General features: G+C 69.2%; 116 protein-coding genes, 4 tRNA genes and 1 pseudogene (2 of these 121 running past the window's edge). 28 read left to right on the forward strand and 93 right to left on the reverse strand.

Going from position 1 to position 111,690, the window contains the following annotated elements; genetic code table 11:
* Positions 1-1,281 carry the 3' portion of a beta-xylosidase/alpha-l-arabinosidase gene (locus ACWBNA_RS13920; RefSeq protein WP_482704657.1) on the forward strand. The gene continues 1,029 nt to the left of window position 1, outside the view, so 1,281 of the gene's 2,310 nt are visible here — the last part of the coding sequence; its start codon lies off the left edge, out of view; the stop codon is at positions 1,279-1,281.
* Positions 1,282-1,436: 155 nt separating this feature from the next.
* Here the strand turns inward: ACWBNA_RS13920 and ACWBNA_RS13925 are convergent, their stop codons facing one another.
* The 4 genes from ACWBNA_RS13925 to tsaB are packed head-to-tail and all read right to left on the reverse strand — an operon-like array spanning position 1,437 to position 3,940.
* Positions 1,437-1,694: a hypothetical protein gene (locus tag ACWBNA_RS13925; protein ID WP_482704658.1), complete on the reverse strand. Its 258-nt coding sequence runs from the start codon at positions 1,692-1,694 to the stop codon at positions 1,437-1,439.
* Positions 1,691-2,776, reverse strand: coding sequence for a tRNA (adenosine(37)-N6)-threonylcarbamoyltransferase complex transferase subunit TsaD (gene tsaD / locus ACWBNA_RS13930; RefSeq protein WP_482704659.1), 1,086 nt, complete (start codon positions 2,774-2,776; stop codon positions 1,691-1,693). Before tsaD ends, ACWBNA_RS13925 begins: the two co-directional genes overlap by 4 nt.
* Positions 2,769-3,254, reverse strand: a complete 486-nt coding sequence (rimI, locus tag ACWBNA_RS13935) for a ribosomal protein S18-alanine N-acetyltransferase (protein WP_482704782.1) — start codon at positions 3,252-3,254, stop codon at positions 2,769-2,771. Before rimI ends, tsaD begins: the two co-directional genes overlap by 8 nt.
* A 29-nt stretch (positions 3,255-3,283) precedes the next feature.
* Entirely contained in the window at positions 3,284-3,940 is a 657-nt protein-coding gene (tsaB, locus tag ACWBNA_RS13940) for a tRNA (adenosine(37)-N6)-threonylcarbamoyltransferase complex dimerization subunit type 1 TsaB (RefSeq protein ID WP_482704660.1), read from the reverse strand.
* Positions 3,941-4,054: 114 nt separating this feature from the next.
* On the opposite strand from tsaB, the gene ACWBNA_RS13945 reads away from it, so the two are divergent.
* A complete protein-coding gene (locus ACWBNA_RS13945) occupies positions 4,055-4,606 on the forward strand; it encodes a hypothetical protein (RefSeq protein ID WP_482704661.1) in 552 nt (183 codons plus the stop codon).
* A 20-nt stretch (positions 4,607-4,626) separates the two neighbouring features.
* Here ACWBNA_RS13945 and ACWBNA_RS13950 read toward each other — a convergent pair whose 3' ends face one another.
* The 6 genes from ACWBNA_RS13950 to ACWBNA_RS13975 form a co-directional block, all read right to left on the reverse strand.
* Positions 4,627-4,797: a hypothetical protein gene (locus ACWBNA_RS13950; protein ID WP_482704662.1), complete on the reverse strand. Its 171-nt coding sequence runs from the start codon at positions 4,795-4,797 to the stop codon at positions 4,627-4,629.
* A 622-nt stretch (positions 4,798-5,419) separates the two neighbouring features.
* Complete coding sequence (gene tsaE, locus ACWBNA_RS13955) at positions 5,420-5,932, reverse strand: tRNA (adenosine(37)-N6)-threonylcarbamoyltransferase complex ATPase subunit type 1 TsaE (RefSeq protein WP_482704663.1); 513 nt, start codon at positions 5,930-5,932, stop codon at positions 5,420-5,422.
* Positions 5,898-7,154 (reverse strand): alpha/beta fold hydrolase, encoded by a 1,257-nt coding sequence (locus tag ACWBNA_RS13960; RefSeq protein WP_482704664.1) that lies wholly within the window; start codon positions 7,152-7,154, stop codon positions 5,898-5,900. The genes tsaE and ACWBNA_RS13960 overlap by 35 nt, the downstream gene beginning before the upstream one ends.
* 128 nt (positions 7,155-7,282) lie before the next feature.
* The gene (gene alr, locus ACWBNA_RS13965; RefSeq protein WP_482704665.1) at positions 7,283-8,452 is read right to left on the reverse strand and encodes an alanine racemase; all 1,170 of its coding nucleotides are present in this window, start codon (positions 8,450-8,452) and stop codon (positions 7,283-7,285) included.
* A 45-nt stretch (positions 8,453-8,497) separates the two neighbouring features.
* The gene (locus tag ACWBNA_RS13970; protein WP_482704666.1) at positions 8,498-9,379 is read right to left on the reverse strand and encodes a L,D-transpeptidase family protein; all 882 of its coding nucleotides are present in this window, start codon (positions 9,377-9,379) and stop codon (positions 8,498-8,500) included.
* Positions 9,380-10,049: 670 nt separating this feature from the next.
* On the reverse strand, positions 10,050-11,561 hold the full coding sequence (locus ACWBNA_RS13975; RefSeq protein ID WP_482704667.1) for an NAD(P)H-hydrate dehydratase: 1,512 nt from the start codon (positions 11,559-11,561) through the stop codon (positions 10,050-10,052).
* Positions 11,562-11,705: 144 nt separating this feature from the next.
* On the opposite strand from ACWBNA_RS13975, the gene ACWBNA_RS13980 reads away from it, so the two are divergent.
* Positions 11,706-12,866, forward strand: coding sequence for a hypothetical protein (locus ACWBNA_RS13980; RefSeq protein ID WP_482704668.1), 1,161 nt, complete (start codon positions 11,706-11,708; stop codon positions 12,864-12,866).
* A gap of 59 nt (positions 12,867-12,925) precedes the next feature.
* Here the strand turns inward: ACWBNA_RS13980 and ACWBNA_RS13985 are convergent, their stop codons facing one another.
* Positions 12,926-13,297: a holo-ACP synthase gene (locus ACWBNA_RS13985; protein WP_482704669.1), complete on the reverse strand. Its 372-nt coding sequence runs from the start codon at positions 13,295-13,297 to the stop codon at positions 12,926-12,928.
* A 229-nt stretch (positions 13,298-13,526) separates the two neighbouring features.
* Here ACWBNA_RS13985 and ACWBNA_RS13990 point away from each other — a divergent pair, with 229 nt between their 5' ends.
* Complete coding sequence (locus tag ACWBNA_RS13990) at positions 13,527-16,415, forward strand: hypothetical protein (RefSeq protein WP_482704670.1); 2,889 nt, start codon at positions 13,527-13,529, stop codon at positions 16,413-16,415.
* Positions 16,416-16,427: 12 nt separating this feature from the next.
* The gene (locus ACWBNA_RS13995; RefSeq protein WP_482704671.1) at positions 16,428-17,291 is read left to right on the forward strand and encodes an immunity 49 family protein; all 864 of its coding nucleotides are present in this window, start codon (positions 16,428-16,430) and stop codon (positions 17,289-17,291) included.
* A 15-nt stretch (positions 17,292-17,306) separates the two neighbouring features.
* On the opposite strand, the gene ACWBNA_RS14000 is transcribed toward ACWBNA_RS13995, so the two are convergent.
* Entirely contained in the window at positions 17,307-17,720 is a 414-nt protein-coding gene (locus ACWBNA_RS14000; protein ID WP_482704672.1) for an ATP-binding protein, read from the reverse strand.
* A 227-nt stretch (positions 17,721-17,947) separates the two neighbouring features.
* On the opposite strand from ACWBNA_RS14000, the gene ACWBNA_RS14005 reads away from it, so the two are divergent.
* Together ACWBNA_RS14005 and ACWBNA_RS14010 are read left to right on the forward strand one after the other, a co-directional pair.
* Complete coding sequence (locus tag ACWBNA_RS14005; RefSeq protein WP_482704673.1) at positions 17,948-18,799, forward strand: helix-turn-helix domain-containing protein; 852 nt, start codon at positions 17,948-17,950, stop codon at positions 18,797-18,799.
* 4 nt (positions 18,800-18,803) lie between these two features.
* Positions 18,804-19,022 (forward strand): DUF397 domain-containing protein, encoded by a 219-nt coding sequence (locus tag ACWBNA_RS14010; RefSeq protein ID WP_482704674.1) that lies wholly within the window; start codon positions 18,804-18,806, stop codon positions 19,020-19,022.
* On the opposite strand, the gene glmS is transcribed toward ACWBNA_RS14010, so the two are convergent.
* Entirely contained in the window at positions 18,983-20,830 is a 1,848-nt protein-coding gene (glmS, locus tag ACWBNA_RS14015; protein ID WP_482704675.1) for a glutamine--fructose-6-phosphate transaminase (isomerizing), read from the reverse strand. The genes ACWBNA_RS14010 and glmS overlap by 40 nt on opposite strands.
* Before the next feature lie 176 nt (positions 20,831-21,006).
* Here glmS and coaA point away from each other — a divergent pair, with 176 nt between their 5' ends.
* Positions 21,007-21,975 (forward strand): type I pantothenate kinase, encoded by a 969-nt coding sequence (gene coaA, locus ACWBNA_RS14020; protein ID WP_482704676.1) that lies wholly within the window; start codon positions 21,007-21,009, stop codon positions 21,973-21,975.
* Between the two features lie 16 nt (positions 21,976-21,991).
* Positions 21,992-22,927, forward strand: a complete 936-nt coding sequence (locus ACWBNA_RS14025; protein WP_482704677.1) for a DUF389 domain-containing protein — start codon at positions 21,992-21,994, stop codon at positions 22,925-22,927.
* A 300-nt stretch (positions 22,928-23,227) separates the two neighbouring features.
* Here the strand turns inward: ACWBNA_RS14025 and glmM are convergent, their stop codons facing one another.
* From glmM to rplM, 3 genes are all read right to left on the reverse strand, one after another.
* Positions 23,228-24,586 (reverse strand): phosphoglucosamine mutase, encoded by a 1,359-nt coding sequence (gene glmM / locus ACWBNA_RS14030; RefSeq protein ID WP_482704678.1) that lies wholly within the window; start codon positions 24,584-24,586, stop codon positions 23,228-23,230.
* A gap of 185 nt (positions 24,587-24,771) precedes the next feature.
* Complete coding sequence (rpsI, locus tag ACWBNA_RS14035) at positions 24,772-25,293, reverse strand: 30S ribosomal protein S9 (RefSeq protein WP_217235218.1); 522 nt, start codon at positions 25,291-25,293, stop codon at positions 24,772-24,774.
* 42 nt (positions 25,294-25,335) lie between these two features.
* Positions 25,336-25,779: a 50S ribosomal protein L13 gene (rplM, locus tag ACWBNA_RS14040; RefSeq protein WP_217235219.1), complete on the reverse strand. Its 444-nt coding sequence runs from the start codon at positions 25,777-25,779 to the stop codon at positions 25,336-25,338.
* Between the two features lie 443 nt (positions 25,780-26,222).
* Here rplM and ACWBNA_RS14045 point away from each other — a divergent pair, with 443 nt between their 5' ends.
* Positions 26,223-27,107, forward strand: a complete 885-nt coding sequence (locus ACWBNA_RS14045) for a hypothetical protein (protein ID WP_482704679.1) — start codon at positions 26,223-26,225, stop codon at positions 27,105-27,107.
* Positions 27,108-27,120: 13 nt separating this feature from the next.
* Here the strand turns inward: ACWBNA_RS14045 and truA are convergent, their stop codons facing one another.
* The 8 genes from truA to map form a co-directional block, all read right to left on the reverse strand.
* A complete protein-coding gene (truA, locus tag ACWBNA_RS14050) occupies positions 27,121-27,978 on the reverse strand; it encodes a tRNA pseudouridine(38-40) synthase TruA (RefSeq protein WP_482704680.1) in 858 nt (285 codons plus the stop codon).
* Between the two features lie 140 nt (positions 27,979-28,118).
* A complete protein-coding gene (gene rplQ, locus ACWBNA_RS14055) occupies positions 28,119-28,622 on the reverse strand; it encodes a 50S ribosomal protein L17 (protein ID WP_482704681.1) in 504 nt (167 codons plus the stop codon).
* A gap of 166 nt (positions 28,623-28,788) precedes the next feature.
* Positions 28,789-29,811 (reverse strand): DNA-directed RNA polymerase subunit alpha, encoded by a 1,023-nt coding sequence (locus ACWBNA_RS14060; protein WP_003966937.1) that lies wholly within the window; start codon positions 29,809-29,811, stop codon positions 28,789-28,791.
* Between the two features lie 140 nt (positions 29,812-29,951).
* Positions 29,952-30,356: a 30S ribosomal protein S11 gene (rpsK, locus tag ACWBNA_RS14065; protein ID WP_003956432.1), complete on the reverse strand. Its 405-nt coding sequence runs from the start codon at positions 30,354-30,356 to the stop codon at positions 29,952-29,954.
* A gap of 66 nt (positions 30,357-30,422) precedes the next feature.
* A complete protein-coding gene (gene rpsM, locus ACWBNA_RS14070; protein WP_037680379.1) occupies positions 30,423-30,803 on the reverse strand; it encodes a 30S ribosomal protein S13 in 381 nt (126 codons plus the stop codon).
* Positions 30,804-31,028: 225 nt separating this feature from the next.
* The gene (gene rpmJ / locus ACWBNA_RS14075) at positions 31,029-31,142 is read right to left on the reverse strand and encodes a 50S ribosomal protein L36 (RefSeq protein ID WP_003998809.1); all 114 of its coding nucleotides are present in this window, start codon (positions 31,140-31,142) and stop codon (positions 31,029-31,031) included.
* 60 nt (positions 31,143-31,202) lie between these two features.
* Entirely contained in the window at positions 31,203-31,424 is a 222-nt protein-coding gene (infA, locus tag ACWBNA_RS14080; RefSeq protein ID WP_003948620.1) for a translation initiation factor IF-1, read from the reverse strand.
* Between the two features lie 302 nt (positions 31,425-31,726).
* A complete protein-coding gene (gene map / locus ACWBNA_RS14085) occupies positions 31,727-32,563 on the reverse strand; it encodes a type I methionyl aminopeptidase (RefSeq protein ID WP_482704682.1) in 837 nt (278 codons plus the stop codon).
* A 334-nt stretch (positions 32,564-32,897) separates the two neighbouring features.
* Between map and ACWBNA_RS14090 the strand changes: the two genes are divergently transcribed.
* Positions 32,898-33,257 carry a hypothetical protein gene (locus ACWBNA_RS14090; protein ID WP_482704683.1) on the forward strand — a complete coding sequence of 120 codons (360 nt, stop codon included), beginning with the start codon at positions 32,898-32,900 and terminating at the stop codon, positions 33,255-33,257.
* Positions 33,258-33,443: 186 nt separating this feature from the next.
* On the opposite strand, the gene ACWBNA_RS14095 is transcribed toward ACWBNA_RS14090, so the two are convergent.
* The 40 genes from ACWBNA_RS14095 to ACWBNA_RS14290 all read right to left on the reverse strand — a co-directional run bounded on the left by ACWBNA_RS14095 (position 33,444) and on the right by ACWBNA_RS14290 (position 68,262).
* Positions 33,444-34,643, reverse strand: coding sequence for a TolB-like translocation protein (locus ACWBNA_RS14095; RefSeq protein WP_482704684.1), 1,200 nt, complete (start codon positions 34,641-34,643; stop codon positions 33,444-33,446).
* An 84-nt stretch (positions 34,644-34,727) separates the two neighbouring features.
* On the reverse strand, positions 34,728-35,378 hold the full coding sequence (locus tag ACWBNA_RS14100; RefSeq protein ID WP_482704685.1) for an adenylate kinase: 651 nt from the start codon (positions 35,376-35,378) through the stop codon (positions 34,728-34,730).
* Positions 35,378-36,691: a preprotein translocase subunit SecY gene (gene secY, locus ACWBNA_RS14105; protein ID WP_482704686.1), complete on the reverse strand. Its 1,314-nt coding sequence runs from the start codon at positions 36,689-36,691 to the stop codon at positions 35,378-35,380. The genes ACWBNA_RS14100 and secY overlap by 1 nt, the downstream gene beginning before the upstream one ends.
* 244 nt (positions 36,692-36,935) lie before the next feature.
* Entirely contained in the window at positions 36,936-37,391 is a 456-nt protein-coding gene (gene rplO / locus ACWBNA_RS14110; RefSeq protein ID WP_482704687.1) for a 50S ribosomal protein L15, read from the reverse strand.
* A 2-nt stretch (positions 37,392-37,393) separates the two neighbouring features.
* Positions 37,394-37,576 carry a 50S ribosomal protein L30 gene (rpmD, locus tag ACWBNA_RS14115; RefSeq protein WP_005481207.1) on the reverse strand — a complete coding sequence of 61 codons (183 nt, stop codon included), beginning with the start codon at positions 37,574-37,576 and terminating at the stop codon, positions 37,394-37,396.
* Complete coding sequence (gene rpsE / locus ACWBNA_RS14120; protein WP_217237693.1) at positions 37,576-38,184, reverse strand: 30S ribosomal protein S5; 609 nt, start codon at positions 38,182-38,184, stop codon at positions 37,576-37,578. The genes rpmD and rpsE overlap by 1 nt, the downstream gene beginning before the upstream one ends.
* Positions 38,185-38,225: 41 nt before the next feature.
* Positions 38,226-38,609: a 50S ribosomal protein L18 gene (gene rplR, locus ACWBNA_RS14125; RefSeq protein WP_053753923.1), complete on the reverse strand. Its 384-nt coding sequence runs from the start codon at positions 38,607-38,609 to the stop codon at positions 38,226-38,228.
* A 3-nt stretch (positions 38,610-38,612) separates the two neighbouring features.
* Positions 38,613-39,152 (reverse strand): 50S ribosomal protein L6, encoded by a 540-nt coding sequence (gene rplF / locus ACWBNA_RS14130; RefSeq protein ID WP_383866009.1) that lies wholly within the window; start codon positions 39,150-39,152, stop codon positions 38,613-38,615.
* Positions 39,153-39,176: 24 nt separating this feature from the next.
* Complete coding sequence (gene rpsH, locus ACWBNA_RS14135) at positions 39,177-39,575, reverse strand: 30S ribosomal protein S8 (protein WP_007384075.1); 399 nt, start codon at positions 39,573-39,575, stop codon at positions 39,177-39,179.
* 214 nt (positions 39,576-39,789) lie between these two features.
* On the reverse strand, positions 39,790-39,975 hold the full coding sequence (locus tag ACWBNA_RS14140; RefSeq protein ID WP_003948630.1) for a type Z 30S ribosomal protein S14: 186 nt from the start codon (positions 39,973-39,975) through the stop codon (positions 39,790-39,792).
* A 5-nt stretch (positions 39,976-39,980) separates the two neighbouring features.
* Positions 39,981-40,538 carry a 50S ribosomal protein L5 gene (rplE, locus tag ACWBNA_RS14145; protein ID WP_482704688.1) on the reverse strand — a complete coding sequence of 186 codons (558 nt, stop codon included), beginning with the start codon at positions 40,536-40,538 and terminating at the stop codon, positions 39,981-39,983.
* A complete protein-coding gene (gene rplX / locus ACWBNA_RS14150) occupies positions 40,538-40,861 on the reverse strand; it encodes a 50S ribosomal protein L24 (protein WP_006376030.1) in 324 nt (107 codons plus the stop codon). The genes rplE and rplX overlap by 1 nt, the downstream gene beginning before the upstream one ends.
* Positions 40,862-40,863: 2 nt before the next feature.
* A complete protein-coding gene (gene rplN / locus ACWBNA_RS14155) occupies positions 40,864-41,232 on the reverse strand; it encodes a 50S ribosomal protein L14 (RefSeq protein WP_003998823.1) in 369 nt (122 codons plus the stop codon).
* A gap of 104 nt (positions 41,233-41,336) precedes the next feature.
* The gene (rpsQ, locus tag ACWBNA_RS14160; protein ID WP_217237696.1) at positions 41,337-41,624 is read right to left on the reverse strand and encodes a 30S ribosomal protein S17; all 288 of its coding nucleotides are present in this window, start codon (positions 41,622-41,624) and stop codon (positions 41,337-41,339) included.
* On the reverse strand, positions 41,624-41,848 hold the full coding sequence (gene rpmC, locus ACWBNA_RS14165) for a 50S ribosomal protein L29 (RefSeq protein WP_003998824.1): 225 nt from the start codon (positions 41,846-41,848) through the stop codon (positions 41,624-41,626). Before rpmC ends, rpsQ begins: the two co-directional genes overlap by 1 nt.
* Positions 41,848-42,267 (reverse strand): 50S ribosomal protein L16, encoded by a 420-nt coding sequence (gene rplP, locus ACWBNA_RS14170; protein ID WP_004927269.1) that lies wholly within the window; start codon positions 42,265-42,267, stop codon positions 41,848-41,850. The genes rpmC and rplP overlap by 1 nt, the downstream gene beginning before the upstream one ends.
* 5 nt (positions 42,268-42,272) lie before the next feature.
* Positions 42,273-43,106, reverse strand: a complete 834-nt coding sequence (gene rpsC, locus ACWBNA_RS14175; protein ID WP_217237697.1) for a 30S ribosomal protein S3 — start codon at positions 43,104-43,106, stop codon at positions 42,273-42,275.
* The gene (gene rplV / locus ACWBNA_RS14180; protein ID WP_006604878.1) at positions 43,106-43,453 is read right to left on the reverse strand and encodes a 50S ribosomal protein L22; all 348 of its coding nucleotides are present in this window, start codon (positions 43,451-43,453) and stop codon (positions 43,106-43,108) included. Before rplV ends, rpsC begins: the two co-directional genes overlap by 1 nt.
* Before the next feature lie 41 nt (positions 43,454-43,494).
* Entirely contained in the window at positions 43,495-43,776 is a 282-nt protein-coding gene (gene rpsS, locus ACWBNA_RS14185; protein WP_030619138.1) for a 30S ribosomal protein S19, read from the reverse strand.
* Between the two features lie 12 nt (positions 43,777-43,788).
* Positions 43,789-44,625 (reverse strand): 50S ribosomal protein L2, encoded by an 837-nt coding sequence (gene rplB, locus ACWBNA_RS14190; RefSeq protein WP_097285858.1) that lies wholly within the window; start codon positions 44,623-44,625, stop codon positions 43,789-43,791.
* A gap of 40 nt (positions 44,626-44,665) precedes the next feature.
* Positions 44,666-45,085, reverse strand: coding sequence for a 50S ribosomal protein L23 (rplW, locus tag ACWBNA_RS14195; protein ID WP_482704689.1), 420 nt, complete (start codon positions 45,083-45,085; stop codon positions 44,666-44,668).
* The gene (gene rplD, locus ACWBNA_RS14200) at positions 45,085-45,750 is read right to left on the reverse strand and encodes a 50S ribosomal protein L4 (RefSeq protein ID WP_482704690.1); all 666 of its coding nucleotides are present in this window, start codon (positions 45,748-45,750) and stop codon (positions 45,085-45,087) included. The genes rplW and rplD overlap by 1 nt, the downstream gene beginning before the upstream one ends.
* An 8-nt stretch (positions 45,751-45,758) precedes the next feature.
* Positions 45,759-46,403, reverse strand: a complete 645-nt coding sequence (gene rplC / locus ACWBNA_RS14205) for a 50S ribosomal protein L3 (RefSeq protein WP_053753931.1) — start codon at positions 46,401-46,403, stop codon at positions 45,759-45,761.
* A 17-nt stretch (positions 46,404-46,420) separates the two neighbouring features.
* Positions 46,421-46,729 carry a 30S ribosomal protein S10 gene (rpsJ, locus tag ACWBNA_RS14210; protein ID WP_003948644.1) on the reverse strand — a complete coding sequence of 103 codons (309 nt, stop codon included), beginning with the start codon at positions 46,727-46,729 and terminating at the stop codon, positions 46,421-46,423.
* 720 nt (positions 46,730-47,449) lie between these two features.
* On the reverse strand, positions 47,450-48,673 hold the full coding sequence (locus ACWBNA_RS14215) for an acyltransferase family protein (protein WP_482704783.1): 1,224 nt from the start codon (positions 48,671-48,673) through the stop codon (positions 47,450-47,452).
* An 882-nt stretch (positions 48,674-49,555) separates the two neighbouring features.
* Positions 49,556-50,749 (reverse strand): elongation factor Tu, encoded by a 1,194-nt coding sequence (tuf, locus tag ACWBNA_RS14220; RefSeq protein ID WP_217237702.1) that lies wholly within the window; start codon positions 50,747-50,749, stop codon positions 49,556-49,558.
* A gap of 158 nt (positions 50,750-50,907) precedes the next feature.
* Positions 50,908-53,037 (reverse strand): elongation factor G, encoded by a 2,130-nt coding sequence (gene fusA / locus ACWBNA_RS14225; RefSeq protein ID WP_482704691.1) that lies wholly within the window; start codon positions 53,035-53,037, stop codon positions 50,908-50,910.
* Between the two features lie 39 nt (positions 53,038-53,076).
* Positions 53,077-53,547, reverse strand: coding sequence for a 30S ribosomal protein S7 (gene rpsG / locus ACWBNA_RS14230; protein WP_005481264.1), 471 nt, complete (start codon positions 53,545-53,547; stop codon positions 53,077-53,079).
* Between the two features lie 2 nt (positions 53,548-53,549).
* Positions 53,550-53,921 (reverse strand): 30S ribosomal protein S12, encoded by a 372-nt coding sequence (gene rpsL / locus ACWBNA_RS14235; protein ID WP_003948652.1) that lies wholly within the window; start codon positions 53,919-53,921, stop codon positions 53,550-53,552.
* A gap of 379 nt (positions 53,922-54,300) precedes the next feature.
* On the reverse strand, positions 54,301-54,843 hold the full coding sequence (locus ACWBNA_RS14240; RefSeq protein ID WP_482704692.1) for a DUF1707 and DUF4190 domain-containing protein: 543 nt from the start codon (positions 54,841-54,843) through the stop codon (positions 54,301-54,303).
* Between the two features lie 148 nt (positions 54,844-54,991).
* Positions 54,992-58,891: a DNA-directed RNA polymerase subunit beta' gene (locus tag ACWBNA_RS14245; RefSeq protein WP_482704693.1), complete on the reverse strand. Its 3,900-nt coding sequence runs from the start codon at positions 58,889-58,891 to the stop codon at positions 54,992-54,994.
* Positions 58,892-58,985: 94 nt separating this feature from the next.
* Positions 58,986-62,471: a DNA-directed RNA polymerase subunit beta gene (gene rpoB / locus ACWBNA_RS14250; RefSeq protein WP_482704694.1), complete on the reverse strand. Its 3,486-nt coding sequence runs from the start codon at positions 62,469-62,471 to the stop codon at positions 58,986-58,988.
* Positions 62,472-63,084: 613 nt separating this feature from the next.
* The gene (gene rplL, locus ACWBNA_RS14255) at positions 63,085-63,468 is read right to left on the reverse strand and encodes a 50S ribosomal protein L7/L12 (RefSeq protein WP_389096399.1); all 384 of its coding nucleotides are present in this window, start codon (positions 63,466-63,468) and stop codon (positions 63,085-63,087) included.
* A gap of 126 nt (positions 63,469-63,594) precedes the next feature.
* A complete protein-coding gene (gene rplJ / locus ACWBNA_RS14260) occupies positions 63,595-64,125 on the reverse strand; it encodes a 50S ribosomal protein L10 (protein WP_030039746.1) in 531 nt (176 codons plus the stop codon).
* A gap of 298 nt (positions 64,126-64,423) precedes the next feature.
* Entirely contained in the window at positions 64,424-65,281 is an 858-nt protein-coding gene (locus ACWBNA_RS14265; protein WP_482704695.1) for an SCO4651 family lipoprotein, read from the reverse strand.
* A 128-nt stretch (positions 65,282-65,409) separates the two neighbouring features.
* Complete coding sequence (rplA, locus tag ACWBNA_RS14270; protein ID WP_266435148.1) at positions 65,410-66,135, reverse strand: 50S ribosomal protein L1; 726 nt, start codon at positions 66,133-66,135, stop codon at positions 65,410-65,412.
* 76 nt (positions 66,136-66,211) lie between these two features.
* Entirely contained in the window at positions 66,212-66,646 is a 435-nt protein-coding gene (gene rplK, locus ACWBNA_RS14275; RefSeq protein WP_020135826.1) for a 50S ribosomal protein L11, read from the reverse strand.
* A 182-nt stretch (positions 66,647-66,828) separates the two neighbouring features.
* Positions 66,829-67,716: a transcription termination/antitermination protein NusG gene (gene nusG / locus ACWBNA_RS14280; protein WP_482704696.1), complete on the reverse strand. Its 888-nt coding sequence runs from the start codon at positions 67,714-67,716 to the stop codon at positions 66,829-66,831.
* A 77-nt stretch (positions 67,717-67,793) separates the two neighbouring features.
* Positions 67,794-68,081, reverse strand: a complete 288-nt coding sequence (gene secE, locus ACWBNA_RS14285; protein WP_482704697.1) for a preprotein translocase subunit SecE — start codon at positions 68,079-68,081, stop codon at positions 67,794-67,796.
* Between the two features lie 108 nt (positions 68,082-68,189).
* Positions 68,190-68,262 (reverse strand) — tRNA-Trp (locus ACWBNA_RS14290).
* 286 nt (positions 68,263-68,548) lie between these two features.
* On the opposite strand from ACWBNA_RS14290, the gene ACWBNA_RS14295 reads away from it, so the two are divergent.
* Complete coding sequence (locus ACWBNA_RS14295) at positions 68,549-69,775, forward strand: pyridoxal phosphate-dependent aminotransferase (RefSeq protein WP_482704698.1); 1,227 nt, start codon at positions 68,549-68,551, stop codon at positions 69,773-69,775.
* A 204-nt stretch (positions 69,776-69,979) separates the two neighbouring features.
* Entirely contained in the window at positions 69,980-71,011 is a 1,032-nt protein-coding gene (locus tag ACWBNA_RS14300) for an adenosine deaminase (protein ID WP_482704699.1), read from the forward strand.
* A 9-nt stretch (positions 71,012-71,020) separates the two neighbouring features.
* Here ACWBNA_RS14300 and ACWBNA_RS14305 read toward each other — a convergent pair whose 3' ends face one another.
* The 8 genes from ACWBNA_RS14305 to ACWBNA_RS14340 all read right to left on the reverse strand — a co-directional run bounded on the left by ACWBNA_RS14305 (position 71,021) and on the right by ACWBNA_RS14340 (position 76,233).
* On the reverse strand, positions 71,021-72,076 hold the full coding sequence (locus ACWBNA_RS14305; protein ID WP_482704700.1) for a UDP-N-acetylmuramate dehydrogenase: 1,056 nt from the start codon (positions 72,074-72,076) through the stop codon (positions 71,021-71,023).
* Positions 72,077-72,566: 490 nt separating this feature from the next.
* A complete protein-coding gene (locus ACWBNA_RS14310) occupies positions 72,567-74,009 on the reverse strand; it encodes an MFS transporter (protein WP_482704701.1) in 1,443 nt (480 codons plus the stop codon).
* A gap of 94 nt (positions 74,010-74,103) precedes the next feature.
* Complete coding sequence (locus tag ACWBNA_RS14315) at positions 74,104-74,673, reverse strand: TetR/AcrR family transcriptional regulator (RefSeq protein WP_482704702.1); 570 nt, start codon at positions 74,671-74,673, stop codon at positions 74,104-74,106.
* Between the two features lie 135 nt (positions 74,674-74,808).
* The gene (locus ACWBNA_RS14320; protein WP_482704703.1) at positions 74,809-75,237 is read right to left on the reverse strand and encodes a MaoC family dehydratase; all 429 of its coding nucleotides are present in this window, start codon (positions 75,235-75,237) and stop codon (positions 74,809-74,811) included.
* 4 nt (positions 75,238-75,241) lie between these two features.
* On the reverse strand, positions 75,242-75,694 hold the full coding sequence (locus tag ACWBNA_RS14325) for an FAS1-like dehydratase domain-containing protein (RefSeq protein ID WP_482704704.1): 453 nt from the start codon (positions 75,692-75,694) through the stop codon (positions 75,242-75,244).
* An 86-nt stretch (positions 75,695-75,780) separates the two neighbouring features.
* Positions 75,781-75,945, reverse strand: coding sequence for a 50S ribosomal protein L33 (gene rpmG / locus ACWBNA_RS14330; protein ID WP_003948671.1), 165 nt, complete (start codon positions 75,943-75,945; stop codon positions 75,781-75,783).
* A 96-nt stretch (positions 75,946-76,041) separates the two neighbouring features.
* Positions 76,042-76,114: transfer RNA gene (locus tag ACWBNA_RS14335), tRNA-Met, on the reverse strand.
* A 46-nt stretch (positions 76,115-76,160) separates the two neighbouring features.
* Positions 76,161-76,233: transfer RNA gene (locus tag ACWBNA_RS14340), tRNA-Thr, on the reverse strand.
* A 264-nt stretch (positions 76,234-76,497) separates the two neighbouring features.
* On the opposite strand from ACWBNA_RS14340, the gene ACWBNA_RS14345 reads away from it, so the two are divergent.
* The 3 genes from ACWBNA_RS14345 (at position 76,498) to ACWBNA_RS14355 (ending at position 78,975) form a co-directional block, all read left to right on the forward strand.
* Positions 76,498-77,805 carry an amidohydrolase family protein gene (locus ACWBNA_RS14345; protein ID WP_482704705.1) on the forward strand — a complete coding sequence of 436 codons (1,308 nt, stop codon included), beginning with the start codon at positions 76,498-76,500 and terminating at the stop codon, positions 77,803-77,805.
* A 96-nt stretch (positions 77,806-77,901) separates the two neighbouring features.
* Positions 77,902-78,558, forward strand: coding sequence for an NAD(P)H-binding protein (locus ACWBNA_RS14350; RefSeq protein WP_482704706.1), 657 nt, complete (start codon positions 77,902-77,904; stop codon positions 78,556-78,558).
* Between the two features lie 129 nt (positions 78,559-78,687).
* Positions 78,688-78,975, forward strand: coding sequence for a nuclear transport factor 2 family protein (locus ACWBNA_RS14355; protein WP_482704707.1), 288 nt, complete (start codon positions 78,688-78,690; stop codon positions 78,973-78,975).
* A gap of 31 nt (positions 78,976-79,006) precedes the next feature.
* Here ACWBNA_RS14355 and ACWBNA_RS14360 read toward each other — a convergent pair whose 3' ends face one another.
* Complete coding sequence (locus tag ACWBNA_RS14360; protein ID WP_030043139.1) at positions 79,007-79,219, reverse strand: hypothetical protein; 213 nt, start codon at positions 79,217-79,219, stop codon at positions 79,007-79,009.
* Between the two features lie 243 nt (positions 79,220-79,462).
* Positions 79,463-79,544, reverse strand: a tRNA-Tyr gene (locus tag ACWBNA_RS14365).
* Positions 79,545-79,778: 234 nt separating this feature from the next.
* Here ACWBNA_RS14365 and ACWBNA_RS14370 point away from each other — a divergent pair.
* Positions 79,779-80,267, forward strand: a complete 489-nt coding sequence (locus ACWBNA_RS14370) for a YajQ family cyclic di-GMP-binding protein (RefSeq protein WP_482704708.1) — start codon at positions 79,779-79,781, stop codon at positions 80,265-80,267.
* A gap of 107 nt (positions 80,268-80,374) precedes the next feature.
* Here the strand turns inward: ACWBNA_RS14370 and ACWBNA_RS14375 are convergent, their stop codons facing one another.
* A complete protein-coding gene (locus ACWBNA_RS14375) occupies positions 80,375-80,641 on the reverse strand; it encodes a GlsB/YeaQ/YmgE family stress response membrane protein (RefSeq protein ID WP_482704709.1) in 267 nt (88 codons plus the stop codon).
* Positions 80,642-80,817: 176 nt separating this feature from the next.
* On the opposite strand from ACWBNA_RS14375, the gene ACWBNA_RS14380 reads away from it, so the two are divergent.
* Positions 80,818-82,068, forward strand: coding sequence for an APC family permease (locus ACWBNA_RS14380; protein WP_482704710.1), 1,251 nt, complete (start codon positions 80,818-80,820; stop codon positions 82,066-82,068).
* Between the two features lie 258 nt (positions 82,069-82,326).
* Here the strand turns inward: ACWBNA_RS14380 and ACWBNA_RS14385 are convergent, their stop codons facing one another.
* The 13 genes from ACWBNA_RS14385 to ACWBNA_RS14445 all read right to left on the reverse strand — a co-directional run bounded on the left by ACWBNA_RS14385 (position 82,327) and on the right by ACWBNA_RS14445 (position 95,318).
* Positions 82,327-83,484 (reverse strand): barstar family protein, encoded by a 1,158-nt coding sequence (locus ACWBNA_RS14385; protein ID WP_482704711.1) that lies wholly within the window; start codon positions 83,482-83,484, stop codon positions 82,327-82,329.
* Positions 83,485-83,499: 15 nt separating this feature from the next.
* Positions 83,500-83,892 carry a YccF domain-containing protein gene (locus tag ACWBNA_RS14390; protein WP_482704712.1) on the reverse strand — a complete coding sequence of 131 codons (393 nt, stop codon included), beginning with the start codon at positions 83,890-83,892 and terminating at the stop codon, positions 83,500-83,502.
* Positions 83,889-84,752, reverse strand: coding sequence for a zinc metalloprotease HtpX (htpX, locus tag ACWBNA_RS14395; RefSeq protein ID WP_482704713.1), 864 nt, complete (start codon positions 84,750-84,752; stop codon positions 83,889-83,891). Before htpX ends, ACWBNA_RS14390 begins: the two co-directional genes overlap by 4 nt.
* 209 nt (positions 84,753-84,961) lie before the next feature.
* Complete coding sequence (locus ACWBNA_RS14400; protein ID WP_482704714.1) at positions 84,962-86,485, reverse strand: NADH-quinone oxidoreductase subunit N; 1,524 nt, start codon at positions 86,483-86,485, stop codon at positions 84,962-84,964.
* A complete protein-coding gene (locus ACWBNA_RS14405) occupies positions 86,482-88,056 on the reverse strand; it encodes a complex I subunit 4 family protein (protein ID WP_482704715.1) in 1,575 nt (524 codons plus the stop codon). Before ACWBNA_RS14405 ends, ACWBNA_RS14400 begins: the two co-directional genes overlap by 4 nt.
* Positions 88,057-88,062: 6 nt before the next feature.
* Positions 88,063-90,057 carry an NADH-quinone oxidoreductase subunit 5 family protein gene (locus tag ACWBNA_RS14410; protein ID WP_482704716.1) on the reverse strand — a complete coding sequence of 665 codons (1,995 nt, stop codon included), beginning with the start codon at positions 90,055-90,057 and terminating at the stop codon, positions 88,063-88,065.
* Complete coding sequence (gene nuoK, locus ACWBNA_RS14415) at positions 90,054-90,470, reverse strand: NADH-quinone oxidoreductase subunit NuoK (RefSeq protein WP_482704718.1); 417 nt, start codon at positions 90,468-90,470, stop codon at positions 90,054-90,056. Before nuoK ends, ACWBNA_RS14410 begins: the two co-directional genes overlap by 4 nt.
* Positions 90,470-91,105: an NADH-quinone oxidoreductase subunit J family protein gene (locus tag ACWBNA_RS14420; protein WP_482704719.1), complete on the reverse strand. Its 636-nt coding sequence runs from the start codon at positions 91,103-91,105 to the stop codon at positions 90,470-90,472. The genes nuoK and ACWBNA_RS14420 overlap by 1 nt, the downstream gene beginning before the upstream one ends.
* Positions 91,102-91,773: a NuoI/complex I 23 kDa subunit family protein gene (locus tag ACWBNA_RS14425; RefSeq protein WP_482704720.1), complete on the reverse strand. Its 672-nt coding sequence runs from the start codon at positions 91,771-91,773 to the stop codon at positions 91,102-91,104. The genes ACWBNA_RS14420 and ACWBNA_RS14425 overlap by 4 nt, the downstream gene beginning before the upstream one ends.
* A gap of 2 nt (positions 91,774-91,775) precedes the next feature.
* Entirely contained in the window at positions 91,776-92,744 is a 969-nt protein-coding gene (locus ACWBNA_RS14430; RefSeq protein ID WP_482704721.1) for a complex I subunit 1/NuoH family protein, read from the reverse strand.
* The gene (locus ACWBNA_RS14435) at positions 92,741-94,279 is read right to left on the reverse strand and encodes an NADH-quinone oxidoreductase subunit C (protein WP_482704722.1); all 1,539 of its coding nucleotides are present in this window, start codon (positions 94,277-94,279) and stop codon (positions 92,741-92,743) included. Before ACWBNA_RS14435 ends, ACWBNA_RS14430 begins: the two co-directional genes overlap by 4 nt.
* Positions 94,276-94,932: an NADH-quinone oxidoreductase subunit B gene (locus tag ACWBNA_RS14440; protein ID WP_482704723.1), complete on the reverse strand. Its 657-nt coding sequence runs from the start codon at positions 94,930-94,932 to the stop codon at positions 94,276-94,278. Before ACWBNA_RS14440 ends, ACWBNA_RS14435 begins: the two co-directional genes overlap by 4 nt.
* Entirely contained in the window at positions 94,923-95,318 is a 396-nt protein-coding gene (locus tag ACWBNA_RS14445) for an NADH-quinone oxidoreductase subunit A (RefSeq protein ID WP_482704724.1), read from the reverse strand. Before ACWBNA_RS14445 ends, ACWBNA_RS14440 begins: the two co-directional genes overlap by 10 nt.
* Before the next feature lie 259 nt (positions 95,319-95,577).
* Between ACWBNA_RS14445 and ACWBNA_RS14450 the strand changes: the two genes are divergently transcribed.
* From ACWBNA_RS14450 to ACWBNA_RS14470, 5 genes are all read left to right on the forward strand, one after another.
* Positions 95,578-96,816: a sensor histidine kinase gene (locus ACWBNA_RS14450; RefSeq protein ID WP_482704725.1), complete on the forward strand. Its 1,239-nt coding sequence runs from the start codon at positions 95,578-95,580 to the stop codon at positions 96,814-96,816.
* A 135-nt stretch (positions 96,817-96,951) separates the two neighbouring features.
* Positions 96,952-98,319, forward strand: coding sequence for a sensor histidine kinase (locus tag ACWBNA_RS14455; protein WP_482704726.1), 1,368 nt, complete (start codon positions 96,952-96,954; stop codon positions 98,317-98,319).
* A gap of 1,149 nt (positions 98,320-99,468) precedes the next feature.
* The gene (locus ACWBNA_RS14460) at positions 99,469-100,128 is read left to right on the forward strand and encodes a LuxR C-terminal-related transcriptional regulator (RefSeq protein ID WP_383867788.1); all 660 of its coding nucleotides are present in this window, start codon (positions 99,469-99,471) and stop codon (positions 100,126-100,128) included.
* 220 nt (positions 100,129-100,348) lie between these two features.
* Complete coding sequence (locus ACWBNA_RS14465; RefSeq protein ID WP_482704727.1) at positions 100,349-102,274, forward strand: 2-oxoacid:acceptor oxidoreductase subunit alpha; 1,926 nt, start codon at positions 100,349-100,351, stop codon at positions 102,272-102,274.
* The gene (locus ACWBNA_RS14470) at positions 102,267-103,346 is read left to right on the forward strand and encodes a 2-oxoacid:ferredoxin oxidoreductase subunit beta (RefSeq protein WP_482704728.1); all 1,080 of its coding nucleotides are present in this window, start codon (positions 102,267-102,269) and stop codon (positions 103,344-103,346) included. The genes ACWBNA_RS14465 and ACWBNA_RS14470 overlap by 8 nt, the downstream gene beginning before the upstream one ends.
* 191 nt (positions 103,347-103,537) lie before the next feature.
* On the opposite strand, the gene ACWBNA_RS14475 is transcribed toward ACWBNA_RS14470, so the two are convergent.
* The 3 genes from ACWBNA_RS14475 to ACWBNA_RS14485 all read right to left on the reverse strand — a co-directional run bounded on the left by ACWBNA_RS14475 (position 103,538) and on the right by ACWBNA_RS14485 (position 105,031).
* A complete protein-coding gene (locus ACWBNA_RS14475) occupies positions 103,538-103,795 on the reverse strand; it encodes a hypothetical protein (protein ID WP_482704729.1) in 258 nt (85 codons plus the stop codon).
* A gap of 96 nt (positions 103,796-103,891) precedes the next feature.
* On the reverse strand, positions 103,892-104,452 hold the full coding sequence (locus ACWBNA_RS14480) for a DUF6082 family protein (RefSeq protein WP_482704730.1): 561 nt from the start codon (positions 104,450-104,452) through the stop codon (positions 103,892-103,894).
* Positions 104,453-104,680: 228 nt separating this feature from the next.
* Positions 104,681-105,031 carry a winged helix-turn-helix transcriptional regulator gene (locus ACWBNA_RS14485; protein ID WP_482704784.1) on the reverse strand — a complete coding sequence of 117 codons (351 nt, stop codon included), beginning with the start codon at positions 105,029-105,031 and terminating at the stop codon, positions 104,681-104,683.
* Positions 105,032-105,229: 198 nt separating this feature from the next.
* Here ACWBNA_RS14485 and ACWBNA_RS14490 point away from each other — a divergent pair, with 198 nt between their 5' ends.
* Together ACWBNA_RS14490 and rarD are read left to right on the forward strand one after the other, a co-directional pair.
* Positions 105,230-106,084: an SDR family oxidoreductase gene (locus ACWBNA_RS14490; protein ID WP_482704731.1), complete on the forward strand. Its 855-nt coding sequence runs from the start codon at positions 105,230-105,232 to the stop codon at positions 106,082-106,084.
* Positions 106,085-106,298: 214 nt separating this feature from the next.
* Positions 106,299-107,249: an EamA family transporter RarD gene (gene rarD / locus ACWBNA_RS14495; protein WP_482704785.1), complete on the forward strand. Its 951-nt coding sequence runs from the start codon at positions 106,299-106,301 to the stop codon at positions 107,247-107,249.
* Positions 107,250-107,329: 80 nt separating this feature from the next.
* Here the strand turns inward: rarD and ACWBNA_RS14500 are convergent.
* A pseudogene (locus ACWBNA_RS14500) lies at positions 107,330-108,499 on the reverse strand (MFS transporter); the annotation flags it as partial.
* Positions 108,500-108,572: 73 nt separating this feature from the next.
* Between ACWBNA_RS14500 and ACWBNA_RS14505 the strand changes: the two are divergent.
* From ACWBNA_RS14505 to ACWBNA_RS14515, 3 genes are all read left to right on the forward strand, one after another.
* Entirely contained in the window at positions 108,573-109,016 is a 444-nt protein-coding gene (locus ACWBNA_RS14505) for a winged helix-turn-helix transcriptional regulator (RefSeq protein ID WP_482704732.1), read from the forward strand.
* 57 nt (positions 109,017-109,073) lie between these two features.
* Positions 109,074-109,538, forward strand: coding sequence for a VOC family protein (locus tag ACWBNA_RS14510; protein ID WP_482704733.1), 465 nt, complete (start codon positions 109,074-109,076; stop codon positions 109,536-109,538).
* Between the two features lie 278 nt (positions 109,539-109,816).
* Positions 109,817-110,767 carry a M28 family metallopeptidase gene (locus ACWBNA_RS14515; RefSeq protein ID WP_482704734.1) on the forward strand — a complete coding sequence of 317 codons (951 nt, stop codon included), beginning with the start codon at positions 109,817-109,819 and terminating at the stop codon, positions 110,765-110,767.
* 21 nt (positions 110,768-110,788) lie between these two features.
* On the opposite strand, the gene ACWBNA_RS14520 is transcribed toward ACWBNA_RS14515, so the two are convergent.
* A protein-coding gene (locus ACWBNA_RS14520; RefSeq protein WP_482704735.1) for a tetratricopeptide repeat protein crosses the window boundary here: on the reverse strand, positions 110,789-111,690 show its 3' portion. The gene runs 763 nt beyond the window's last position; 902 of the gene's 1,665 nt are visible here — the last part of the coding sequence; its start codon lies off the right edge, out of view — the gene reads right to left on this strand; its stop codon occupies positions 110,789-110,791.

Here is a 111,690-nt window from a genome sequence, read left to right on the forward strand (position 1 = left end):
GACCGGGCCGTCCACCGGGTCCTGCTCCAGAAGTGCGAACTGGGCCTGCTGGACGAGGACTGGGCCCCGGAGCCAAGCGGCCGCATCAACCTCGACTCGGCCGCGAACCGCGCGCTGGCCCGCCGCCTGGGCGAGGAGTCGGTGGTCCTGCTGGACAACCCGGACGGCCTGCTTCCGCTGGCCCCCGACACACGGATCGCGGTGGTCGGCCCGAGGGCGGCCGACGCGCTGGCGATGCTCGGCTGCTACTCCTTCCCCTCCCACGTCCTCACCCAGCACCCCGAGGTGCCGACGGGCGTCGACATCCCCACTCTCCTGGAGGCTCTGCGGGCCGAACTCCCGGACGCGAAGGTGACGTTCGCCGAGGGCTGCGGGGTGTCGGACCCGGACCCGTCCGGCTTCGAGGAGGCGGTGGCGCGGGCGGCCGAGGCGGACGTCTGTGTGGCGGTACTGGGCGACCGGGCGGGCCTGTTCGGCCGGGGCACCTCGGGCGAGGGCTGCGACGCGACGGACCTGCAACTCCCGGGTATTCAGGCCGAGTTGCTGGACACCCTGGTGGCGACCGGCGTCCCGGTCGTCCTCGTCCTGCTCACCGGCCGCCCGTACGCTCTGGGCCGTTGGGACGGCCGGCTCGCCGCCGCCGTCCAGGCGTTCTTCCCCGGGGAGGAAGGCGGCCCGGCGGTGGCGGGAGTGCTGTCGGGCCGCGTGAACCCGTCCGGCCGCCTGCCGGTCAGCGTCCCGCGCGTCCCCGGCGGCCAGCCGTGGACGTACCTGCAGCCGCCGCTGGGCCTGCGGGCGGACATGAGCAACCTGGACCCGACACCGCTGTACGCCTTCGGACACGGCCGTTCCTACACGGAGTTCGTGTGGGAGGACTTCACCGGCGGCCCGGCCTCCGAGGTGGACACCGACGGTACGTACGACGTGTCGGTCACGGTCCGCAACGCGGGCGACCGCCCCGGCGCCGAGGTCGTCCAGCTGTACCTGCACGACCCGGTCGCCACGGTCACCCGCCCCGACGTCCGCCTGATCGGCTACCAGCGCCTGGAGCTGGATCCCGGCCGGTCCTCCCGGGTCACCTTCCGCTTCCACCCGGACCTGTCGGCGTTCACGGACCGTTCGGGCCGGAGGGTGGTCGAACCGGGCGCACTGGAACTACGGCTGGCGGTCTCCAGCGCGGACGTACGCCACACGGCCCACCTGACCCTCACGGGGCCGGTGAGGGAGCTGGGTCCGGACCGCAGGCTGCGGTGCGAGACGGAGGTGTCGGGCGGGGGGTGACCTCGACCGGTACCTCCACCCTGAGCTGAGGGCGTGTCATCGCCGCGGCGGCCACACCGGCCGTCGCGGCCGCCCCCGGAAAACTCCCCGGCTTCCCGGCTCTGCGGCTCCCCGGTTTTCCGGCTCTGCGGCTCCCCGCCTCTCCGGCTTCCCGGTCAGCCCGCGTCCACCGACTCGAACCGCCACCGGTGCACCGCCCGGCCGACCAGGTCACCGCCCGGTTCGGGCAGCTCGGGCAGTTCGGCGTCGTAGGCCGCGTCCCACCACGTGATGACCAGCACCCGGTCCTGCGGGGCCTGGAGGGTCTCCCGGCGCAGCGGCGCCTCGGGCAGCTCCTGCCGCCGCACCCAGGCCAGCAACTCCTCGCCCCGCCCGTCGACCGCCCGCGCCTCCCACATCAGCGCGACCGTCATGAGTACAGGTTCTCGTCGGCGACCTCGTGGACGTGGTCGTGTCCGGGCACATGCGGTTCGGTCACGGGAAGGGACGAGTCCGCCGACAGGTCCCAGCTGGACGCCGGCCGGTTCCGCGTCACCATCTCCGCGCCGAGCGCGGCCACCATCGCCCCGTTGTCGGTGCACAGCTTGGGCCGCGGCACCCGCAGCCGGATCCCGGCCGCCTCGCAGCGCTCCTGGGCCAGCGCCCGCAAGCGGGTGTTGGCCGCCACGCCGCCGCCGATCATCAGGTGGTCGACGCCCTCGTCACGACAGGCCCTGACCGCCTTGCGGGTCAGCACGTCCACGACCGCCTCCTGGAAGGACGCCGCCACGTCCCTCACCGGCACCTCCTCCCCCGCCGCCCGCTTCGCCTCGATCCAGCGGGCCACGGCCGTCTTCAGCCCGGAGAAGGAGAAGTCGTACGCCGGGTCGCGCGGCCCGGTCAGACCGCGCGGGAACGCGATGGCCGACGGGTCGCCCTCCTTCGCGTACCGGTCGATGACCGGGCCGCCCGGGAATCCCAGGTTGAGCACGCGCGCGATCTTGTCGAAGGCCTCGCCCGCCGCGTCGTCGATGGTGGCGCCCATGGGCCGTACGTCGGAGGTGATGTCCGAGGAGAGCAGCAGGGACGAGTGGCCGCCGCTCACCAGCAGCGCCATCGTCGGCTCCGGCAGCGCCCCGTGCTCCAGTTGGTCCACGCAGATGTGTGAGGCCAGGTGGTTGACGCCGTACAGCGGCTTGCCGAGCGCGTAGGCGTACGCCTTCGCCGCCGAGACCCCGACGAGCAGGGCACCGGCGAGACCCGGACCGGCCGTCACGGCGATGCCGTCCAGGTCTTTGGCCGAGACACCCGCTTCCTTCAGCGCGCGGTCGATGGTCGGCACCATCGCCTCCAGGTGCGCCCGGGAGGCGACCTCCGGCACGACACCACCGAAACGGGCGTGCTCGTCGACGCTGGAGGCGATGGCGTCGGCCAGCAGGGTGGTGCCCCGGACGATACCGACGCCGGTCTCGTCACAGGAGGTCTCGATGCCGAGGACGAGCGGTTCGTCAGCCATGGATCTCGGTTCCTTGTACGCCGTTCACGGGGGTGGAGGGGCCGTTCAGTTTCATCACCAGGGCGTCGACGTTGCCCGGCTGGTAGTAGCCGCGTCGGAAACCGATGGGCTCGAAGCCGAAGCGCTCGTAGAGCTTCTGGGCGCGGATGTTGTCGACCCTGCACTCCAGCATCACTTCGGCGCACTCGAAGGCGGACGCGGCCCGCAGCAGCTCGGTCAGCAGCCGTCCGCCGAGGCCGGTGCCCTGGTGGTCGCGGGCGACGGCGATCGTCTGGACGTCGGCCAGGTCTCCGGAGGAGGCCAGTCCCGCGTACCCGACGAGGCGCCCGTCGGGGGCCTCGGCGACGACGTACCGCCGGGTCGCGTCGGCGCCCCGGGAGTGGGCCAGTTCGGACCAGAACATCCCCCGGGACCAGGCGTCCTCGGGGAAGAGGTCCCGCTCCAGTTCGAGCACGGGGTCGATGTCCCACCAGCGCATCTCGCGCAGTCGAGGTGTCACGGTGCGGGTCACTTGGGGGTGACCACCTTGTAGTTCTTGGGGACCTGGGCGTCGGGGCGGCGCAGGTACAGGGGCCGGGCGGCGGGGAGTTCCTGGCCGGCGGCCAGTCGCTCGGCGGCCAGGGAGGCGAGTGCCGCGGCCGACACGTTCTCGGGCTCGTGCGCGACGGGGAAGGTGTCCGGGTAGAGCAGAGCGCCCGCGCCGACGGCCGGCAGTCCGGCCACCTGGCCGGCGATGTCGGCGGGCCGGTCGACGGCGGGGCCGGTGAGGCGGGTGCGGGAGTCGGCGTACGTCGCCCAGTAGACCTCCTTGCGCCGGGCGTCGGTCGCCACGACGAAGGGGCCCTTCTCGATGTCGGCCGCGTACGCGAGGCCGTCGAGGGTGCACACGCCGTGGACGGGGACACCGAGCACGAGACCGAAGGTGTCCGCGGTCATCAGGCCGACACGCAGCCCGGTGTAGGGGCCGGGGCCGATGCCGACGACGACACCGGTGACGGCGTCGATCTTGAGGCCGGACTCGACGAGGAGGCGGTCGACGGCCGGCAGCAGCAGCTCGCCGTGCCGGCGGGCGTCCACCTGACTCGACGAGGCGATGACGTCCGTGCCGTCGTGCAGCGCGACGGTGACGGCGGGGGTGGCGGTATCCAGAGCGAGCAAGAGCACGCAAACAGCCTACGGCTCCCGCGGCGCGGCCACGGCCGTCCGGGAGGGGTCGTCACCTGCTGCTACCGTCACCGCAAAACGGGACGTACTACACGAGGCATGAGGTGGACAACGGTGGCAAGTGGCAGCTCGGTAATCGTGACCGGGCTCACTGTGGCGGCCCTGGCGACGGTCGGCTTCCTCGCCTACCAGGCCTCGGCGAGCGTCCCGGCCGGCCTCGGCGGGGCGGACACCGGCGGCTCGGCGGCGGCCGCTCTGAAGGCGCCCCGCGACCGGGCGAACCCGACCGCGCTGCCCGCCGACTCCGGTACGGGTGAACGGGTCGTCTACTCGCTGGACCACGACCGGGTGTGGCTGGTCGGCCCGGGCAACAAGGTCAACCGGACCTTCAGGGTCACCCCGGGGACGGTGTCCCCGTCGCCGGGCACCTACGCGGTCACGTCCCGCTCGAACCGGGTCACCGGCACCGACGGCATCCCCGTCGAGCACGTCGTTCGCTTCACCAGCGTGGACGGCGTGGCCATCGGCTTCAGCGCGGCGGTGGACAGCCCCGCGCCGGCCTCCGGCCGGGTGGCCAAGGCGGGCGGCATCCGGGAGTCCCGGCCCGACGGCGACGCGATGTGGAAGTCCGCGACGATCGGCGCGAAGGTCGTCGTGGTCCGCTAGGCCTGTCCGCCGGACGGGCCCTACGCGGCTTTCCGGTGCTCGGCAGGCGGCTGGACCGTGTCGGGATCGGGCAGGCGCGGCGGCGTGGAAACGGCGTGCGCGGCGACGCAGGACGCCAGCAGGTCGCGCATGGACACCCCGGCGACGACCGCGTACGGCCGCGCCTGCGGCGTGTTCTCGGTGGCCGACATGGACGCCTCCTGAAGTTCGGGGGCGGGCGTAGTTAGGTAGACCTAACTACGAACTGGATACCATGTGACCACGCACGAGACGTCCAGCGCAACATCTTGCCGACGCCTTGTCGGAACCTTCATCTCTCAGGGCTGCCGTTCACACGAACAGGTGGGCCCGTCCCCACGGACGGGGCGGGGCCGTCTCACGCCGACAGGCGGGGCCGTCCCACGCCGACAGGCGGGGCCCGTTCCCAACGGACAGGTGGCCCCGTCTCACGCCGACTAGCGCGGCCCGTCGCCACCCACACGCGCGGCATCCTCACGCCGACAGGCGCAGCCCGTTGCCACGGACAGCCGCGGCCCCCGCACGCCGACAGGCGCAACCCGTCACCCCCCACCCGCGCGGCATCCTCACGCCGACAGGCGCTACCCGTCACCACCCACACGCGCGGCCGCCTCACGCCGACAGGCGCACCCCGTCACCACCCACACGCGCGGCATCCTCACGCCGACAGGCGCAACCCGTCACCACCCACACGCGCGGCATCCTCACGCCGACAGGCGCAGCCAGTTGCCACGGACAGCCGCGGCCCCCTCACGCCGACAGGCGCAACCCGTTCCACCGATAGGCGCGCCCCGCTCACGCCGACAGCACGCTCAGATCCACCGCCGCCCACCGTTCCCCCAGCCCGGTGAGCGTCACGTGCCGCACCTCGTCCGTCGTGTCTCCGACGGCCCGGTGGATCAGGACCTCCAGCCGGTCGTCGGTCAGCTCCTCGACCTTGCCCTCGCCCCACTCCACGACGATCACCGACTCGGGCAGCGAGACGTCGAGGTCGAGGTCCTCCATCTCGTCGAGGCCGCCACCGAGGCGGTACGCGTCGACGTGGACGAGCGGCGGCCCGTCCCCGAGGGAGGGGTGCACCCGGGCGATCACGAAGGTCGGGGACGTCACGGCCCCCCGGACGCCGAGCCCTTCGCCGAGCCCGCGGCTCAGCGTCGTCTTGCCCGCGCCCAGCTCACCGGTGAGCATCACGAGGTCGCCGGCGCGCAGCAGTTTGGCCAGGCGGCGGCCCAACTCGCGCATCTGCTCGGGGGAGGTGACGGTCAGCTCGATGTCAGCCGGGTCGTGCGGCGCTGCTGGTGCTTCCATAGCCACCCACGGTAGCTCCTGCGGGTACCGCACCCGCCCGGGTGAGCAGGTCGGCGAGCCGGTCGGTGACCACTTCCGGGTGTTCCAGCATCACCAGGTGCCCGGCGTCCGGGACGAGCACGAGCTCGGCGTCCGGCAGCAGGTCGGCGATGGCCTCGCTGTGCTCGCTGGGCGTGACGAGGTCCCCCACCCCGGCGAGCACGAGCACCGGCAGGTCCGCGAAGAGGGCGAGGGCCTCGGTCTTGTCGTGGTCGTTGAACGCCGGGTAGTACTCGGCGACCACGTCGATCGGCGTCCCCTCGATCATCCGCTCGGCGAACCGGACGATGGCCGGGTCGACGTCCCGGGACGCGAACGAGTACCGCTTGATGACCCCGGCGAACAGGTCGGCGGTCGCCCGGCGCCCCTTCTCCACCAGGGCGGCCTGCTGCCCCAGCGCCTTCAGTACGCCGGGCAGCACCCGCCGTACGGCGTTCACACCCGCCACGGGCAGCCCGAAGTTCACCTCGCCGAGCCGCCCCGACGACGTGCCGACCAGTGCCGCCGCCACCACCCGTTCGCGGATCAGCTCGGGGTACTGGTCGGCGAAGGCCATGACCGTCATGCCGCCCATGGAGTGCCCGACCAGGACGAGCGGCCCGTCCGGCACGGCGGCGTCGATGACGGCCTTCAGGTCGCGGCCGAGCTGTTCGATGCTGACCGGCACGTCGTTCTGCACCTGGTCCACGCCCCGCGCGGACCGCCCGTGGCTGCGCTGGTCCCAGTGCACGGTCCGTACGACGCCCCGCAGCGCGGCGCGCTGGAAGTGCCAGGAGTCCTGGCTGAGGCAGTAGCCGTGGCTGAAGACGACGGTGACGGGCGCGGGTGCCTTGCGGCCGAAGAGCCGCCGGCGCCGGGGCCCGAGGGAGGCGGCGGTGGTGTCCGGGTCGACGTCGTCGACCTCGTAGTACAGCTCGGTGCCGTCGTCGGCGTACGCCTTGCCTGGCGTGCCGCGCAACGCGCCGTACGGTCCGGTCGAGTCCAGCGCGAGCCGCGCCTTCTTGCGCATGCCGCGGCCGACGGTGAGCCGCTCTATGGCGACTCCGGCCGCCGCGCCCGCGGCGACCACCCCTATCGCGGCACCCGCGACGCCGGTCGCCCGGCGCCAGCCGGCGGCCGCCCCCGTGGCGGCGGCGACGGCCGCCGCGGCGTCCGCGACGGCCTCCGCACTGCTCTCGCTCACGTAACCGCTCCTCTTCGCCGGACTGCTGGTTCGCTGGGTCGGATGACACAGGTGTTGCCGGATGGTGCCGGGTGGTGCCGGTGGTGCCGGGTGATGCAGGGCTTGCCGTTCTTCCGCGCCCTTGCGGGTTACCCGACTGGTTCCTCATTCACATAGACGCGGGGAACGCGCGTTCCGATCCGGGTGACGATCTCGTACGCGATGGTCCCCGCGGCCTGTGCCCAGTCCTCGGCGGTGGGCTCACCGCGGTCGCCCGGCCCGAAGAGCACGGCCTGTGCCCCCGCTTCGGGCTCGTCACCGCCGAGGTCGACGACGAACTGGTCCATCGCGACCCGCCCCGCGACCGTCCGCCACTTGCCGCCGACCAGCACGGGGCCGGTGCCGGAGGCGTGCCGCGGAATGCCGTCCGCGTAGCCGACGGGCACCAGGCCGAGGGTCGTGGCGCCCGGCGTGACGTAGTGATGCCCGTAGCTGACGCCGTGGCCTCCCGGCACGTGCTTCACGAGCGCGACGGACGCCGAGAGCGTCATGACCGGGCGGAGCCCGAAGTCGGCGGGGGTGCCCACCTCGGGACTCGGTGAGATGCCGTAGACCGCGATCCCGGTCCGTACGAGGTCGAAGTGCGCCTCGGGAAGGGTGAGCGTGGCCGGCGAGTTGGCGATGTGCCGCACCTCGGGCCGCACGCCCCGGCCCTCCGCGTACGCCACCATCTCCCGGAAACGGGTGAGCTGGGCGGCGATGGAGGGGTGCCCGGGTTCGTCGGCGCAGGCGAAGTGCGACCAGAGCCCGGTGACCCGGACCAGCCCTTCGCGCTCGGCCTTCAGCGCCTCCCCGACGAGCTCGGCCCAGTCGTCGCCGGGCTGACAGCCGTTGCGCCCCAGGCCGGTGTCGGCCTTGAGCTGCACGCGCGCAGGGGTACGGGCTCCGCGAGCCGCCTCGGTGACTTCCCGAAGGGCCCACATCCCGCTCACCGAGATGTCGAGATCGGCGTCGACGGCCGCCCGCCAGGGCCCGCCGGGCGTCCAGAGCCAGCACATGATGCGGCCCTCCAGCCCGGCCGCCCGCAGCGCGAGGGCCTCCTCGGGCGTGGCCGTACCCAGCCAGGTGGCCCCGGCCCGCACCGCCGCGCGGGCACACGGCACCGCCCCGTGGCCGTACGCGTCGGATTTCACCACCGCCATGAGGGCCGCCCCCGCCGCCCGGGCACGCAGGCTCCGCACGTTGGCGCGCAGGGCGGCCAGGTCGATCTCGGCGCGGGCCCGCAGCGGTGCGGTCGGGGCAGGTGCTGTCTCAGTCATGGCGCCCCCAGTGTCTCAGAGGGGTCCGACAGGGCCGCCGGACGCCTACGTCCCCGGCCTCTGCCCCCACACGTACACCCGGTCGCCCTTCTTCAGTACGCCCCACAGTGTGCGGGCGTCGCCGAGGCGCAGGTTGACGCAGCCCATGGAGCCGACCGTGGTGAAGATGCTGCCGTAGACGGCGTGGAAGGCCTGCCCGCCGTCGAAGAACTGGGAGTACGGCATGGGCTGGTTGTAGAGCGTCGACACATGGTTCTTGTGCCGCCAGTAGATGGTGTGCCACCCGGCCCGGGTCCGGTACCCGGCCCGCCCACTGCGCATGGGCACCGGCCCGTACACGACCTTCTCCCCCTTCTGCACCCACGTCAGCTGCCGAGTGAGATCGACACAGGCGACCCGATGGACCCTGACAGGACACTTCTTCGCGGCGTTCGGATTCTTCCTCGCGGAAATGAGCTGCATCCGCGCCCAGGTCACCGGCCCGGCGAACCCGATGGCGGGCTTGATCTTCTGCTGCACCTGAAACGCCCGGATCGCCTTGCAGTCCCCCGCCGACTGCTTCCCGTCCACCGTCCGCTTCAGCCACCGCTCCACCTGCCGCTGATACGGCCCGGTCAGCCTGCTGCACGTCACCCCCTCGACCGCGTCGGCCAACGGCACGTACTCGACCAGCTCATACGTCCCCGGCGCCGCCCCGCGCGGCTCCACCGCGTCCTCCTCGGCACTGGGTTCGTACACCCGCGGCGGCAACGCCTGATCGGGCGTGTCCACCTGCCACGGCTGATACGGCCCCGGCGGAACCCCGGGCACCAACTCCGCCTCGGCCCCCGGAGCCGGCGGCACCGGTTCGGCGGAGGCGGCCCCCACGGGAAGGGCGGTGGCGGCGACGAGAAGTACGGCGAAAGGCACGATACGTCTGCTGATCATGCGATCAGAGAATCGCGGGGCCCCGGCCCCAGAAGACTGCCGCGCGGCGGGTTCACCCTTATTGCCGAGCTGACCCTCCCAGCCGTCCGGCGTTCCAGGACGGGCCCCATCGGGCCAACCCCCTCAGCCCCTCCGGCGTTCCAGGACGAGACCCATCGCGCCAACCTCTCAGCCCCTCCGGCATTTCAGCACGAGACCCATCGCGCCAACCCCTCAGCCCCTCCGGCATTTCAGCACGAGACCCATCGCGCCAACCCCTCAGCCCGTCCGGCGTTTGAGGACGAGGCCCTTCGGGCCGAAGCGGGGGTCTGGGGGCGCAGCCCCCAGGGACGGGACGGGAAGGGGCGGCGGGGGCGAAAAACCCCCAGGGCACCCCCCCCCCCCCCCCCCCGGGACGGGACGGGAAGGGGCGGCGGGGGCGACAAACCCCAAGGGCACCCCACCCCCGACCACCCCACCACCAACCGCCACCGCCCGCCATCAACTACCCCCGACCACCCCCCCCCCCCCCCCCCCGCCCCCCCCCCCCCCCCCCCCCCCCCCGGGACGGGACGGGAAGGGGCGGCGGGGGCGAAAAACCCCAAGGGCACCCCACCCCCGACCACCCCACCACCAACCGCCACCGCCCGCCATCAACTACCCCCGACCACCCCACCACCCCACCACCCCGTCACTCCCGCACCACATCCCGCCAGGCCCGAGGCACCGCGGCAGCCACATCATGCGCCCCCACCGGCGCCCCATCCGCCGCCAACCTCCCCGCCAGCCCATGCAGATACGCCCCCGCACTCCCCGCATCCAGCGCCGACAACCCCGCCGCCAGCAAAGACCCCGCCAGCCCGGACAGCACGTCCCCGCTCCCCGCCGTGGCCAGCCACGACGTCCCCGTCGGATTCACCCGCACCGCCCCGCCACCCCCCGCGCCCGCGCCCGCGCCCGCCACCACCGTCGTCGACCCCTTCAGCAGCACGGTCGCCCCGTACCGCCCGGCCAACTCCCGCGCAGAAGACAGCCGAGCCCGCTCGACCTCCTCCCGCGTCACTCCGAGCAGCGCGGCGGCCTCCCCGGCATGGGGGGTCATCAGCGTCGGCGCGTCACGCCCCCGCACCGCGTCCACATCCGCCAGCCGCAGCCCGTCCGCGTCGATCAGCACGGGCACATCCGCCGCCAGCACCTCCGCCACGGTCGCCGCGTCGTCCCCCGCCCCGGGCCCGACGACCCACGCCTGCACGCGCCCCGCCTTCCGAGGCCCTCGATCCGACACCAACGTCTCGGGGAAGCGCGCGATGACGGCATCCGCCGCGGGCCCGACGTATCGCACGGCCCCGGCGCCACCCCGCAGCGCCCCCGAGACGGCGAGCACGGCGGCACCCGGATACCGCGCGGACCCGGCGGCGATCCCGACCACCCCCCGCCGGTACTTGTCGCTCTCGGCCCCGGGTACCGGCAACAACCGCGCCACATCCGCGTGCTGCAACGCCTCCACCGCGGCCTCGCCGGGCAGCGACAGCCCGATGTCGACGAGCCGCACCGACCCGGCGTACTCCCGCCCCGGATCGACCAGCAGCCCCGGCTTGTGCGTCCCGAAGGTGACCGTCAGGTCGGCCCGGATCGCGTTGCCGTTGACCTCGCCGGTGTCGGGGTCGACACCGCTCGGCAGGTCGACGGCGACGACCGCGGCCCCGGACCGCTCGACCAGCGCGGCGAGAGACGCCGCGTCCGGCCGCAACGGCCCCTTGGCACCGATGCCGACGATCCCGTCGACCACGAGGTCGGCCCGTTGGATCAGGTCGGCGGCGGCGCGCAGGAAGGCCGGGCCGCCGTCCGCCTGGCTGCTCGCCGCCACCCTGCCACCGTCCGCCTCCCTGCGCGCCGCCACCCTGCCACCGGCCCGCCGCAACGCGGCAAGCCCACCGGCGTGGGTCCGTTCGGGCGCGAGCAGCACCGCCGTGACCCCGGCTCCCCGCCGCGCCAGCCGGGCCCCGGCGTACAGGGCGTCGCCGCCGTTGTCGCCGCTGCCGACGAGCAGGACGACCCGGCTGCCGTACACCCGCCCCAGCAAGTCCGCGCAGGTGGCGGCGAGTCCGGCCGCCGCCCGCTGCATCAAGGCCCCGTCCGGGAGCCGTGCCATCAGCTCCCGCTCGGCCGTCCTGACCGTCTCCACGCTGTACGCAGTACGCATGCCGTCGAGTCTCCCCCGTACGGCACGAACCTCGTCACAGCCATTGACCCTTTGCCACCCCTTTGCCAAACTCACCGCCCCCCACCGGATGAATCGATTCAGTCGAATCGATTCGACGAGAGTTCCACGAGAGGACGCCTCCCCATGGGACGCAGAGCCGCACTCATCGCCGCCGCCGGTACAGCCGCCCTCCTGACGGCCGTCGGCACCCTCACCGCCCCGGCCTCCGCCGCCCCCTCGCCGGCCGTGGCGGCCGCCTGCGGCGAGGGCTCCTACCAGGCCGAGGCCGTTCTCAACGGCAGCACCTGGACCGCCCGGCGCGGCGGTTCGACCGTCTACACCGGCACCGACCTGCGCGCGGCGGTCCAGGCGGCGGTCAACAGCCTCACCGCCGGCCGCACCGCCAAGGAACGGGTGGTGGTCCGCGGCTCGGGCTCGATGTCCGCGGGCTCGCGCATCTCGCTCCCCAGCTACACGACCCTGGACGTCTGCGGCACGATCAACGTCACCGGCACCGGCTCCGGCGACCAGGCCCCGGTCTACTCCCGCGGCACCCGCGACATCGAGGTCCAGCACCTCAACCTCACCGGCAGCCCGCTCTACGGCATCTTCCTGCGCAACGTCCAGAACGTGGTCCTCGGCCGGCTCGACATGCGCCTGTCCGCGGGCCTCGGCGTGCGCATCGACAACCGTGGCGACACCAGCCAGTGGACGCGCAACGTCCGCATCGACAGCGCGTACGTCTCCGGCGCCTCCAGCCACGCGGTCGAGACGTACGGCGTCGACGGCCTCACCATCGGCACGGTGACGGCACGGAACGTGGGCGAGTCGGGGCTGCTGCTCAACCAGACCGTCAACGCCACCGTGACCAAGGTGGACGCGGAGAACGCCGGCACCGGCACCGGCTACGCGGCCTTCCGCATGGCCAACCGCAACGGCCGGGTCGGCAGCGGCTACCCGACCAACATCCGCGTCGGCGAGGTCATCGCGCGCGGCGGCGGACGCGGTGTCTTCTGCGTGTCGGAGAGCGGCGGCGCGGTCATCGACAAGGTGACCCTCTCCAACACCGGCAACAACGCGGTCCTGATCGAGAACTGCTACAACGTGAACCTCGCCGCCCAGGGCGGCACCGTCACCGGCGGCGGCGAGATACGCCTCGCGGCCCGCTCGGAGTTCCCGGGCAACGCGGACATCACCGTCCAGAACCTGACGGTGACCAACTCCTCGATCCGGGAGAACCCCTGCGGCACGAACACCACGTTCCGCAACAACACCCTGGTGAACAGCAGCCAGTCGATCTGCTGACGGCCCTTCCTCGCCTCGGACGCGTCCTCATACCGCGGGGCACCACGCCTCGGTGGTCGTCACCCCTCCGCCACGACGACCGCCGAGGCCACCCCCGCGTCATGACTCAGCGACACGTGCCACGACGTCACGCCGAGTTCCGCCGCCCGCGCCGCCACGGTCCCCGTCACCCGCAGCCGAGGCTGTCCGCTGTCCTCGACGTAGACCTCGGCGTCGGTCCAGTGCAGCCCGGCCGGGGCGCCCAGTGCCTTGGCGAGGGCCTCCTTGGCCGCGAACCGCGCCGCGAGCGAGGCGACGCCCCGGCGCTCGCCGCTCGGCAGCAGCAACTCGCTGTCCAGGAAAAGACGCTGTGCCATCTGAGGCGTACGCTCCAGCGACGCCGCGAACCGGTCGATCTCCGCCACGTCGATCCCGACACCGATGATGCTCATGCCGAGCACCCTACGACCGGCGCCTCCCCCGGCATGTGTGTCACAGCCGACTGCCAGGGGTGAGGCGGACCGAGGGGCGAAGCGCTGGGGCGGGCCCCGTGTTCGCAACTCCCCCTCCCGGAACAGCCGTTCCGCTCATACGCTGGAACCGGCACACGGACACACGACGTCCAATGAGACAGATGCTCGAGTCGGCGACGTCTGGGAGTAACGGGGGGCGAGGGGCAGCGTGCTCAAACCGGGGGAGATTCCGCAGTTCACAGGTGATCTGCCGAAGTTGGAGGGCGACTACGCGGATCTGAAGACGGACGCGGGCAACGTCCGCAAGACGGGCGAGGACGTCCACTCCAAGTTCCAGGGCCTGTCGGCGTACTACACCGCGCCCGAGGCGGAGCAGCTGTTCGCGACGACGAAGCCGGTCAAGGACCGCGCGGACGCCTTCGCCGACGACCTCGAAAGCGTGTCGGGTGCGCTGTCGTCGTACGCCACCGAGATCCGGCCGCTCGTCGCCAAGCTGGAGGAGCTGAAGACCTCGGCGCAGACCTTCGTCGACTCCGTCAAGGACGACGACGAGTGGGAGTACGACGAGGACAAGGTCGACAAGCACAACCAGATCCGGGACGAGATCACCGCGACGGTGGCGGCGTTCTGGGCGGCCGAGCGGACCTGCCACAACAAGATCACCGCCCTGTGGGGCGGGACGCAGATGGTGGCCGGCGACGGTTCGGAGCGCAAGGACCAGTACGGCTTCGCGGCCGACGACATGAAGAACGCGAAGCTTCCCTGGGGCGACCCGGTGGACGAGAAGCACCACTGGTACGAGGTCGGCCACTGGGTGAAGTCCTTCGTGTGGGACGGCCTGATCGTGGACGGCATCTGGGGCACCATCAAGGGCCTCGGCACGCTGGTCGGCTTCGGCGGCTGGGACGCCATGGGCCAGGCGTGGAAGGGCCTCGCCCAGCTGGCGACCGGTCTGGCGATCTCCTCCATCCCCGGCGTGGGCGCGATGTTCTGGACGCTGCCGGACGACAAGCTGCCGTCCTGGATCCGTGATTCGCGCACCGCGATGAAGCAGACGGGCAAGGCGTTGGTGGCGTGGGACGAGTGGGGCAAGAACCCCGGCCGTGCCGCCGGTGCGGTCACGTTCAACGTCCTGACGACCGTCTTCACGGGTGGTGCGGGCGCCGGTGTCGCGGGTGCCGGCAAGGCCGGTGCGGTGGCCAAGGTGCTGTCGGCCGCGGGCAAGGCGGGCAAGATCATCGACCCGATGACCTACATCGCCAAGGGAGCGGGCGCGGGCCTGTCGAAGATCGGCGACATCAGCAAGGCGTTGAAGGGTGTCGGCAACATCGACATCCCCGCCCTTCCGGAGAACGCGATCACCCTGCCGGAGGGCGCGCTGAAGCTCCCGGACGGGACGGTGCGGTTGCCGGAGGGCGCGGCGATCCCCGCGGGCGCGACGGAGCTGCCGGGCGGGAACGTCAAGCTGCCCGACGACGCCCCGGTACTGCCGGCGGGCTCGACGAGGCTGCCCACCGAGGACGGTGCCCCGGCGCGCTACTACGACCCGGACGGCAACCTCCTCGACGAGAACGGCAAGGTCCTTCAGCAGGCCCAGGACGGCCCCGGCGACGTCGTGGACCAGCCCGGCAGCCCGGACTCCCCGGCCGCCGGCGCCGACAACCCCCGCACGCCCACCCCGGTCAGGGAACCCGCCATGGCGGGCGCCCCCGCCCATGCCGCCGACAACGCGGCCCAGAACATCAACCTGGGCAACATCGACAACGTCGGCGACGTCGGCCGCGTCGGCGACGACCTGAACGCTCCCGGCAGCCGTGTCGAGGGCCCGGGCGGAGTCGCCGACAACACGCCCGGCGGAGTCGCGGGCAACACGCCGGGCGGAGTCGCCGCCAACACCCCGGCCGGTGTGGCGGGCAACCTGCCGACCAACAGCGTGGACAACGCGATGCCCGGCACCCAGGCGGGCAACAACGTCCCCGGCGGCGGACCGGGTGATCACGTCCCGGCCAACAGTGTGGACAACGCCGCCGCCGGCACCGCGGACACCGGGCTGCGCCCCGGCGGCCCCGGCGGTCCGATCTCCCCCAGCGCCCTGGACGACCTGGCCGCCCGGTTCGGCGACGACGCGCTTCCCGGGATCGGCGACGACCTGGGCGACGTGGGCAGGACCGGCGACGACGCTGGCCCGCCCGCGAACACCGCGGACGAGGGTGCGGGTGCCGCCGACGAGTCGCAGCCGGCGCGGACGCCCGAGGAACAGCAGAAGATCATCGACGATCAGATCCACAAGGCCAACACCGACCCGGACTGGTTCAAGGACCACTACCGCACGGACGGCCACCGGCACAGCGTCGACGGCGTCGACCCGAACGGCGACCCCCTGCCGGTCCTGGCCAAGGACACGAACGGCGACTGGATCGCCCGCGACTCGATGCCCTCCAAGCAGCCGCCGCCGCGCATGACCCCCGAGCCGATCAGCCCCAACTCCCTCGACAAGCCCCAGACCGACTATCTCGACGGTGTGGCGAAGGACCGCCAGGTCGCCTCGGACCTCACCGCGGCGGAGAAGGCGGCCAAGGCGCACCCCGGCGACCAGGCACTTCAGGACGCTCTCGCCCAGGCCCAGAAGGACTACGACGCACGGCTCGCCGGTACGCCCAACAACAGCGCCATCCCCGAGCGCCTCGGCGAGGACGCGGCCCGTGTCCACGTCGTCCCGGAGCGGTACGCGGACTACTCGCCGGTGACGCTGCCGAAGACGCCCAACGGCGCCAACATGTTCGACCAGTTGTACAAGCGGGAGGACGGCAGCTACCTGATCGTCGAGGCGAAGGCGCCGAAGAGCGACCTGATCTGGCGTCAGGGTGCCGGGCCCGCGAAGGGCTGGATGGTCCGGCAGGGCACCTCGGAGTACGTCCACACGATCATCGCCGAGATGCTGAGCCGCAAGGCCGCGGACGTCCGCATCGCGGGCGACCTTCTGCGGGCCTGGGAGAATGGCAAGCTGGACTACGTCCTGGTGAAGGCCAACGAGAACACCGGCAGCTACGCCGGGGCCACCCTGGAGCAGTTCCCGATCAACTACAAGATCGACTAGAGGAGAGCGTCAGTGGCCACGACCGTTCCCCGCCACGAGTACCCCACGGACGACGTGCCGGAGACTCTCGACGCCCTCGGCGAGACGGCGAACTGGATCCTCGACAAGTTCGCCGACTCGCCGGTCCTGCGACCCCAGGCGCTGAGCACGGCGCTCTCCCTGGCGCAGCAGCACTGCGCGATCGACCCGCAGGCGGTGAAGTTCGAGACCTGGGAGGCCTGGGTCACCGCCATGCAGACCGGATCCGCGCTGTTCGCCGCGGCGACCGCCCCCGAGGGCACCACCGTCACCTGCCGGATCAAGGAGCGGGAGCGCACACTGCCCGCCACCGGTCCCGAGTCGCACCTGAACGCGGGTACCTGGGTCACCGCCTTCTACCTGGCGATGATCTGCCGCGACAACGACCGCCTGCGCGCCCTGGCCGAGGTGCCCGTCTCGTTGCTGCGGGACTCCGGCGCCGTGTTCGACGAGTACATCTACTCCTGGGTGGAGACGCTGCAGAGTTTCTGGCTCGGCCGCCAGGACGTGGGCGACAAGCTCGTCGCGGCCGTCGACGGCACCGCCCCGGCGGCGCTCCAGTACGCGGACGCGGACCTGATGTCGAAGGTCCTGTATCCGCCGCTCATCCTGCTGTACCGCGTCATCCGCAAGGACTCCGCGGAGTTCGGCAAGGCGCTGGGTGACGCGCTGCGCTGGCACAAGGAGTACTGGACCGCCGACGAGGACCGGGCGACCAGCGCCGACAGCCTCGTCGCCCTCGGCCCGCTGGCCATGGCCTGCCTGGCCCGGGACCAGGGCCTCTCCGTGGAGGTCGATTCCGAGTACCTGCCGAAGGCGCTGCTGGACTACGCCTGGCGCGGCGAGATCGAGTACTGAGCGGACTACAGGCGCTCACGCCGAGGCAAGTTCACACCACACGAACTTGCCTCGGTTGCCGTGTCTGGCCAGCGGATGCCACCCCCACAGGTCGGCACACGCCCGCACCAACGCCAGCCCCCGCCCCTCCTCCAGCTCGGTGTCCCGGTCCACTGCCCTCGGCGGCTCGGGCGGCTCCGGGTCGGCGTCCCACGCCCCGATCCGCAGGACGCCCGCCGACCAGCACACCCTGAGGGCGGCGGGCCCCTTCGTATGCCGTACGGCATTGGAGACCAACTCCGCGGCGAGGAGTTCGGCGACGTCGACGAGGCCGATCAGTCCGTGCATGGTGAGGATCAGGCGGAGGGTGCGGCGACTGACGGTGACCGCGCGCAGGTCGTTGGGGATGTAGAGGCAGTACTCCCAGGGTTGGGCTTCGGTTTCGGGCATGGGTGAACTCCGTTCGGGTGGTGGGGGGTTGAGCCTGCCGGGCGGTGGCAGTGCCGCAGCCGTCATGGCAGGACGGGGCGGTGCGCTTCCGGTACCCCGGCGTTTCCGCAGCGTGTGCGTCGCATCACCGACGGTAGGCCATAAATTTCAGTCCATGCAAGCAGATCGCGTAGCCTGGCCCCCGAACGAGTCGTCTCATCAAGGCCGTTGAATGAAAGAAGGACGCCGTGCCAGCACGACGGCACCCCACGGCACGCCAGGTACGCCTGGGCGCCGAGCTGCGCAAACTCCGTGAAGCGGCGGGACTCAAGGCAACCGAGGCAGCGAGCCTCCTCGGTGTGAGTTCCGTCCAGATGAGCCAGATCGAGTCCGCGATCTCAGGCGTCAGCGAGCAGCGACTGCGTCGACTTGCCGCCAACTATGCCTGTTCAGACACCGAGTTGATCGATTCCCTGGTGGCCATGGCGACCGACCGGACTCGCGGCTGGTGGGAGCAGTACCGGGGATACCTGCCCACACCCTTCCTGGATCTCTCCGAGCTGGAGCACCACGCCAGCTACCGGTGGGACGTGGACTTCCTGCACATTCCGGGCCTGTTGCAGACCGAGGACTACTCCCGCGCGCTCTTCTCCTACGTGAACCCGGAGTTCCCGGAGGAAGAGGTGGAACGTTGGGTCCAACACCGGATGACGCGAAGGGTCATCATTGAGCGCCCCGACCCGATTCCGTACGAGGCCGTGATCCACGAAGCGGCGCTGCGCATCAGAGTCGGCGATCGTGCCGCCGTACGGGCCCAACTCGCCCGGGTAATGGACCTTTCCGAGGCCGGCCACATCACCGTGCGCGTGATCCCATTCGACCTGGACGACTTCCCCGGAGCGGGAAGCGCCATGGTGTATGCGGGCGGCCCGGTCCCCCACTTGGACACCGTCGTACGTGACGGCCCGCACGGCACGGCGTTCATCGATGCCCAAGCCCAACTCAGCCGCTTTCGAACGCTCTTCCGTAGGCTGGAAGCGGTGTCACTCGAACCCGACCGTTCGCGTGACTTCATCCACAGGCTGGCGAAGGAGCTGTGAGCGCATGATCACCTACACCTGGCGGAAGTCGTCCTACTCCGGCGGCGGCGAGGGCAACGCCTGCGTAGAGATCGCCGCCCGCCCCACCCACATAGCCGTCCGCGACTCAAAGGCCCCGGCCCGCGCGACCCTCACCTTCCCGGCCGGAGCCTTCGTCCCCTTCCTCGACGCGCTGAAGTCGGCTCACTCCACCGTCACCGACTTCGCCAGGTTCCGGGGCTGATCCACCTCGTTGCCCCGAGCGGTCGCCAGCTCACAGGCGAAGACCTGCAAGGGCACGGTCGCGACCAGCGGTTGAAGCAAGGTCGGCGTGGCCGGAATCCGGATCAGGTGGTCGGCGTACGGCACCACCGCCTCGTCGCCCTCCTCGGCGATGACGATCGTGCGTGCCCCGCGTGCCCGGATCTCCTGGATGTTGGACACGATCTTGTCGTGGAGGACCGACCGCCCGCGAGGCGAGGGCACGACGACGACCACCGGCATGTCGTCCTCGATCAGGGCGATCGGCCCGTGCTTCAACTCGCCCGCGGCGAAGCCCTCGGCGTGCATGTAGGCGAGCTCCTTGAGCTTCAGGGCGCCCTCGAGGGCCACCGGATATCCCACATGCCGCCCAAGGAAGAGCACCGTGTCCTTGGAGGCGAGCGACCGCGCGAGTGCCCGCACCGGCTCCATGGTCTCCAGCACCCGCTCGACCTGGCCGGAGATCTGCGACAGGTCGCGCACCACGGCGCTGATCTCGTCTCCCCACTTGGTGCCGCGCACCTGGCCCAGATAGACGGCGACGAGGTAGCACGCCACGAGCTGCGTGAGGAATGCCTTGGTGGAGGCGACGGCGACCTCCGGCCCGGCGTGGGTGTACAGCACCGCGTCCGACTCGCGGGGAATGGTCGAGCCGTTGGTGTTGCAGATGGCCAGCACCTTGGAGCCCTGTTCGCGGGCGTGCCGTAGGGCCATCAGCGTGTCCATGGTCTCGCCGGACTGGGAGATGGCGATGACCAGGGACTGTGCGTCGAGGATCGGATCCCGGTACCGGAACTCGCTCGCCAGCTCGACCTCGCACGGAATCCGCGTCCAGTGCTCGATGGCGTACTTGGCGATCATCCCGGCGTGGAAGGCCGTACCGCAGGCGACGATGACGACCTTGTCCACCTCGCGCAGCTCGGAGGCGCCGATCCGGACCTCGTCCAGCCTCAGTGAGCCGGACGCGTCGATGCGGCCCAGCAAGGTGTCGGCGACGGCCTTGGGCTGCTCGGCGATCTCCTTGAGCATGAAGTAGTCGTAGCCGCCCTTTTCCGCGGCGGAGGCGTCCCAGTCGACGTGATACGAGCGCACTTCTGCCGGCCGCCCGTCGAAGCCGGTGACCGTCACCCCGTCCCGCCGCAGCTCCACCACCTGGTCCTGACCCAGCTCGATCGCGGAGCGCGTGTGGGCGATGAAGGCGGCGACGTCCGAGGCGAGAAAGGCCTCGCCGTCTCCGACGCCCACCACGAGCGGCGAGTTCCGCCGTGCCCCCACGACCACGTCCGGCTGGTCCGCGTGCACCGCCACCAGCGTGAACGCACCCTCCAGCCGTCGGCACACCAGGCGCATCGACTCGGCCAGGTCGGCGCAGGAGGAGAACTCCTCGGCGAGCAGATGGGCGACCACCTCGGTGTCGGTCTCGGAGGCCAGGTCGTGCCCCCGCTCCGCCAGCTCGGCCCGCAGCGCGGCGAAGTTCTCGATGATCCCGTTGTGCACCACGGCGACCCGCCCCGCGTTGTCGAGGTGCGGATGGGCGTTGGCGTCCGTCGGCCCGCCGTGCGTGGCCCACCGCGTGTGCCCGATGCCCGTCGTACCGGTCGGCAGTGGCTGGTCGACCAGCGCCTTCTCCAGGTTGACCAGTTTCCCGGCCTGTTTCGCCACGGCCGGCCCGTCGTCCGCGAGCACGGCGACACCCGCCGAGTCGTACCCCCGGTACTCCAGCCGCTTCAGTCCGGCCATCACGACATCGAGCGCCGACTGCGCCCCCACGTAACCCACGATTCCGCACATGGCCCGCAGCCTACGCACGAATCGCCGCCCGAAACTGCTCCAGCCTGCCCGATTTCGGAAATTCCCACGCCCGTACGAGCCCCGGTCCCGGCTGACAGGCTCATGCGTGACGCACCCCACCCACCACCCCGTTCAAACTCCGTTAACAATGGACTGTGATCTCTCCGGTCTCCCCGATGCCCCGGAGCGCCCACCGGCACAGGCCGGAGGCGACTCCCTACGTCGACCTCACCCGAGCGGAATGGAGTGTGCTGCGCGAGAAGACGCCGCTGCCGCTCACGGCCGAGGAGGTCGAGAAGCTGCGCGGCCTCGGCGATGTCATCGACCTCGACGAGGTGCGGGACATCTACCTCCCGCTCTCCCGCCTCCTGAACCTCTACGTCGGCGCCACCGACGGCCTGCGCGGCGCCCTGAACACCTTCCTCGGCGAACAGGGCTCCCAGTCCGGCACCCCCTTCGTCATAGGGGTGGCGGGGTCGGTCGCGGTCGGCAAGTCGACCGTCGCCCGTCTGCTCCAGGCCCTGCTCTCCCGCTGGCCCGAGCACCCGCGCGTCGAGCTGGTCACCACCGACGGCTTCCTGCTGCCCACCAAGGAGCTCCAGGCCCGCGGCCTCCTGTCGCGGAAAGGTTTCCCCGAGTCGTACGACCGCCGCGCCCTGACCCGCTTCGTCGCGGACATCAAGGCCGGCAAGGACGAGGTGACGGCCCCGGTGTACTCCCACCTCATCTACGACATCGTCCCGGACCAGCGGCTCACGGTCCGCCGCCCCGACATCCTGATCGTCGAGGGCCTCAACGTCCTGCAGCCCGCCCTGCCCGGCAAGGACGGCCGCACCCGCGTCGGCCTCGCCGACTACTTCGACTTCAGCGTGTACGTCGACGCCCGCGCCGAGGACATCGAGCGCTGGTACCTCAACCGCTTCAAGAAGCTGCGCGCGACCGCCTTCCAGAACCCGTCCTCGTACTTCCGCAAGTACACCCAGGTGTCCGAGGAGGAGGCCCTCGACTACGCCCGCACGACCTGGCGGACGATCAACCGGCCCAACCTGATCGAGAACGTGGCCCCCACCCGCGGCCGCGCCGCCCTCATCATCCGCAAGGGCCCCGATCACAAGGTCCAGCGCCTGAGCCTGCGCAAACTGTGACCGTTAGTCTGCCGCCATGCTGCATCTGCGTCTCATCGCCCCGTCCGACAAGACCGACGACGTGGTCCGCCTGATCGAGGAGACGGTCGGCACCGCCCATCTCGTCGTCATGCCGGGCACCGCCCGCAACCCGGCCGGAGACGTGGTGATGTGCGACGTCGCCCGCGAAGCCGGCGACGAACTCCTCACCGGACTACAGGAGTTGGGCCTCGGCCACTCCGGCTCCATCGCCGTCGAGAACATCGACCTGTCCCTGTCCGAGCGTGCCGACAAGGCCGAGGCGGACGCCCCCGGCGAGGGTGCGGACGCGGTCCTGTGGGAGCACCTGACGGACGCCACCCACGAGGAGTCGACGCTCTCCGTCACCTACCTCGCGTTCATCACGCTCGCCACGATGATCGCGGCCTGCGGTGTGGTCCTGGACAACGCGATCCTGATCGTCGGCGCGATGGCGGTCGGCCCGGAGTTCGGGCCGTTGGCGGGCATCTGCACCGCGATAGTGCAGCGCGCACCGCGGCTCGCCGTGCGTTCCCTGATCGCGCTGCTGGTGGGCTTCGCCGCGGCGATGGCGGTGACCGTGGGCTTCAGCCTCTTCATGGACGCCGTCGGCCTGTTCAGCAAGGCCCAGTTGGAGGCCGACCGGCCCAACACCGGTTTCATCTACGCCCCGGACTGGTTCTCGTTCGTCGTGGCCGTCCTCGCCGGAGCCGCCGGCACCCTCTCCCTGACGTCCGCCAAGTCCGGCGCCCTGGTCGGAGTCGCCATCTCCGTGACAACGGTCCCAGCAGCCGCCAACGCGGCTGTGGCCCTCATCTACAGCGACACCAACCAGGCCTGGCGCTCCTCGGAACAACTCCTGCTGAACCTCTTCGGCATCATCCTCGCCGGCACCCTCACCCTACTGACCCAGAAATGCCTCTGGACCGCCCAACGGTCCCGGCAACGCCGCTAGGGGCGCGGGCAACTGCGCGACAAGCCACCCCCCAGCAGCCCGGGACCCCACAACACAAGCCGCCCCTTAGGGGCGCGGGGAACTGCGCAACAAGCCACCCCCGAGCGGCACGGGACCCACAACACAAACCACCCCTAGGGGCGCGGGGAACTGCGCGACAAGCCACCCCCGAGCGGCACGGGACCCACAACACAAACCACCCCTAGGGGCGCGGGGAACTGCGCGACAAGCCACGACGAACCCGCGGCCCGCACCCCACAGAACCCCCACCCCCAACCCGGAACAGCAACACCAACACCCTTACCCCAGCGCCGACTTCACCGCATCCGCAAGCCGCCCCGCCACAGACCGAGCCTGATCGATATCAGCGGCCTCAACCATCACCCGAACCAACGGCTCGGTCCCCGACGGCCGCAACAACACCCGCCCGGTCTCACCGAGCTCCCGCTCCGCATCGGCAACCGCCGTCGCGAGCTCCGAGGACGTACCCACCCGGGACCGGTCGACATCCGGCACATTGATCAGCACCTGCGGCAACCGCTCCATCACGCCCGCCAGCTCCCTGAGCGACCGCCCGCTCTCCGCGACCCGAGCGGCCAGCAGCAACCCGGTCAGCGTGCCGTCCCCGGTGGTCGCGTGGTCAAGGATGATCACGTGCCCGGACTGCTCGCCGCCCAGCGTGTACCCGTGCTCCTTCATCTCCTCCAGCACGTAGCGGTCCCCCACCCCCGTCTGGATGACCGTGAGCCCCTCCCGCTCCATCGCCAGCTTGAACCCGAGGTTCGACATGACCGTCGCGACAACGGTGCCGGAGCGCAGTGCGGAACGCTCCCGCATCGCAAGCGCGAGTACGGCCATGATCTGGTCGCCGTCCACCTCCTCACCGGTGTGGTCGACGGCGAGGCAGCGGTCCGCGTCACCGTCGTGCGCGATGCCGAACGCGGCCCCGTGCTCGACGACCGCGGCCTTGAGGAGTCCGAGGTGGGTGGAGCCGCAGCCCTCGTTGATGTTGAGCCCGTTCGGCTCGGCGCCGATGGTGATGATCTCGGCACCGGCCCGTGTGAACGCGTCGGGCGAGACCTTTGCGGCAGCGCCGTGCGCCTCGTCGAGGACGATCTTCAGCCCGTCGAGCCGGTTCGGAAGGACACCGACGAGGTGGGAGACGTACCGCTCGGCCCCTTCCTCGTACGTCCGCACGCGACCCACGCCCGAGCCGGTCGGCCGGTCCCAGGGGGCGCCGGTGCGGTGCTCCTCGTAGACGGCCTCGATGCGTTCCTCCAGCTCGTCGTCGAGCTTGTGCCCGCCGCGCGCGAGGAACTTGATGCCGTTGTCGGGCATGGCGTTGTGGCTGGCGGAGAGCATGACGCCGAGGTCGGCGCCGAGGTCCGCCGTGAGATACGCGACCGCCGGGGTCGGCAGCACGCCCACCTTCAGCACGTCGACGCCTGCGCTGGCGAGGCCCGCGACCACGGCGGCCTCCAGGAACTCCCCGGACGCCCGCGGGTCCCGTCCGACCACCGCGGTCGGCCGGTGCCCCTCGAAGGTGCCCGCCTCGGCCAGTACGTGCGCCGCGGCGACGGAGAGGCCGAGGGCCAGCTCGGCCGTCAGATCCGCGTTGGCGACACCGCGCACGCCGTCCGTGCCGAAGAGTCGTCCCACTTGTCCTCCTGAGAAGCTTCAGATCCGGAAATCATCCGATCGCACAAGCCTTTGAGCGCCTTGTGCCGTTATACGCCCAGGGCTGTGATAAACGAACGCCCCGGTGGCACTGTGGCGTGCCGCCGGGGCGTTCGGACGTACTGCGTACTGCTGTTAGTACTGCGAGTACGAGCAGGCAGCGAAGCTTAACGCTTGCTGTACTGCGGGGCCTTGCGAGCCTTCTTGAGACCGGCCTTCTTGCGCTCGACCGCACGGTCGTCGCGCTTGAGGAAGCCGGCCTTCTTGAGGGCGCCGCGGTTGTTGTCCACGTCGGCCTCGTTCAGCGCACGGGCGACACCGAGACGGAGGGCACCGGCCTGACCGGAGACACCGCCACCCGCGATGCGGGCGATGACGTCGTAGCGGCCTTCGAGCTCGAGCACCTTGAAGGGCTCGTTGACTTCCTGCTGGTGCACCTTGTTCGGGAAGTAGTCCTCGAGGGTGCGACCGTTGATCTTCCACTTGCCGGAGCCCGGGACGATCCGGACGCGGGCGATGGCGTTCTTGCGACGGCCCAGGCCGGCGGCCGGCTGCGGGTCGCCGAAGCGGGACGCCATGGACTCGGAGGTGTACTCGCCCTCGACGGGGACGTCCGACTCCGTGGTGTAGCTCTCGATGTCGACAAGCTCGGTCTCTTCGACCGGCTGCTCAACGGTGGTCTCGGCCACGATTCTCCTCAGATTCTGTTCAGTCTTAGGGGGTGGCCGGACTTACTGCGCGACCTGGGTGATCTCGAACGGCACCGGCTGCTGGGCAGCGTGCGGGTGCTGGTCGCCCCTGTAGACCTTCAGCTTCGACAGCATCTGGCGGCCCAGGGTGTTCTTGGGGAGCATGCCCTTGACGGCCTTCTCGATGGCCTTCTCGGGGTTCTTGTCGAGCAGCTCGTCGTAACGGACGGAGCGCAGACCACCCGGGTAGCCGGAGTGGCGGTAGGCCATCTTCTGGGTCCGCTTGTTACCGGACAGGTGCACCTTGTCGGCGTTGATGATGACGACGAAGTCACCGGTGTCGACGTGGGGCGCGTAGATCGGCTTGTGCTTGCCCCGCAGAAGCGTGGCGGCGGTGGTGGCGAGACGACCCAGGACGATGTCCTGAGCGTCGATGACGTGCCACTGGCGCGTCACATCGCCGGGCTTGGGGCTGTACGTACGCACGGTTCGTAGCCTTCGCTTCGAGTGAATGGTCCTAAACAAGGTCACCGAAACGATCACGACAGCCTCAGCCCACTGCGGCGACGCATACCGCGTACGTGGGGTCGCTGGTCATCGGCCCGGTGGACCGGTGTAAGGGCCCGTCCCGTGAGAATGAGCAAGCCAATACACAACGAAGAAGCAGGATACCTTCGCTGGCCCGTACGGGTCAAAACGAGGCGACTGCTGCCGTCCGGCCCGATTCTACCCGCCCGCCGCACCGCCGCGGCCTCGCGGGATACGCCCGCGTGAACACCGGCACACACACAGTGAAGCCGGCCCACGGAATCCTTCGTACCAACCACCCGGAGATGTCGCTTTTGCGTGCGCTCCCCGAGCGAACGCCGGTGCCTTGGGAGCCTCTTGGGGCGGACCGGCACACCGCCCTCCCGTCTAAGATGCGCCCCATGAGCTATGGGCAGCAGGGGGGACCCCAGTCCCAGTGGGATCCCTGGACACCGCAATCCCAGCAGCCGTGGAACGGCGGCAACACCGACGAGACTCCGGACTGGGCCGCGCTCGCCGAGGCGTCCGAGACGCGCGCCAAGCGGCGCCGGCTGCTGTTCATCGGCGGCGGCGCACTGGCCACGCTGGCGATCGGCACCGCCGTGGCGATGGCCGTGGTGTCGGCGAACGGCGACCCCGAGGGATCGGGCAAGCCGGCCTCCCTCCCCAGCAGCGCCGACATCCCGAGCGGGACCGGCACCGCGGACCCGTCGTTCGAGCCGACCAGCGCCCCGCCGCCGCTGGACCCGAAGGAGTTCGTCTCCGACAAGAGCAAGGACACGGCCCCGATCAGCCCGGTCATCCTCTTCCCGGGCACGCAGCTGACCATGGGCTCGACCGTCTACAAGAAGGGCCCGACGGCCGACACCAAGAGCTGCGCCGCGGCCGCCAAGGGCACGCTCCCCAAGGTCCTCACCGACAACGGCTGCACCCGCCTGATGCGCGTCACCTACACCAAGGACAACATGGCGGTGACCGTCGGCGTGGCCGTCTTCGACAGCGAGGCCGCGGCGGTCAAGGCCAAGAAGAGCGCCGACAAGAAGAGCATCGTCGCGTCGCTGGCCGGGGACGGCGTCAAGGCGTTCTGCAACTCCGCCGTCTGCCGCTCGACCACCAACTCCTACGGCCGCTACGCCTACTTCACGATCGCCGGCTTCACCAACGGCAAGGACGTGACCGAGAAGGACACCGCCGTCTTCACGACCGGCGACGACCTCGGCGAGTTCACATTCCGCCAGATCCGCCGCCGTGGCGAGGCCCAGGCGTCGGCCGCGGTCAACGGATGACGGCCGCCCGGGGTCAGCAGCAGCCGGCCCCGGGCAGTGACCGCCTGTTGCGGGCCTCCTTGTTGCGCGCGGCCAGCAGCCCGTCGGCCGGGTAGCCGACCTCTTCGAGGGTCAGCCCGTGCGGTCGTACGACGTGCACCGCCGAGTCCCGTACGCCGGCCGCCAGCACCTTCCCGGGCCAGTCGGCCTGCCGGTGCCCGTCGCCCACGAACAGCAGCGCCCCGATGAGCGAGCGCACCATGTTGTGGCAGAAGGCGTCGGCCCGGACCGTGGCGGTGACGACACCGTCGTCGCCGCGCACGAGGCTCAGCTCCTGGAGCGTACGAATGGTGGTCGCGCCCTCGCGCCGCTTGCAGTAGGCGGCGAAGTCGTGCTCGCCCAGGAGCCGCTCGGCCGCCTCGTTCATGGCGTCGACGTCGAGCGGCCAGTCGTGCCACAGGACGTGGCTGCGCAGCAGCGGGTCGACACCGCCGGGGTTGTCGGTGACCCGGTACGCGTACCGCCGCCAGATCGCCGAGAAACGGGCGTTGAAGCCCGCGGGGGCCTCGGCGAGGGACCAGACCCGTACGTCCTTGGAGAGCCGCCCTGCGAGCCGCTTGAGCAGCTTCTCCCGGTGCTCCGCCCAGAGCTCCTCCGGCAGATCGACGTGCGCCACCTGCCCGCGCGCGTGCACACCGGCGTCGGTCCGCCCGGCGACGGTCAGCTCGTACGTCGCGTCCTTCGACCGCGTCACGGTCCGCAGGGCGTCCTCGATCTCGCCCTGCACGGTCCGCCGTCCCCCGGCCTGCTTGGCCCACCCGGAGAACGCGGTCCCGTCGTAGGACAGGTCCATCCGCACCCGCACGAACCCGGCCTCAACTTCGTCACTCACCCAGAAATCCTCTCACCCACACGAAAGCGGGCCCGCCCCTCGAAAGGAACGGACCCGCAACGCCCCGAAGGGGCGCCGGTAACTGCGCGATCAGCCACGACGAAGCCGCAACCGCAACCGCACACACCCCGGCGGAACGCTTACGCGTCCTTCGGCTCCTCGGCCTCGCCGGCCTCGTCGGCCTTGGTCGTGTCGACCTTGGTCTCCTCGGCGGCCGGAGCCTCGGCGTCCTTGGCGGAACGCTTGGTGGCGGCCTCGGCCTCACCGGTCGCCTGCTGCGCGACCGTCAGCGCCTCGACCAGCTCGATGACAGCCATGGGCGCGTTGTCGCCACGGCGGTTACCGATCTTGGTGATGCGGGTGTAGCCACCCGGGCGGTTCTCGTAGCGCGGGCCGATCTCGGTGAAGAGCGTGTGCACGATGCTCTTGTCCGTGATCACCTGGAGCACCTGACGGCGGTTGTGAAGGTCGCCCTTCTTCGCCTTGGTGACCAGACGCTCGGCGTACGGACGCAGCTTGCGCGCCTTCGCCTCGGTGGTGGTGATACGACCGTGCTCGAACAGCGACTTCGCGAGGTTCGCGATGAGCAGCTTCTCGTGCGCGGCGCTGCCGCCCAGACGGGCACCCTTGGTGGGCTTCGGCATGGTGTTTCTCCTAGGTGTCTGCCCCGGCCGTATCAGGTACCGGGGTCAGTATCCGAGCGGGCGGTCGCCCGTCGAAGATCCGGGAGCCTTTTCAGACTCCCGGAAGGTCCGCGCCCCAAGGGGCGCGGGGAACTGCGCGACCAGCCACGAGGGACCGGCAGCCGAATCAGTACTGCTCGGTCTCCACGAAACCGGCGTCAGCATCGTCATCGGCACCGAAGGCGTCCGCGGCGGCGGTCGGGTCGAATCCGGGCGGGCTGTCCTTCAGGGCCAGGCCCATCCCGGCGAGCTTCGCCTTGACCTCGTCGATCGACTTCGCACCGAAGTTGCGGATGTCGAGCAGGTCGGCCTCGGAACGCGCCACGAGCTCACCCACGGAGTGGATGCCCTCGCGCTTGAGGCAGTTGTACGACCGAACGGTGAGCTCCAGCTCCTCGATCGGCAGGGCGAGATCGGCGGCCAGGGCGGCGTCCGTGGGGGACGGGCCCATGTCGATGCCCTCGGCGTCGATGTTGAGCTCACGGGCCAGACCGAACAGCTCGACCAGGGTCTTGCCGGCCGACGCCATGGCGTCACGCGGACGCATGGCCTGCTTGGTCTCGACGTCGACGATCAGCTTGTCGAAGTCGGTGCGCTGCTCGACACGGGTCGCCTCGACCTTGTACGTGACCTTCAGGACGGGGCTGTAGATGGAGTCGACCGGGATACGGCCGATCTCCTGGCCCACCTGCTTGTTCTGCACGGCGGAGACGTAACCGCGGCCGCGCTCGACCGTCAGCTCCATCTCCAGCTTGCCCTTGCCGTTGAGCGTGGCGAGGACGAGGTCGGGGTTGTGCACCTCGACACCGGCCGGGGGCGCGATGTCGGCGGCGGTGACCAGACCCGGGCCCTGCTTGCGCAGGTACATCACGACCGGCTCGTCGTGCTCCGAGGAGACGACCAGCTGCTTGATGTTGAGGATCAGGTCGGTGACGTCCTCCTTGACGCCCGGCACGGTGGTGAACTCGTGCAGAACGCCGTCGATGCGGATGGACGTGACCGCCGCACCCGGGATCGAGGAGAGGAGCGTACGGCGCAGGGAGTTGCCGAGCGTGTAGCCGAAGCCCGGCTCCAGCGGCTCGATCACGAACCGGGAGCGGAACTCGTCGACGACCTCTTCGGTCAACGAGGGACGCTGAGCAATCAGCATGGTGGGAATCCTTCAGTCAGGGGCGCCCGCTATTTGACGCCCTGCTCACCGGGCGGAGCCCGATGTTGTTACTTCTGCAAGGGTACGGGCGGCACGCCTCCGAAGAGCCGTACCGCCCGCAACCTCAAGACGACCGAGCCTCAGACGCGGCGGCGCTTGGGCGGACGGCAGCCGTTGTGCGGGGTGGGGGTGACGTCCTGGATGGAGCCGACCTCAAGACCGGTGGCCTGGAGGGAGCGGATCGCGGTCTCGCGACCGGAGCCCGGGCCCTTCACGAAGACGTCGACCTTGCGCATGCCGTGCTCCTGCGCGCGGCGGGCGGCCGACTCGGCGGCCATCTGCGCGGCGAAGGGGGTGGACTTGCGCGAGCCCTTGAAGCCGACGTGGCCGGCGGAGGCCCAGGAGATCACGTTGCCCGAGGGGTCCGTGATCGAGACGATCGTGTTGTTGAACGTGCTCTTGATGTGCGCGTGGCCGTGAGCGACGTTCTTCTTTTCCTTGCGGCGCACCTTCTTGGCAGCGCCCTGACGACCCTTGGGGGGCATCTATAACTCCTACGGGAGGTGGTCGGTCCTACAGCGAAGACCGCTTGTTCAAGCGTCCGCTGAGGACTACTTCTTGCCCGGCTTCTTCTTACCGGCGATGGCGCGACGCGGGCCCTTGCGGGTGCGGGCGTTCGTGCTGGTGCGCTGACCGCGGACAGGCAGACCGCGACGGTGACGCAGACCCTGGTAGCAACCGATCTCGACCTTGCGGCGGATGTCGGCCTGGATCTCGCGACGGAGGTCACCCTCGGTCTTGATGTTGTTGTCGACGTACTCGCGGATCGCGACCAGCTGCTCCTCGGAGAGGTCGCGAACCCGGGTGTTCGGGTCGATGCCGGTCTCGGCCAGCGTGAGCTGGGAAAGGGTCCGGCCGATGCCGAACACGTAGGTCAGGGCGACCTCCACACGCTTTTCGCGCGGGATGTCAACACCGGAAACGCGTGCCATTCAATGGCTCCAGTTGATCTTCGGAGGTCTTCCACAGAACCGACTCCCAGCCGCCGGCCTCTTCGCGCTGTTCCACAGAAGCAGCCAAAGATTAGGTACGGCGTGGGTCCCCGGCCTCCGAACCGGGGGTGTCAGGCGATCACTCGCGATGCCTGGGTCCTGCGTATGAACATGTTCAGCTCGCGTCGCGCGAAGTTCTGCGAAGAGCAGAGGGTGGATCGTGCGTCAGCCCTGGCGCTGCTTGTGGCGCGGGTTCTCGCAGATGACCATGACCCGACCGTGACGGCGGATCACCCTGCACTTGTCGCAGATCTTCTTGACGCTCGGCTTGACCTTCATGGGGTGAGGTTCTCCGGGTCAGTGCCACCACCCCGCCGGAAAGCGGGGCAAAGGCAAGATCTACTTGTACCGGTAGACGATCCGGCCACGCGTCAGGTCGTACGGAGACAACTCCACCACGACCCGGTCGTCAGGGAGGATACGGATGTAGTGCATACGCATCTTGCCGCTGATGTGCGCCAGGACCTGGTGGCCGTTCTGGAGCTCGACCTTGAACATGGCGTTCGGAAGAGACTCGACGACAGTGCCCTCGATCTCGATGGCACCTTGCTTCTTGGCCACGCTTCGCCCTTCGAATCGACTACCTTGATCGACTCTCTTTGCGTCCCTTACAGGCGCATGCGGACATGCGGGTGCACGAGAGCCGACGAGTCAGTCTACGACAGCGCTCCCGGAAAGACGAATCGAGAGAGTCTGCCCCGAGCCGGAGATCTCTAAGCGCGTAGGCCTGTGACCCGGTCCGGCGCCCGGCGCCCTGACGGGGCGCGGGGCCGTCTCTATGTGCGGCTCCGCCGCGTGGGCGCGACCGGCCTTCACGTGTCCGCGGCCGCCGTCCGGACAGGACTCGGCACGCCGGAACGTGCTCAGGCAAGCGGATCCGGCGCCGCCGTGATCCCGAGCTCCGCGAGCTTCGCCTTGCCGCCGTCCGGAGCCGTCAGGACCAGCGGGCCCTCCTCCGTCAGCGCGACCGAGTGCTCCCAGTGCGACGACCACGTGCCGTCGGTGGTGATGACCGTCCAGTCGTCCTGGAGGACCTCGGTCTTCGGGGTGCCGAGAGAGACCATCGGCTCGATGGCGAGGCAGAAACCGGGGACCAGCTTGGGGCCCTTGCCGCGGCGCCGGTCGACGTAGTTCAGCAGGTGCGGGTCCATGTGCATCTCGGTGCCGATGCCGTGGCCGCCGTAGTCCTCGATGATGCCGTAACGGCCGCCGCCGGCCTTCGGCTGACGGCGGATGTACGTCTCGATGGCCCGGGAGACGTCCACGAGCCGGTTGCCCAGCTTCATGGCAGCGATACCGGCCCACATCGACTCCTCCGTCACCCGGGAGAGCTCGATGAGCTCCGGGGCGTGACCGGAGCCCACGAAGGCCGTGTAGGCCGCGTCGCCGTGCCAGCCGTCGATGATCGCGCCGCAGTCGATGGAGATGATGTCGCCGTCCTTGAGGACGACCTCGTCGGACGGGATGCCGTGGACGACGACCTCGTTCACCGAGGTGCAGATGGTCGCGGGGAAGCCGCCGTACCCGAGGAAGTTCGGCTTCGCGTCGTGCTCCGCCAGCACCTTGCGCGCGACCTGGTCCAGGTCCTTCGTGGTGGCCCCGGGCACCGCGGCCTCACGCGTCGCCGCGTGGATGGCGGCGACGACCAGCCCCGCCTCACGCATCTTGGCGATCTGCTCGGGGGTCTTGATCTGCACCATCTGGGCTGCCGCCTCCTGCCGCGGGTTTACGTCTATCCCCTGCACGATACGCGTCCACGCGAGCCGAAGCCGGGGTGAGGTCACCAGCCGGGGTGACGGCCACCCCGGACAGGCCTCCCGCGGCCGGCCTCCGGTCGGCCTGCCAGGGTCACCGCGGCTCCAGTCACACCCGCACCCTCAGCAACAAAAGCCGTTGACGAACCCAACCAGCCACTCTAGCCTCGCAGTTGCCACCTGGCGATGCCGGGTGCCAGCACTCAGCTCCATAGCTCCGGACCGGATACACGGTCCCCAAAAACGGGGGTAACAAGTGATCAAGAGAGCTCTGTCCCGCGTGGCCGCGGCCGCTGCCGTCGCCACTCTGATCGGCTTTGCCGCAGCCTCGCCCGCCATGGCCGACGACGAGGGGCCCCTCTGGCACGGCGACCGGGGCACGGTGAAGTTCGAGGACGATGGTGACGACATCACGGTCTGCGACAAGAGGGCTGACGGCTACGGCGTCACGGGGTACCTGGAGCGACTCAACGACTCTGGCACCGGCCTGGTTTGGGTCATCAAGGAAGAAGACGGCGGAGACGCCGGCTGCGACCGGTCCAACAATGGCTACGACATGATAGGCAACATCTCGCACGGTCTGGCCATCTGCTGGAACGGCGGCGGCTGCACCCGCTCGAACTGGTTCTTCGACGAGTAGGCCCGTTTGACACCGAGAGGTTTTGAGGTCTCTACGGAGACCTCGACAGTGTGACGGTGTGTGCGCACGGCGCATGGATGCCAGAAGCTCCGGCCGGTACAGACGATCAGTCAATTCGTCTGCACCGGCCGGAGCTCTTGGTGTGGCCGGTCCCAGGTGCACATCCACCTGGGACCGCGGAGACGGTCAGCGCTTGGTGAAGACCGGGGTCCAGCGGCCGACGTAGTTCTCATCGGCTTTACGGAAGCCCGAGAGCGGTGTCACCTTGTCGCCCTCCAGGCTGACCAGGACCAGCTGGTTGCGGAACTCACCCTTGCCGGGTTGGCACTGGCCGGGGTCACACCGCCAGGCGATGAGGTGGGTGTTGTCCGCCCACGCGAGAAGCTGCTGTCCGGGTACGACCGCGCTCCGCTTGCCGGTCTTCGCGTCCAGAACCGCGGAAACGATCTGGCCGTCCTCACCCCCCGCGAAGCCGCCGGTCGCAAGTTTTCCGTCCGGGGACGTGGACGCCGGCGGAAAGACCAGATCGGTCTTCTGCTGCGGAAGCGACTTCCGCCTGCCGTTCACGTCGTAGTAGTTCCTGCCCGGCTGGTCGAGCCTCTGCTCCCACAGCATCTCGCCGTCACGGCTCCAGCTGAAGTCCTGACGCCCGGTGCCGACCATGGCCGCAATACTGTCCTTCTTGGCCGGCCGCTCACTGAATTTCGCCTGGCCGGAGTCGACATCGATGACATAGAAGCCGGTACGGCTCTGCTTCGGCCCCGGCATCTCCTGAACTTCGCCACCCTCCGACGCGCCCTCCACATGCACCGGCGCGTCCTGGAAGAGGCCGTCCGGGTTGTGGCTGTACGTCGTCGCCACCAGGCGCTCGCCGTCCGGCGAGAACTGCACACCGCCAACGCCCTTGTCGACCTTGATCCAGCGCTGGACCTTGCCCGTCGACAGATTCATCAGGCCTATGCGGTTGACGGGCAGATCGCCCTCCAGCACCGCGGCGGTCTTCATCCCGGGAGCGACATCGAGCCAGGCCCAGTCGGTCTTCTCGTACCGCTTGGTCGCGGCGTTGTACAGACTCCACTCACGCGCGTTCACCGCATCCCCGTCCGGCTGCTGCACGAGCTTCGTCGTGTAGTACGCGGAGACGGCGACCTGCCCTGCGGCTATCAGCTCGCGCGGCGGGGACTGGTTCGGACGGGCCACCACGTCCGAGGCCTCGGACTGCCCTTCCGGGCCACCGCCCGTCAGGGCCAACGACACCCCGATGACTGCGGCGACCACGGCCACCGCGGCGACCGCCAGGCTGCGACTCCTGCGGCGGAGCAGCGACGGCTGCTCCCGCTCGGTGGAATCGTCGGACTGTGGCAACTGTTCGAGCTTGATGGCCATACCTCCTCGGCAGAGCACTTTCGGGGTCCCCAAGAAACAAGGCAGCGGCCCCCGCCGGGGGCCGCTGCCTTCCTTTGCAAGCTGTTACGAACCGGACAGCGCCGACATGGCCCGCTTCGTGACGTCCGCCACCTTCCCCATCGCGGAGACCGTGGTCACAAGGCCCTGGGCCTTGTAGTAGTCGATGATCGGCTCGGTCTGCGTGTGGTAGACCTCCAGCCGCCGGCGCACCGTGTCCTCACTGTCGTCATCACGCTGGTAGAGCTCACCACCGCACACATCGCACACGCCCTCCGCCGCGGACGCGTTGTACGTGACGTGGAACACGTGCGCCGAGTCGTTGCGGCAGATCCGCCGGCCGGCGATCCGCTTGACGACTTCCTCCTCGGGGACCTCCAGGTCCAGCACCGCGTCGATCTTCATGTCCCCTTCACGCAGCATCTCGTCGAGCGCCTCCGCCTGGGCGACGTTCCGCGGGAAGCCGTCGAGGAGGAAGCCCCCGACCGCGTCCGGCTGCTGCATACGGTCGCGCGCCATACCGATGGTGACCTCGTCGGGCACCAGCTGTCCCGCGTCCATGTAGGACTTCGCACGCAGCCCGAGCTCTGTGCCCTGGCTGATGTTCGCGCGGAACAGGTCGCCCGTGGAGATGTGCGGGATCGACAGGTTCTTGGCGAGGAACGCGGCCTGCGTTCCCTTACCGGCACCTGGCGGCCCGACGAGGACGATACGCATCAGCGGAGGAACCCTTCGTAATTGCGCTGCTGGAGCTGGCCCTCGATCTGCTTCACCGTTTCGAGACCGACACCCACGATGATCAGGATGCTGGTCCCGCCGAACGGGAAGTTCTGGTCTGCCTCGAAACCAGCCAACGCCATCGTCGGGACGAGAGCGATCAGACCCAAATACAGCGAACCCGGCCAGGTGATCCGGTTGAGCACGTACGACAGGTACTCAGCGGTCGGTCGGCCAGCCCGGATGCCCGGGATGAAGCCACCATACTTCTTCATGTTGTCCGCGACTTCCTCGGGGTTGAACGAGATGGCCACGTAGAAGAAGGCGAAGAAGACGATCAGGAGGAAGTAGAGGGTGATGTGCGCCGGAGCGTTCGGCTTCGCGAGGTTCTGTTCGATCCAGGTCTTCCAGCCGGCGTTGCCACCGGCGAACTGCGCGATCAGTGCCGGGATGTAGAGCAGCGACGAGGCAAAGATCACAGGGATGATGCCCGCCTGGTTGACCTTCAGCGGAATGTACGTCGACGTGCCGCCGTAGGACCTCCGGCCGATCATGCGCTTCGCGTACTGCACCGGAATACGCCGCTGGGCCTGCTCGACGAAGACGACGAGGCCGATCATCACCAGGCCGATGAGACACACGATGCCGAACTCGATCCAGCCGCCGGCCAGGGAGCCCTGCTCCTTGATGGCCCACAGCCCTGCCGGGAAGGTCGCGGCGATCGAGATGAACATCAGGATCGACATGCCGTTGCCGATGCCGCGGTCGGTGATGAGCTCACCGAGCCACATAACGGTGGCCGTACCGGCGGTCATGGTGATGACCATCACCATGGTGGTGAAGATCGAGCGGTCCGGGACGACCTGGCTGGCGACCGAACAATTGGCAAAGAGTGAGCCGCTACGGGCGGTGGCGACGAGGCCGGTGCCCTGGAGGATGGCGAGCGCCACGGTCAGGTACCGGGTGTACTGCGTGATCTTCGCCGTACCGGACTGCCCCTCCTTCTTGAGAGCTTCCAGGCGCGGGATCACCACGGTCAGCAGCTGAAGGATGATGCTCGCCGTGATGTACGGCATGATGCCGAGCGCAAAGATCGTGATCTGCAGCAGCGCGCCGCCACTGAACATGTTGATCAGGCCGAAGATGCCCGAGGTGGCGTTCGCCTGGTCGATGCAGGTCTGGACAGCCCTGTAGTCGACGCCTGGGATCGGAATGTGGGTACCGATCCGGTACACCACGATGATGCCGAGCGTGAAGAGCAGCTTCTTGCGCAGGTCGGGCGTCTTGAACGCCCGGGCGAACGCGGTGAGCACGGTGCCTCCTGCGACCCCCGCGCTACTGCGTCAAGGGTGACGGTCTTGAGGTTCGACTGATAGGGACGACTTAGCTAACGGTCAACTGCCGCTCAGAGTGCCTCACAAGAAGCACTCAGTAAAAGTGGGCAGTGCAGGCCACCTTACCCGCGAGACCGCCCCCTTGGAACGACCGACCGGGGATACCCCATTTGTGGGGTATCCCCGGTCGGGATCGATCAAGTCATCGAGACGTCTGAGGTGTTCAGACGAGCTCGGTGACGGTACCGCCGGCGGCGGCGATCTTCTCCTTGGCGGAGCCGGAGACGGCGTCGACCGTCACCTGCAGCGCCACGGAGACCTCGCCCTGGCCGAGGACCTTGACAAGGCTGTTCTTGCGAACGGCACCCTTGGCGACGAGCCCCTCGACGGTGACCTCGCCACCCTCCGGGTACAGCGACGCCAGCTTGTCGAGGTTCACGACCTGGTACTCGGTCTTGAACGGGTTCTTGAAGCCCTTGAGCTTCGGGAGACGCATGTGGAGCGGCGTCTGGCCACCCTCGAAGTTCTCCGGAACCTGGTAACGGGCCTTCGTGCCCTTGGTACCACGACCGGCCGTCTTACCCTTCGACGCCTCACCACGACCGACACGGGTCTTGGCGGTCTTGGCGCCCGGGGCGGGACGGAGGTTGTGGATCTTGAGCGGGTTGTTCTCCGCCATGATCAGTCGACCTCCTCGACCGTCACGAGGTGGCGGACGGTGTGCACCATGCCGCGGAACTCGGGACGATCCTCCTTGACGACCTGCGTGTTGATGCCCTTGAGACCAAGGGAACGCAGGGTGTCACGGTGGTTCTGCTTGCTGCCGATGTACGACTTCGTCTGCGTGATCTTGAGCTGAGCCATTACGCAGCACCAGCCCCGGCACGCGCACGCAGCAGAGCCGCGGGAGCGACGTCCTCGAGCGGCAGACCGCGGCGGGCCGCGACCTCCTCGGGACGCTGAAGGCCCTTCAGGGCCGCCACGGTCGCGTGCACGATGTTGATCGCGTTCGACGAGCCGAGCGACTTCGACAGGATGTCGTGGATACCGGCGCACTCGAGCACGGCACGCACCGGACCACCGGCGATAACGCCGGTACCCGGGGACGCGGGCTTGAGCAGCACGACGCCGGCAGCCTTCTCACCCGTGATCGGGTGCGGGATGGTGCCCTGGATACGGGGGACCTTGAAGAAGTGCTTCTTGGCCTCCTCAACACCCTTGGCGATGGCGGCCGGCACCTCCTTGGCCTTGCCGTAACCGACACCCACGGTGCCGTCACCATCGCCCACCACGACCAGCGCGGTGAAGCTGAAGCGACGACCACCCTTCACAACCTTGGCGACACGATTGATCGCGACGACGCGCTCAACGTAAGCGGTCTTCTCGGCGGCAGCTGCGCCGCCGTCACGGCCCTTCCGGTCCCGCCGCTCGCCGCCACCGGCACCGCCACCGCGGCGCTGGGGTCCAGCCATTGGAATTACCTCTCTCTGTTTCCGCTAGCTACGGAACCGGCTCAGAACTTCAGTCCGGCTTCGCGGGCGGCGTCCGCCAGGGCGGCAATGCGCCCGGCGTACTGGTTGCCACCACGGTCGAATACGACAGCCTCGACACCGGCGGCCTTGGCGCGCTCGGCGACCAGGGCGCCGACCTGCTTGGCCTGCGCCGACTTGTCGCCCTCCGCACCGCGGATCGAGGTGTCCAGGGTGGACGCCGACGCAAGGGTGTGCCCCTTGAGGTCGTCGATCACCTGGGCCACGATGTGGCGGTTCGAGCGGGTCACGACCAGACGAGGACGCTCCGCCGTTCCGTTGATCGACTTGCGGATCCGGATGTGGCGGCGCTTGATCGCGGCGCGCTTGTAGGCGTCGCCCTTGAGGATCTTCTGTCCGTATGCCATGGCTTACTTACCCGCCTTTCCGACCTTGCGGCGGATGACTTCGCCCTCGTACTTGACGCCCTTGGCCTTGTACGGGTCGGGCTTGCGCAGCTTGCGGATGTTGGCCGCAACCTCGCCGACCTTCTGCTTGTCGATGCCCTCGACCTGGAAGCGGGTCGGGTTCTCCACCTTGAAGGTGATTCCCTCGGGCGCCTCGACGGTGATCGGGTGGCTGTAGCCCAGAGCGAACTCGAGGTTCGATCCCTTGGCCTGTACGCGGTAACCGACACCGCTGATCTCGAGCTTCTTCACGTAACCCTCGGTCACGCCGGTGATCATGTTCGCCACCAGCGTGCGGGACAGGCCGTGCAGGGCCTTGTTCTGACGCTCGTCGTTGGGGCGGGTGACGTTGAGTACGCCGTCCTCACCCTTGGCGATGTCGATCGGCGCAGCGACGGTGTGGGTCAGCGAGCCCTTGGGGCCCTTGACCGAGACCGTACGGCCGTCGATGGTGACGTCCACGCCGGCGGGAACCGTGATGGGGAGCTTGCCAATACGCGACATAGCTGTTTCCTCCGTTCCCTTCCGTTACCAGACGTAGGCGAGAACTTCTCCGCCTACGCCCTTCTTGCCGGCCTGCTTGTCGGTGAGGAGACCGTGCGACGTGGAGATGATCGCCACGCCGAGGCCGCCGAGCACCTTGGGCAGGTTGGTGGACTTCGCGTACACCCGGAGACCGGGCTTGGAGATCCGCTTGATGCCCGCGATGGAGCGCTCACGGTTCGGGCCGAACTTCAGCTCGAGAACGAGGTTCTTGCCGACCTCGGCGTCCTCGACCTTCCAGCCCGTGATGAAGCCCTCCTGCTGGAGGATCTCCGCGATGTGCGACTTGATCTTCGATGCCGGCATCGTCACGGAGTCGTGGTATGCCGAGTTCGCGTTCCGCAGACGCGTAAGCATGTCTGCGATCGGATCAGTCATGGTCATGAATTGGCCTTCGGCCTCTCTCGCCGGGGTTTCCTGGTGCGCCATCCCTCTCCCCGATCCGAGACGGGGCGGGTGCGGCGCGGTGGACCTACGGCGTAGTAAGTCGTACGGGCGACCATCAGGCGCCCAACCCTCCAAGCCTAAGCCATGAAGGGGTGGGCGCCTGACACGCCCATTGCTTACCGAGAGCTCCGGAAATCCCTGATTAGGGGGATTACCAGGAGCTCTTGGTCACGCCCGGCAGCTCGCCACGGTGAGCCATCTCACGAAGGCACACGCGGCACAGGCCGAACTTGCGGTACACGGAGTGCGGACGGCCGCAGCGCTGGCAGCGCGTGTAGCCGCGTACTCCGAACTTGGGCTTACGAGCAGCCTTGGCAATCAGAGCCTTCTTCGCCATCTCGCTCACGCCTCCTTGAAGGGGAAGCCGAGGTGACGAAGGAGCGCGCGGCCCTCAGCGTCGTTGGTCGCCGTGGTGACCACGGTGATGTCCATACCCCGGACGCGGTCGATCTTGTCCTGGTCGATCTCGTGGAACATGACCTGCTCGGTGAGACCGAAGGTGTAGTTGCCACGACCGTCGAACTGCTTGGGAGACAGGCCGCGGAAGTCGCGGATGCGCGGCAGCGCGAGCGACAGGGTGCGGTCCAGGAACTCCCACATGCGGTCGCCACGAAGCGTGACGTGGGCACCGATCGGCTGACCCTCACGCAGCTTGAACTGCGCGATGGACTTGCGGGCCTTGGTGACGGCCGGCTTCTGACCGGTGATGGTCGTCAGGTCCCGGACGGCACCGTCCATGAGCTTCGAGTCACGGGCGGCGTCGCCGACACCCATGTTGACCACGATCTTGACCAGGCCGGGGATCTGCATGACGTTCTCGTACGAGAACTCTTCCTGCAGCTTGGCCTGGATCTCCTCGCGGTACCTCGTCTTCAGACGCGGAGTGGTGGTGGTCGTCATCAGATGTCCTCACCCGTCCGCTTGGCAACGCGGATCTTGTTGCCCTCGTCGTCGAAGCGGTAACCGACACGCGTGACGACCTTGTTGCCGTCCTTCTCCACGACGAGCTGAACGTTGCTCACGTGAACAGGGGCCTCGGTCGTGACGATGCCACCGGCCTGCGAACCCTTGGCGGTCGGGCCGGCCTTGGTGTGCTTCTTGACCCGGTTGACACCCTCGACCAGGACACGGTCCTCGCGGGGGAAGGCCGCGATGACCTTGCCCTGCTTGCCCTTGTCCTTACCGGTGATGACCTGGACCAGGTCGCCCTTCTTGATCTTCATGCTTACAGCACCTCCGGCGCGAGCGAGATGATCTTCATGAACTTCTTCTCGCGCAGCTCACGGCCGACAGGGCCGAAGATACGGGTGCCGCGAGGGTCGCCGTCGTTCTTCAGAATGACGGCGGCGTTCTCGTCGAAGCGGATGTACGAGCCGTCCGGACGGCGGCGCTCCTTGACGGTGCGAACGATGACCGCCTTGACGACGTCACCCTTCTTCACGTTGCCACCGGGGATCGCGTCCTTGACGGTGGCGACGATGACGTCACCGATGCCCGCGTAGCGGCGACCGGAGCCACCGAGCACACGGATGCAAAGGATTTCCTTCGCACCAGTGTTGTCGGCGACACGCAGTCGCGACTCCTGCTGGATCACGTCTATCTCCTGTTTGTCTGCCGGTTCCCGGCGAGCTCCGTAAGTGACTTACGGAGCTCGCCGAGCCTGGCGGAACTGTCCTGCGGGGTTTGCCCCGCAGGAAATTACTTGGCCTTCTCGAGGATCTCGACGACGCGCCAGCGCTTCGTGGCGGACAGCGGACGCGTCTCCATGAGGAGGACGCGGTCGCCGACGCCGGCAGCGTTCTGCTCGTCGTGCGCCTTGAGCTTGTTCGTACGGCGGATGACCTTGCCGTACAGCGCGTGCTTGACGCGGTCCTCGACGGCGACGACGACGGTCTTGTCCATCTTGTCGCCGACGACCAGACCCTCACGGGTCTTGCGGAAGCCGCGGGCCTCTGCGGTCTGCTCAGTCACGTTGCTCTCACTCATCAGGCGCTCTCCACCGTCTCGATGCCCAGCTCGCGCTCACGCATCAGGGTGTAGATCCGCGCGATGTCCTTACGGACGGCCTTGAGCCGACCGTGGTTCTCGAGCTGACCGGTCGCCGCCTGGAAGCGGAGGTTGAACAGCTCTTCCTTGGCTTCGCGAAGCTTCGCGAGAAGCTCCTCGTCACCCAGTTCGCGCAGCTCGGACGCCTTGGTACCGGCCGACATCACGCTTCACCTGCCTCGCGCTTGACGATCCGGCACTTCATCGGCAGCTTGTGAGCGGCGCGAGTCAGGGCCTCACGGGCGATCTTCTCGTTGGGGTAGGACAGTTCGAACATGACCCGTCCCGGGTGCACGTTCGCGATCCACCACTCCGGCGAACCCTTACCGGAACCCATGCGGGTCTCGGCAGGCTTCTTCGTGAGCGGGCGGTCCGGGTAGATGTTGATCCAGACCTTGCCGCCACGCTTGATGTGGCGGGTCATCGCGATACGGGCCGCCTCGATCTGGCGGTTGGTCACGTACGCCGGCGTGAGGGCCTGAATGCCGTACTCGCCGAACGCGACCGTCGTACCACCCTTGGCCTGACCGCGGCGCTTCGGGTGGTGCTGCTTGCGGTGCTTGACCCGTCGGGGGATCAGCATGTCGGTCAGGCCTCCGTTCCGGTGCTCTCAGCCGGAGCGGCAGCCGGAGCGTCGGCCTTGGGGGCCTCGGCAGCGGGAGCCTGCTGCGGCTTGCGACCGCGACCGCCGCGCTCGCCACCACGGCCACCACGGGCCGGGCGGTCGGCGCCGCCGCCACCACGGGCCGGGCGGTTGCCGGCGCGGGCTGCGGCGTTCTCGGCGCGGACCTCGGCGATGTTCTTGACGTCGCCCTTGTAGATCCAGACCTTCACGCCGATGCGGCCGAAGGTCGTCTTGGCCTCGAAGAAGCCGTAGTCCACGTTCGCACGGAGCGTGTGCAGGGGCACACGGCCCTCGCGGTAGAACTCCGAGCGGGACATCTCGGCGCCGCCGAGGCGGCCACCGCACTGGATCTTGATGCCCTTGGCGCCGGCCTTCATCGTGCCCTGCATGCTCTTACGCATGGCGCGACGGAAGGAGACGCGGGAGGAGAGCTGCTCGGCGACGGCCTGGGCAACCAGCTGAGCGTCGGTCTCGGGGCTCTTGACCTCGAGGATGTTCAGCTGGACCTGCTTGCCCGTGAGCTTCTCGAGGTCACCGCGGATGCGGTCGGCCTCGGCGCCACGGCGGCCGATGACGATGCCCGGACGGGCCGTGTGGATGTCCACACGGACGCGGTCACGGGTGCGCTCGATCTCCACCTTCGAGATGCCGGCGCGCTCCATGCCGGACGTCATCATCCGACGGATGGCGACGTCTTCCTTGACGTAGTCCTTGTACAGCTTGTCGGCGTACCAACGGGACTTGAAGTCCGTGGTGATGCCGAGCCGGAACCCATGCGGGTTAACCTTCTGGCCCATTACCGGGTTCCTTCCTTGCTGCTGACGACCACGGTGATGTGGCTGGTCCGCTTGCGGATCCGGTAGGCGCGGCCCTGGGCACGCGGACGGAACCGCTTCAGGGTCGGACCCTCGTCGACGTACGCCTCGGAGATGACGAGGCTGCCGGCGTCGGTGTGGTCGTAGTTGTGTGCGGCGTTGGCAATGGCGCTGTCAAGCACCTTGCCGACCGGCACGCTCGCGGCCTGCGGGGCGAAACGCAGGACCGCCTGAGCCTCCGTGGCGTCCATGCCACGGATAAGGTCCACCACTCGGCGGGCCTTCATGGGCGTAACGCGGATGTACCGCGCCTGGGCCCTGGCTTCCATGGTTGTCCTTCCAGTGTCTGTCATGGTCATTCCACCCCGCGTTAGCGGCGCTTCGACTTCCGGTCGTCCTTGACGTGACCCCGGAAGGTGCGCGTCGGCGAGAACTCGCCGAGCTTGTGGCCGACCATCGACTCGGTGACAAACACCGGAATGTGGGTCTTGCCGTTGTGCACCGCGATCGTGTGGCCCAGCATGGCCGGGACGATCATCGAGCGACGGGACCAGGTCTTGATGACGTTCTTGGAACCCGCTTCGTTCTGGACGTCCACCTTCTTGATCAGGTGGTCGTCGACGAAGGGCCCCTTCTTGAGACTGCGCGGCATCTAAACCCGCTCCTAGCGCTTCTTGTTCGTCTTGCGGCGGCGGACGATGTACTTGTTCGAAGCCTTCTTCGGCGAACGAGTACGACCCTCCTTCTGACCCCACGGCGAGACCGGGTGGCGACCACCGGAGGTCTTGCCCTCACCACCACCGTGCGGGTGGTCAACCGGGTTCATCGCCACACCGCGAACGGTCGGGCGGACGCCGAGCCAGCGCTTGCGGCCGGCCTTGCCCCAGTTGATGTTGCTCTGCTCGGCGTTGCCGACCTCGCCGACCGTGGCGCGGCAGCGCTGGTCGACCAGGCGGATCTCACCGGAGGGCATACGAAGGTGGGCCATCGTGCCCTCCTTCGCCAGCAGCTGCACCGAGGCGCCGGCGGAGCGGGCGAACTTGGCGCCGCCACCGGGACGGATCTCGATCGCGTGGATCGTGGTACCGACCGGGATGTTGCGGAGCGCCAGGTTGTTGCCCGGCTTGATGTCGGCCCCGGGACCGTTCTCGACGCGGTCACCCTGCTGCAGGTTGCGCGGGGCGAGGATGTAGCGCTTCTCGCCGTCCGCGTAGTGCAGCAGCGCGATGCGCGCGGTGCGGTTGGGGTCGTACTCGATGTGCGCGACCTTCGCCGGCACGCCGTCCTTGTCGTGACGACGGAAGTCGATCACTCGGTAGGCGCGCTTGTGTCCGCCACCCTGGTGGCGAACGGTCACACGACCGGAATTGTTACGGCCGCCCTTGCTGTGCAGGGGGCGAACCAGCGACTTCTCCGGCGTGGACCGCGTGACCTCGACGAAGTCGGCGACGCTGGAGCCACGACGGCCCGGCGTAGTCGGCTTGTACTTGCGGATTCCCATTTCTCAGTCCTCGTCCGATATCGGACGATCCGGACCGCCGTCAGGCGGTCGGACCGCCGAAGATGTCGATACGGTCGCCCTCAGCGAGGGTCACAATCGCGCGCTTGGAGCCGGCACGCTGACCGAAGCCGGTCTTGGTGCGCTTGCGCTTGCCGATGCGGTTGATCGTGTTGACCCCGGTGACCTTGACCGAGAAGACCGCCTGGACGGCCTGCTTGATCTGGGTCTTGTTGGCGCCCGGGGCGACGATGAACGTGTACTTGCCCTCGTCGAGAAGCGCGTAGCTCTTCTCGGACACGACCGGCTTGAGCAGGATGTCACGGTGGTCCGTGAACGACTTGCTCACCGGGGTGACGACGGTGTTCTTGCCCTCGGTCTCGTGGCGACGCGCCTTGGCGACGCGCGCGACCTTCTTGGCCTTGGCGGCCTTCGAGGCGATGCTCGGGTGACGCGTAGCCATCAGGCTTCGCTCCCTTCGGTGTCAGCGTCCGACCTCGACGGGGCACCAGACACGAAGGACTCGAAAGCGGCCTGGGTGAAGACCACGTCGTCCGAGACGAGAACGTCGTACGTGTTCAGCTGGCCCGGCTCCAGAATGTGGATCTGGGGCAGGTTGCGGGCGGACAGCCACGCGGCCTCGTCGGCGCGGTCGATGACCAGGAGCAGGTTCTTGCGCTCCGAGATCTTGCCGAACAGCGTCCGAGCGGCCTTCGTCGACGGGTTCTCACCCTCGATGACGCCGGAGACGACGTGGATGCGGTTGTGGCGGGCCCGGTCGGTGAGGGCGTGACGCAGAGCGGCAGCCTTCATCTTCTTCGGGGTCCGCTGCGAGTAGTCACGCGGCTGCGGGCCGTGGACGACGCCACCGCCTGCGAACTGCGGCGCGCGGGTCGAACCCTGGCGGGCGCGGCCGGTGCCCTTCTGGCGGTACGGCTTCTTGCCGCCACCGCGGACTTCGCCGCGGCGCTTGGTCTTGTGCGTGCCCTGACGGGCAGCGGCGTTCTGCGCGACGACGACCTGGTGGATCAGCGGGATGCTGATCTTCTCCACGCCGAAGATCTCCGCGGGGAGCTCGACGCTTCCGGTCTTCTCGCCTGCAGGCGAAAGGATGTCAACAGTGCTCATCGGTTACCTCAGGCCCCCTTGGCCGCAGTGCGGACCAGGACGAGGCCGCCGTTCGGACCGGGAACCGCGCCCTTGATGAGCAGCAGACCCTTCTCCGCGTCAACGGCGTGGACGGTCAGGTTCTGGGTGGTGACACGCTCATTGCCCATACGACCCGCCATGCGGAGGCCCTTGAACACGCGGCCAGGGGTGGCGCAGCCACCGATGGAACCGGGAGAGCGGTGCTTGCGCTGGGTGCCGTGTCCGGCGCCGAGGCCCTTGAAGTTGTGACGCTTCATGACACCGGCGAAGCCCTTGCCCTTGCTCTTGCCGGTCACGTCGACCTTGATGCCGGCCTCGAACACCTCAGCGGTGATCTCCTGGCCGAGGGTGTACTCGCTGGCGTCAGCGGTACGGATCTCGACGAGGTGGCGGCGGGGAGTGACGTCGGCCTTGGCGAAGTGACCCTTGAGGGGCTTGTTCACCTTGCGAGGGTCGATCTCGCCGAAGGCGATCTGGACCGACTCGTAGCCGTCGGAGTCATTCGTACGGACCTGGGTCACGACGTTGGGGCCGGCCTTGACGACGGTGACGGGAACAACTCGGTTGTTCTCGTCCCACACCTGCGTCATGCCGAGCTTCTCGCCCAGGATGCCCTTGATCTGCTTAGCCATTCTCAGATCACCGGCCCCTAGAGCTTGATCTCGATGTCGACACCGGCCGGGAGGTCGAGTCGCATCAGAGAGTCAACGGTCTTGGGCGTCGGGTCGAGGATGTCGATCAGGCGCTTGTGCGTGCGCATCTCGAAGTGCTCGCGCGAGTCCTTGTACTTGTGCGGCGACTTGATGACGCAGTACACGTTCTTCTCAGTGGGCAGCGGCACCGGGCCCGCGACCGACGCACCAGTACGCGTCACCGTCTCGACGATCTTCTTCGCCGAGCTGTCGATGACCTCGTGGTCGTAGGCCTTGAGCCGGATGCGGATCTTCTGTCCCGCCATGGCTACTAGTAGTCCTGTCTCTCGTTTAACGCTCTGGAACCCGATGTTCCGAACACTTCGCTCCTCCGACCCACGCGGTCGGGTGTGTCGCGCTCTCACTGACACAGAGGTCCCATCTCTGGAACTTCCCTGCTGGGAAAGCACGGCCCTTCCGGAACCGCAAGCCGAGGGTGAAGACCCACCGGGCGCCTGGCCGGCGCTGCACTGACACTTCCCGAAAGATTCCCGTACGTCCGCCCCAGCGCTGCCACCTGGCAGTTGGGGCGACGAGTACTGTGGGACTCGCTTCCGGTCCTCCCGGCGGGAGGCGCGCAGCATCAACACTCGACCGAGCAACTCCGACAGTCTGCCATATGGGGCAGGTGCCTGGCCAATCGAGCCGGAGACAATACCCCGCACGTGACGCAGGTCAAACCCTGTGGGGGTGCCGGCGGGCCTGCGCCAAGATCGTCAACGGGCGCACCGCACGGGAGCACGACGGCAATCCGGCCTCCGACGCACCGGCACCCGGCCTGCCGGCCGACGCCTAGACGACGTCGACGATCCGGCTGCCGACCGTGCGCCGCCCTGAGGACACCCCGCCGGCCCAAGCCCTCGCAGCGCGCTCCGCATCACGCTGGAGCCGTTCAAGAGACCGGTCCGGACCCAGTGACGCCCACCCGGCGCCGGGACGCTCCCGGACTGCCCGGGCCCCGGGACCACAGGCGCGGAGCGTGAACCTCAGGCCGGTCCGCGTGCGTTCCGCATCCGCGCGAACGACGTGTCCAGCCCCCGCTTCACCATCCCGGCCACCGGCCGCTCCACGAACCGGTGCACCAGCCAGCTCAGCACCAGGAACCCGGCGAGCACCACGGCCACCAGCACCCGGGCGTCCATCGTGTCCCGCAAGCGGTTGATCAGCGTCGTACCGGCCGCGTAGTGCGTCAGGTACAGCGGATACGTCAACGCACCCGCCGTCACCAGCCACTTCCCCCGCACGCGGTCCGTCGCGCCGAGCGCGATGGCGACCATGGCCAGCAGGAACACGGTGAAGACCAGCACGCTCCCCCGCCAGCCGGAGACATGCTCCACCTCGCCGATCCGCAGGCCCAGCTCCCGCTGCCCCATCAGCCACGCCATCGAGAGGATGCCCCACAACAACAGGTCCTGTCCGAAGCGGTGCATGAGGTAGAGGGCGAGGCCCGCGATGAAGTACCAGGCGCCGTCGGGGTTGGCCAGCAGCTCCAGCAGGGGCAGCCCGGAGACCGGCGCGAGCATCGCGGCGGCGCCCCAGACGCAGCAGAAGACGACGACCTTCCGGTACGTCAGCCCGGTGGCGACGACGAGCAGGAAGAGCAGGTAGAAGCGCAGCTCCGACCAGAGGGTCCAGTAGACGCCGTCGACGTTCATGACGCCCGAACCGGACTGCAGCATCGTGAGGTTGAGGAGTACGTCCCTCGCGCGCAGGCGGTCCCAGACGCCCGGCAGGGCCACCAGCACGGCCGTGGTGAAGGCGACGGCGAACCAGTACGCGGGGTAGAGCCGTATCACCCGCGACACGAAGAACTGCCGCGGCGTGCGCCCCCAGCAGGACATGCAGATCACGAACCCGCTGATCACGAAGAAGATCTCGACGCCGATCCAGCCGTAGGAGGCGAAGCGGAACACCGTGGGCATGATGTCGGACACCGGCCGGTCCCAGATCGCGTTGCCCGGCTGGTCGGCGCGGTGGGTGCCGGCGTAGTGGTGGACGGCGACCATCAGGGCGGCGAGCAGACGGATGCCGTCGACGGCGTACAGCCGGCGGTCCGCCCTCTCGCGTACGACGGCTCGGTGGCCCGCTCCGCCGGGCCGTGGCGGCCGCCGCGGCCCGGGCACGGCGAGCGGCGGCAACGGCTGCTGCAGCGTGCCGCCCAGGCCCGCCACCCGCGTCGGGATCGTCGTTCTGCCGTCCGCACCACGCATCGGCACCAGTCAGTCCGTCCTCATGGGGAAACCCGGAATGGGGAAGCTCGAAGAACTCCGGCCGAGCGGCCTCGGCCGCCGCTCACGCTACGACCGCCACAACCGGCCCACAGAGAACAGACAAGAACATTCCGTGCCACCCGCGACACGGAGTTGCCCGAAACCTCGCCGACGCGTCCCACAGCGTTCGGCAACACTTCACCTGGCACCCATGACCGACCAACTCCCCTGCCGACGGCGGACGTTCAGCCATGGCCTCCCCCCATGACCCTCACCACCCCGCCCCGCCCGCTCGACGTGACGGCCCACTCCCCCGAGCTCGCGCCCCTCGCCCCTCGCCCCTCGCCCCTCGCCCCTCGCCCCTCGCCCGTACGGCTGCATCCCCGCCCAGGCGTCCACCGCGGCGGACAGCTGGATGGTGGGCCGCTCGCTGTGGCCGGCCCACGGGCCGTGGCGCACCTGCCCGGACCACGGCGGCCCCGCGCAGCTCGCCACGCCCCGAGGACGTACGGCTGCGGCGGCGGAGCCTGCGCGAGGCTCGGAAGCCGGCCGCGGGAGGACAGGACGGCCCTGCTGACCCCGGAGGAACGCGCGATCGTCGACCGCGTCCGGCAGACGACGCGGATCCCCCTGGACGGCCCTCTGCGGCCCGCTCGCCGTCGAGACCGCTGCTGCCCGTCGCCCAGCTCACGCCCGACCGCCCCCGCCCAGGACTCCCCCGCCCCGCCCTGCGCCGACGCCCGGCCCTCCGGCCCTCCGGCCCGGCTCGGCACCGAGACGCACCACGGCCTCCACACAGCGAAGAGGCCCGTACGACCGAAGTCGTACGGGCCCCTTCAGGAGCTCAGCTCAGGCTGGAGCTACCAGGTCAGATCAACGGACTTACTTGTTGATCTTGGTGACCTGGCCGGCGCCCACGGTCCGGCCACCCTCACGGATGGCGAACTTCAGGCCCTCTTCCATGGCGACGGGCTGGATGAGCTCCACCTTCATCTCGGTGTTGTCACCCGGCATGACCATCTCGGTGCCCTCGGGGAGGGTCACGACGCCGGTCACGTCCGTCGTACGGAAGTAGAACTGCGGACGGTAGTTGTTGAAGAAGGGGGTGTGACGGCCACCCTCGTCCTTCGACAGGATGTAGGCCTGGGCCTCGAACTCGGTGTGCGGGGTGACCGAGCCCGGCTTGATGATGACCTGGCCGCGCTCGACGTCCTCGCGCTTGATGCCACGAAGCAGCAGACCGACGTTCTCACCGGCCTGGCCCTCGTCGAGCAGCTTGCGGAACATCTCGATACCGGTGACCGTGGTGGTGGTCTTGTCCTGCTTGATGCCGATGATGTCAACGGTCTCGTTGACCTTCAGGACACCGCGCTCGATACGGCCGGTGACGACCGTACCGCGACCGGTGATCGTGAAGACGTCCTCGACGGGCATGAGGAACGGCTTGTCGACGTCACGCTCGGGGGTGGGGATCGCCTCGTCGACGGCGGCCATCAGGTCCAGGACCGACTGGCCCCACTCCTTGTCGCCCTCGAGCGCCTTGAGCGCCGAGACCTTGACGACCGGCAGGTCGTCGCCCGGGAACTCGTACTCGGAGAGGAGCTCACGGACCTCGAGCTCGACGAGCTCCAGGATCTCCTCGTCGTCCACCATGTCGGCCTTGTTCAGGGCGACGACGATGTACGGAACGCCGACCTGGCGGGCCAGGAGCACGTGCTCCTTGGTCTGCGGCATCGGGCCGTCGGTCGCGGCGACAACGAGGATGGCGCCGTCCATCTGCGCCGCACCCGTGATCATGTTCTTGATGTAGTCCGCGTGACCGGGGCAGTCGACGTGGGCGTAGTGACGCGTCTCCGTCTGGTACTCGACGTGCGCGATCGAGATCGTGATACCGCGCTGGCGCTCCTCAGGAGCCTTGTCGATCTGGTCGAAGGCCGAGGCCTCGTTCAGGTCCGGGTACGCGTCGTGCAGCACCTTGGTAATGGCGGCCGTGAGGGTCGTCTTACCGTGGTCGATGTGACCGATGGTGCCGATGTTGACGTGCGGCTTAGTCCGCTCGAACTTCGCCTTCGCCACTGGGGTCCTCCTGGGAGTGGTTCTGGTACGCCTTACTTCATCGGCGCCAGGTGATCTTTGCTGGATGGCCCGGATCCTTCGGGGCATTCCCTCCGCCATTGCGGCGGAATGCCCCGCGAGGCTCCGGAGTCAAGCCTACGGCGTGTGAACGCGGTGCGTTACTCGCCCTTGGCCTTCGCGATGATCTCCTCGGCGACGTTCCGCGGAACCTCGGCGTAGGAGTCGAACTGCATCGAGTAGCTTGCGCGACCCGAGGTCTTGCTGCGGAGGTCTCCGACGTAGCCGAACATCTCCGAGAGGGGCACGAGGCCCTTCACGACGCGGGCACCGGCCCGCTCCTCCATGGCCTGGATCTGACCACGGCGGGAGTTGATGTCGCCGATGACCTCACCCATGTAGTCCTCGGGCGTGGTGACCTCGACGGCCATCATCGGCTCGAGCAGCACGGGGCTGGCCTTGCGGGCGGCCTCCTTGAAGGCCTGCGAACCGGCGATCTTGAACGCGAGCTCGGAGGAGTCGACCTCGTGGTAGCCACCGTCGATCAGCGTGACGCGCACGCCGGTCATCTCGTAGCCGGCCAGGATGCCGAACTGCATGGCCTCCTGCGCACCGGCGTCCACCGAAGGGATGTACTCCCTCGGGATACGGCCACCGGTGACCTTGTTCACGAACTCGTACGCCGGACCGTCGGCCTCGGTGATGGGCTCGATCGCGATCTGCACCTTGGCGAACTGACCGGTACCACCGGTCTGCTTCTTGTGGGTGTAGTCCACGCGCTCGACGGCCTTGCGGATCGTCTCACGGTAGGCGACCTGCGGCTTACCGACGTTGGCCTCGACCCGGAACTCGCGCTTCATACGGTCGACCAGCACCTCGAGGTGCAGCTCGCCCATACCGCCGAGGATGGTCTGGCCCGTCTCCTCGTCCGAGTGAACGTGGAAGGAGGGGTCCTCCTCCGCGAGACGCTGGATGGCTACACCCAGCTTCTCCTGGTCACCCTTGGACTTGGGCTCGATGGCGACCTGGATGACCGGCGCCGGGAAGTCCATGGACTCCAGGATCACCGGGTTCTTGTCATCGCAGAGCGTCTCACCGGTCGTGGTCTGCTTCAGCCCCATGACGGCGACGATGTCACCGGCGCCCACCGCTTCGATCTCCTCACGCTTGTTCGCGTGCATGCGGTAGATCTTGCCGATGCGCTCCTTCTTGCCCTTGACGGAGTTCAGCACGGCGGTGCCGGTCTCCAGGCGGCCCGAGTACACCCGGACGAAGGTGAGCTTGCCCAGGTGCGGGTCGCTCATGATCTTGAACGCCAGGGCGGACAGCGGCTCGTCCACGGACGGCTTGCGCTTGACGACCAGCTCGGGGTCCTTCACGTCGTGGCCCTCGATGGCCTCGACGTCGAGCGGGGTCGGCAGGTAGCGCACGACCGCGTCGAGCAGGGGCTGGACGCCCTTGTTCTTGAACGCGGTACCGCAGAACACCGGGGTGACCGTGATGCCGTCGGACTTGCCGGACGTGATGGTGATACGACGGATCGCGGCGTACAGCTGCTCCTCGGTGGGCTCCTGGCCCTCCAGGAACAGCTCCATGATCTCGTCGTCGTTCTCCGCGACGGTCTCGACCAGCCGGCCGCGGTACTCCTCGGCAGCCTCGACGTGCGTGGCGGGGATGTCGACGACGTCGTACATCTCGCCCTTCGCCGCCTCGGCGGACCACACGAGCGCCTTCATGCGGACCAGGTCCACAACGCCCTTGAAGTCCATCTCGGCACCGATGGGCAGCTGCATGATGATCGGCACGGCACCGAGCCGGTCCTTGATCATGTCCACACAACGGTGGAACTCCGCGCCGGTACGGTCCAGCTTGTTCACGAAGCAGATGCGCGGCACACCGTAACGGTCGGCCTGACGCCACACCGTCTCGGACTGCGGCTCGACACCGGCGACACCGTCGAACACCGTGACGGCACCGTCGAGGACGCGCAGCGAGCGCTCCACCTCGACCGTGAAGTCGACGTGGCCCGGGGTGTCGATGATGTTGATCGTGTAGTCGTTGTCCTCAAGCGGCCAGTGACAGGTGGTGGCAGCAGAGGTGATCGTGATGCCACGCTCCTGCTCCTGCTCCATCCAGTCCATGGTGGCAGCGCCGTCGTGGACCTCACCGATCTTGTAGCTGACGCCGGTGTAGAAGAGGATCCGCTCGGTGGTGGTCGTCTTGCCCGCGTCGATGTGGGCCATGATCCCGATGTTGCGGACCTTGGCCAGGTCAAGTGAAGTGGTAGCCATAAGGCTTTCGTCTTCTCTCGGTCTCGATGTGGGTAGCGACTACCAGCGGTAGTGCGCGAAGGCCTTGTTGGACTCGGCCATCTTGTGGGTGTCCTCGCGCTTCTTCACAGCGGCACCAAGGCCGTTGGAGGCGTCGAGAAGCTCGTTGAGCAGACGCTCGGTCATCGTCTTCTCGCGACGGGCGCGGGAGTAACCGACGAGCCAGCGCAGCGCGAGCGTGTTGGCGCGACCGGGCTTGACCTCGATCGGAACCTGGTACGTCGCACCACCGACACGGCGGGACTTGACCTCGAGGGTCGGCTTGATGTTCTCCAGCGCGCGCTTCAGCGTGATGACCGGGTCATTGCTGGTCTTCTCGCGCAGGCCCTCCATGGCGCCGTACACGATGCGCTCGGCGGTGGAGCGCTTGCCGTTCAGCAGCACCTTGTTGATGAGGGAGGTCACCAGAGGAGAACCGTAGACCGGGTCGATGATGACCGGGCGCTTCGGGGCGGGGCCCTTACGAGGCATTTCTACTTCTCCTTCTTGGCGCCGTAGCGGCTGCGGGCCTGCTTGCGGTTCTTGACACCCTGGGTGTCGAGCGAACCGCGGATGATCTTGTAGCGAACACCGGGCAGGTCCTTCACACGACCGCCACGCACGAGCACGATGGAGTGCTCCTGCAGGTTGTGCCCCTCACCCGGAATGTAAGCGGTGACCTCGATCCCGCTGGTCAGACGCACACGCGCGACCTTACGCAGGGCCGAGTTCGGCTTCTTCGGGGTGGTCGTGAACACACGCGTGCAGACGCCGCGACGCTGAGGGGAACCCTCGAGTGCGGGCGTCTTGTTCTTCTCGACCTTGTCCTGCCGGCCCTTCCGGACCAGCTGCTGGATCGTAGGCACTACTTCTCCGGTTTCTGTGTGCCGAATGGTGAAGCTAACCTGGAACGTCGCCGACCCACGCGGTCGGGTGTGTCGAATGCTGCAGACCCCCGCCGCAAGGCAGAAAGAGCGCAGATTACGGTGGCCAGTGACGGCTCCCTATGTGCGGTTGAAGGCACGCACGAGAGCCAGGGCACACCCCAGGCACAAGGTCTGAGCGTACCTACCTCATTCGCTGTGGTCAAAACAAATGGGGCCCACCCCCATACCCAAGCGGCGCATGTCATACCCATGCACCGCCCGTGATCTTCGAATCGACGATCCGGACCGCTCCCCGACGGCAGTTCCCGATCTTCGAAACCCGGCCTCACGGAAGCCGCACACGCCGCCCTGCGGGCACTCAGCCGGTCGCGAGGGCCACCGCGAACAACAGCGCCAGCACGGCCGCCCAGACACCGGTGGACAGCCAGCCCAGCACCAGCCCGGTCAGCGCGAGCCCGTCACCGCCCTCCCCCGTGCGCTGGATCTCCGCACGCGCCGCATGCCCCAGGACCACCGCCGGGATGCCCGTGAGCCCGAACGTGGCCAGACAGAGCACACCGCACAGCGCCGAGCCGACCGCCTTCCCGTTCGTCCGCGGCCGCGCCACCGGCAGAAACGTCGCCGGCACGGCAGGCACGCCCCCCGGCCGCGGCACCGGCCCCAGAGGCAGGTCCGCGACCACCAACGCCAGCTCACCGACCGTACGGGCCGCGTACGCCCGCGCCACCCGCCGGTCGAACTCGGACTTCTCCAGCCGCCCCTCGCCGTAGCCCGCTCTGAGCACGTCCACGGCACGCTCCCGGTCGGCGTGCGAGGCCAGCATGGACGGGGCGCTGTGGCCCTGCCAGGGCTGCGGAAGGCCCTGTCCAGGCTGCCAGGGTTGCCACGACGGATTCGACACCGAGCACCTCCCCGATCCCCGAGGGTCCCTCCATGATGCGCCGAACCGCCGTTTCCGGCACAGACCGCGTCGCCGGACCCGTCGTCGGACGCGCCGAGGGGCGGCCACCCCGGAAGGTGACCGCCCCTCGACTCAACCTGCGCGCCTACTACTGGTTGTACGGACCGTAGTCGTAGTCCTCCAGCGGAACGGCCTGGCCGGAGCCGGTGCCGAACGGCGAGTAGTCGATGTCGTCGTAGCCGACGGCCGAGTACATCGCGGCCTTGGCCTCCTCGGTCGGCTCGACCCGGATGTTGCGGTAGCGGGACAGGCCCGTACCGGCCGGGATGAGCTTACCGATGATGACGTTCTCCTTGAGGCCGATCAGGGAGTCGGACTTGGCGTTGATCGCCGCGTCCGTCAGAACCCTGGTCGTCTCCTGGAAGGACGCCGCCGACAGCCACGACTCGGTCGCCAGCGAGGCCTTGGTGATACCCATCAGCTGCGGACGACCGGAAGCCGGGTGACCGCCCTCCTGGACCACACGACGGTTCTCGGTCTCGAACTTCGACCGCTCGACCAGCTCACCGGGCAGCAGCTCGGCGTCGCCGGACTCGATGATCGTCACGCGGCGCAGCATCTGCCGGATGATGATCTCGATGTGCTTGTCGTGGATCGACACACCCTGCGAGTTGTAGACCTTCTGGACCTCGCCGACCAGGTGGACCTGGACGGCACGCTGGCCCAGGATGCGCAGCACGTCGTGCGGGTTGGTGGCACCCACGGTGAGCTTCTGGCCCACCTCGACGTGCTCGCCCTCGCTGACCAGGAGTCGGGCACGCTTCGAGATCGGGAACGCCGTCTCGTCGCTGCCGTCGTCCGGGGTGACGACGATCTTCTTGGTCTTCTCGGTCTCCTCGATCCGCACGCGGCCCTGGGCCTCGGAGATCGGGGCGACACCCTTGGGCGTACGAGCCTCGAAGAGCTCGACGACACGGGGCAGACCCTGGGTGATGTCGTCACCGGCCACACCACCGGTGTGGAAGGTACGCATCGTCAGCTGGGTACCGGGCTCACCGATGGACTGGGCGGCGATGATGCCGACCGCCTCACCGATGTCGACCAGCTTGCCGGTGGCCAGCGAACGGCCGTAGCACATGGCGCAGGTGCCGACGTGCGACTCGCAGGTCAGGATCGAACGGGTCTTGACCTCCTCGACGCCGTGGTGCACCAGCTGGTCGATCAGGACATCGCCGAGGTCGACGTTGGCCGGCGCGATCACCTTGCCGTCGATGACGACGTCCTCGGCGAGCATGCGGGCGTAGACGCTGGTCTCGACGTCCTCCGTCTTGCGCAGCACGCCGTCGGCGCCACGCGTGGCGATCTTCAGCTTCAGGCCGCGCTCGGTGCCGCAGTCCTCCTCGCGGATGATGACGTCCTGCGAGACGTCCACCAGACGACGGGTCAGGTAACCCGAGTCGGCGGTACGCAGGGCGGTGTCCGCCAGACCCTTACGGGCACCGTGCGTGGAGATGAAGTACTCCAGCACGGACAGGCCCTCACGGAAGGACGCCTTGATCGGACGCGGGATGGTCTCGTTCTTCGCGTTCGACACCAGACCGCGCATACCGGCGATCTGCCGCATCTGCATCATGTTTCCTCGGGCACCCGAGTCAACCATCATGAAGATGGGGTTCGTCTTGGGGAAGTTCTCGTTCATCGCCTCGGCGACCTCGTTGGTCGCCTTGGTCCAGATCGCGATGAGCTCCTGCGTGCGCTCTTCCTTGGTGATCAGACCGCGCTCGTACTGCTTCTGGACCTTCTCGTCCAGCGCCTCGAAGCCCTTGACGATCTCCTTCTTCGCCTCGGGAACGACGATGTCGGAGATGGCCACGGTGACGCCGGAACGGGTCGCCCAGAAGAAGCCGGCCGCCTTCAGGTTGTCGAGCGTCGCCGCCACGATGACCTTGGGGTAGCGCTCGGCGAGGTCGTTGACGATCTCGGAGAGCTGCTTCTTGCCCACCGAGTAGTCGACGAACGGGTAGTCCTCGGGCAGCAGCTCGTTGAAGAGCGCACGGCCCAGGGTCGTCCGCAGCCGGAAGGTGTCACCCTGCTGCCACTCGGGCTCGCCCTCCTCGCGCGCCGGCGGCATCCAGCCGCGCGGCGGGATGGTGCCCACCGGGAAGCGGATGTCGATGGGCGACTGCAGCGCGAGCTCGCCGGCGTCGAACGCCATGATCGCCTCGGCCGTGGAGCCGAAGGACCGGCCCTCGCCCTTGGTGTCACGCAGTTCGCCGTCGGTGGTGAGGAAGAACAGACCGAGGACCATGTCCTGGGTCGGCATCGTCACCGGACGGCCGTCGGCGGGCTTGAGGATGTTGTTCGAGGACAGCATCAGGATGCGGGCCTCGGCCTGCGCCTCCGCGGACAGCGGAAGGTGCACGGCCATCTGGTCACCGTCGAAGTCCGCGTTGAACGCGGTGCAGACGAGCGGGTGGATCTGGATGGCCTTGCCCTCGACCAGCTGCGGCTCGAAGGCCTGGATGCCGAGGCGGTGCAGGGTGGGAGCACGGTTCAGCAGAACCGGGTGCTCGGCGATGACCTCTTCGAGGACGTCGTACACGACCGTGCGGCCGCGCTCCACCATGCGCTTGGCGCTCTTGATGTTCTGCGCGTGGTTCAGGTCGACCAGGCGCTTCATCACGAACGGCTTGAAGAGCTCCAGCGCCATCGCCTTCGGCAGACCGCACTGGTGCAGCTTCAGCTGCGGACCGACGACGATCACGGAACGCGCGGAGTAGTCCACGCGCTTGCCGAGCAGGTTCTGACGGAATCGACCCTGCTTGCCCTTCAGCATGTCGCTGAGGGACTTCAGCGGGCGGTTGCCGGGACCGGTGACCGGGCGACCACGACGACCGTTGTCGAAGAGGGCGTCCACGGCCTCCTGGAGCATGCGCTTCTCGTTGTTCACGATGATCTCGGGCGCACCGAGGTCGAGAAGGCGCTTCAGGCGGTTGTTGCGGTTGATCACACGGCGGTACAGGTCGTTCAGGTCGGAGGTCGCGAAGCGGCCACCGTCCAGCTGCACCATCGGGCGAAGGTCCGGCGGGATGACCGGGACGCAGTCGAGGACCATGCCCTTGGGGCTGTTGGAGGTCTGCAGGAAGGCAGACACGACCTTCAGCCGCTTCAGGGCGCGGGTCTTCTTCTGGCCCTTGCCGGTGCGGATGATCTCGCGAAGCCGCTCGGCCTCTTCGTCCAGGTCGAAGGACTCCAGGCGCTTCTGCAGCGCCGCGGCACCCATCGAACCGTCGAAGTACGTGCCGAAGCGGTCACGCAGCTCGCGGTAGAGGAGTTCGTCGCCCTCGAGGTCCTGGACCTTGAGGTTCTTGAACCGGGTCCACACCTCGTCCAGACGGTCGATCTCGCGCTGCGAACGGTCACGCAGCTGCTTCATCTCCCGCTCGGCACCTTCGCGCACCTTGCGGCGTACGTCGGCCTTGGCACCCTCGGCCTCGAGCTCGGCCAGGTCGGTCTCGAGCTTCTTGGCGCGGGCCTCCAGGTCGGAGTCCCGGCGGTTCTCGATCTGCTGCCGTTCGACGGAGACGTGCGCCTCCAGGGAGGGCAGGTCGCGGGTGCGGCGCTCCTCGTCGACGTACGTGATCATGTACGCCGCGAAGTAGATGACCTTCTCCAGGTCCTTCGGGGCGAGGTCGAGCAGGTAGCCCAGCCGCGACGGGACGCCCTTGAAGTACCAGATGTGCGTCACGGGAGCGGCGAGCTCGATGTGGCCCATCCGCTCACGACGCACCTTGGCGCGCGTGACCTCCACGCCGCAGCGCTCACAGATGATGCCCTTGAAGCGGACGCGCTTGTACTTCCCGCAGTAGCACTCCCAGTCCCGGGTCGGACCGAAGATCTTCTCGCAGAAGAGTCCGTCCTTTTCCGGCTTGAGCGTGCGGTAGTTGATCGTCTCGGGCTTCTTGACCTCGCCGTGGCTCCACTGACGGATGTCGTCAGCGGTGGCCAGACCGATCCGGAGCTCGTCGAAGAAGTTGACGTCGAGCACTATGCGTCAATCCCTCTCAGGGTTGTAAGTCATGGGGTCTGATACGGGGGTCCTGGGGCCGGAGGCCTTCATGGCGAAGGCCTCCGAACTCCCGTCAGACCTCTTCGACGCTGCTCGGCTCACGCCGGGACAGGTCGATGCCAAGCTCCTCCGCAGCGCGGAAGACGTCCTCGTCGGTGTCGCGCATCTCGATGGACATGCCGTCCGAGGACAGCACCTCCACGTTGAGGCACAGGGACTGCATCTCCTTGATGAGCACCTTGAAGGACTCAGGGATGCCGGGCTCGGGAATGTTCTCGCCCTTGACGATGGCCTCGTAGACCTTCACGCGGCCGGTGACGTCGTCGGACTTGATGGTCAGCAGCTCCTGGAGGGCGTACGCGGCGCCATAAGCCTCCAGCGCCCACACCTCCATCTCACCGAAGCGCTGGCCACCGAACTGGGCCTTACCACCCAGCGGCTGCTGGGTGATCATCGAGTACGGACCGGTCGACCGGGCGTGCAGCTTGTCGTCGACCAGGTGGTGGAGCTTGAGGATGTACATGTAACCGACCGAGATCGGCTCCGGGAACGGCTCGCCGGAGCGGCCGTCGAACATCCTCGCCTTGCCGGTCGGCTGCACCATGCGCTCGCCGTCGCGGTTCGGGATGGTGTGCTGCAGCAGACCCGCGAGCTCGTCCTCGCGCGCACCGTCGAAGACGGGGGTGGCGACGTTCGTGCCCGGGTCGACCTGGTCGGCGCCGATGACCTGCAGGCGCTTCGCCCAGTCCTCGCCGAGCCCGGAGACGTCCCAGCCACGGCTGGCGAGCCAGCCGAGGTGGATCTCCAGCACCTGTCCCGGGTTCATTCGGGACGGCACACCCAGCGGGTTCAGGATGATGTCGACCGGCGTCCCGTCCTCGAGGAACGGCATGTCCTCGATGGGCAGGATCTTGGAGATGACGCCCTTGTTGCCGTGACGGCCGGCGAGCTTGTCACCGTCGGTGATCTTTCGCTTCTGCGCCACGTACACGCGCACCAGCTGGTTCACACCGGGGGGAAGCTCGTCGCCCTCCTCGCGGTCGAAGACGCGGACGCCGATGACCTTGCCGATCTCGCCGTGCGGCACCTTCAGCGAGGTGTCGCGCACCTCGCGCGCCTTCTCACCGAAGATCGCGCGGAGCAGGCGCTCCTCCGGGGTCAGCTCGGTCTCACCCTTGGGCGTGACCTTGCCGACCAGGATGTCGCCGGCGACGACCTCGGCACCGATACGGATGATGCCGCGCTCGTCGAGGTCGGCGAGGACCTCCTCGGAGACGTTCGGGATGTCCCGGGTGATCTCCTCCGGGCCGAGCTTGGTGTCACGGGCGTCGACCTCGTGCTCCTCGATGTGGATCGAGGAGAGGACGTCGTCCTGCACGAGGCGCTGCGACAGGATGATCGCGTCCTCGTAGTTGTGACCCTCCCACGGCATGAACGCCACGAGCAGGTTCTTGCCCAGCGCCATCTCGCCGTTCTCGGTGGCCGGACCGTCGGCCAGGACCTGGCCCTCGATGATCCGGTCGCCCTCGTTGACGATGACCTTCTGGTTGACCGAGGTGCCCTGGTTGGAACGGGCGAACTTGGCCAGGCGGTACGTGATGTACGTGCCGTCGTCGTTGGCGGTGGTGATGTAGTCCGCGGAGACCTCCTGGACCACACCCGCCTTCTCGGCCTTGACCACGTCGCCGGCGTCGACCGCGGAGCGGTACTCCATGCCGGTGCCGACGAGCGGGGACTCGCTCTTGATGAGCGGCACGGCCTGACGCATCATGTTCGCGCCCATGAGGGCACGGTTGGCGTCGTCGTGCTCGAGGAACGGGATCATGGCGGTCGCGACCGACACCATCTGGCGCGGCGAGACGTCCATGTAGTCCACGTCGTCACCGGGGACGTAGTCGACCTCGCCGCCACGACGGCGGACCAGGACGCGGTTCTCGGTGAAACGCATGTCGTCATTGAGCGTGGCGTTGGCCTGCGCGATGACGAATCGGTCCTCTTCGTCGGCCGTGAGGTAGTCGACCTCGTCGGTGACGATTCCGTCGGTGACCCGGCGGTACGGCGTCTCGACGAAGCCGAACGCGTTGACCCGGCCGTAGGAGGCGAGCGAGCCGATCAGGCCGATGTTCGGGCCTTCGGGGGTCTCGATCGGGCACATGCGGCCGTAGTGGGACGGGTGCACGTCACGGACCTCGAAGCCGGCCCGCTCACGGGAGAGACCACCCGGGCCAAGAGCCGACAGACGGCGCTTGTGGGTGAGACCCGACAGCGGGTTGTTCTGGTCCATGAACTGCGACAGCTGGCTGGTGCCGAAGAACTCCTTGATGGAGGCGACGACCGGCCGGATGTTGATCAGGGTCTGCGGCGTGATCGCCTCGACGTCCTGGGTCGTCATGCGCTCGCGGACGACTCGCTCCATACGCGCCAGACCCGTACGGACCTGGTTCTGGATGAGCTCGCCGACGCTGCGCAGACGACGGTTGCCGAAGTGGTCGATGTCGTCGGTCTCGACGACGATCGTCGTGCCGTTGTCAGCGGCCGTCTCGGTCTCGCCGGCGTGCAGCTTCACCAGGTACTTGATCGTCGAGATGACGTCCTCGACGGTCAGGACACCCGCGTTCAGCGGAGCGTCCCCACCCAGCTTCTTGTTGACCTTGTAGCGGCCGACCTTGGCCAGGTCGTAGCGCTTGGGGTTGAAGTAGAGGTTCTCGAGCAGGGTCTGCGCGGCCTCACGCGTCGGGGGCTCGCCCGGACGCAGCTTGCGGTAGATGTCGAGCAGCGCGTCGTCCTGGCCCTGGGTGTGGTCCTTCTCCAGGGTGGCGCGCATGGACTCGTACTCGCCGAACTCCTCGAGGATCTGCTCGGTGGTCCAGCCGAGAGCCTTGAGCAGGACGGTGACGGACTGCTTGCGCTTGCGGTCGATGCGTACACCGACCATGTCGCGCTTGTCGATCTCCATCTCCAGCCAGGCACCCCGGGACGGGATGATCTTGGCGGAGAAGATGTCCTTGTCGGACGTCTTGTCGATGGAGGAGTCGAAGTAGACGCCGGGCGAGCGGACCAGCTGCGACACCACGACACGCTCGGTGCCGTTGATGACGAAGGTGCCCTTGCCGGTCATGAGCGGGAAGTCGCCCATGAAGACCGTCTGGGACTTGATCTCGCCGGTCTCGTTGTTGGTGAACTCGGCGGTGACGAAGAGCGGGGCCGCGTACGTGAAGTCGCGGTCCTTGCACTCGTCGATGCTGTTCTTCGGCGGCTCGAAACGGTGGTCGCGGAACGTCAGCGACATCGACCCGGAGAAGTCCTCGATCGGGGAGATCTCCTCGAAGATCTCCTCCAGACCGGACTTGGTGGGGACGTCCTGACCGGACTCCAGAGCCGCCTCGACACGAGCCTTCCACGCGTCGTTGCCGAGCAGCCAGTCGAAGCTCTCGGTTTGCAGCGCAAGAAGGTTCGGAACCTCGAGGGGCTCCTTGATCTTTGCAAAGGAGATGCGCAGCGGGGCGGTGCTGGCGCCGTTGTTCGTATTCGCGGTCGAGGCAGTGCGCGAGGCGGCCAAGAGGGGGTCCTTCCGAGGGCTCGGACTCACTACGCGCGTACCGGTCCCTCTCCCGCACACAGACACAGACGTTTTCTTCTCCAGCTCAAAGGGCCGGTTCGGATTCGGTCTGTTCGTCGGTGCTCGAGTGAGGGTATGCCCCTGGTGACGGGCAGGAGGCAGCTAACAGGCAGCGCAAAGGGTCAGTGTAGCCACTTGGCACACTGATGTCCAGTTCGGGTTTTTGAGACCCTCGTTGTTCTCAACACCTTCGGCAAGCCCACGTCCTCAACGCACGTTGATACTGCCCTCTTCGTCGCCGATCCATGCCTCGGATTCGGATCCTTGTGACGACGCGTCCTGAGAATTGCGCGCTGCGTGCGGTTCGTCAAGGCCCTCCTTGCCCGAACCGGGTGCTGCGCTCGTCACGTGCAGCCTGCACCGGGGGCGCCCGGAGACACGACGAAGATCACCATACTCCGCACGAACCTCGGTGCAAGGCAGCCGCCGCCCGGCACCTCGAACGCCGAAGAGCGACCACCCGGATGGATGATCGCTCTTCGGTGCGTCAGCGTTACAGCCCTTCCAGAGGAACTGTGTCAGCCGGCAGGAGAGTCCCGTGGACTCTCTGGGGTCACTTGACCTCGACGGAGGCGCCGGCGCCCTTGAGGGACTCGGCAGCCTTCTCGGCGGCCTCCTTGGCGACCTTCTCGAGGACGGGCTTCGGAGCGCCGTCCACGAGGTCCTTGGCCTCCTTCAGGCCCAGGGAGGTCAGCTCACGCACGACCTTGATGACCTGGATCTTCTTCTCGCCGGCGCCGGTGAGGATGACGTCGAACTCGTCCTGCTCCTCGACAGCCTCGGCGGCGGCGGCCGGACCGGCCGGACCGGCGACGGCGACCGCGGCGGCGGCGGTGACGTCGAACTTCTCCTCGAACGCCTTCACGAACTCGGAGAGCTCGATGAGGGTCATCTCCTCGAACTGCGCGAGCAGGTCTTCCTGGCTGAGCTTCGCCATGATGGGCGATCCTTCCACTTTTTCGGCTGGTGCCGTGATGTACATGTCTGGCGGGCGTACGTTCGGCCCGCTACGACCACCGCTTCAGACGGGCTGCCTCAGGCGGCGGTCACTGCGCGAGCCGAATTACTCGGCACCGCCCTGCTCGTCCTGCTTGGCGCGAAGAGCGTCCACGGTGCGGACGAGCTTCGACGGGAGCGCCTGGAAGACCTGAGCAGCCTGAGTCTGCTTGCCCTTGAAGGCACCCGCCAGCTTGGAGAGCAGAACCTCGCGGGACTCGAGGTCCGCAAGCTTCTTGATCTCGTCGGCGGACAGCGCCTTGCCGTCAAGGACACCGCCCTTGATGACGAGGTTCGGGTTGTCCTTGGCGAAGTCACGAAGACCCTTCGCCGACTCCACCGGGTCACCGGTGACGAAGGCAACTGCCGTCGGACCGTTGAACAGGTCGTCGAGCGTCGAGATCCCGGCCTCGTTGGCCGCAATCTTGGTCAGCGTGTTCTTCACCACGGCGTACTGGGCGTTCTCACCGAGCGAACGACGCAGCGTCTTGAGCTGCGCCACGGTGAGACCCCGGTACTCGGTCAGCACGGCAGCGTTCGAGCTGCGGAACTGCTCCGCGAGCTCGGCCACCGCGGCAGCCTTGTCGGGCCTTGCCATAGAGCGTCGGCCTCCTTCCGGGTGATGAGGACCGCTCAGAAGGGGCTGGGACAAACGAAACGCCCCGGCGCAGGCGCACGGGGCGTAGCTCTACCGGACATTCGCAGCGTGAGCAGCGATCTCCGGGAGCACATCCACATTCACCTACGCGGGTCGTCCGCAGTTCAGCGGATCCTTCGGCCACCGCACCCTCTTACGAGCACACGGCAACGACCAGCGGTCTTTGGCTTCCTCAGGAGAGTACGCGACCGGATCGCCGTCGAGCAAATCCGGTCGTACGGGGCTCGGCTCGAGGAACTCACGGGGCCGGGCTGCCGCCCTGTGTCCCCAGCAGTTCCCTGAAGTCCTTGGTGTCGTCGGCCGGAGGCCTCTGTACGGAGACCCGGGCGCCGTAGTCGCTGTAGTACGCGGTCTGGGTCAGCTCGCCGGTGGCCATCCGGCCCTTCTCGACCTTCTTGACCAGCAGGTCCCGGTCGTCGACCCAGATGTCGACGGTCTGCGTGGTGACGCCGGCCCCTTCGAGCTGCTCTCTCAGCTCCGCGTCGGCGACGTCGCTCACCTGGACCGTGCCGGAGTAGTGCGTGGCGGCCTGCCCGCCCACCATCTCCACACCGACTCTGCGCACGTCCCCGGAGTGCAGGAGCAGCTTCACCGACTGGTTCGGCGTGGTGTTGCGCATCTGGTCCGCGAAGTTCACGCCACCGCCGCCGAGAGCCTCGAGATCCTCGTACACGTACTTGAGCCAGTGCTTGCCGTCGGCCTTCTCGGCGAAGGCGTCGCTCATCCGCGCGTAGTAGGCGTCGGACAGATAGCGGGCCTCCATCGACGTGATGCCGAGACCGCGCATCGTCTCGGCCGTCGTCCCGCCGGTGTACGTGATGGTGAGGATGCCGGTGAGAGCACGGCCCCAGTGGAGGGCGCCGTCGGCCTCGATGGACAGCTGGCTGCCCATGACGGTCGTCGAGCGCACCCTGGCCGACTCCGCACGGTCGGTGGACCGCTCGGCGGAGCGAAGGGCCGGGAGGAACTCGGCGGTCGCCCGACGGTCCTCCTCGGGCTTCGCGGGAGGCTCGGAGGAAGTACAGGCGGTCACCGCGGTCAGCGCGGTCGCCGACGCGACCGCGAGGGCGACGCGGCGCCCCTTCGTGCACTTCATACGTTCCCCCGTGCCATTGCCGTGTCCGCACGCTAACCCAGGGCACGACCCCCGGACACAGGAACGGGCCCCGCACCGTGAGGTGCGGGGCCCGTCGCCGACTGGGCGATCCGGCAGGCTCGGCCTGATCAGACAGCAGCCGGGTCCTCCTCGACGAGGAGGTTGCGGGTGCGGTTCGGGTCGACCGGAATGCCGGGGCCGATCGTGGTGCTGATCGCGGCCTTCTTGATGTAGCGGCCCTTGGCGGCGGACGGCTTCAGACGAAGGATCTCGTCCAGGGCCGCGCCGTAGTTCTCCACCAGCTGGGTGTCGTCGAAGGACGCCTTGCCGATGATGAAGTGCAGGTTCGAGTGCTTGTCGACGCGGAACTCGATCTTGCCGCCCTTGATCTCGTTGACGGCCTTGACGACGTCAGGAGTCACGGTGCCGGTCTTCGGGTTCGGCATCAGACCACGCGGGCCGAGGACACGGCCCAGGCGGCCGACCTTGCCCATGAGGTCCGGGGTGGCGACGACGGCGTCGAAGTCCAGACGGCCCTTCGACACCTCGTCGATGAGCTCGTCGGCGCCGACGATGTCGGCGCCCGCGGCACGAGCGGCCTCGGCACGGTCACCGGTCGCGAAGACCAGGACCCGGGCGGTCTTACCGGTGCCGTGCGGGAGGTTCACGGTGCCACGGACCATCTGGTCGGCCTTGCGCGGGTCGACACCCAGACGGAAGGCGACCTCGACGGTGCCGTCGAACTTGCTGGTGGAGGTCTCCTTGGCGAGACGGACGGCCTCGAGCGGGGCGTAGAACTTGTCCCGGTCGATCTTGGCGTCCGCAGCGCGGAGAGACTTGCTGCGCTTGCTCACTACTGCTCCTGAGTGTTCTTGAGGAGTCGTGGTGCGGGCCGAGCAGGCCCTGCCACTACTACTGGGAGATTGGGGCTCAGCCCTCGACCGTGACGCCCATGGAACGCGCGGTACCGGCGATGATCTTCGCGGCGGCGTCCAGGTCGTTGGCGTTGAGGTCGGGAAGCTTGGTCGTGGCGATCTCGCGGACCTGCGCCTGGGTGATCTTGGCGACCTTGGTCTTGTGCGGCTCGCCGGAGCCCTTCTCGATGCCCGCGGCCTTGAGGATCATCTTGGCGGCCGGCGGCGTCTTGGTGATGAAGGTGAAGGAACGGTCCTCGTAGACCGTGATCTCCACCGGGATCACCCAGCCACGCTGCGACTCGGTCGCGGCGTTGTACGCCTTGCAGAACTCCATGATGTTGACGCCGTGCTGACCCAGCGCGGGGCCGACCGGCGGAGCCGGGTTGGCGGCACCGGCCTGGATCTGGAGCTTGATGAGCCCCGTGACCTTCTTCTTCTTGGGAGGCATAGCTCTCCGGGTCCTTTCGATTCGGGTCTACCTCCACCCGGGTCGCGTCCCAGATGAAGGCATACCGCACAACGATAACGGGTATAGATGCGCGGCCAAAAACCGAGCAGGTCAGAAGGGCTTTCGACAGCCCCTCTGACCTGCTCGGACGCGGTGGGTCCAGGGAGAACCAGCTGGAGAAGCTAGTTCTTCTGGATCTGGTCGAACGACAGCTCGACCGGTGTCTCGCGGCCGAAGATCTCGACGAGACCCTTGACCTTCTTCGAGTCGGGGTTGATCTCGTTGATGGTCGCCTGCAGCGTGGCGAACGGGCCGTCGGTGACGGTGACCGAGTCGCCGACCTCGAAGTCCAGCACCTGGACCTCGACCTTGCGCTGCGGAGCGGGCTTGCCCTCGGCCTCGGCGGCCTCGCGGGCGGCCTTCTCCTCGGCCTCCGGGGCGAGCATCTTGACGATCTCGTCCAGGGTCAGCGGGTACGGGTCGTAGGCGTTGCCCACGAAGCCGGTGACGCCTGGGGTGTTGCGGACGACGCCCCAGGACTCGTTCGTCAGGTCCATGCGCACCAGGACGTAGCCGGGGAGCTTGTTCTGACGGACGGTCTTGCGCTCGCCGTTCTTGATCTGCGCGACCTCTTCCTGCGGCACCTCGGCCTGGAAGATGAAGTCCTCGACGTTCAGCGAGACGGCACGCTGCTCGAGGTTGGTCTTCACGCGGTTCTCGTAACCGGCGTAGGTGTGGATGACGTACCACTCGCCGGGGAGGGTGCGCAGTTCCTCGCGCAGGGCGGCGACGGGGTCGACCGGCTCGGCCGGCTCCTCCTCGACGTCCTCTTCCTCTTCCGCGACGGCCTCGTCCTCGTCGGACTCAGCGGACTCGTCCTCAGCCGACTCGGCAGCTTCGGCGGTCTCGTCCTCGTCCTCGACGTTTACGGCGGCTTCCTCGGCGGGCTCACCCAGCTCGGCTTCCGCAGCCTCGAACTCGTCCGCCTCGTCCGCGCCCTCGACGATGTCGAGTTCGTCATCCACGGACTGGTCCGGCTCGACGGCCTCGTTCAGGTTCGGGTCAGACACGGTGGCTGCTTCTTCCTGGATACATGGGGGTGGAACACGCGAAAGGGGCGCCGGTGACGGCGCCCTTCGCTCTTGGCTCAGCCAAAGACGTACTTGGCGGCGTGGTCGAGCCCATAGTCAATCACGGTGACCAAGCCGATCATGATGACGACGAAGACGATCACGACGGTCGTGTACGTCGTCAGCTGGTTACGCGTCGGCCACACGACCTTGCGAAGCTCAGCGACAATCTGGCGGTAGAAGAGAGCGAGGCGCTTCAGCGGGCCCTTCTTGGCACGCTTTCCGCCCTTACGAGTCTTCTTCTGGGACTCCGGCGCCTCGTCCTGGGCATCAGGCATGTCGATGGAGCCCACGGCGTCCGTCACTCGTCCTCACCTGATTCCGGGTCGTGGCCGTGCCGCGCCCGGTCTGAGCCGCACGGCGATGCATTGCTGTACGTACATGCGCACACATCCTGGCGAAGGAGTGTGTAGCAGGGCCGGAGGGACTTGAACCCCCAACCGCTGGTTTTGGAGACCAGTGCTCTACCAATTGAGCTACGACCCTTTGTGTGTTCCCCAACAACGTACCGCATCCGACCGAGTGCTTGGTGTGCACCGATTGAGCGCAGGCCGCTGATGGCCAACGAGGTGAGAGTGTACGTGTTCTGTGCCTCGTCGTCGAACAGAAAGCGCCCGTAAAGGCCCTGCCGACGGAAGAACGGCGGAAGATCGACTGAAGATCGCCCTGGCCGTGGCGGGGATCCGGATGGGTGTCCTGGGGTTTGCCCGCACATGTTCAGTCTGTGAAACCCGCGTGCCGGGGTCGTTTCCGGTCTGAAACGATGGGCCCCATGAGCCCTGCAACCCCTCCCACCGAGCGCCGGGTCTCCGCCCGAGTCGGCGCGATCTCCGAGTCCGCCACCCTCGCCGTGGACGCCAAGGCCAAGGCCCTGAAGGCGGCCGGTCGGCCGGTGATCGGCTTCGGCGCCGGTGAGCCCGACTTCCCGACCCCGGACTACATCGTCGAGGCGGCCGTCGAGGCCTGCAAGAACCCCAAGTACCACCGCTACACGCCGGCCGGTGGTCTTCCCGAGCTGAAGGCCGCGATCGCCGCGAAGACGCTGCGCGACTCGAACTACGAGGTCGACCCGGCGCAGATCCTCGTCACCAATGGCGGAAAGCAGGCCATCTACGAAGCCTTCGCCGCGATCCTCGACCCGGGCGACGAGGTCATCGTCCCGGCGCCGTACTGGACGACGTACCCGGAGTCGATCCGGCTGGCCGGCGGTGTGCCGGTCGACGTCGTCGCGGACGAGACGACCGGTTACCGCGTCAGCGTGGAGCAGCTGGAGGCGGCCCGCACCGAGAAGACGAAGGTCGTCCTCTTCGTCTCCCCCTCCAACCCGACCGGCGCGGTCTACAGCGCCGAGGACGCCGAGGCGATCGGCCGCTGGGCCGTCGAGCACGGCCTGTGGGTGATGACGGACGAGATCTACGAGCACCTGGTCTACGGCGACGCGACGTTCACCTCCCTGCCCGCGATCCTGCCGGAGCTGCGGGACAAGTGCGTCGTCGTCAACGGTGTCGCCAAGACGTACGCCATGACGGGCTGGCGGGTCGGCTGGATCATCGGCCCGAAGGACGTCGTGAAGGCGGCGACGAACCTCCAGTCGCACGCCACGTCGAACGTGTCGAACGTGGCGCAGGTCGCGGCCCTGGCCGCCGTGTCGGGTGGACTGGACGCCGTCGCGACGATGCGGGAGGCCTTCGACCGCCGGCGCAAGACGATCGTGCGGATGCTCAACGAGATCGACGGCGTCGTCTGCCCCGAGCCCGAGGGCGCCTTCTACGCGTACCCCTCGGTGAAGGGCCTGCTCGGCAGGGAGATCCGCGGCAAGCGCCCGCAGGACACGGTCGAGCTGGCCGCGCTGATCCTTGAGGAGGCCGAGGTCGCGGTCGTCCCGGGCGAGGCCTTCGGCACGCCGGGCTATCTGCGGCTGTCGTACGCCCTCGGGGACGAGGACCTCGTCGAGGGTGTCTCGCGGATCCAGAAGCTGCTGGCCGAGGCTCGGGACTGAGTCACTCAGTCACTCAGTCACTCAGTCACTGAGTCACTCGGTCACTGAGTCACTCGGTCATCGAGGCACTGACTCGCTGAGTCGCGTCGTAGGGCGGGCACCTCCGGGTTTTCCGGGGCTGCCCGCCCTGTTTGTTTGTGCGAGCAAGACCACTAAAGGGGAAAGCGCTACCGGGACGGCGGGGACGTACGGCAGGATCCTGGGATGGAGCGTGTACGTGATGTCTCTGAGCTGCCGAAAGCCCATCTGCACCTGCACTTCACCGGTTCGATGCGGCCCGGCACCGTGCTGGAACTGGCCGACAAGTACGGCGTGCGCCTGCCCGAGGCGCTCAGCGAAGCCCTGACCAGCGGGGAGCCGCCGAAGCTGCGGGCGACGGACGAACGGGGCTGGTTCCGTTTCCAGCGCCTGTACGACGCGGCGCGCTCGTGCCTCAGAGAGCCCGAGGACATCCAGCGGCTGGTGCGGGAAGCCGCGGAGGAGGATGTGAAGGACGGCTCGGGCTGGCTGGAGATCCAGGTGGACCCGACGTCGTACGCCCCGAGGTTGGGGGGACTGATCCCGGCCCTCGAGGTCATCCTGGACGCGGTGGAGACGACCTCGCGGGAGACCGGGCTGGGCATGCGGGTCCTGGTCGCCGCGAATCGTATGAAGCACCCGCTGGACGCGCGCACGCTGGCCCGCCTGGCGGTGCGGTACGCGGATCGTGGCGTGGTCGGCTTCGGGTTGTCCAACGACGAACGCCGCGGTCTGGCGAGGGACTTCGACCGTGCCTTCGCGATCGCGCGGGAGGGCGGTCTGCTGTCGGCGCCGCACGGGGGTGAGCTGACGGGGCCGTACTCGGTGCGGGACTGTCTCGACGACCTGCACGCGAACCGGCTCGGCCACGGGGTCCGGGCGGCGGAGGATCCGCGTCTGATGAAGCGGCTCGCGGAGCGGGGCGTGACGTGTGAGGTGTGTCCGGCCTCGAACGTCGCCCTCGGCGTCTACGAGAAGCCCGAGGACGTGCCACTGCGGACCTTGTTCGAGGCGGGCGTGCCGATGGCGCTGGGCGCCGACGATCCGCTGCTCTTCGGCTCTCGTCTGGCCGCCCAGTACGAGATCGCCCGCCAGCACCATGCCTTCACGGACCTGGAGCTGGCGGAGCTCGCCCGACAGTCGATTCGTGGCTCGGCCGCGCCCGAGGACACGAAGGCGAAACTGCTGGCCGGGGTGGACGACTGGCTGGCGGCTTGAGGGTCGTCCTTACAGACTGACGCCGACCGTCACCGGCTCGTTGACCAGTGTCACCCCGAACGCGTCACGGACGCCGGTGACCACCTCGCGGGCCAGCGCTAGGAGGTCCTCGGTGGTCGCCGCGCCGCGGTTGGTGAGGGCGAGGGTGTGCTTGGTGGAGATACGGGCGGGGCCGGTGCCGTAGCCCTTGGTGAAGCCGGCCTTGTCGATCAGCCAGGCGGCGGAGGTCTTGGTACGGCCCTCCCCCGCCGGGTACGCCGGGGGCTCCACGCCCTCGCCCAGCCGGTCGCGCACGCGCGCGTGGAAGGCCGCGAACTCCTCCTCGGTGAGGATCGGGTTGGTGAAGAAGGAGCCGGCCGACCAGGTGTCGTGGTCCTCGGGGTCCAGGACCATGCCCTTGCCGGAGCGCAGCTTCAGTACCGTCTCGCGGGCGTCGGCGAGCGGCACGCGGTCGCCGGGTTCCACGCCCAGGGCGCGGGCGGTCTCGGCGTACTTGAGCGGAGCCGACAGCCCGTCCGCGTCCTCCAGCTCGAAGCGGACGCGCAGGACGACGTATCGCTCGGGGGTGGCCTTGAAGCGGCTGTGGCGGTACGAGAAGGCGCAGTCGGCGTTCGGGATCGTGACCGTCTCGCCCGTGATCCGGTCGTAGGCGGTCACCTCGGTGATCGTCGAGGAGACCTCCTGGCCGTACGCCCCGACGTTCTGGATGGGGGTCGCGCCGGCGGAGCCGGGGATGCCGGCCAGGCACTCGATGCCGGCGAGTCCGGCCTCCACGGTGCGGGCGACGGCGTCGGTCCACACCTCGCCGGCGGCCAGCTCCAGGCTGGTGCCGTCGAGGGCGAAGCCCTTGGTGGCGATGACGAGGGCGGTGCCCGCGAAGCCCTTGTCACCGATGACCAGGTTCGATCCGCCGCCGATGAGCAGCAGGGGCGTGCCGCTGTCGTCGGCCTCGCGGACGGCCGCGATCACCTCGGCGTCGGTCGTCGCGGTGACCAGGCGGGTCGCGGGGCCGCCGAGCCGGAAGGTGGTCAGCGGGGCGAGGGGGGCGTCGTGGAGTTCCTGCACGCGGCCAAGACTACGAGACGGGACTGACAGCTTCGGTGGTGCGTGCGGGGGGATGGGGGTCGGGGCCGTGTCGGGGGGTGTCCGTCCTCGGAACGGCGCGGAATCGGTTCCTTGGAGAGGTGCCGGCGTTGACGCGCCAACCGCTGCGGGCGGACACCCCCCGACACGGCCCCTTGCCGCCGTACGCGGCTGCGGGAACGCACACCTCGCGGTGCCGGACTCTCACACGCCCTCCGGGGGCCGCGGCCCCCACGGCGAGGCCCACCCTTCGGCCGACCGAGTCGGGCGGTGGGTGGGCATGGGCCCGGGGGTCCGGGGGCGGAGCCCCCGGGGCGAGGCCCGCCCCTCGACCTACCGGGTCGGGCGGTGGGTGGGCATAGGCCCGGCTCTGGGGGCGGAGCCCCCAGCAGACGCCCACGTCGGCGCCGGGGGCCTGGGAAACCGGGGTTACCCCGTTGCCCGTTGCCCGGCGCCGGCGCCGCCATCCGGTTCAGGAACCGGTGGTCTCCAGGACCGGCGTCGGCTCGGTCGGTGCCGGCTTCGCGAGCCGGGCCGCGCGCCGCCGTCCGGGGATGAGCAGTGCCGCGACCCCGGCGACCGCCACGACCGCCGCCCCCGTCACCAGCGCCGGCCGCAGCCCGTCCACAAAGGCCTGCCCGCTCTCGTAACCACCCTGCGCCGAGAAGATCGACGCCATGACGGCGATGCCGAGCGCGCCCCCGACCTCGCGCAGGGCGTTGTTGGCACCCGAGGCGATGCCCTGTTCGTGGACGCGGACGCTGGACATCACCAGGTTGGCTGCGGGGGCGAAGTACAGGGCCATGCCGATGCCGCTGATGATCAGGCCGGGCAGCTGGATCGCGTAGGAGGCGTCCGAGGTGACCACGGAGGCCATCCAGGCGAGGCCGGTGGCCTGGAGGAAGAGGCCTGTGGCGACGACCGGGCGGCCGCCGATGCGGTCGGAGAGGATGCCGGCGATCGGGGCGACGAGCATCGGCATGCCGGTCCAGGGCAGCATGCGCAGGCCGGCCTCGGTGGGCGAGTAGCCGAGCACGCCCTGCATGTACTGGCTGAGCAAGAAGATCGAGCCGAACATCCCGAGGAACATCAGAAGGCTCGCGGCGTTGATCCCGGAGAAGGCGCGGGAGCGGAACAGCCGCATCGGAAGCATGGGGTGCTTGGCGCGGATGCTGTAGAGGACGAAGCCGGTGAGCAGGGCGGTCCCGGTGAACAGCCCGGTCAGGACGAGAGGGCTGGCCCAGCCGTCGACGGGACTGCGGACCAGGCCGTAGACGATCCCGAACAGGCCGCCGCTGGCGAGCAGGGTGCCGGGGATGTCGAGCCGGGCGCCGGCGCCGCGGGACTCGGCGAGGCGGAGGCGGGCGAGCGGCAGGAGGGCGATGCCCAGCGGCACGTTCAGCCAGAAAATCCACTGCCAGGAGATGTGCTCGGTGAGGCTCCCGCCGATGAGCGGACCGGAGGCCACGGCGAGGCCGTTGACGGCGCCCCAGATGCCGTACGCCATTCCGCGCTTGGCGGCGGGCACGGCTGCCGTAAGGAGGGTGAGGGTCAACGGCATCATGATCGCCGCGCCTACGCCTTGGACCGCGCGGGCGGCTATGAGGGAGTCGATGCCGGGCGCCATGGCCGCGGCGGCGGATGCCGCGGTGAAGACGCCGGTGCCGATGATGAAGAGCCGGCGGCGGCCGAAGCGGTCGCCGAGCGCCGCGCCGAACATCAGGAAGACGGCGAAGGTGAGCGTGTAGGCGCTCACGGTCCATTCCAGGTCGTCCAGCCCTCCCCCGAGGTCCTTCCGGATGGAGGGCAGGGCTGTGGTGACGACGAGGTTGTCCAGGGCCGCCATGAATCCGGCGACGCTGGTGATGACGAGGGCCCAGACGGCCCCTCCACGACGTGCGGTCTGCTGTGACATCTCTCCCCCAGAGAGTGATCGACAAGATCAGTTAGTTATTGATGACTAACTTTCACGTGCGTGAAGGGCCCTCGATGCCCTTCTTCGGTCCTTGCTACTTCTCCAGCCGGCCCTTGATCCGCGCCGACGGGTAGAGCCCTTCCCAGACCCGGTGTTCGGGAGGGAAACCCATGGCCACCAGGCAGTTGACGAGCATTCCGTACGCCAGGAAGGTCGTCGTCTCGTCGATGTCGGCGCCGAGGGGCAGATGGACGGTGTCCCACAGTCGCATCCAGCCGGCCCGCACCGTCTCGCCGAACTCGTGGTCACCGGCCTCCTCGGCGGCGGCCACGGCGCCGTACATCTGCATCTGCATCATCAGCATCTCGGGCCGCTCCGCGATGACCTTGGTGTACGCGTTCGCCATGGCGTGCAGGGCCTCTTCGCCCTCGAGCCCCTCGGCGGCCTCCGCGAAGGTGCTGATGGTGTCCTCCACGCACCGCTCGGCCGCCGCGAGGAAGATGGCCTTCTTGCCCGGGAAGAGCCGGAAGAGGTACGGCTGCGAGACACCGACACGCTTGGCGATCGCTTCGGTCGAAGTGCCGTGGTACCCGCCACGGGCGAACTCCTCCGTCGCCGCGCGGATGACGCTCTCGCGCCTCTCTTCTGCGCTCATCCTGACCATGCGAGTAAGTTAGTACTCAATCACTAACTAGGTCAAGGGGCCTCGCGGACTGAGGTCGACACTGCCCATGGGTAAGGGGCGCCCCACCATGGGGAACGCCCCTTCCTCACACACGACACAAGCACTGCACGGGCTTCAGGCCAGTCGTACGACCGCCCGCGACATCCCCAGCACCTTCTGGCCGCCGCTGGTCGCGACGAGGTCCACCCGGACCGTGTTGTCGTCGAGCTTGGCGGCGACCTTGCCGCTGACCTCGATGGTGGCGCCCTGGTCGTCGTTCGGGACGACGACGGGCTTGGTGAAGCGGACGCCGTACTCGACGACCGAGCCCGGGTCACCGGCCCAGTCGGTGACCACGCGGATCGCCTCGGCCATGGTGAACATGCCGTGCGCGATGACGTCCGGCAGCCCGACCTCCTTGGCGAACTTCTCGTTCCAGTGGATCGGGTTGAAGTCCCCGGAGGCACCCGCGTACTGCACGAGGGTGGCGCGGGTCACGGAGAAGGTCTGGGCCGGCAGCTCGGTGCCGACCTCGACGTCGCTGTAAGCGACGGTGGCGGTCATCTGCTCACGCCTCCTCGGCGGCACGGGCCACGAGCTTGGTCCAGGCGGTCACGACGTGCTCGCCGGCCTCGTCGTGGACCTCGCCGCGGATGTCCAGGATGTCGTTGCCCGCCATGGACTTGATCGCCTCGATGGTCGAGGTGACCGTGAGCCGGTCACCGGCGCGCACCGGACGGACGTAGGCGAACTTCTGGTCGCCGTGCACCACCCGGCTGTAGTCCAGGCCGAGCTGCGGGTCCTGGACGACCTGTCCGGCCGCCTTGAAGGTGATCGAGAAGACGAAGGTCGGAGGGGCGATCACTTCGGGGTGGCCGAGCGCTTTGGCGGCCTCCGGGTCCGTGTACGCCGGGTTGGCGTCCCCCACTGCCTCCGCGAACTCACGGATCTTCTCCCGGCCCACTTCATAGGGGTCGGTGGGCGGGTAGCTCCGCCCCACGAAGGACTGGTCGAGCGCCATGGCTCGGCACCTCCTGATGTCTGCTGAACGGAAACGACGTGAGGCCGCCCCCCGACTGCGGGGGCGGCCTCACGTACGAGCCTGATTTATCGCGTTTCGCGGTGCGCGGTGTGCGCGTTGCAACGCGGGCAGTGCTTCTTCATCTCCAGTCGGTCCGGGTTGTTACGCCGGTTCTTCTTGGTGATGTAGTTCCGCTCCTTGCACTCCACGCAGGCCAGCGTGATCTTCGGGCGGACGTCGGTGGCAGCCACAGGAGTGCTCCTTGACGAACGGATGGGACGGTGAACGCATTAACGCATAGAAGAGTAGCCGATCGAAGGACCGACCCCGCAATCGGCTACTGTCAGTAGCGGTGACCGGACTTGAACCGGTGACACAGCGATTATGAGCCGCTTGCTCTACCGACTGAGCTACACCGCTGTGATGCGATCGGAGCCCGCCTTGCGGCGGGAACCTCTCACACCAGAGCCCCAATACGGAATCGAACCGTAGACCTTCTCCTTACCATGGAGACGCTCTGCCGACTGAGCTATTGGGGCGAGCGATGAAGACATTACACGCTAGGCCGCCGTTCGCCCAAATCCGTTTCGCGGCTCCCGTCCAGCCCCGATCCGGGGTTCTCCCACGGGTCTCGAGCGCCTCTCCGGTACGGCGGACCACACCGGTACGACTATTGCGCTCCTCCCCGTTGTGAGCAGGTCGTCACCCTAGGCTCGACTCACTCTGCGTGATCTTGCGCCCCTCTTGCCAGGCGTCCACTACGCAGTCCACGAGCCCCGCAGCCCGCGAGCCCCTGGAGCGCGATGCCCGACAGCCAGCCGCAGCCGCCCCACTCGTCGTCGGGTTCGTCATCGGGTTCGTCATCAGGTGCCTCGTCGGGTTCGTCGTCCGGGCAGGCCGGGCAGTTCGAGGGGGCGTACCTCCTGTTGTGCGGTGCGCGGCTCACCGACGGCCGGACCGTGGACGTACGGCTGGGCGGTGGACGCATCGAGGCGGTCGGTACGGTCGGCAGTCTCGCGGCGGGCGGTCCACGCGCGCGTGGCGCGCGCGTGGACCTCGGTGGCTATCTCCTGCTGCCGGCCCCGGCCGAGCCGCACGCCCACGGCGACACCTCCCTGTCGGCCGACGGCGAGGGACCGGTCTCGTACGACACCCAGGACGTCCAGCGCCGGGCCACGGAGGCCGCCCTGCTGCAACTCGGGCACGGGGCGACCGCGCTGCGGGCACACGTGCGCGTGGGGGACGTCCAGGGGCTCGGCGCGCTGACCGCCGTACTCCAGGCACGGCGTGCGCTGCGCGGGCTCGCCGAGCTGACGACCGTGGCGATGCCGAGGGTGCTGACCGGGGTGGCCGGGGCGGACGGGCTCGCGATGCTGCGGGACGCCGTGAAGATGGGCGCGTCCGTGGTGGGCGGTTGTCCGGATCTCGACCCTGATCCGACGGGGTACGTGCAGGCGGTCCTGGAGGTCGCCTCCGAACACGGCTGCCCCGTCGACCTGCACACCGACGCCACCGACCCGGCCCGGCTGTCCCGGCTCGCGGCCATGGCCGGTGGACTGCGCCCCGGGGTGACCCTCGCGCCGTGCGGCGGTCTGGAGCGGCTGCCCTCCGAGGTGGCGTCCCGGACCGCCGATCAACTCGCCGCGGCCGGCGTGGCGGTGGTGTGCCTGCCGCAGGGCGGCTGCGGGGGCGTCGAACGGCGGGGCACGGCCCCGGTACGGCTGCTGCGGGAGGCCGGAGTGCGGGTGGCGGCCGGCAGCGGCGCCATGAGGGACGTCTCGAACCCCGTGGGACGCGGCGACCCGCTGGAGGCGGCCTACCTGCTGGCCTCGCGGTACGGTCTGCGTCCCGAGGAGGCGTACGACGCGGTGAGCGGACAGGCCCGGGCGGTACTGGGCCTGCCGGAGGTACGCGTGGAGGCGGGATTTCCGGCCGAGTTGCTCGCGGTACGCGGTGACCGGCTGGCGGGGGCGCTCTCGCTCGCGTACAGCCGGATCGTGGTGCACCGGGGGCGCGTGGTGGCGCGGACCAGCGCGGTGCGGGAGTACTGCAACACGGCCGCCGCGGAGGAGTTGGGGCTGCCTCGGCAGGGGCGCGGGGAGTTGTCGTAGCAGGGTGGGCGGGGCGCGTGTGGCCCGTGGGGGCGCTCCTGGGGTGTGGCCGGAGTCGTGCGGCGGATGCGGCTGTGCGGGCGTACGGTCGGAAGCATGCGCATTGTCATCGCTGGTGGTCATGGTCAGATCGCGTTGCGGCTGGAGCGGCTGCTCGCCGCGCGCGGAGACGAGGTCGCGGGGATCATCCGCCGTGCCGAACAAGGCGACGACCTGCGGGAGGCCGGTGCCGAACCGGTCCTGCTGGATCTGGAGTCGGCCTCGGTCGAGGAGGTCGCGGCGCACCTGCAGGGCGCGGACGCGGCGGTCTTCGCGGCGGGCGCGGGCCCGGGCAGCGGGGTGGCCCGCAAGGACTCGGTGGACAAGGCCGCGGCAGTGTTGTTCGCGGACGCGGCGGTCCGGGCGGGCGTACGGCGTTTCGTGGTCGTGTCGTCGATGGGCGCGGATCCGGCGCACGAGGGCGACGAGGTCTTCGACGTCTACCTGCGCGCCAAGGGCGCGGCGGACGCGTACGTGAGCGGCCTGGACGCCCTCGACTGGACGATCCTGCGCCCCGGTTCACTGACGGACGACGCCGGTAACGGGCTTGTACGGCTGGAGGCGCACACCGGCCGGGGCGCGGTGCCGCGGGACGACGTGGCGGCCGTACTGGCGGAGTTGGTGGACACGCGGGCGACGGCCGGGCTGGTCCTGGAGCTGATCAGCGGGTCCTCGCCGGTGTCGGTGGCGGTGAAGTCGGTGGCGGGAAACTGAAGGTGGCCCCACCGCGGGGGTCCCGGCGGCGCGGGAGGCGCTGCTGCGGAAGATGTACGAGGTCTTCTCGACGACGAGCGAGAGACCTTCCTCGCCCGGTGCCTGGCCCCGGATGTGGATTGGCCGAACGTGCTGGACGGGGTCCGGCTCCACGGCCGCGAGGCACTACGCGCCTACTGGGCACGGCAGTTCGCGGCCGGGCATCCCCTCGTACGGCTGGAGGGGCTGCGGCTCGACGAGGACGGCGAGGCGGTGGCGGCCACCGTGCGGCTCGGTATGCGGGAAGCGGGTGGTGAGCACTGGGCCGGGACGGTCGAGCACGTGTACCGGTTCGGTGGGGACGGGTTGTCAACGCGGATGGACGTGCTTCCCGGCCCTCAGCCCGTTGGCCGTCACTCGAACACCGAGGACCTGTAGGGCCGGTAGGACCCGTAGGCCCCCAGAACGCCTAGAACAGAGGCAGTTGCCCGGGGAAGACCGGGACCGCGTACCCGTCCAACGTGGGCTGCGCGGCTCCGAGTTCCGCCTGTCGCCGAGATCCCGGGCACGAGACGAGCTCGCCGCTCTCGCGTGCCCCGGGCGGGTCGTGCCGGGCGAAGCGTCCGGCGACGACCGCGATCTCGCGACGGCATTCGGGGCAGTGTCTGCGACGGGTGGACATGGGATCAGTGTGCCCCGCCTCGAATTCCTCACCATTCGTACCCGGACATCGATCACATTTGCTTAAGTCAATCAATTGAGCCCCCGTGCCGCCAATGCAGAGGGATTGGCGTCATGCGTCGTGAGCACGCGTCGTGGGCGGCGAGGGGCGAGCGAGGGGCGACAGTTGATCCGACCGGCAGCGGACATGACTAAGGGCCCGTGACCTGCTGTTTCAGCAGGTCACGGGCCCTTAGTTCCCGTGTGGCGGCGCCAGGATTCGAACCTGGGAAGGCGAAGCCGGCAGATTTACAGTCTGCTCCCTTTGGCCGCTCGGGCACACCGCCGGGGGTTGCTGCCCTTCGAGCCGCTTTCGGCGGTGCTCCGTGGCAACGACGTAAACAATACCCGATAGGGAGGGGTGCTTCGCCACCCGATTGATCTGCGCTCGGGGGTCGGGGGGTGGCTAGGCTTGTGCGGATGCGGCCCGGGACCACACCGGGCTCGGCGCCCGCCCCCACGTACGCCGATACGCACGTACGCACCCCGATACGCACCCTCGATACAAGGAGCCACAGGACATGGCCGACTCCAGTTTCGACATCGTCTCGAAGGTCGAGCGGCAGGAGGTCGACAACGCCCTCAACCAGGCCGCCAAGGAGATCTCGCAGCGCTACGACTTCAAGGGCGTGGGTGCCTCGATCTCGTGGTCCGGTGACAAGATCCTGATGGAGGCGAACTCCGAGGACCGGGTGAAGGCTGTCCTCGACGTCTTCCAGTCCAAGCTGATCAAGCGCGGGATCTCGCTGAAGGCGCTAGACGCGGGCGAGCCCCAGCTCTCCGGCAAGGAGTACAAGATCTTCGCGTCGATCGAGGAGGGCATCTCCCAGGAGAACGCGAAGAAGGTGGCGAAGATCATCCGTGACGAGGGCCCGAAGGGTGTCAAGGCCCAGGTGCAGGGTGACGAGCTGCGGGTCAGCTCGAAGAGCCGCGACGACCTGCAGACCATCATCGCCCTCCTGAAGGGCAAGGACTTCGAGTTCGCGTTGCAGTTCGTGAACTACCGGTAGGCGGTACGAGCGGACTGCTCTGTACGAGGAAGGGGGGGCACCCGGCGGTTTCCCGGGGGTGCCCACCCTTCTCGCCTGCCAGCTGCGGTCCGGGGGCTTCGTCGCGCTCAGTCTCGCGAGTTGCCGAACAGGAGGCGGTAGGCGACCAGGAGGACGAGCGAGCCGCCGATCGCCGCCGCCCAGGTCGCGCCGTCGTAGAAGTCCTTGGCGACCGGATGGTCCAGCCAGCGGGCCGATATCCAGCCGCCGATGAACGCGCCCGCGATGCCGATGAGTGTCGTGCCGATGAAGCCGCCCGGGTCGCGGCCCGGCAGCAGGACCTTGGCGATGGCTCCGGCCAGGAGACCGAGGATGATCCAGCTGATGATGCCCATGCCCTGAACCTGCCCTTCCGTTCTGTGCCCGCACTGTCCTCGCGCTGTGACTTCCGTCGCGGCAGGCTGTGCTTGCGGGCCGTGGGCGCGCTGGTCGCGCACGTTTTCATGCCGTGTTGATGAAGAGGACGTCACCGCTGAGCCCGTCGGTTGCAGCGATCAGTAGGGTGCGGCACATGACACGTTCCGGAGCCGAGTTGCGGCGCACCCTGGGGGTGGGAGACGCGGTGGTCATCGGGCTGGGCTCGATGATCGGCGCCGGCATCTTCGCGGCCCTGGGGCCCGCGGCGCGCGCGGCCGGGTCCGGGCTGCTGCTCGGGCTGGCGGTCGCCGCCGTGGTCGCCTACTGCAATGCCACCTCCTCCGCTCGGTTGGCGGCCCTGTATCCGGCCTCCGGCGGTACGTACGTGTACGGGCGCGAACGGCTCGGGCCGTTCTGGGGATATCTCGCGGGCTGGTCGTTCGTGGTCGGGAAGACGGCCTCCTGTGCGGCGATGGCGCTCACCGTGGGGACCTACGTCTGGCCGGCGCAGGCGCACGCCGTGGCGGTCGCGGCCGTGGTGGCGCTGACCGCGGTGAACTACGGCGGGGTCCAGAAGTCGGCCTGGCTGACCCGGGCGATCGTGGCAGTGGTCCTGGCGGTTCTCGCCTGTGTGGTGGTCGTGTGTCTGGGATCCGGTTCGTCCGATGCCGGGCGGCTGGATGTCGGGGCGTCGGGCGGGGTGGGCGGCGTGCTTCAGGCGGCCGGTCTGCTGTTCTTCGCGTTCGCGGGGTACGCGCGGATCGCGACCCTCGGCGAGGAGGTGCGGGATCCGGCACGCACGATTCCCCGCGCGATCCCGCTGGCCCTGGGCATGACGCTGGTGGTGTACGCGTGCGTGGCGGTGGCGGTCCTTTCCGTGCTGGGGGCGGGTGGTCTCGGGCACGCTGCCGCGCCATTGGCCGATGCAGTGCGGGCGGCCGGTGCGCCGGGGTTGGTACCGGTGGTGCGGGCGGGCGCCGCCGTGGCCGCGCTGGGTTCGCTGCTCGCCCTGATTCTGGGCGTCTCACGGACCACGCTGGCCATGGCGCGGGACCGGCATCTGCCGGGCGCGCTGGCAGCCGTGCATCCGCGCTTCCAGGTACCGCACCGGGCCGAACTGGCCGTGGGCGTGGTGGTCGCCGTCCTGGCCGCCACGGTGGACGTACGAGGCGCGATCGGGTTCTCCTCCTTCGGTGTGCTGGCGTACTACGCGGTGGCCAACGCGTCGGCCTGGACGCTCGGTTCGGCTCCGGCGGCGCGAGTGGTGCCGGCGGTGGGGCTGCTCGGGTGCCTGGTGCTGGTGTTCGCGCTGCCGGGGGTGTCGGTAGTGGTGGGGGCAGGGGTGCTGGCAGTGGGGGCGGTCGCGTATGGCGTGCGTGGGCGGGTGGCTGGTCGCGGGCAGTAGCGGCCGAGGGGCGGGAGTGCGTGACGGCCCTCCCAGTCGGCCAGCTGTGCGGCGACTGGGGCTCTCGGCCATGGGTTCATCATGCAAGGCCTCGCTGACAAGCGGGCGAGGCTGTGGACAACCTCCGGCCTGTGGAAAACCTCGCCGCGGAGAACCGGCCGTGAGACACGGCTGTGGAGAACCGACCGTGAGACCCGGCTGATTGGAGACGCGGCCGTGGAAACGCGGCTGTGGAGACACGCCGTGGAGTACCAGCGGTCAGGCGAGGCGGACTTCGACGCGCCTCTCGGTCAGGAACGTGAGCAACTCGTCGAAGGTCGGCGGGCGGTGGTCGGCGGGCGGGGCTGCTGCGAGGCAGGCGCGGGCGATGTGGGCGTCGTGCCAGACGAGGGTGACGGGCGGGGCGGCGCCCCAGCGGCCTCGGAGGCAGTCGTTCAGGGCGTCGAGGCCCCAGCCGAAGTACCCACCGGGTCCGTTCACCGCCTCGCCCACCGCGCAGAAGAAGCCGGGGACGTCGGTGATGTGGCGGCCGTCGAGGTGATGGGCGGTGCCGGAGGGCCGGTCCGGGCGGCCGTGTACGTGGTTCTCCCTGGCCGTGTCGAGCCAGAGCCGGCGCCCGTCGGCATCGCAGGGCGCCCAGCGGTTGGGCTCCGTCGGCCGCCCGTCACCCCACAGCTCCCACACCTCACGGGCCGCGAGTGGAGGCCGCTCCGACCACGGGTCGAGGGTGAGGTCGACCAGGCCGGGCCCCCGGGCGGACGGGATCCAGGCCCGCAGTTCGCCCTCGGCGGCGGCCTGCACGGGCCGGCCGGACGAGTCGACACGCAGGACCCTCACCTGACCGAGGTCCTCTTCGCCGGCGTCCAGAGCGGCGCGCAGAGCTCCTCGTGGCGAGCAGCCCAGTAGTCGCAGCGGGGGCTCCAGGGGTTCGTCCTCGACTGCTCCCACCCGGGCCAGGTCACGGCAGCTGCCCCACGGTTCACCCTGCGCGTCCGTCAGGCGGTACCCCGGGGACAAGGGCGGGCAGTGGGGATAGGCGTACGGGTTGTCGTCGGGTTCTCGCGCCTCGATCGTGATGTCCCGCAGGGTCAGGTCACGGGCGCAGGGGCGGACGTCGAGAACGTGGGCGTCTTCGAGGTACCACTCCCCGACCGGGGTGCCGGATCTGTCGAGGATTTCCAGGGTGAGGTCGCCGAGCCGGGCCGAGCCCTCGGCACGCACGCGTGGCAGGGCTGCGGTCAGCCGGCCTTCGGGAGCGCAGCCCAGCAGTTCGTACACGTCCCGCCGGGGAGGAGGGGGGTCGGCGAAGAGGTCGTCGGCGTCCTGGCACAGGGCCCACGTCTCCTCGCTGCCCTCCTCGCCCTCGAACTCGGCCTGTCGGTCGTACGCCAGCAGGAGGTACTTCGGCTCCCCCACCCCCGGGTCCGCCTGTCAGCGGGTCGCGAACGGCTGGTCCGACGGCACGATTTCGCGGCCCAGCGGGAACAGCGAGACCGGGATCAGCTTGAAGTTGGCGATGCCGAACGGAATGCCGATGATCGTGACGCACAGGGCTATGCCGGTGACGATGTGGCCGATGGCCAGCCACCAGCCGGCGAGGACCAGCCACAGCACGTTGCCGACGCAGGAGGGGGCGCCCGCGTCGCGGCGCTCGATGGTGGTGTAGCCGAAGGGCCAGAGGGCGTAGACGCCGATGCGGAAGGCCGCTACACCGAAGGGGATGCCGATGATGGTGATGCACAGGAGCAGGCCCGCGGCCAGGTAGGCGAGGAACAGCCAGAAGCCGCTCAGGACGAGCCATATGACGTTCAGGATGGTTTTCACTGGGGGTGACCTGCCATCTTCTCGAGCCGGGCGATGCGTTCTGCCATCGGCGGGTGTGTCGAGAACATCTTGGAGAGTCCCTGACCTGGACGGAAGGGGTTCGCGATCATCATGTGGCTCGCGGTCTCGATCCGGGGCTCAGGAGGCAAGGGGAGCTGTTTAGTGCCCAGTTCGAGCTTGCGCAGGGCGCTGGCGAGGGCGAGGGGGTCGCCGGTGAGCTGGGCGCCGGACGCGTCGGCCTCGTACTCCCGGGAGCGGCTGATGGCGAGTTGGATGAGGCTGGCCGCGAGCGGGCCCAGAATCATGATCATCAGCATGCCGAGGAGGCCGGGGCCGTCGTCGTCGTTGGAGCGGCCGATCGGGATCAGCCAGGCGAAGTTGACCAGGAACATGATCACGGAGGCGAGGGCGCCGGCGACCGAGGAGATCAGGATGTCGCGGTTGTAGACATGGCTGAGTTCATGGCCGATGACGCCGCGCAGCTCGCGCTCGTCCAGGATGCGCAGGATGCCCTCCGTGCAGCACACGGCGGCGTTGCGCGGGTTGCGGCCCGTGGCGAAGGCGTTGGGCGCCTCCGTCGGGGAGATGTAGAGCCGGGGCATGGGCTGGCGGGCCTGGGTGGAGAGGTCGCGGACCATGCGGTAGAGGCCGGGGGCCTCGAACTCGCTGACAGGGCGGGCACGCATCGCGCGTAGAGCCAGCTTGTCGCTGTTCCAGTACGCGTAAGCGTTGGTCCCCAGGGCGATCACGACCGCTACGACGAGCCCCATTCGGCCGAAGAAACTGCCGATGACGATGATGAGTGCGGACAGTCCCCCGAGGAGTACTGCGGTCCTGAGCCCGTTGTGCCGGCGGTGCACGGTACGCCCTCCAAGTCGTGCAGCAGGGGAACCCTTTGCTTGCTGATCTCACTCACTGAGCTTTGCTCAATGCCTCCGATGCCACTGGTGCCGTGGTGTCACGTCCAGTGGACCCTCCCGTTCTGGTCAACGCCAGGCGAGGGTCTCTAGTTCCCTTGTGCGTACGGCGGCATGTGTGGGCCGTCCGGGTGAGTGGCCGCGGTACGCGCTCAGAAGAGCCCGGTGTCGGTGAAGCGCAGGACCAGCTGGGGCGCTCCGGACAGGGCGATGCCGAGGACGCCGGTGAGGGCGATCGCGGCGGTGAGGGGGGCCGGGACGCGGTGCTCGGCGACTTCACCCTCGGGGGCGCGGAACAGCAGGGCCGTCCAATGGAGGTAGTAGAACAGCGCGATCACGACGTTGACGGCCATGACCACGGCGAGCCAGCCGAGGCCCGCGTCGACGGCCGCGGAGAACACGGTGACCTTCGCGAAGAGGCCGATGATGCCCGGCGGCAGTCCGGCCAGGCAGAGCAGGAAGAAGGCCAGGAGTAGGGCGGCCAGGGGGTTCGACGCGTACAGGCCGCGGTAGTCGGAGATCCGGTTGAGCCCCTTCGTACGGCCGACCAGTGCGGCGACCGCGAAGGCGCCCAGGTTCACGGCGGCGTACATGAGTGCGTAGGCGACCGTGGAGCCGATGGACCGCTCGGCGTCGTCGGAGTACGCGGCGGCGGCGATCGGGACGAGGAGGTAGCCGGCCTGGCCGACGGACGACCAGGCGAGCAGTCGTACGGCGCTGTACGCGCGCGTGGCCTGCTGGCGCAGGGCGCCGACGTTGCCGACAGTCATGGTGAGGGCGGCGAGGGCGGCGAGGGCCGGGCCCCAGACGTCGGCGTACGACGGGAGGGCCACGACGGTGATGAGGATGAGGCCGGAGAAGCCGACCGCCTTGCCGACGACCGACAGGTAGGCGGCGATCGGGAGGGGCGCTCCTACGTAGGTGTCCGGCACCCAGAAGTGGAAGGGGACGGCGGCCGTCTTGAAGGCGAAGCCGATGAGGGTGAGGACGACGCCGGTCTGGGTGAGGGTGTGGAGCTGCCCGTCGACGTGCTGGATGCGGTCGGCGATCTGGGTGAGATAGAGGGTGCCGGTGGAGGCGTACACGAAGCTGATGCCCATCAGGCTGACCGCGGTCGCGGTGACCGATGACAGGAAGAACTTCAGGGCCGCTTCGGAGGACTTCTTGTCACCGTGCCTGAGGCCGACGAGGGCGAAGGCGGGCAGGGAGGCGACTTCCAGGGCGACGATCAGGGTCGCGAAGTCGCGGGAGGCAGGCAGGAGGGCGGCGCCGGCCGCTGAGGACAGCAGGAGGAACCAGTACTCCCCTTCGGGGAGTCCCTTGTCGGCGTCCTTGAGGGCGGTGACCGACAGGAGGGCCGCGAGGAGGGCGCCGCCGAGGACCAGGAGCTGGAGGACGAGGGTGAAGCGGTCGGCCGTGTAGCTGCACACGTCGGGGGCGCCGGTCAGGCAGAAGGTGCTGCGGTCGCCGTCGAGGAGGGGCAGCAGCATGAGTGTCGAGGCGGCGAGGCCCGCGACTGATCCCCAGCCGAGCAGCGCCTTCTTCTTGTCGCCGACGAACAGGTCGGCGACCAGGACGACGAGTCCGACGACCGCCGTGATGGTGGGTGGCGCGATGGCGAGCCAGTCGACCGACTGGACGAGGTTCGCGGCCAGCGGCTGGGCCAGGGAGCTCATCGGGTGCCTCCTGCGAGGAGCTGCTGCACGGCCGGGTCGGTCAGGCCGAGGAGGGCCTTCGGCCAGAGGCCGGCGACGACGGTGAGGACGACGAGCGGGGTCCAGGCGACGAGCTCGTAGGTGCTGACATCGGCGAGCTTCGGGGCTTCCTGCCGTACCGCTCCCATGCAGACGCGGCGGACCACGATCAGCATGTACGCAGCCGTCAGCAGCGTGCCGAAGGCCGCGATCGCCATGAAGGTGAGGAAGGCCGGGCGGCTGAGGCCCTCGGCGGGCTCGAACGCGCCGAACAGCGCCAGCATCTCGCCCCAGAATCCGGCGAGGCCGGGCAGGCCCAGCGAGGCGACGGCGGCGAAGGCGAGCAGGCCGCCGAGGCGGGGTGCCTTGCCGTAGAGCGCGGCGCCGGTCTCCTCGGCGAGGGTGTCGAGGTCGGCGGTGCCGGTGCGGTCCTTCAGCGCGCCGACCAGGAAGAAGAGGAGGCCGGTGATGAGGCCGTGGGCGATGTTGGCGAACAGGGCGCCGTTCACACCGGTCGGGGTCATGGTGGAGATCCCGAGCAGCACGAAGCCCATGTGGCCGACGGACGAGTAGGCGATGAGCCGCTTGAGGTCGCCCTTCGCTCCCTGTTTGGCCAGGGCCAGGCAGGCCAGGGATCCGTAGATGACCCCGACGACGGCGAAGGCGGCGAGGTAGGGCGCGAAGGTGCGGAAGCCGTCCGGTGTGATCGGCAGGAGAATCCGGACGAATCCGTACGTACCCATTTTCAGCAGTACGCCGGCCAGCAGGACCGAGCCGACGGTCGGGGCGGCGGTGTGGGCGTCGGGCAGCCAGCTGTGCAGCGGCCACATCGGCGTCTTGACCGCGAGCCCGATCCCGATCGCCAAAACCGCGATGACCTGCACGGATGAGGTCAGCGACCGGCCGTTGTCAGTGGCGAGTGCCACCATGTCGAATGTGCCCGCGTTGATTCCGATCAGGAGCAGGCCGAGCAGCATGACCACGGAACCGAGCAGGGTGAAGAGGATGAACTTCCAGGCCGCTTGGGTCCGTTGCTCACCGCCCCAGCGGGCGATGAGGAAGTACATCGGGATGAGGACCATCTCGAAGGCGAGGAAGAAGAGGAGCAGGTCGAGGACGGCGAAGGTCGCGAGGGTGCCGGACTCCAGGACGAGCAGCAGTGCGACGAATGCCTTCGGGGTCGGGCCCGCCGGCATCTTGAAGTAGGAGTAGAGCGCGCAGAGGAAGGTCAGCAGCGCGGTCAGGACCAGAAGGGGGAGGGAAATGCCGTCGGTGCCGAGGTGGATCCGCACGTCGAGTGCGGGGATCCAGCTGATGTCGGTCGTGGCCTGCATCTTCGACGGGTGGTCGTGGTCGAAGCCGAGTGCGAGGACGATCGCCGCGATGAGCACCGCGCCGGTCACGGTCACGCCGTGCCGGAGCACGGCCTGCTCGGGTGACTTCCCCTTCAGTCCGGGCGGGGCCGGCAACAGGGCGGCGGCGGCGCCGATGAGCGGGCCGACCACGATGAATGCCAGAAGGACCTGCATCACGGACTCGTTGATATCGATCACGCCTGCTCACGCTCCCGTGGCGACGAGGACGGCGGCGACCACCAGGACGACGGTGCCGGCGAGCAGCGCGCTCACATAGGTCTGCAGATTGCCGGTCTGGGCCCGCCGTACGGCGGCTCCCAGCAGGCGGGGAAGGGCACCCGCGCCGCGTACGTAGGTGTCGACGACCTCGCGGTCGAGGAACCGGACGAGGGTGGCTCCGGCCTGGACCGGGCGGACGAAGAGGGCCGCGTACACGGCGTCGAGGTGGAAGCCGACGGCTGCGTGACGGTGCAGTGGGCCGAGCAGGAGACGGCCGGGGTCCGCCGGGTCGGGGGCGTAGGCCACGTCTCCGTAGGCGGGCTTGTGACTGGCGATGGCCTCGGCCTCGACCTGTCCGGCGTCGCCCTCGGGGTGGGCCGCGACCGCACCCAGCGGGACGCGGGACGCGAGCGCGGTGGTGCGCCGCCAGGCCGCGTAGGTGACGAGGCCGCCGACCAGGGCCACGCCGGTGCCGAGAACGGAGGTGGTCGGGGTCGGCGTCAGGTCACGGCCGTCGAACCAGTCGGGCAGCACGCGGAAGGCGAGTGCGCCGACGGCGAGGGACGGCACGGCGAGCACCCACAGCACCACGGTCATGGTGAGCGGCTGCCTGCCGTGGTCGGGAGCCTCGGCGCCCCGGCCGCGGAAGGCCAGCAGCCACAGGCGGGTCGCGTAGGCGGCGGTGAGCAGGGCCGTGAGCAGTCCGGCGACGAGGACGGTCCAGCCGGCGGCGCCGGGGGCGTTTTCGGTGTGGCCGGTGGCGACGTGTTCGGCGGCGCCGAGGACGGACTCCTTGGAGAAGAAGCCGCTGAAGGGCGGGATCGCGGCGAGCGCGAGGAGCGCCACGGTCATCGTCCAGTAGGCGTCGGGGATGCGGTCGCGCAGGTTGCTCATGCGGGACATGGCGGCCAGCGAGTTGGTGCCGGCGGCGTGGATGATCACGCCCGCGGCGAGGAACAGCAGCGCCTTGAAGGCGCCGTGCGTAAGGAGGTGGAAGACGGCGGCTCCGCGGTCGCCGACGGCGAGGGCGCCGGTCATGTAGCCGAGCTGGCCGATGGTCGAGTAGGCGAGGACGCGCTTGATGTCGTCCTGGGCGAGCGCGGCGAGCGCCGAGCCGGCCATCGTGACGGAGGCCATGACGGCGAGGACGACCATCGCGGCCTGGGAGGCCTCGAAGACCGGGAGGAGACGGGCGATGAAGTAGACACCGGCGGCGACCATCGTCGCGGCGTGGATCAGCGCGGAGACGGGGGTCGGGCCCGCCATCGCGTCGGGGAGCCAGGTGTGCAGCGGGAACTGCGCCGACTTGCCCGCCACGCCGGCCAGGAGCAGCAGGGCGATCAGGGTCGGGTGGTCGAGTCCGCCGCTGGCGACGGCGCCGAGGACGCGGGTGATGCGGAAGGACCCGGCGTCGGTGGCCAGCGCGAACAGGCCGATCAGGAAGGGGACGTCGCCGAGCTTGGTGACCAGGAAGGCCTTGAGGGAGGCGGCGCGGGCCTCCGGGGTCTCCCAGTAGTGGCCGACCAGGAAGTACGAGCAGATGCCCATGACCTCCCAGCCGACCAGCAGCACCATCAGGTCGCCGGAGTAGACGACGAGCAGCATCGCGGAGGTGAAGAGGGAGACGAGGGCGGCGTACGAGGGGTAACGCGGGTCGTCGCGGAGGTAGCCCGTGGAGTAGATCTGCACGCAGGTGGCGACGACGCCGACCAGGACGGCGACGAGGGCGGCGAAGCCGTCGATGTGCAGGGCGAGTTCGATCGGGACCGAACCGGTGGGGGTGAGCTCGGTGGCGGAGTCGACGGCCTGGCCTCCACCCTGGCGCACGGCGACGACCACGGCGAACACGACGGCGGCGAGCGTCGGCAGGACGGCGAGCGGGCGGACGAAGCCGGGGGCCGTGCGGCCCAGGAGCAGGCCGGCGGCGGCACCCAGGAAGGGAAGGAGGGGGACGAGGACGGCGAGGGTGGTCGTGGTCACGCGGTGGCCTCAGCCTTCCCGGCCCGGCCGGCCGGGCCGGCCGTGAGGGCGTCGCTTTCGGAGCCGTCGGAGCCGTCGGCCGGGTGGCTCTCGTGGCCCTCGGCGGTGTCGCGGAGCTTGTCGATGTCCGCGGTGCCGCGGTTGCGGTGCACGGCGAGGACGATCGCCAGGCCGATGCCGATCTCGGCGGCGGCGATGGCGATGGTGAACAGGGTCAGGGCCTGACCGGAGTGCAGGGTCTCCTCGGCGGTCCGGCTGAGCCAGACGTCGAAGGCGACGAGGTTGAGGTTGACGGCGTTGAGCATCAGCTCGACCGACATCAGGACCAGGATCGCGTTGCGGCGGGCGAGGACGCCGTACAGGCCGGTGCAGAAGAGGAGGGCGGAGAGGACGGCGGGATAGGCGAGGTGCATCAGCGGGCCCCTTCCGTGTCGCGCCGGATGTCCCGGGCGCCGGGGGCACCCGGGCCGGGCCGCGCCGCGTCCGTCTTGGTCTTGCGGGACAGGACGATCGCGCCGACCAGGGCGGCGAGAAGGAGGACGGAGAGGGCCTCGAAGGGGAGGACCCAGTTCTGGAAGAGGCTGGCGCCGGTGGCCTCGGTGGAGCCGGCTGCCGGGCCGTCCAGGTCGATCCAGGTGGTGCGGAAGGCGTCGACGACGACCCAGACCAGGGCGGCCGCGGCGGCGACGGCCACGGCGAGGGCGGCCCGGCGGTTGCCGGAGTCGGCGTCCGGGGAGCGACCGATGGGGGCCCTGGTGAGCATCAGACCGAACAGGAGGAGGACGACGACGGAACCGACGTAGATGAGGACCTGTACCCAGGCGATGAACTCGGCGGTGAGCAGGAGGTACTCGACGGCGAGACCGCCGAGGGCCACCACCAGCCACAGGGCGGCGTGCACCAGCTGCTTGGTGGTGACGGTGACCAGTGCGGCGCCGAAGGTGACCAGGCCCACGAGGAGGAAGGCGATCTCCACGCCGGTCGGGGAGAGGAAGCCGTGGGTCTCGGCGGCGGCCGTGAGGGAGCCGGCGGCGGCTGCGAGGGTCATGCGTCTCCCTCCTGCCGGGGCTGGTCCGTCTGCTGCTTGGACTCGCCCATCGGCCGGGTGGGCTGCTCGGCCGCGCGGGCCTGCTCGTCCGCGTGCGGCTCGGTCGGTGACTGGGCCTCCTGTTGGGCGGCCAGTTTCTCGGCGGTCTTGCGGGCGGCGGCGATCTCCTTCGGCTCCTCCGCGGCGGGGTCGAGGGCGGGCGGGGCCGGGACGGTCCACATCCACTCGCGGAGCTTGTCGCGCTCGTGGGTGAGGTCGCGGATGTCGGTCTCGGCGTACTCGAACTCGGGGGACCAGAACAGGGCGTCGAAAGGACAGACCTCGATGCAGATACCGCAGTACATGCACAGGGAGAAGTCGATGGCGAAGCGGTCGAGGACGTTGCGGCTGCGCTCGCGGCCGCCGGGGGCCGCCGCCGGGACCGTCTCCTTGTGGGAGTCGATGTAGATGCACCAGTCCGGGCACTCGCGGGCGCACAGCATGCAGACCGTGCAGTTCTCCTCGAAGAGGCCGATGACGCCGCGGGTGCGGGGCGGGAGGTCGGGCTGGACATCCGGGTACTGCTCGGTGACGGTCTTCTTCGTCATCGTGCGGAGGGTGACGGCCAGGCCCTTGGCGAGGCCGGAGCCGGGGATGCGGGGCCGGGTGGGCGGGACAGACGCAGCCATGGTTACTGGATCACCACCTTGACGATGCCGGTGAGGGCGATCTGAGCGAGGGAGAGGGGGACGAGGAGGGTCCAGGAGAGCTTCTGGAGCTGGTCCTCGCGCAGCCGGGGATAGGTGACGCGGAGCCAGATGACGACGAAGGCCAGCACGGCCGCCTTCAGCAGGGTCCAGACCCAGCCGAGGCCGTCGGCCCCCCAGGGGCCGTGCCAGCCACCCAGGAAGAGGACGGTGGTCAGACCGCACAGGACGACGATTCCGGCGTACTCGGCGAGCAGGAACAGGGCGAAGCGGAGGCCGGTGTACTCGGTGTAGGCGCCGAAGATGATCTCGGAGTCGGCGACCGGCATGTCGAAGGGCGGGCGCTGGAGTTCGGCGAGGCCGGCGACGAAGAAGACGATCGCGCCGACGATCTGCCAGGGCAGCCACCACCACTCGAAGGCGTCGAGGATGCCGGGGATCGAGACGGTGCCGGCCGCCATCGCCACCGAGGCGGCGGTGAGCAGCATCGGGAGCTCGTAGGCGAGGAGTTGCGCGGCGGTGCGGAGGCCGCCGAGGAGGGAGAACTTGTTGGCGGAGGCCCAGCCGGCCATGAGCGAGCCGAGGACGCCCACGCCCATGACGGCGAGGACGAAGAAGACGCCCGCGTCGATGACCTCTCCGACGGCGCCCTCGCCGGGGCCGATGGGGATGGCGAGGAGGACCAGAAGGTACGGGAGGAGGGCCACGGCGGGGGCGAGCTGGAAGATACGGCGGTCCGCGCCCGCGGGGACGACGTCTTCCTTCTGCGCGAACTTCACGCCGTCGGCGACGAGTTGGGCCCAGCCGTGGAAGCCGCCGGCGTACATCGGGCCGAGGCGGCCCTGCATGTGGGCCATGACCTTGTGCTCCGTCTGGCCCACGATCAGGGGGAAGGTGAGGAAGACGACAAAGACGATCAGGAGTCGCTGAGCGACGTCGAGAGCGTCGTTCACTGCGGGCCTCCTGCGGGGTCTTCGGGGGTGTGGGGCTTGGGGGCGTTGGGCTTGGGGGTGGGCTGTGTATCCGGCTTGGGGTCGGGATCCGCGGAGGGCTGTGCGTCCGGCTTCGGGGTGGGCGCCGGAGCGGGTGCCTGCTCGGTTTCGGCCTCGGGTCGGGGCCCGGGCCCGGGGTCGGCTACGGGCTCGGGTCGGGGTCCGGGGTCGGCTACGGGCTCCGCTTCGGACGCCTGAGCAGGCTCGGCAGTGGGCTTTGACTCAGCGCCTCGATCGGACTCCACTTCGTCGAAGGCCGGACGGGCGTGGTGCCAGGGGGCGTCCGGGCTGCGGGGCGCTGCGGGGGCCTTCGAGGGTGCGCCCTTGGCTTCGCCGGCCGACGCTGGCGTACCTGGCGTACCTGGCGTGCCTGGCGTACCCGCCGTACCTGGCGTACCTGCCGCCGTACCTGGCGTGCCTGGCGTGCCTGGCGTACCCGCCGTGGCCCGCTGACTCGCCGACCCGTCCGAAGCGGTGCGCGCCCGACGCCGGGTTACCGGCGCCTCGGTGGACGGGCCCCCTTCCGTGGCCTGGGCGTCTTCCGTGGCCTGGGCGTCTTCCGTGGGCTGGACGTCTTCCGTGGGCTTGGCGTCTTCCCTGGCCTGGGCATGCTTGGCCGGGATTTCCGTGGTCGGCTGATCCGTGGGCTCGGGCGTCTCGGTCTGGCTCGCGGAACCCTCCGCCGCCGTACGGGCGCGCCTCGGCTCAGCGGGAGCGGCCGCAGACCCCGACGACTCCACCTGACCCGCCGCCCCCTCCTTCGAAGGCACCGCCGTCTGGCTCGCCGAACCCTCGGAGGCCGTACGGGCGCGGCGTACGGGCCGTTCGCCCGCTGCCCGTGCGGGGCGTTCTCCGGCCGTCCGCGTCGGGCGTTCCCCCGCAGCGGCGCGGCCCGCGCCTCGGGTGGGGCGGGTGGGGGCCGGGGGGAGTTGGCCTTTCAGGGGGCCCCATTCGTTGGGGTCGGGGACGCCTGGGGGAAGCATCTGGCGGCGTTTGGGGCCGCCGTGTTCGGACTCGCCGGGTTCCTTGGCGCCCGGCCAGGCCTTGGCTACACGGGCTGCGAGGACGAAGTCCTTGCGCAGGGGGTGGCCTTCGAAGCCCTCCGGGAGCAGGAGGTGGTCCAGGGAGGGATGGCCCTCGAAGGCGATGCCGAACATCTCGTGGGTTTCGCGCTCGTGCCAGGCCGCGCCCGCGTAGACGTCGACGGCGGTCGGCAGGGCGGGGGTCTCGTGCGGGACGGTCGTACGGACGAGGAGGCGGCGTACCGGGGAGAGGGCGACGACGTGGGCCGAGACGCGGAAGCCCGTGCCCGGTTCGTCGACCGCGCTGAGCCAGTCGAAGTAGGTGCAGCCGAGGCGGTCGCGGGCGGCTTCCAGCGCGGGGATCCAGGAGGCCGGCGGCACGTCCACCGTCAGGACCTCGTACGACTCCTCCGCGGTGGCCTCCGCGCCGAACAGTTCCTCGGCGGGGGCGGGCAGCCAGCCGACCTCGGTCATCGTTCCTCCCCCGAGGCCGAGGCCGAGGCCGTGCCCGAGCCCGGTGCCGGTGTCGGGTCCGGCGGTCGGACCAGCCCGCTCTGCAGTGCCGCGGCCGACGGACGGGCCGTGCCGTACCGCTCCGCGAGGGACTCCCGGGCGATCTTCTCCTGGAGCTTGAGGATGCCCTGGAGCAGCGCTTCGGGCCGGGGCGGGCAGCCGGGGACGTAGACGTCGACCGGGATGATCTGGTCGACGCCCTTGGTGACGGAGTACGAGTCCCAGTACGGCCCGCCGCAGTTGGAGCACGCGCCGAAGGAGATGACGTACTTCGGCTCGGGCATCTGCTCGTAGAGGCGTTTCACGGCCGGGGCCATCTTGTCCGTGACCGTGCCGGAGACGACCATCAGGTCGGCCTGGCGGGGGCCGGGCGCGAAGGGGATCACGCCGAGGCGGATGAAGTCGTGGCGGGCCATCGACGCGGCGATGAACTCGATCGCACAGCAGGCGAGGCCGAAGTTGAAGACCCAGAGCGAGTAGCGGCGGCCCCAGTTGAGGATCACCTTCATCGGCTCGGGGGCGAGGCGCGCGAGGGCGCCGAGGCGCTGCGGCTCGGGAAGCAGCACAGGCTCGGGAAGCAGCACAGGCTCGGAAGGAGTCGGGGTCACGTCCATGTCAGGACCCCCTTCTTGTACGCGTACAACAGGCCCACGGCCAGGAAGCCGAGGAAGATGAACATCTCCACGAGGGTGGTCGCGCCGTAGCCGGGAGCGGCGAAGACCGTGGCCCAGGGGAACAGGAAGATCGAGTCGACGGCGAAGATGACGTACAGGAACGCGTAGACGTAGTAGCGGACCTGGGTGTGGGCCCAGCCCTCGCCGACGGGGTCGACGCCGCACTCGTACGTCAGGAGCTTCTCGGGAGTGGGGACCACGGGTCGCAGCAGGCGCCCGGCTCCGAACGCGACGGCCACGAACAGCGCGCCGACGGCGGCGAGCAGTCCGACGACCGAGTACGACTGGAAATACCCCGCCGCGACGACGACGGTCGGTTCCGGCACGTCAGCCCCTCGCTCCCTGACCTTGGACCCTGGACTCTGAACTGCGGACCACGGACTTCTGCATACGGAATCCGGCTACGGCTCTGTTAGACGATCTGTACGCACGGGAGTCTAGGCCCTGCTAAAGAGAGCGTAAGCAGCCCGTCACGCCTTGGCAGAATCCACAGGTCGCCGGGATGGGGTTAGTGGGGTTATCCCCAGGCGATCGCGGCGGCCCTCCTCATGGCGCGGCGGCCCGCCGCGCGGCACGCTAACCCGTATGACCGAACGTCTCCCGTCCTCGAGACCCAGCAAAGTGGCGGACAGCGACCGCCCGCCGCCTGCCCGTTTCGCCTTCGACCGGCACACCTGGAAGGAGATCGCGCACCTCCTGGCGAACCTCCCGGTGGCACTGCTCGGATTCACCTATGTCATGACGGTGCTGCTCACCGGCTTCTGGCTGACCGTCACGGTGATCGGCTTCCCGCTGCTCGCGGCCGGCCTGATGGGCGCCCGGCAGCTGGGCAAGCTGGAGCGGGCGCGGGCCAGGGCGCTGCTCGGCGTGCGGATCGACGAGCCGAGCCCGCTTCCCCTGCGCAGCCGCAGGAACGGTTTCCTCGCACAGTTGTGGATGGGGATCAAGGACCCGGTCGGCTGGCGCACGGTGCTGTACGACTTCGTCCGGCTGCCCTGGGGGGTCCTCACCTTCACGATCACGCTGACCTCGTTGTTCGTGCTGTGGCCGGTGCTGCCGTTCATCGCGCGGGGTCTGACCAACGTGGACCGGGCGATGGTGCGCGGCCTGCTGTCGCCGTCCGACGAACTGGAGCGGCGGATCGCCGAGCTGGAGTCGGACCGGGGGGTCGTGGTCGACACGGCCGCCGCCGATCTGCGGCGGATCGAGCGCGATCTGCACGACGGGGCGCAGGCCCGGCTGGTCAACCTGGCCATGGGGCTCGGCCTGGCCAAGGAGAAGCTGCTGGAGGACCCCGACACGGCGGCGGCGATGGTCGCGGAGGCACACGGCGAGGTCAAGCTCGCGTTGCAGGAGCTGCGGGATCTGGCCCGGGGCATCCATCCCGCCGTACTGACGGACCGCGGCCTGGACGCCGCCCTGTCCTCCGTCGCCTCGCGCTGCACGGTGCCGGTGAAGGTGACGGCCGACCTGCCCGCCAGACCGGCCGCGGCCATCGAGGGCATCGCCTACTTCACCGTCTCGGAGCTGCTGCAGAACATCAGCAAGCACAGCGGGGCGAGGACCGCGTCCGTCGACGTGTGGCAGGCCGACGACCGGCTGCTCATCCAGGTGTGGGACGACGGCCACGGCGGCGCCCGTCTCGACGGCGGTACCGGCATGCGCGGCCTGGCCGACCGGCTGGGCGCCGTCGACGGCCTGTTCGTCATCGACTCGCCGCCCGGCGGGCCGACCGTGGTCACCGCGGAACTGCCGTGGCGGGACCGGTCGCTCGACGCGCAGGAGCCCCGGGGGGCCGGGGAGCCCAGGACGTCGCGGAGGTAGGGAAAACCCCCCGTCCAAGACGCCGACGGACTCCATGGCCCGCGGACCTGCGGCCGAGCAGGGTGGAGGTACGACACGAGGTACGACACGAGGTACGACCGGACAGTCGCACAGCGAGGGAGAGGGACGACGCCGATGGCCACCGACTCGGACTACGGACAGGGCTTCGGCCACGACAGCGGGCTCGGGTTCGCGGAGAGTACGCGGGAGCATCGGCTGCCCGCCGCGCTGCGGGCGCCGTTCGAGGCGCGCAGCTGGCGCGAACTCGGCTATGTGCTGCTGGGCCTGCCGATCAGCGTGCTGCTGTTCACGTACGCCGTCACGACGGTCTCCGTCGGAGCGGGCCTGCTCGTGACGTTCCTCGGAATCCCGGTGCTGGCGGCGGGCCTGGCCGGGTGCCGGGGCTTCGGCGCACTGGAGCGGGCCCGGGCGCGCGGGCTGCTGGGTCTCGACGTGGGCGACCCGGAGCCGCTGCGGATGCGGAAGCAGGGCGTGATGGCCTGGATGGGGGCCGTCCTCAAGAGCGGCACGTCCTGGCGCACCCTGCTGTACGCGCTCCTGTACCTGCCGTGGTCCGTGTTCTCGTTCGTCGTCTCGGTCAACTTCTGGGCGATCGGGTGGTCGCTGATGACGTATCCGCTGTGGTTCTGGCTCTTCCCTGTGTACGGCGGGCAGGACGGACTTCAGCTGTACGGCGACGAAAGCCACCACATCTACCTCGACAACCCCTTCGAGATCGCCGTCACGGCACTGGTGGGGCTGTTGTTCACCCTGGCCACGCCGTGGATCGTGCGGGCGCTGACGATGGTGGACCGGGTGCTGGTGCACGGGCTGCTCGGGCCGACCCGGCTGTCGGCGCGGGTGGTGGAACTGGAGTCGGACCGGGGGGTCGTCGTCGACACCGCCGCGGCGGACCTGCGGCGCATCGAGCGGGACCTGCACGACGGCGCGCAGGCGCGGCTGGTGGCCCTGGCCATGGATCTGGGGCTGGCGAAGGAGAAGCTCACCGAGGATCCGCAGGCGGCGGCGCGGATGGTGGACGACGCGCACGGTGAGGTGAAGACGGCGCTGCAGGAGCTGCGGGACCTGGCGCGCGGGATCCACCCGGCGGTCCTGACGGACCGGGGGCTGGACGCGGCGCTGTCGGCGGTGGCGTCGCGGTGCACCGTGCCGGTGCAGGTGGAGGTGGAACTGCCGGCGCGGCCGGCGGCGGCGATCGAGGGAATCGCGTACTTCACGGTGTCGGAGCTGCTGCAGAACATCAGCAAGCACGCGCGGGCGACGTGGGCGGCGGTGGATGTGTGGCGGGTGGAGAACCGGCTGATGCTCCAGGTCGTGGACAACGGGGTGGGCGGGGCAGACACCTCCAGTGGATCCGGGCTGGCCGGGCTCGCGGAGCGGTTGGACGCGGTGGACGGGATCCTGGTGGTGGACTCGCCGGTGGGCGGGCCTACCCGGGTGACCGCGGAGTTGCCTTGGCGGGCGGAGCCGGCGATGCGGTGAGCGTGGCGGCTCGGTGGGGTGACGGCGGGGTGTGTTTCGCCCCCGCCGCCCTTACCCGTTCCCATCCCCCAGGGGCTCCGCCCCTTCGACCCCCCAGGGGCTCCGCCCCTTCGACCCCCCAGGGGCTCCGCCCCTTCGACCCCCCAGGGGCTCCGCCCCCTGGACCCCGGACCACCGGACCGCCTGGCTGCCCCGGGCCCCCCGAACCCCGGGCCGCCACACCTCCGGACCGCCGGACCTGGACCGCCAGACCCGGGCCCCCGGCCCCCGGCCCCCGGGCGCCGCATCGCCGGGCACCCGGACCACTGGACCCGGACCCCGGACCCCGAACGACCGGACCCGAACCCCGGACCGCCACACCGCCGGGCGCCGCACCGCCGGGCACCCGGACCACTGGACCCGGACCTCGGGCCCCGACCGACCGGACCCGGACCCGAACCTCGGGCCGCCACACCCGTCGGGCGCCGCACCGCGGAACCCCGGACCGCCACACCGCCGACCCGAAACCGACCCGGCCACCACACCGCCGGGCGCCGGTCCCCCGGAACCGGACCTTGGATTTCGGCCCTCGGATTTCGGACCTCGGACCTCGGACCTCGGACGACCGTCCCCGGTCCCGACCACCGGGCCCGACCACCGGGCCGCCGGACCCGGTCCGCCGAACGGCCGAACCGCCGGGCCCACCGGATCCAGACACCGGGCCACCGGACCCCGGGTCGCCGGACAGCCAGGCCACCGGGCCCGGACCCCGTTCGGCTTCAGCGGCCTCGTCCTCAAGCGTCGGACGGGTCGGCTCGCCGGCTGGTCTGCCGGACGGCCGGCCGGAGGGCTGGTCGGCCGGCTGGACGAGCCGAGGGCTGGACGGCCGCCTGGACGAGCCCGAGTTCTGGTCGGTCGGCTGACGGCATGGACATGCTGGGCGCCCGCAGCGCGCGCCGCGGTCGGCCGGACCGGGTTCGGGAAAACCCGTCCGTTGACCGGCCACGCCCCGTGTCGGCGGCCGGAACCCGCCGTACCGTGCGCCTATTCCCGCTGAATCCCCTCGCGCGGGCCCGTCCGGGTCCGAATGCTGGAATGCTGGACTTCGTCGTCCGGGCGGGCGTGGAGTCGGGGCTGTGGGGGGCCGAGATCGTGATCGTGGAGGACAGAGTGCGCGTGGTCATCGCCGAGGATTCGGTGCTGCTCAGGGAGGGACTGACGCGGCTGCTGACCGACCGTGGGCATGACGTCGTCGCCGGGGTCGGTGACGGGGAGGCGCTGATCAAGACCATCACCGAGCTGGACGCCGAGGGTGCGCTGCCGGACGTCGTGGTCGCGGACGTACGGATGCCGCCGACGCACACCGACGAGGGGGTGCGGGCCGCCGTACAGCTGCGCAAGGCGCATCCCGGCCTCGGCGTCCTCGTGTTGTCGCAGTACGTGGAGGAGCGCTACGCCACGGAACTGCTGGCGGGTTCCAGCCACGGGGTCGGCTATCTGCTGAAGGACCGGGTAGCCGAAGTGCGTGAGTTCGTGGACGCGGTGGTGCGGGTGGCCCAGGGTGGTACGGCCCTGGATCCCGAGGTCGTCGCGCAGCTGCTCGGGCGCAGCCGCAAGCAGGACGTGCTCGCGGGACTCACCCCGAGGGAGCGTGAGGTCCTGGGGCTGATGGCCGAGGGCCGGACCAACTCCGCGATCGCCCGGCAGCTGGTCGTGAGCGACGGAGCCGTCGAGAAGCACGTCAGCAACATCTTCCTGAAGCTCGGGCTGTCTCCCAGCGACGGCGACCATCGGCGCGTCCTCGCGGTCCTCACCTACCTGAACTCATGACCGTCCGACCCCGACTCCAGGTCCGAGTCCATGTCCGACTCCAGGTCCTCCCCCATGTCTCCGTCCGAGCCTGACAAAGTCGGTGCTCGGAACCGTCTTCAGGGCGTGTCCATCATGCGAATCACCCAGGGAAGGCGACCCTTACGGTCGTAGGGTTGATCCTGGGAGGGCCTGCGGGAAGGTCCGTCCCAGACAGCCGCCTCGAGGGAGGTCCAGTTCAGTGACGCAGGTCAGTAGTCCAGCGGAGCAGGCCGACGGAACCGTCGTGGGAGAGCAGCGCAAAGCGGCAGGGGTGAAGGATGTCCGCCGCCTGGACCGGGTGATCATTCGTTTCGCGGGTGACTCGGGTGACGGTATGCAGCTCACCGGTGACCGTTTCACCTCGGAGACGGCGGCTTTCGGCAACGACCTGTCGACCTTGCCGAACTTCCCGGCCGAGATCCGGGCCCCCGCCGGCACCCTGCCCGGCGTCTCGTCCTTCCAGCTCCACTTCGCCGACCACGACATCCTCACGCCGGGCGACGCGCCGAACGTGCTGGTGGCGATGAACCCGGCGGCGCTGAAGGCGAACATCGCCGATGTGCCGCGCGGCGCGGAGATCATCGTCAACACGGACGAGTTCACCAAGCGGGCGATGCAGAAGGTCGGGTACGCCGCCTCGCCCCTTGAGGACGGCTCGCTCGACGGCTACCACCTCCATCCGGTGCCCCTGACCACGCTCACCGTCGAGGCACTCAAGGACTTCGACCTGTCGCGTAAGGAGGCCGAGCGCAGCAAGAACATGTTCGCGCTGGGTCTGTTGTCGTGGATGTACCACCGGCCGACCGAGGGCACCGAGAGATTCCTGAAGTCGAAGTTCGCCAAGAAGCCCGACATCGCGGCCGCGAACATCGCCGCTTTCCGCGCGGGCTGGAACTTCGGCGAGACGACCGAGGACTTCGCCGTCTCCTACGAGATCGCCCCCGCGACCAAGGCCTTCCCCACCGGCACCTACCGCAACATCTCCGGGAACCTGGCCCTGTCCTACGGACTGGTCGCCGCCTCCCGCCAGGCGGACCTGCCCCTCTTCCTCGGCTCCTACCCGATCACCCCGGCCTCCGACATCCTGCACGAGCTGAGCCGGCACAAGAACTTCGGCGTCCGCACCTTCCAGGCCGAGGACGAGATCGCCGGCATCGGCGCCGCCCTGGGTGCGGCCTTCGGCGGCTCCCTCGCCGTGACCACCACCTCCGGACCGGGCGTGGCCCTCAAGAGCGAGACCATCGGCCTGGCCGTCTCCCAGGAACTGCCCCTGCTCATCATCGACATCCAGCGCGGCGGACCCTCCACCGGCCTGCCCACCAAAACCGAGCAGGCGGACCTGCTGCAGGCCATGTACGGCCGCAACGGCGAAGCACCCGTCCCCATCGTCGCCCCCCGCACTCCGGCCGACTGCTTCGACGCCGCCCTGGAAGCAGCCCGCATCGCGCTGGCCTACCGCACCCCCGTCTTTCTCCTCTCCGACGGCTACCTCGCCAACGGCTCCGAACCCTGGCGCATCCCCGACCTCGACGAACTCCCCGACCTGCGCGTGCAGTTCGCCCAAGGCCCCAACCACACCCTGGACGACGGCACCGAAGTCTTCTGGCCCTACAAACGCGACCCGCAGACCTTGGCGCGTCCGTGGGCGATTCCCGGCACGCCGGGCCTGGAGCACCGCATCGGCGGCATCGAGAAGCAGGACGGCACCGGCAACATCTCCTACGACCCCGCCAACCACGAGTTCATGGTCCGCACCCGCCAGGCCAAGATCGACGGGATCGACGTCCCCGACATCGAGGTCGACGACCCGCACGGCGCCCGCACCCTGGTACTCGGCTGGGGCTCCACCTACGGACCGATCACGGCAGCGGTACGGCGGCTGCGCACCGCCGGCGAGTCCATCGCGCAGGCCCACCTGCGCCACCTCAACCCCTTCCCCTCCAACCTCGGCACCGTCCTGCAGGGCTACGACACGGTGGTGATCCCCGAGATGAACCTCGGTCAGCTCGCCACCCTCGTCCGGGCGAGGTACCTCGTCGACGCCCGCTCCTACAACCAGGTCAACGGCATGCCGTTCAAGGCAGAACAGCTCGCCAAGGCTCTGAAGGAGGCCATCGATGGCTGAGACGTCCACGGAAGGCACGGGCACGGTCGAGGCGCTCTCGCTCGTTCCCAAGGCCGAGGCCCGCCAGTCCATGAAGGACTTCAAGTCCGATCAGGAAGTGCGCTGGTGCCCCGGCTGCGGTGACTACGCGATCCTCGCCGCGGTCCAGGGCTTCATGCCGGAGCTGGGCCTGGCCAAGGAGAACATCGTCTTCGTCTCCGGAATCGGCTGCTCCTCCCGCTTCCCGTACTACATGAACACCTACGGCATGCACTCCATCCACGGCCGGGCCCCCGCCATCGCCACGGGCCTGGCGGCCTCCCGGCGCGACCTGAGCGTATGGGTCGTCACCGGCGACGGGGACGCGCTGTCGATCGGCGGCAACCACCTGATCCACGCCCTGCGCCGCAACGTCAACCTCAAGATCCTGCTCTTCAACAACCGGATCTACGGCCTCACCAAGGGCCAGTACTCCCCCACCTCCGAGGTCGGCAAGATCACCAAGTCGACGCCGATGGGCTCCCTGGACGCCCCGTTCAACCCGGTCTCCCTGGCGATCGGCGCCGAAGCCTCCTTCGTCGCCCGCACCATCGACTCGGACCGCAAACACCTCACCGAGGTCCTGCGCCAGGCCGCCGCCCACCCCGGCACCGCCCTCATCGAGATCTACCAGAACTGCAACATCTTCAACGACGGCGCCTTCGAGGCGCTGAAGGACAAGCAGCAGGCCCAGGAGGCGGTGATCCGCCTGGAACACGGGCAGCCCATCCGCTTCGGCACCGACGGCACACGCGGCGTCGTACGCGACCCGGCCAGCGGCGACCTCAAGGTGATCACCGTGACCCCCGACAACGAAGCGGACGTCCTGATCCACGACGCCCACGCCGCGTCCCCCACGACCGCCTTCGCACTGTCCCGGCTGGCCGACCCGGACACCCTCCACCACACCCCCATCGGCGTCCTCCGCTCCGTGGACCGCCCCGTGTACGACACCCAGATGGCCGACCAGCTCGACACGGCCATCGAGCAGAACGGCAAGGGCGACCTGGGGGCGCTGCTGGCGGGCGGGGACACCTGGACGGTCGTGGGCTGACGGGTCACTTTCCCGCCCTCCGGGGCCTGGGTGTCGTAAGACGCCCAGGCCCTTGATTGTCACGCCTCTAGCCGTCGCTGAGCTCGGAAGATGCCGGGACGCAGGTGTCGCCTGTCGCCGTTGCGTCGCGCGGCGAGGCGAACGGACCTGGCCTCGGGGTGTTCGTCGCCGCTTCGACGCGAACCGACCTGTCACCTTTCAGGGATGTCCTTCTTGGCGTGAACGAAGGTCTCACGGCTGACCACGACGATGCGTTCATGGGGGCCCCGGACGACGCCGGGAGGCAAGCGGGATTCAAGCGTGGCCGTGGCTTCGGCACCGATGACAGCGAAGTCACCATCGTCCAGGAGAAACAGGTCGGGACAGGATTCGCCGGTCACGCTGCCCCGCTGGCGCGGTGAACTGCCAAGACGACGGACGATTCTGGAGGAAGCGAGATCATTACGCACCGTCAGATACTGGCTTCCACGACACAGCGTCAGTCATACAAACACGCCGACTATCACCCGATCGACGTAACCCCACGGTGCACAGTTGACTGCCGATCAGTCGATCGGGGCATCGGGTGCCCCGCCCACGACCCACCACTCGTCCGGATCTTCCGCCAGTTCGTCCACGAGGACATCGACCGAGGCACCGACGCGACTCTCCCAGGAATCCTCCGGCAGGCTCAGCCGATGCTCGGCGGTGCGCTCCCAGTAGGCGGTGAAGACCTCGTTGCGGGCCAACATCCTCAGGTGGCCGTGCAGTTCGTCCCAGCTCATGGTGCCGACCCGGTAACCGAGGAGGATCGTCTGGTAGACGCGGTTGACGAAGAGCATCTGCCGGCGCTCATGGTCGGAGATGCCGACGAGGGTACTCAGCGCGACACCGAGTGAGGGATCGTCGATGGAGCGGTCCCACTGATCCGTGATCAGACGGTGGTACTGGATCAGGTTCGACTTGCGCAGTTCGTCGGTCAGGTCGGCGAGCTGTCGGCCGAGTTCGGGCGAGAGCTTCCCTCTGCCTCGAAGGTGGCCCCCGCGCGCGAAGGGAGCCCGCATCCTGCCCAGCCCCGCCACCACGGCGAAGCCGATCCTCCACGCGGCCAAATTCTGTGTGCCCATGTCAAGGCGTCCCCCTGGATCCGGTCACCGTGCGCCGATCGGTGGCATCGAGGCCGGTGCACAGTGGGCGTGGCACTCCGCTACCAGCGTGCCCTGCGGCTCAAGTCGGCGTGGGAGGCGGAGGGAGGGCGCATTGGAGGACGTGAGGCTCACATCGACCGGCGCCCTGCCATACGTGTGCCCCGCGGGCGCCGTCCGCATTCGTTCGTTCGGCCGGCGCCGGACGCATCAGCCCTGATCAGAGGCGTTCCTGCGCGCGTCGTACACCTCCCGCGCCTTCAGCACCTCCGTCATCCGCTCCTCGGTCCACATCGCCAGCCCCCGCACCTGCTCTGCCGCCTCGCGGCCGAGGCCAGTGAGGGAGTAGTCGACTCTCGGGGGGATGACCGGCTTGGCGTCGCGGTGGACGAGGCCGTCGCGTTCCAGCGTCTGGAGGGTCTGGGTGAGCATCTTCTCGCTGACGCGGCCGATGGCCCGGCGCAGTTCGCTGAAGCGGTGGGGGCGGTCGAGGAGTGCGATCAGGACCAGCACGCCCCAGCGGCTGGTGACGTGTTCCAGGATCAGGCGGTGCGGGCACATCGCCTCGCCGGCCACCAGAGGTGCGCTCGTCACCAGAGGCGCACTCGCCGGCAGAGGTGCGCTCGCCGGCAGAGGTGCGCTTACCGCCTCGTCACTTACTGTCATGCCCGTACCTTACTTCAAGGTGGGTACTTTCGCAGAGTTAGCGCACCCCCTATGGTTAGTGGCGGAACCGCACCCCACAAGGAGATCCAGATCATGAGCATCGTTGTCACCGGAGCCACCGGAAACCTTGGCCGCCACGTCGTGGAGCAGTTGCTGGAGAAGGTTCCGGCCGAGCAGATCACCGCCGTCGTCCGCAGCGCGGACAAGGCCGCCGACTTCGCGGCCCGCGGGGTGAAGATCGCGCTCGCCGACTACAACGACCCCGCCTCCTTCGACAGTCTGTTCTCCGCCGGCGACAAGGTGCTGCTGATCTCCGGCAACGAGTTCGACAAGGGCCGGGTCGGCCAGCACAAGGTCGTCCTCGACGCCGCCAAGCAGGCCGGGGTGGCACTGCTCGCCTACACCAGCGCCCCCGGCCCCCTGAGCGCCGCGCTGGCCGACGACCACCGGGGCACCGAGGAGGCCGTGATCGCCTCCGGCGTGCCGTACACGCTGCTGCGCAACGGCTGGTACCACGAGAACTACACCGAGCAGCTCGCCCCGGTGCTGGAGCACAACGCCGTCGTGGCCGCCGCCGGCGAGGGCCGGGTCTCCTCCGCCTCGCGCGCCGACTACGCGGCCGCCGCGGTCGCCGTACTGACCGGCGAGGGGCACGAGAACAAGACGTACGAGCTGGGCGGCGACGAGGCGTGGAGCTTCGCCGAGTACGCGGCCGAGCTGAGCCGGCAGACCGGCAAGGAGATCGCCTACTCCCCCGTCTCCACCGACGCCCTCGTCGGCATCCTGACCGGTGCCGGGCTGCCGGGGCCGTTCGCCGAGACCCTGGCCGGCGTGGACGCGTCGATCGCGAAGGGCGAGCTGGTCGTCTCCAGCGGCGACCTGTCCCGCCTGGCCGGGCGCCCGACCACCCCGCTCGCCGAGGCGATCGCCACCGCGCTCAAGGGCTGACCCGAACCGGCGCAGACGTACCGGCACAGACGAACCGGCACAGACGTACCGCACCCCGCCTGTCATGACCGTATGCCGATACGGGCATGACAGGCGGGGGTGCACGGCGTTACCTTCTTGCAGGCGAGCAGTACGTGAGAAGGAGGGACCCGTGCGCGGGAAGCCGAGGGGCGAGCGGCACATAGGACTGCTGAACGGCTTCGCCGCTTACGGGATGTGGGGGCTGGTTCCCCTTTTCTGGCCGCTGCTGAAGCCCGCCGGAGCCGTCGAGATCCTCGCCCACCGGATGGTGTGGTCCCTGCTCTTCGTGGCCGTCGCGCTCGTCGTCATCCGGCGCTGGGCCTGGGCCGGTGAGCTGCTGCGCCAGCCACGCAGGCTGGCGCTGATCACCGTGGCCGCGGCCGTCATCACCGTGAACTGGGGCGTCTACATCTGGGCCGTGAACTCCGGTCACGTCGTCGAGGCCTCGCTCGGCTACTTCATCAACCCCCTGGTCACCATCGCCATGGGCGTCCTGCTCCTGAAGGAGCGGCTGCGGCCCGTGCAGTGGACGGCGGTCGGCGTCTGTCTCGCCGCCGTCCTGGTGCTCACCGTGGGCTACGGCCGACCGCCGTGGATCTCCCTCACCCTCGCCTTCTCCTTCGCCACGTACGGCCTGGTGAAGAAGAAGGTCAATCTCAGCGGCGTCGAGTCGCTGGCCGCGGAGACCGCGATCCAGTTCCTGCCCGCGCTCGGCTATCTGCTGTGGCTGGGCGGACAGGGAGATGCCACCTTCACCACCGAGGGCGCCGGCCACGCCGCCCTCCTCGCCGCGACCGGCATCGTCACCGCACTCCCCCTCGTCTGCTTCGGCGCGGCCGCGATCCGCGTGCCCCTGTCGACGCTGGGGCTGCTGCAGTACCTGGCTCCGGTCTTCCAGTTCCTGCTCGGCATCCTCTACTTCCACGAGGCCATGCCGCCCGAGCGCTGGGCCGGGTTCGCGCTGGTCTGGCTGGCGCTGACGCTGCTCACCTGGGACGCCCTGCGAGGCGCCCGCCGCTCCGCCCGCACGCTCAGGGCCGAGATGAACAAGCCCAGCGCCACCATCCCGACGGGCACGGTGAGTGCCACCCGGAAGGCCGAGAGCGTCGCCTCGGGCCCCGACCCGGTGGACGCCAAGCCGTAGACGGCCGTCACCGCCGAGATCCCGATCGCCGAGCCGAACTGCGTGGCGGTGTGCAGCAGCCCGCTCGCCAGCCCCTGTTCGGACGCGTCGACCCCGTCCGTCGCCGCAATCGCCAGCGGCCCGTACGCCAACGCGAAGGCCGTGCCCGCGATGATCAGCGTCGGGAACATCGCGGCGTACGACCAGTCCATGCCGACCGGCAGGAACAGCCCGTAGGCGACGACCGCCAGCACGAAGCCGCCGACGATCACCCGGGCGTTGCCGAACCGGGCGACCAGCTTCGGGGTGAGGGTCGGGGCCAGCACCGCGTCGCATCCCATGACCACCAGGGCGATCGCCGTCTGGAGCGAGGACCAGCCGCGCAGTTCCTGCAAGTACAGCGTCACCACGAACTGGAAGCCGAAGAAGGCCCCGACGAACAGCAGCGCGCCCAGGTCCGCGCGCACCACCGAGCCCGTCCGCAGGATGCCGAGCCGGACCAGCGGGTCGGCCGCGCGCCGCTCGGCGGCGACGAAGACACCGGCCAGGAGCAGCGCCCCGAGGGCCGCCGCCACGGTCGACCGCCAGCCGTCCACACCGTGTTCCAGGCGTACGACGGTGTATGCGGCCAGCAGCATGGCGCCGGCGGCGGTGATCGCGCCCGGGAGGTCGAAGCCGCGGCGCTTGCCGAGAGGGGCGTCCTGCGCCGGAACCAGCCGTACGGCCGCGATCAGCAGCGCGCCCGCCAGCAGCACCGGCGCGAAGAACACCCACCGCCAGCCGAGTTGGGTGAGCAGCCCGCCGACGACGAGGCCCAGGGAGAAGCCGCCGGCCGCGGTGCCGGCGAACACCAGCAGCGCCTTGTCGCGCCGCGGGCCCTCCTCGTACGACGTGGTGATCAGGGACATGGCGGCCGGCGTCATGAACGCGGCCGACACTCCGGTCACGAACCGGGCGACGACCAGCATCCAGCCCTCGGTGGCGAAGCCGCCGAGTCCCGAGAAGAGCAGGAAGACGGTCAGCCAGGTCAGGAACATCCGGCGGCGGCCGAGCAGGTCCGCCGCCCGGCCGCCGAGCAGGGTGAAACCGGCGTACCCGAGGACGTAAGCGCTCATCACCCAGGCCGCGGTGCCGGTCGTCAGGCCGAGGTCGGATCTGATCGACGGGATCGCGACCGCCATCATCGCGACGTCGATGCCCTCCAGGAAGATCGTTCCGCAGAGGACGAGTAACAGCGCCCACGCGCGCGTGCCCATGGCAGTACTCCACATGTAGGGATGGTTACGGGAGTGAGGGTCGGTTCCCTCTTGTAACCGACTTCAGCCTGCGGCAGCATCGACAGACATGGAAGAAGGCACTTCGAAGTCACCGAGTAACTGCGCGGGCACCGTGGACTACGGGGAGGCCGATCCCTTCCAGTGGGACACCCGGGAGGACTGCCAGGTACGGCAGATCCTCGACCGGGTGGCCGACAAATGGTCGCTCCTGGTCATCGCGCTGCTGGAGAACCGGCGGCTCAGGTTCACCGAGCTGCGCCGGGAGATCGACGGGATCAGCCAGCGGATGCTGACCGTGACGCTGCGCTCGCTGGAGCGGGACGGGCTGGTCAAGCGGACGGTGCATCCGGTGGTGCCACCGCGCGTCGACTACGAGTTGACCCCTCTGGGCGGGACCCTGCACGCCACGATCCAGTCCCTGGTGAAGTGGACCGAGGCACACCAGGAGGAGATCGCGGTGGCGCGGGCCGCGTACGACGTGCGGGAAACGGAGGCCGCTTCCCTTCGATGACGCGGCGGGCGGGCCGGAACGGCTCGTTGTCGGACCCGGCCGCTATAACTGGTGGGCATGACGCAGACACCCTCCCCCATGCACTGGAAGCTCGTCATCGACGCCGCCGATCCGCAGGCGCAGGCCGACTTCTGGGCGGCCGCGCTGCACTACCAGGCCGAGGACAACAACGCGCTCATCCAGCGGTTGCTGGAGATCGGCGCCTTGCCGCGCGAGGCCACCGTCGAGTACCACGGCCGCCTCGCCTTCCGGGACCTGGTCGCCGTACGGCACCCGGACGACCCGTACGAGGAGGACAGCGGGACCGGGCTCGGGCGGCGGCTGCTGTTCCAGCGGGTGCCGGAGGCGAAGACGGTCAAGAACCGGATCCATCTCGACCTGCATCCCGGCCAGGGGCGGCGCGCGGCGGAGGTCGAGCGGCTGACGGGGCTCGGGGCGAGTGTGCTGCGGGAGGTGAAGGAGCCGGGGGGCGATTGGGTGGTGATGGCGGATCCGGAGGGCAACGAGTTCTGCGTGCAATGAGCGGCTGTCTCTGAGCGGCCGCTTCGCGCAGCTGCGTTGACCAGCTGCGCTCAGCGGCGGTGTCTCCGCACCGGCGTCTCTCCACACCGGCGTCTCTCCACACCGGCGTCTCTGTGCACCGGCGTCTCTCTACACCGGCATCGCTGTACTGGCGCTCCGCTATACGAACAGCACTGACCGGATTGCGCTCTTGACGGAGCGTCAGACTCAGCTTCACCATCGGGCACCCCATTCGCTGTGGAATCCCTGTGATTCCCAAGGAATTCGGAGCCCCCCACATGAAGCTCTCGGTTCCCGGACGCGTCACGGCCACCGCCGTCGTCGCGGCCGTCTCCCTCCTGGCCGGCGGATCCATAGCCGGCGCGGCCCCCGCGTCCGAGCCCGCGGTGGCCGCCGCCCCCGACATCCCCGTGGCCAACGTCAAGGCGCACCTGACGCAGTTGCAGTCCATCGCCACCGCCAACGGCGGCAACCGGGCGCACGGCCGCGCCGGTTACAAGGCCTCGCTCGACCATGTGAAGGCCAAGCTCGACGCCGCCGGATACACCACGGCCATCCAGCAGTTCACCGCCTCCGGCCGCGTCGGCTACAACCTGATCGCCGACTGGCCCGGCGGCGACGCCAACCAGGTCCTGATGGCCGGCTCGCACCTCGACAGCGTCTCGTCCGGCGCGGGCATCAACGACAACGGGTCCGGCTCGGCGGCCGTGCTGGAGACCGCGCTCGCGGTGGCACGGGCGGACTACCGGCCCACCAAGCATCTGCGGTTCGCGTGGTGGGGCGCGGAGGAGCTGGGCCTGGTCGGCTCCCGCTACTACGTCAACAACCTCTCCACCGCCAACCGCGCCCGGATCAGCGGCTATCTGAACTTCGACATGATCGGCTCGCCGAACCCCGGCTACTTCGTCTACGACGACGATCCGGCCATCGAGAAGACCTTCAAGGACTACTTCGCCGGGCTCGGCGTCCCGACGGAGATCGAGACCGAGGGCGACGGCCGCTCCGACCACGCGCCCTTCAAGAGCGCGGGCGTCCCGGTCGGGGGCCTGTTCACCGGCGCGAGCAACACCAAGTCGGCGGCGCAGGCGGCGAAGTGGGGCGGTACGGCGGGGCAGGCGTTCGACCGCTGCTACCACTCGTCCTGCGACACGACCGCCAACATCAACGACACGGCCCTGAACCGGAACAGCGACGCGCTCGCGTACGCGGTGTGGGAGCTGTCGGCGTAGGGCCCGGCGCCTCGGGGCGCCTCAACGGGCGTTCTCGGCACGCTCGGTGAGACGGCCCATGCGGGCCCGGGCCTTGTCCAACTGCTCGATGTCGTCGGCCGCTGGACCGTCCTCGGCCGTCAGCTCGGCCCACAGGCCGATCAGCGCGTGTCCCAGCTCCAGGCCCACCAGGGGATCGCGTACGGCACGCCAGGCGGTGAACGCGCTCTGGACGTTGCCGTACGCGGCCTCCGCGTCCCGCGTGTGGTGGCGGACGTGGGCGAGATCGAGGGACAGCTGGAAGGAACGGACCGGGTCGCCCGCCAAGTAGGCGATGTAGGCGGCCAGTTCGCGCAGGCGCAGCACCTCGGGGTGCTCCGGCCCCAGCGTCCCCGACGCCTCGGCCAGCGTCCGGTCCGCCAGCTCCACCGCCGTGTCGGTCCGCCCCGACTTCACGGCCTCGTTGATCCGCGCCAACGGCTCGGCGAGCAGCGGGGGCGAGGTGCCGTCGCCGGGGGCGGTGATCGGATCGTCCCCGAGCACGGCTTCGGCGACGGCGTCGAAGCCGCGGGGCGGGGTGGGCTTGGGGTCGGGTTCGGGTTCACGACCGAGGTCGGGGAGCAAGGGGGTGACGGACGGGGAAGGCCGTACGGGAGGGGCGGAGGGGGGAGGTTCCACGGGGCTCACGGTGTCCGGCCTCGCGTCCATCACCGGTGGCGGCCCGAACTCGCCGGTGGGCGGGACGACCGTGCCCGGGGCGTGACCGGTGGGCGGATCCGGGAGTGCGCGGAGGGGGAAGGTGGGCGGGGAGTGGCCGGCGGGTGGGGAGTACCCGGTCGACGGCGGTGCAACGGCGGGCGACGACCCTTCGGCGGGATGCAACTCATCGGCCGCATACGCCTCTCCGGCAGCGAAGGACGACCCACTGGCCGAGGAAGACTCCC

The sequence above is a fragment of the Streptomyces sp. Q2 genome (assembly GCF_056820935.1).

Coding starts and splice junctions, on each gene's coding strand:
- map (WP_482704682.1), bottom strand. CDS start 32,563: ATGGTGCAGATCAAGACCCCCGAGCAGATCGCCAAGATGCGTGAGGCG.
- ACWBNA_RS14325 (WP_482704704.1), bottom strand. CDS start 75,694: ATGGCGCTCGACCAGTCCTTCGTGGGGCGGAGCTACCCGCCCACCGAC.
- rpsM (WP_037680379.1), bottom strand. CDS start 30,803: ATGGCACGCGTTTCCGGTGTTGACATCCCGCGCGAAAAGCGTGTGGAG.
- tsaD (WP_482704659.1), bottom strand. CDS start 2,776: ATGGCTGACGAACCGCTCGTCCTCGGCATCGAGACCTCCTGTGACGAG.
- rplL (WP_389096399.1), bottom strand. CDS start 63,468: ATGGCGAAGCTCAGCCAGGAAGACCTGCTCGCGCAGTTCGAGGAGATG.
- ACWBNA_RS14375 (WP_482704709.1), bottom strand. CDS start 80,641: ATGGGCATCATCAGCTGGATCATCCTCGGTCTCCTGGCCGGAGCCATC.
- ACWBNA_RS14025 (WP_482704677.1), top strand. CDS start 21,992: ATGCTGCATCTGCGTCTCATCGCCCCGTCCGACAAGACCGACGACGTG.
- rplP (WP_004927269.1), bottom strand. CDS start 42,267: ATGCTGATCCCCCGACGGGTCAAGCACCGCAAGCAGCACCACCCGAAG.
- ACWBNA_RS14435 (WP_482704722.1), bottom strand. CDS start 94,279: ATGACCGAGGTCGGCTGGCTGCCCGCCCCCGCCGAGGAACTGTTCGGC.
- rplQ (WP_482704681.1), bottom strand. CDS start 28,622: ATGCCGAAGCCCACCAAGGGTGCCCGTCTGGGCGGCAGCGCCGCGCAC.
- ACWBNA_RS14360 (WP_030043139.1), bottom strand. CDS start 79,219: ATGTCCACCCGTCGCAGACACTGCCCCGAATGCCGTCGCGAGATCGCG.
- rpsS (WP_030619138.1), bottom strand. CDS start 43,776: ATGCCGCGCAGTCTCAAGAAGGGGCCCTTCGTCGACGACCACCTGATC.
- ACWBNA_RS14315 (WP_482704702.1), bottom strand. CDS start 74,673: ATGGTCAGGATGAGCGCAGAAGAGAGGCGCGAGAGCGTCATCCGCGCG.
- ACWBNA_RS14215 (WP_482704783.1), bottom strand. CDS start 48,673: ATGCGTGGTGCGGACGGCAGAACGACGATCCCGACGCGGGTGGCGGGC.
- ACWBNA_RS14380 (WP_482704710.1), top strand. CDS start 80,818: ATGACACGTTCCGGAGCCGAGTTGCGGCGCACCCTGGGGGTGGGAGAC.
- ACWBNA_RS14265 (WP_482704695.1), bottom strand. CDS start 65,281: ATGAAGTGCACGAAGGGGCGCCGCGTCGCCCTCGCGGTCGCGTCGGCG.
- rplX (WP_006376030.1), bottom strand. CDS start 40,861: ATGAAGATCAAGAAGGGCGACCTGGTCCAGGTCATCACCGGTAAGGAC.
- rplE (WP_482704688.1), bottom strand. CDS start 40,538: ATGACGACCACCACCACTCCGCGTCTGAAGACGAGGTACCGCGAGGAG.
- ACWBNA_RS14420 (WP_482704719.1), bottom strand. CDS start 91,105: ATGACCCTCGCAGCCGCCGCCGGCTCCCTCACGGCCGCCGCCGAGACC.
- ACWBNA_RS14370 (WP_482704708.1), top strand. CDS start 79,779: ATGGCCGACTCCAGTTTCGACATCGTCTCGAAGGTCGAGCGGCAGGAG.
- ACWBNA_RS13985 (WP_482704669.1), bottom strand. CDS start 13,297: ATGAGCATCATCGGTGTCGGGATCGACGTGGCGGAGATCGACCGGTTC.
- glmS (WP_482704675.1), bottom strand. CDS start 20,830: ATGTGCGGAATCGTGGGTTACGTGGGGGCGCAGTCGGCGCTCGATGTC.
- rarD (WP_482704785.1), top strand. CDS start 106,299: ATGTGGGGGCTGGTTCCCCTTTTCTGGCCGCTGCTGAAGCCCGCCGGA.
- ACWBNA_RS14480 (WP_482704730.1), bottom strand. CDS start 104,452: ATGGGCACACAGAATTTGGCCGCGTGGAGGATCGGCTTCGCCGTGGTG.
- ACWBNA_RS14295 (WP_482704698.1), top strand. CDS start 68,549: ATGAGCCCTGCAACCCCTCCCACCGAGCGCCGGGTCTCCGCCCGAGTC.
- ACWBNA_RS14345 (WP_482704705.1), top strand. CDS start 76,498: ATGCCCGACAGCCAGCCGCAGCCGCCCCACTCGTCGTCGGGTTCGTCA.
- rplC (WP_053753931.1), bottom strand. CDS start 46,403: ATGGCTAAGCAGATCAAGGGCATCCTGGGCGAGAAGCTCGGCATGACG.
- ACWBNA_RS14515 (WP_482704734.1), top strand. CDS start 109,817: ATGAAGCTCTCGGTTCCCGGACGCGTCACGGCCACCGCCGTCGTCGCG.
- nuoK (WP_482704718.1), bottom strand. CDS start 90,470: ATGCACCTCGCCTATCCCGCCGTCCTCTCCGCCCTCCTCTTCTGCACC.
- rpsE (WP_217237693.1), bottom strand. CDS start 38,184: ATGGCTGGACCCCAGCGCCGCGGTGGCGGTGCCGGTGGCGGCGAGCGG.
- ACWBNA_RS13950 (WP_482704662.1), bottom strand. CDS start 4,797: ATGTCGGCCACCGAGAACACGCCGCAGGCGCGGCCGTACGCGGTCGTC.
- rimI (WP_482704782.1), bottom strand. CDS start 3,254: ATGCGCTGGTGGGACATCGACCCCGTGCTCGAACTGGAGCGGGACCTC.
- rpsH (WP_007384075.1), bottom strand. CDS start 39,575: ATGACCATGACTGATCCGATCGCAGACATGCTTACGCGTCTGCGGAAC.
- rpmC (WP_003998824.1), bottom strand. CDS start 41,848: ATGTCGGCCGGTACCAAGGCGTCCGAGCTGCGCGAACTGGGTGACGAG.
- ACWBNA_RS14010 (WP_482704674.1), top strand. CDS start 18,804: ATGATCACCTACACCTGGCGGAAGTCGTCCTACTCCGGCGGCGGCGAG.
- ACWBNA_RS13925 (WP_482704658.1), bottom strand. CDS start 1,694: ATGACGGTCGCGCTGATGTGGGAGGCGCGGGCGGTCGACGGGCGGGGC.
- rplJ (WP_030039746.1), bottom strand. CDS start 64,125: ATGGCAAGGCCCGACAAGGCTGCCGCGGTGGCCGAGCTCGCGGAGCAG.
- ACWBNA_RS14510 (WP_482704733.1), top strand. CDS start 109,074: ATGACGCAGACACCCTCCCCCATGCACTGGAAGCTCGTCATCGACGCC.
- ACWBNA_RS14060 (WP_003966937.1), bottom strand. CDS start 29,811: ATGCTGATTGCTCAGCGTCCCTCGTTGACCGAAGAGGTCGTCGACGAG.
- rplR (WP_053753923.1), bottom strand. CDS start 38,609: ATGGCATACGGACAGAAGATCCTCAAGGGCGACGCCTACAAGCGCGCC.
- coaA (WP_482704676.1), top strand. CDS start 21,007: ATGCCCCGGAGCGCCCACCGGCACAGGCCGGAGGCGACTCCCTACGTC.
- rpsQ (WP_217237696.1), bottom strand. CDS start 41,624: ATGAGTGAGAGCAACGTGACTGAGCAGACCGCAGAGGCCCGCGGCTTC.
- ACWBNA_RS14000 (WP_482704672.1), bottom strand. CDS start 17,720: ATGCCCGAAACCGAAGCCCAACCCTGGGAGTACTGCCTCTACATCCCC.
- ACWBNA_RS13980 (WP_482704668.1), top strand. CDS start 11,706: ATGGGACGCAGAGCCGCACTCATCGCCGCCGCCGGTACAGCCGCCCTC.
- ACWBNA_RS13975 (WP_482704667.1), bottom strand. CDS start 11,561: ATGCGTACTGCGTACAGCGTGGAGACGGTCAGGACGGCCGAGCGGGAG.
- tsaE (WP_482704663.1), bottom strand. CDS start 5,932: ATGGAAGCACCAGCAGCGCCGCACGACCCGGCTGACATCGAGCTGACC.
- ACWBNA_RS14350 (WP_482704706.1), top strand. CDS start 77,902: ATGCGCATTGTCATCGCTGGTGGTCATGGTCAGATCGCGTTGCGGCTG.
- rpmJ (WP_003998809.1), bottom strand. CDS start 31,142: ATGAAGGTCAAGCCGAGCGTCAAGAAGATCTGCGACAAGTGCAGGGTG.
- ACWBNA_RS14310 (WP_482704701.1), bottom strand. CDS start 74,009: ATGTCACAGCAGACCGCACGTCGTGGAGGGGCCGTCTGGGCCCTCGTC.
- ACWBNA_RS14425 (WP_482704720.1), bottom strand. CDS start 91,773: ATGGCTGCGTCTGTCCCGCCCACCCGGCCCCGCATCCCCGGCTCCGGC.
- ACWBNA_RS14300 (WP_482704699.1), top strand. CDS start 69,980: ATGGAGCGTGTACGTGATGTCTCTGAGCTGCCGAAAGCCCATCTGCAC.
- rpsC (WP_217237697.1), bottom strand. CDS start 43,106: ATGGGCCAGAAGGTTAACCCGCATGGGTTCCGGCTCGGCATCACCACG.
- rplV (WP_006604878.1), bottom strand. CDS start 43,453: ATGGAAGCCAGGGCCCAGGCGCGGTACATCCGCGTTACGCCCATGAAG.
- ACWBNA_RS14095 (WP_482704684.1), bottom strand. CDS start 34,643: ATGGCCATCAAGCTCGAACAGTTGCCACAGTCCGACGATTCCACCGAG.
- rpsK (WP_003956432.1), bottom strand. CDS start 30,356: ATGCCCCCCAAGGGTCGTCAGGGCGCTGCCAAGAAGGTGCGCCGCAAG.
- fusA (WP_482704691.1), bottom strand. CDS start 53,037: ATGGCTACCACTTCACTTGACCTGGCCAAGGTCCGCAACATCGGGATC.
- rplB (WP_097285858.1), bottom strand. CDS start 44,625: ATGGGAATCCGCAAGTACAAGCCGACTACGCCGGGCCGTCGTGGCTCC.
- ACWBNA_RS14485 (WP_482704784.1), bottom strand. CDS start 105,031: ATGTGCCCGCACCGCCTGATCCTGGAACACGTCACCAGCCGCTGGGGC.
- ACWBNA_RS14470 (WP_482704728.1), top strand. CDS start 102,267: ATGGCTGAGACGTCCACGGAAGGCACGGGCACGGTCGAGGCGCTCTCG.
- ACWBNA_RS14320 (WP_482704703.1), bottom strand. CDS start 75,237: ATGACCGCCACCGTCGCTTACAGCGACGTCGAGGTCGGCACCGAGCTG.
- ACWBNA_RS14455 (WP_482704726.1), top strand. CDS start 96,952: ATGGCCACCGACTCGGACTACGGACAGGGCTTCGGCCACGACAGCGGG.
- rplK (WP_020135826.1), bottom strand. CDS start 66,646: ATGCCTCCCAAGAAGAAGAAGGTCACGGGGCTCATCAAGCTCCAGATC.
- ACWBNA_RS14100 (WP_482704685.1), bottom strand. CDS start 35,378: ATGCGTATCGTCCTCGTCGGGCCGCCAGGTGCCGGTAAGGGAACGCAG.
- ACWBNA_RS14490 (WP_482704731.1), top strand. CDS start 105,230: ATGAGCATCGTTGTCACCGGAGCCACCGGAAACCTTGGCCGCCACGTC.
- ACWBNA_RS14045 (WP_482704679.1), top strand. CDS start 26,223: ATGAGCTATGGGCAGCAGGGGGGACCCCAGTCCCAGTGGGATCCCTGG.
- rpmD (WP_005481207.1), bottom strand. CDS start 37,576: ATGGCTCAGCTCAAGATCACGCAGACGAAGTCGTACATCGGCAGCAAG.
- rplW (WP_482704689.1), bottom strand. CDS start 45,085: ATGGCTACGCGTCACCCGAGCATCGCCTCGAAGGCCGCCAAGGCCAAG.
- rplO (WP_482704687.1), bottom strand. CDS start 37,391: ATGGCGGAGAACAACCCGCTCAAGATCCACAACCTCCGTCCCGCCCCG.
- rplF (WP_383866009.1), bottom strand. CDS start 39,152: ATGTCGCGTATTGGCAAGCTCCCCATCACGGTTCCCGCCGGCGTGGAC.
- rplD (WP_482704690.1), bottom strand. CDS start 45,750: ATGAGCACTGTTGACATCCTTTCGCCTGCAGGCGAGAAGACCGGAAGC.
- ACWBNA_RS14440 (WP_482704723.1), bottom strand. CDS start 94,932: ATGGACGTGACCCCGACTCCTTCCGAGCCTGTGCTGCTTCCCGAGCCT.
- ACWBNA_RS13970 (WP_482704666.1), bottom strand. CDS start 9,379: ATGATCAGCAGACGTATCGTGCCTTTCGCCGTACTTCTCGTCGCCGCC.
- alr (WP_482704665.1), bottom strand. CDS start 8,452: ATGACTGAGACAGCACCTGCCCCGACCGCACCGCTGCGGGCCCGCGCC.
- ACWBNA_RS14400 (WP_482704714.1), bottom strand. CDS start 86,485: ATGAGCTCCCTGGCCCAGCCGCTGGCCGCGAACCTCGTCCAGTCGGTC.
- ACWBNA_RS14140 (WP_003948630.1), bottom strand. CDS start 39,975: ATGGCGAAGAAGGCTCTGATTGCCAAGGCTGCTCGTAAGCCCAAGTTC.
- ACWBNA_RS14450 (WP_482704725.1), top strand. CDS start 95,578: ATGACCGAACGTCTCCCGTCCTCGAGACCCAGCAAAGTGGCGGACAGC.
- rpsG (WP_005481264.1), bottom strand. CDS start 53,547: ATGCCTCGTAAGGGCCCCGCCCCGAAGCGCCCGGTCATCATCGACCCG.
- ACWBNA_RS14505 (WP_482704732.1), top strand. CDS start 108,573: ATGGAAGAAGGCACTTCGAAGTCACCGAGTAACTGCGCGGGCACCGTG.
- rpsJ (WP_003948644.1), bottom strand. CDS start 46,729: ATGGCGGGACAGAAGATCCGCATCCGGCTCAAGGCCTACGACCACGAG.